107 protein-coding genes and 3 pseudogenes (2 of these 110 running past the window's edge) are annotated in these 114,028 nt (G+C 71.1%); 75 read left to right on the top strand and 35 right to left on the bottom strand.

The window, feature by feature from the left end:
* The 29 genes and pseudogenes from AB0B94_RS04635 to AB0B94_RS04495 all read left to right on the top strand — a co-directional run.
* Positions 1-1,047 carry the 3' portion of a sugar transferase gene (locus AB0B94_RS04635; RefSeq protein ID WP_186718385.1) on the top strand. It extends 525 nt beyond the left edge of the window, so only the last 1,047 of its 1,572 coding nucleotides appear in the window; the start codon falls outside the window, past its left edge; it ends in the stop codon at positions 1,045-1,047.
* Positions 1,048-1,087: 40 nt separating this feature from the next.
* A complete protein-coding gene (locus AB0B94_RS04630; RefSeq protein WP_112675302.1) occupies positions 1,088-2,314 on the top strand; it encodes a histidine kinase in 1,227 nt (408 codons plus the stop codon).
* Between the two features lie 23 nt (positions 2,315-2,337).
* Positions 2,338-3,099: a LytTR family DNA-binding domain-containing protein gene (locus AB0B94_RS04625; RefSeq protein WP_238670054.1), complete on the top strand. Its 762-nt coding sequence runs from the start codon at positions 2,338-2,340 to the stop codon at positions 3,097-3,099.
* A gap of 67 nt (positions 3,100-3,166) precedes the next feature.
* Complete coding sequence (locus tag AB0B94_RS04620) at positions 3,167-3,829, top strand: DUF5701 family protein (RefSeq protein WP_357268197.1); 663 nt, start codon at positions 3,167-3,169, stop codon at positions 3,827-3,829.
* Between the two features lie 130 nt (positions 3,830-3,959).
* Entirely contained in the window at positions 3,960-4,640 is a 681-nt protein-coding gene (locus AB0B94_RS04615) for a response regulator transcription factor (RefSeq protein WP_238669989.1), read from the top strand.
* Positions 4,637-5,719 carry a HAMP domain-containing sensor histidine kinase gene (locus AB0B94_RS04610; protein ID WP_357268195.1) on the top strand — a complete coding sequence of 361 codons (1,083 nt, stop codon included), beginning with the start codon at positions 4,637-4,639 and terminating at the stop codon, positions 5,717-5,719. The genes AB0B94_RS04615 and AB0B94_RS04610 overlap by 4 nt, the downstream gene beginning before the upstream one ends.
* Positions 5,716-7,455: a DUF4153 domain-containing protein gene (locus AB0B94_RS04605; RefSeq protein ID WP_357268193.1), complete on the top strand. Its 1,740-nt coding sequence runs from the start codon at positions 5,716-5,718 to the stop codon at positions 7,453-7,455. The genes AB0B94_RS04610 and AB0B94_RS04605 overlap by 4 nt, the downstream gene beginning before the upstream one ends.
* 44 nt (positions 7,456-7,499) lie before the next feature.
* Positions 7,500-7,913 (top strand): hypothetical protein, encoded by a 414-nt coding sequence (locus AB0B94_RS04600; protein ID WP_328651696.1) that lies wholly within the window; start codon positions 7,500-7,502, stop codon positions 7,911-7,913.
* Positions 7,914-9,557, top strand: a complete 1,644-nt coding sequence (locus tag AB0B94_RS04595; protein WP_357268191.1) for a cation acetate symporter — start codon at positions 7,914-7,916, stop codon at positions 9,555-9,557.
* Positions 9,558-9,627: 70 nt separating this feature from the next.
* Positions 9,628-10,041, top strand: a complete 414-nt coding sequence (locus AB0B94_RS04590; RefSeq protein ID WP_357268189.1) for a YbaB/EbfC family nucleoid-associated protein — start codon at positions 9,628-9,630, stop codon at positions 10,039-10,041.
* A gap of 1 nt (position 10,042) precedes the next feature.
* Positions 10,043-10,363: a hypothetical protein gene (locus AB0B94_RS04585; RefSeq protein WP_357268187.1), complete on the top strand. Its 321-nt coding sequence runs from the start codon at positions 10,043-10,045 to the stop codon at positions 10,361-10,363.
* Positions 10,364-10,369: 6 nt separating this feature from the next.
* Positions 10,370-10,864 (top strand): hypothetical protein, encoded by a 495-nt coding sequence (locus tag AB0B94_RS04580; RefSeq protein WP_357268185.1) that lies wholly within the window; start codon positions 10,370-10,372, stop codon positions 10,862-10,864.
* An 88-nt stretch (positions 10,865-10,952) separates the two neighbouring features.
* Entirely contained in the window at positions 10,953-11,360 is a 408-nt protein-coding gene (locus AB0B94_RS04575; RefSeq protein WP_357268183.1) for an EndoU domain-containing protein, read from the top strand.
* Positions 11,357-11,749 (top strand): hypothetical protein, encoded by a 393-nt coding sequence (locus AB0B94_RS04570; protein ID WP_238669998.1) that lies wholly within the window; start codon positions 11,357-11,359, stop codon positions 11,747-11,749. The genes AB0B94_RS04575 and AB0B94_RS04570 overlap by 4 nt, the downstream gene beginning before the upstream one ends.
* An 81-nt stretch (positions 11,750-11,830) precedes the next feature.
* Positions 11,831-12,595 carry an ABC transporter ATP-binding protein gene (locus AB0B94_RS04565; RefSeq protein WP_357268181.1) on the top strand — a complete coding sequence of 255 codons (765 nt, stop codon included), beginning with the start codon at positions 11,831-11,833 and terminating at the stop codon, positions 12,593-12,595.
* Positions 12,592-14,283 (top strand): ABC transporter permease, encoded by a 1,692-nt coding sequence (locus tag AB0B94_RS04560; RefSeq protein ID WP_357268440.1) that lies wholly within the window; start codon positions 12,592-12,594, stop codon positions 14,281-14,283. Before AB0B94_RS04565 ends, AB0B94_RS04560 begins: the two co-directional genes overlap by 4 nt.
* Positions 14,284-14,374: 91 nt before the next feature.
* Positions 14,375-15,274: an alpha/beta hydrolase gene (locus AB0B94_RS04555; protein ID WP_357268179.1), complete on the top strand. Its 900-nt coding sequence runs from the start codon at positions 14,375-14,377 to the stop codon at positions 15,272-15,274.
* Positions 15,243-15,788: pseudogene (locus AB0B94_RS04550) on the top strand (flavin reductase family protein); the annotation flags it as partial. The gene AB0B94_RS04555 and the pseudogene AB0B94_RS04550, both read left to right, overlap by 32 nt.
* 175 nt (positions 15,789-15,963) lie before the next feature.
* Positions 15,964-16,329 carry a DUF485 domain-containing protein gene (locus tag AB0B94_RS04545; RefSeq protein WP_124853905.1) on the top strand — a complete coding sequence of 122 codons (366 nt, stop codon included), beginning with the start codon at positions 15,964-15,966 and terminating at the stop codon, positions 16,327-16,329.
* Complete coding sequence (locus AB0B94_RS04540) at positions 16,307-17,998, top strand: cation acetate symporter (protein WP_357268176.1); 1,692 nt, start codon at positions 16,307-16,309, stop codon at positions 17,996-17,998. The genes AB0B94_RS04545 and AB0B94_RS04540 overlap by 23 nt, the downstream gene beginning before the upstream one ends.
* Before the next feature lie 89 nt (positions 17,999-18,087).
* Entirely contained in the window at positions 18,088-19,065 is a 978-nt protein-coding gene (locus AB0B94_RS04535) for an NAD-dependent epimerase/dehydratase family protein (RefSeq protein WP_357268174.1), read from the top strand.
* Positions 19,066-19,141: 76 nt separating this feature from the next.
* A complete protein-coding gene (locus AB0B94_RS04530) occupies positions 19,142-20,368 on the top strand; it encodes an LCP family protein (RefSeq protein ID WP_357268172.1) in 1,227 nt (408 codons plus the stop codon).
* 396 nt (positions 20,369-20,764) lie between these two features.
* Positions 20,765-21,796: an LCP family protein gene (locus tag AB0B94_RS04525; RefSeq protein ID WP_357268438.1), complete on the top strand. Its 1,032-nt coding sequence runs from the start codon at positions 20,765-20,767 to the stop codon at positions 21,794-21,796.
* Positions 21,797-21,972: 176 nt separating this feature from the next.
* Positions 21,973-22,935, top strand: a complete 963-nt coding sequence (locus AB0B94_RS04520) for an LCP family protein (RefSeq protein ID WP_357268436.1) — start codon at positions 21,973-21,975, stop codon at positions 22,933-22,935.
* Positions 22,936-22,993: 58 nt separating this feature from the next.
* Positions 22,994-23,329 carry a rhodanese-like domain-containing protein gene (locus AB0B94_RS04515; RefSeq protein WP_030487745.1) on the top strand — a complete coding sequence of 112 codons (336 nt, stop codon included), beginning with the start codon at positions 22,994-22,996 and terminating at the stop codon, positions 23,327-23,329.
* Positions 23,330-23,339: 10 nt separating this feature from the next.
* On the top strand, positions 23,340-24,128 hold the full coding sequence (locus AB0B94_RS04510) for a glycerophosphodiester phosphodiesterase family protein (protein ID WP_357268170.1): 789 nt from the start codon (positions 23,340-23,342) through the stop codon (positions 24,126-24,128).
* 54 nt (positions 24,129-24,182) lie between these two features.
* Complete coding sequence (locus AB0B94_RS04505; RefSeq protein ID WP_357268168.1) at positions 24,183-25,637, top strand: PAS domain-containing sensor histidine kinase; 1,455 nt, start codon at positions 24,183-24,185, stop codon at positions 25,635-25,637.
* A 61-nt stretch (positions 25,638-25,698) separates the two neighbouring features.
* Positions 25,699-26,118, top strand: coding sequence for an ATP-binding protein (locus AB0B94_RS04500; protein ID WP_357268434.1), 420 nt, complete (start codon positions 25,699-25,701; stop codon positions 26,116-26,118).
* Positions 26,119-26,177: 59 nt separating this feature from the next.
* Positions 26,178-27,065 carry a DUF5926 family protein gene (locus tag AB0B94_RS04495; protein WP_357268166.1) on the top strand — a complete coding sequence of 296 codons (888 nt, stop codon included), beginning with the start codon at positions 26,178-26,180 and terminating at the stop codon, positions 27,063-27,065.
* A gap of 51 nt (positions 27,066-27,116) precedes the next feature.
* Here the strand turns inward: AB0B94_RS04495 and AB0B94_RS04490 are convergent, their stop codons facing one another.
* Entirely contained in the window at positions 27,117-28,334 is a 1,218-nt protein-coding gene (locus AB0B94_RS04490; RefSeq protein WP_357268164.1) for an arginine deiminase, read from the bottom strand.
* A 163-nt stretch (positions 28,335-28,497) separates the two neighbouring features.
* Here AB0B94_RS04490 and AB0B94_RS04485 point away from each other — a divergent pair, with 163 nt between their 5' ends.
* From AB0B94_RS04485 to pheA, 5 genes are all read left to right on the top strand, one after another.
* Positions 28,498-29,235: a hypothetical protein gene (locus AB0B94_RS04485; RefSeq protein ID WP_238670008.1), complete on the top strand. Its 738-nt coding sequence runs from the start codon at positions 28,498-28,500 to the stop codon at positions 29,233-29,235.
* A gap of 169 nt (positions 29,236-29,404) precedes the next feature.
* Positions 29,405-29,863: a hypothetical protein gene (locus AB0B94_RS04480; RefSeq protein WP_357268161.1), complete on the top strand. Its 459-nt coding sequence runs from the start codon at positions 29,405-29,407 to the stop codon at positions 29,861-29,863.
* A 75-nt stretch (positions 29,864-29,938) separates the two neighbouring features.
* On the top strand, positions 29,939-30,328 hold the full coding sequence (locus AB0B94_RS04475) for an ACT domain-containing protein (RefSeq protein ID WP_238670010.1): 390 nt from the start codon (positions 29,939-29,941) through the stop codon (positions 30,326-30,328).
* 207 nt (positions 30,329-30,535) lie between these two features.
* Positions 30,536-31,033, top strand: a complete 498-nt coding sequence (locus tag AB0B94_RS04470) for a hypothetical protein (protein WP_357268158.1) — start codon at positions 30,536-30,538, stop codon at positions 31,031-31,033.
* Positions 31,034-31,043: 10 nt separating this feature from the next.
* Entirely contained in the window at positions 31,044-31,997 is a 954-nt protein-coding gene (gene pheA / locus AB0B94_RS04465; RefSeq protein ID WP_357268156.1) for a prephenate dehydratase, read from the top strand.
* 84 nt (positions 31,998-32,081) lie between these two features.
* Here pheA and AB0B94_RS04460 read toward each other — a convergent pair whose 3' ends face one another.
* The 3 genes from AB0B94_RS04460 to AB0B94_RS04450 form a co-directional block, all read right to left on the bottom strand.
* A complete protein-coding gene (locus tag AB0B94_RS04460; protein ID WP_354969821.1) occupies positions 32,082-32,804 on the bottom strand; it encodes an AIM24 family protein in 723 nt (240 codons plus the stop codon).
* A gap of 96 nt (positions 32,805-32,900) precedes the next feature.
* Positions 32,901-33,248 carry a metallopeptidase family protein gene (locus AB0B94_RS04455; protein WP_238670058.1) on the bottom strand — a complete coding sequence of 116 codons (348 nt, stop codon included), beginning with the start codon at positions 33,246-33,248 and terminating at the stop codon, positions 32,901-32,903.
* 149 nt (positions 33,249-33,397) lie between these two features.
* Entirely contained in the window at positions 33,398-33,829 is a 432-nt protein-coding gene (locus AB0B94_RS04450) for an OsmC family protein (protein ID WP_355417875.1), read from the bottom strand.
* 131 nt (positions 33,830-33,960) lie between these two features.
* On the opposite strand from AB0B94_RS04450, the gene AB0B94_RS04445 reads away from it, so the two are divergent.
* From AB0B94_RS04445 to AB0B94_RS04435, 3 genes are all read left to right on the top strand, one after another.
* Positions 33,961-34,698, top strand: a complete 738-nt coding sequence (locus AB0B94_RS04445) for a hypothetical protein (protein ID WP_357268154.1) — start codon at positions 33,961-33,963, stop codon at positions 34,696-34,698.
* A gap of 252 nt (positions 34,699-34,950) precedes the next feature.
* The gene (locus tag AB0B94_RS04440) at positions 34,951-35,772 is read left to right on the top strand and encodes an HAD hydrolase family protein (RefSeq protein ID WP_357268152.1); all 822 of its coding nucleotides are present in this window, start codon (positions 34,951-34,953) and stop codon (positions 35,770-35,772) included.
* A complete protein-coding gene (locus tag AB0B94_RS04435; protein ID WP_357268150.1) occupies positions 35,772-36,584 on the top strand; it encodes an HAD family hydrolase in 813 nt (270 codons plus the stop codon). Before AB0B94_RS04440 ends, AB0B94_RS04435 begins: the two co-directional genes overlap by 1 nt.
* 3 nt (positions 36,585-36,587) lie before the next feature.
* On the opposite strand, the gene AB0B94_RS04430 is transcribed toward AB0B94_RS04435, so the two are convergent.
* Positions 36,588-37,190 carry a bacterial proteasome activator family protein gene (locus AB0B94_RS04430; protein ID WP_091396749.1) on the bottom strand — a complete coding sequence of 201 codons (603 nt, stop codon included), beginning with the start codon at positions 37,188-37,190 and terminating at the stop codon, positions 36,588-36,590.
* Positions 37,191-37,274: 84 nt separating this feature from the next.
* Between AB0B94_RS04430 and AB0B94_RS04425 the strand changes: the two genes are divergently transcribed.
* Together AB0B94_RS04425 and AB0B94_RS04420 are read left to right on the top strand one after the other, a co-directional pair.
* On the top strand, positions 37,275-38,072 hold the full coding sequence (locus AB0B94_RS04425) for an alpha/beta fold hydrolase (protein ID WP_357268148.1): 798 nt from the start codon (positions 37,275-37,277) through the stop codon (positions 38,070-38,072).
* An 81-nt stretch (positions 38,073-38,153) separates the two neighbouring features.
* The gene (locus tag AB0B94_RS04420; RefSeq protein WP_357268146.1) at positions 38,154-39,341 is read left to right on the top strand and encodes an ABC transporter substrate-binding protein; all 1,188 of its coding nucleotides are present in this window, start codon (positions 38,154-38,156) and stop codon (positions 39,339-39,341) included.
* Between the two features lie 68 nt (positions 39,342-39,409).
* Here the strand turns inward: AB0B94_RS04420 and ddaH are convergent, their stop codons facing one another.
* The gene (ddaH, locus tag AB0B94_RS04415) at positions 39,410-40,243 is read right to left on the bottom strand and encodes a dimethylargininase (protein WP_238670019.1); all 834 of its coding nucleotides are present in this window, start codon (positions 40,241-40,243) and stop codon (positions 39,410-39,412) included.
* Between the two features lie 59 nt (positions 40,244-40,302).
* Between ddaH and AB0B94_RS04410 the strand changes: the two genes are divergently transcribed.
* Together AB0B94_RS04410 and AB0B94_RS04405 are read left to right on the top strand one after the other, a co-directional pair.
* Positions 40,303-40,767 carry an Lrp/AsnC family transcriptional regulator gene (locus tag AB0B94_RS04410; protein ID WP_357268143.1) on the top strand — a complete coding sequence of 155 codons (465 nt, stop codon included), beginning with the start codon at positions 40,303-40,305 and terminating at the stop codon, positions 40,765-40,767.
* Between the two features lie 72 nt (positions 40,768-40,839).
* A complete protein-coding gene (locus AB0B94_RS04405) occupies positions 40,840-41,796 on the top strand; it encodes a zinc-binding dehydrogenase (RefSeq protein WP_357268141.1) in 957 nt (318 codons plus the stop codon).
* A gap of 6 nt (positions 41,797-41,802) precedes the next feature.
* Here the strand turns inward: AB0B94_RS04405 and AB0B94_RS04400 are convergent, their stop codons facing one another.
* The 3 genes from AB0B94_RS04400 to AB0B94_RS04390 form a co-directional block, all read right to left on the bottom strand.
* On the bottom strand, positions 41,803-42,909 hold the full coding sequence (locus AB0B94_RS04400; RefSeq protein ID WP_238670022.1) for a YbjN domain-containing protein: 1,107 nt from the start codon (positions 42,907-42,909) through the stop codon (positions 41,803-41,805).
* 81 nt (positions 42,910-42,990) lie between these two features.
* Positions 42,991-43,257, bottom strand: a complete 267-nt coding sequence (locus AB0B94_RS04395; RefSeq protein WP_357268139.1) for a DUF6457 domain-containing protein — start codon at positions 43,255-43,257, stop codon at positions 42,991-42,993.
* Positions 43,254-43,985: an NTP transferase domain-containing protein gene (locus AB0B94_RS04390; protein WP_357268137.1), complete on the bottom strand. Its 732-nt coding sequence runs from the start codon at positions 43,983-43,985 to the stop codon at positions 43,254-43,256. The genes AB0B94_RS04395 and AB0B94_RS04390 overlap by 4 nt, the downstream gene beginning before the upstream one ends.
* Positions 43,986-44,295: 310 nt before the next feature.
* Here AB0B94_RS04390 and fdhD point away from each other — a divergent pair, with 310 nt between their 5' ends.
* Positions 44,296-45,162 carry a formate dehydrogenase accessory sulfurtransferase FdhD gene (gene fdhD / locus AB0B94_RS04385; RefSeq protein WP_357268135.1) on the top strand — a complete coding sequence of 289 codons (867 nt, stop codon included), beginning with the start codon at positions 44,296-44,298 and terminating at the stop codon, positions 45,160-45,162.
* Between the two features lie 14 nt (positions 45,163-45,176).
* Here the strand turns inward: fdhD and AB0B94_RS04380 are convergent, their stop codons facing one another.
* The 4 genes from AB0B94_RS04380 to AB0B94_RS04365 form a co-directional block, all read right to left on the bottom strand.
* The gene (locus AB0B94_RS04380; protein WP_357268133.1) at positions 45,177-45,893 is read right to left on the bottom strand and encodes a GAP family protein; all 717 of its coding nucleotides are present in this window, start codon (positions 45,891-45,893) and stop codon (positions 45,177-45,179) included.
* A gap of 120 nt (positions 45,894-46,013) precedes the next feature.
* Positions 46,014-46,412, bottom strand: coding sequence for a hypothetical protein (locus AB0B94_RS04375; protein ID WP_357268131.1), 399 nt, complete (start codon positions 46,410-46,412; stop codon positions 46,014-46,016).
* Positions 46,409-46,660, bottom strand: coding sequence for a hypothetical protein (locus AB0B94_RS04370; RefSeq protein ID WP_357268129.1), 252 nt, complete (start codon positions 46,658-46,660; stop codon positions 46,409-46,411). The genes AB0B94_RS04375 and AB0B94_RS04370 overlap by 4 nt, the downstream gene beginning before the upstream one ends.
* 60 nt (positions 46,661-46,720) lie before the next feature.
* Entirely contained in the window at positions 46,721-47,764 is a 1,044-nt protein-coding gene (locus AB0B94_RS04365; RefSeq protein ID WP_357268127.1) for a DUF4192 domain-containing protein, read from the bottom strand.
* Between the two features lie 173 nt (positions 47,765-47,937).
* Here AB0B94_RS04365 and AB0B94_RS04360 point away from each other — a divergent pair, with 173 nt between their 5' ends.
* From AB0B94_RS04360 to AB0B94_RS04340, 5 genes are all read left to right on the top strand, one after another.
* Positions 47,938-48,852 (top strand): fructosamine kinase family protein, encoded by a 915-nt coding sequence (locus AB0B94_RS04360; protein ID WP_357268125.1) that lies wholly within the window; start codon positions 47,938-47,940, stop codon positions 48,850-48,852.
* A complete protein-coding gene (gene moaA, locus AB0B94_RS04355) occupies positions 48,849-49,862 on the top strand; it encodes a GTP 3',8-cyclase MoaA (protein ID WP_357268123.1) in 1,014 nt (337 codons plus the stop codon). Before AB0B94_RS04360 ends, moaA begins: the two co-directional genes overlap by 4 nt.
* A gap of 2 nt (positions 49,863-49,864) precedes the next feature.
* Positions 49,865-50,119, top strand: coding sequence for a MoaD/ThiS family protein (locus tag AB0B94_RS04350; protein ID WP_357268121.1), 255 nt, complete (start codon positions 49,865-49,867; stop codon positions 50,117-50,119).
* 14 nt (positions 50,120-50,133) lie between these two features.
* On the top strand, positions 50,134-51,381 hold the full coding sequence (locus AB0B94_RS04345; protein WP_357268119.1) for a metallophosphoesterase: 1,248 nt from the start codon (positions 50,134-50,136) through the stop codon (positions 51,379-51,381).
* 61 nt (positions 51,382-51,442) lie between these two features.
* Positions 51,443-54,622: a UvrD-helicase domain-containing protein gene (locus AB0B94_RS04340; RefSeq protein ID WP_357268117.1), complete on the top strand. Its 3,180-nt coding sequence runs from the start codon at positions 51,443-51,445 to the stop codon at positions 54,620-54,622.
* Between the two features lie 121 nt (positions 54,623-54,743).
* Here AB0B94_RS04340 and AB0B94_RS04335 read toward each other — a convergent pair whose 3' ends face one another.
* Together AB0B94_RS04335 and AB0B94_RS04330 are read right to left on the bottom strand one after the other, a co-directional pair.
* Complete coding sequence (locus AB0B94_RS04335) at positions 54,744-55,397, bottom strand: prepilin peptidase (RefSeq protein ID WP_357268115.1); 654 nt, start codon at positions 55,395-55,397, stop codon at positions 54,744-54,746.
* Between the two features lie 10 nt (positions 55,398-55,407).
* On the bottom strand, positions 55,408-56,412 hold the full coding sequence (locus AB0B94_RS04330) for an EamA family transporter (protein WP_357268113.1): 1,005 nt from the start codon (positions 56,410-56,412) through the stop codon (positions 55,408-55,410).
* Between the two features lie 408 nt (positions 56,413-56,820).
* On the opposite strand from AB0B94_RS04330, the pseudogene AB0B94_RS04325 reads away from it, so the two are divergent.
* The 3 genes and pseudogenes from AB0B94_RS04325 to AB0B94_RS04315 form a co-directional block, all read left to right on the top strand.
* Positions 56,821-57,288: pseudogene (locus tag AB0B94_RS04325) on the top strand (hypothetical protein); the annotation flags it as partial.
* 446 nt (positions 57,289-57,734) lie between these two features.
* Complete coding sequence (locus tag AB0B94_RS04320) at positions 57,735-58,184, top strand: hypothetical protein (RefSeq protein ID WP_308193519.1); 450 nt, start codon at positions 57,735-57,737, stop codon at positions 58,182-58,184.
* 156 nt (positions 58,185-58,340) lie between these two features.
* Positions 58,341-59,579, top strand: coding sequence for an ATP-binding protein (locus AB0B94_RS04315; RefSeq protein ID WP_357268111.1), 1,239 nt, complete (start codon positions 58,341-58,343; stop codon positions 59,577-59,579).
* A 7-nt stretch (positions 59,580-59,586) separates the two neighbouring features.
* Here the strand turns inward: AB0B94_RS04315 and AB0B94_RS04310 are convergent, their stop codons facing one another.
* Complete coding sequence (locus tag AB0B94_RS04310; protein ID WP_357268109.1) at positions 59,587-60,135, bottom strand: N-acetyltransferase; 549 nt, start codon at positions 60,133-60,135, stop codon at positions 59,587-59,589.
* 133 nt (positions 60,136-60,268) lie between these two features.
* Between AB0B94_RS04310 and AB0B94_RS04305 the strand changes: the two genes are divergently transcribed.
* Both AB0B94_RS04305 and AB0B94_RS04300 read left to right on the top strand, forming a co-directional pair.
* Positions 60,269-60,814 (top strand): DoxX family protein, encoded by a 546-nt coding sequence (locus tag AB0B94_RS04305; RefSeq protein ID WP_112583895.1) that lies wholly within the window; start codon positions 60,269-60,271, stop codon positions 60,812-60,814.
* A 215-nt stretch (positions 60,815-61,029) separates the two neighbouring features.
* On the top strand, positions 61,030-62,496 hold the full coding sequence (locus AB0B94_RS04300) for a glycosyltransferase 87 family protein (protein WP_357268107.1): 1,467 nt from the start codon (positions 61,030-61,032) through the stop codon (positions 62,494-62,496).
* Positions 62,497-62,500: 4 nt separating this feature from the next.
* Here the strand turns inward: AB0B94_RS04300 and AB0B94_RS04295 are convergent, their stop codons facing one another.
* The 5 genes from AB0B94_RS04295 to AB0B94_RS04275 form a co-directional block, all read right to left on the bottom strand.
* Positions 62,501-62,929, bottom strand: a complete 429-nt coding sequence (locus tag AB0B94_RS04295) for a molybdenum cofactor biosynthesis protein MoaE (RefSeq protein ID WP_357268105.1) — start codon at positions 62,927-62,929, stop codon at positions 62,501-62,503.
* The gene (locus AB0B94_RS04290) at positions 62,926-64,182 is read right to left on the bottom strand and encodes a molybdopterin molybdotransferase MoeA (protein ID WP_357268103.1); all 1,257 of its coding nucleotides are present in this window, start codon (positions 64,180-64,182) and stop codon (positions 62,926-62,928) included. The genes AB0B94_RS04295 and AB0B94_RS04290 overlap by 4 nt, the downstream gene beginning before the upstream one ends.
* Before the next feature lie 77 nt (positions 64,183-64,259).
* Complete coding sequence (locus AB0B94_RS04285) at positions 64,260-64,730, bottom strand: MogA/MoaB family molybdenum cofactor biosynthesis protein (RefSeq protein ID WP_357268101.1); 471 nt, start codon at positions 64,728-64,730, stop codon at positions 64,260-64,262.
* Positions 64,727-65,218 carry a cyclic pyranopterin monophosphate synthase MoaC gene (moaC, locus tag AB0B94_RS04280; RefSeq protein WP_357268099.1) on the bottom strand — a complete coding sequence of 164 codons (492 nt, stop codon included), beginning with the start codon at positions 65,216-65,218 and terminating at the stop codon, positions 64,727-64,729. The genes AB0B94_RS04285 and moaC overlap by 4 nt, the downstream gene beginning before the upstream one ends.
* 262 nt (positions 65,219-65,480) lie before the next feature.
* Positions 65,481-68,546 (bottom strand): BTAD domain-containing putative transcriptional regulator, encoded by a 3,066-nt coding sequence (locus AB0B94_RS04275; RefSeq protein ID WP_357268097.1) that lies wholly within the window; start codon positions 68,544-68,546, stop codon positions 65,481-65,483.
* Between the two features lie 741 nt (positions 68,547-69,287).
* On the opposite strand from AB0B94_RS04275, the gene AB0B94_RS04270 reads away from it, so the two are divergent.
* The 6 genes from AB0B94_RS04270 (at position 69,288) to AB0B94_RS04245 (ending at position 75,077) form a co-directional block, all read left to right on the top strand.
* Positions 69,288-71,819 (top strand): EAL domain-containing protein, encoded by a 2,532-nt coding sequence (locus AB0B94_RS04270; RefSeq protein ID WP_357268095.1) that lies wholly within the window; start codon positions 69,288-69,290, stop codon positions 71,817-71,819.
* Positions 71,820-71,869: 50 nt separating this feature from the next.
* Positions 71,870-73,219, top strand: a complete 1,350-nt coding sequence (locus AB0B94_RS04265) for a glycosyltransferase family 87 protein (protein ID WP_357268093.1) — start codon at positions 71,870-71,872, stop codon at positions 73,217-73,219.
* Positions 73,220-73,260: 41 nt separating this feature from the next.
* On the top strand, positions 73,261-73,893 hold the full coding sequence (locus tag AB0B94_RS04260; protein WP_357268091.1) for a phosphoribosyltransferase: 633 nt from the start codon (positions 73,261-73,263) through the stop codon (positions 73,891-73,893).
* 22 nt (positions 73,894-73,915) lie between these two features.
* A complete protein-coding gene (locus AB0B94_RS04255; RefSeq protein WP_357268089.1) occupies positions 73,916-74,296 on the top strand; it encodes a zf-TFIIB domain-containing protein in 381 nt (126 codons plus the stop codon).
* A gap of 104 nt (positions 74,297-74,400) precedes the next feature.
* Positions 74,401-74,613 (top strand): hypothetical protein, encoded by a 213-nt coding sequence (locus tag AB0B94_RS04250; protein WP_357268452.1) that lies wholly within the window; start codon positions 74,401-74,403, stop codon positions 74,611-74,613.
* Entirely contained in the window at positions 74,517-75,077 is a 561-nt protein-coding gene (locus AB0B94_RS04245; RefSeq protein ID WP_357268431.1) for a maleylpyruvate isomerase N-terminal domain-containing protein, read from the top strand. Before AB0B94_RS04250 ends, AB0B94_RS04245 begins: the two co-directional genes overlap by 97 nt.
* Before the next feature lie 23 nt (positions 75,078-75,100).
* On the opposite strand, the gene dnaB is transcribed toward AB0B94_RS04245, so the two are convergent.
* Positions 75,101-76,504, bottom strand: a complete 1,404-nt coding sequence (dnaB, locus tag AB0B94_RS04240) for a replicative DNA helicase (RefSeq protein ID WP_124853587.1) — start codon at positions 76,502-76,504, stop codon at positions 75,101-75,103.
* 396 nt (positions 76,505-76,900) lie between these two features.
* Between dnaB and AB0B94_RS04235 the strand changes: the two genes are divergently transcribed.
* Positions 76,901-78,454, top strand: a complete 1,554-nt coding sequence (locus AB0B94_RS04235; protein WP_357268087.1) for a hypothetical protein — start codon at positions 76,901-76,903, stop codon at positions 78,452-78,454.
* Positions 78,455-78,605: 151 nt separating this feature from the next.
* On the opposite strand, the gene rplI is transcribed toward AB0B94_RS04235, so the two are convergent.
* From rplI to rpsF, 4 genes are all read right to left on the bottom strand, one after another.
* Positions 78,606-79,052 (bottom strand): 50S ribosomal protein L9, encoded by a 447-nt coding sequence (gene rplI, locus AB0B94_RS04230; protein ID WP_030487689.1) that lies wholly within the window; start codon positions 79,050-79,052, stop codon positions 78,606-78,608.
* Between the two features lie 14 nt (positions 79,053-79,066).
* Entirely contained in the window at positions 79,067-79,348 is a 282-nt protein-coding gene (rpsR, locus tag AB0B94_RS04225) for a 30S ribosomal protein S18 (protein ID WP_051723758.1), read from the bottom strand.
* Positions 79,348-79,884, bottom strand: a complete 537-nt coding sequence (locus AB0B94_RS04220; protein WP_181518404.1) for a single-stranded DNA-binding protein — start codon at positions 79,882-79,884, stop codon at positions 79,348-79,350. The genes rpsR and AB0B94_RS04220 overlap by 1 nt, the downstream gene beginning before the upstream one ends.
* Positions 79,885-79,964: 80 nt before the next feature.
* Complete coding sequence (rpsF, locus tag AB0B94_RS04215) at positions 79,965-80,255, bottom strand: 30S ribosomal protein S6 (protein WP_036391391.1); 291 nt, start codon at positions 80,253-80,255, stop codon at positions 79,965-79,967.
* A 628-nt stretch (positions 80,256-80,883) separates the two neighbouring features.
* Here rpsF and AB0B94_RS04210 point away from each other — a divergent pair.
* Positions 80,884-81,675: a deoxyribonuclease IV gene (locus AB0B94_RS04210; RefSeq protein WP_357268085.1), complete on the top strand. Its 792-nt coding sequence runs from the start codon at positions 80,884-80,886 to the stop codon at positions 81,673-81,675.
* A complete protein-coding gene (locus AB0B94_RS04205) occupies positions 81,672-83,906 on the top strand; it encodes a hypothetical protein (protein ID WP_357268083.1) in 2,235 nt (744 codons plus the stop codon). The genes AB0B94_RS04210 and AB0B94_RS04205 overlap by 4 nt, the downstream gene beginning before the upstream one ends.
* A gap of 121 nt (positions 83,907-84,027) precedes the next feature.
* Here the strand turns inward: AB0B94_RS04205 and AB0B94_RS04200 are convergent, their stop codons facing one another.
* From AB0B94_RS04200 to AB0B94_RS04190, 3 genes are all read right to left on the bottom strand, one after another.
* Positions 84,028-85,530: a glycosyltransferase 87 family protein gene (locus AB0B94_RS04200; RefSeq protein WP_357268081.1), complete on the bottom strand. Its 1,503-nt coding sequence runs from the start codon at positions 85,528-85,530 to the stop codon at positions 84,028-84,030.
* Between the two features lie 126 nt (positions 85,531-85,656).
* The gene (locus AB0B94_RS04195; protein ID WP_357268079.1) at positions 85,657-88,605 is read right to left on the bottom strand and encodes a transglycosylase domain-containing protein; all 2,949 of its coding nucleotides are present in this window, start codon (positions 88,603-88,605) and stop codon (positions 85,657-85,659) included.
* 197 nt (positions 88,606-88,802) lie between these two features.
* Positions 88,803-89,252 (bottom strand): DUF5318 domain-containing protein, encoded by a 450-nt coding sequence (locus tag AB0B94_RS04190; protein ID WP_357268077.1) that lies wholly within the window; start codon positions 89,250-89,252, stop codon positions 88,803-88,805.
* A 175-nt stretch (positions 89,253-89,427) separates the two neighbouring features.
* Here AB0B94_RS04190 and AB0B94_RS04185 point away from each other — a divergent pair, with 175 nt between their 5' ends.
* The 3 genes from AB0B94_RS04185 (at position 89,428) to AB0B94_RS04175 (ending at position 91,973) form a co-directional block, all read left to right on the top strand.
* Entirely contained in the window at positions 89,428-90,066 is a 639-nt protein-coding gene (locus tag AB0B94_RS04185) for a PadR family transcriptional regulator (protein ID WP_030331823.1), read from the top strand.
* A gap of 23 nt (positions 90,067-90,089) precedes the next feature.
* Complete coding sequence (locus AB0B94_RS04180) at positions 90,090-91,169, top strand: inositol-3-phosphate synthase (RefSeq protein WP_238669615.1); 1,080 nt, start codon at positions 90,090-90,092, stop codon at positions 91,167-91,169.
* A gap of 144 nt (positions 91,170-91,313) precedes the next feature.
* Positions 91,314-91,973, top strand: coding sequence for a hypothetical protein (locus AB0B94_RS04175; RefSeq protein WP_357268075.1), 660 nt, complete (start codon positions 91,314-91,316; stop codon positions 91,971-91,973).
* Between the two features lie 29 nt (positions 91,974-92,002).
* Here the strand turns inward: AB0B94_RS04175 and AB0B94_RS04170 are convergent, their stop codons facing one another.
* Entirely contained in the window at positions 92,003-92,482 is a 480-nt protein-coding gene (locus AB0B94_RS04170; RefSeq protein WP_357268073.1) for a methylated-DNA--[protein]-cysteine S-methyltransferase, read from the bottom strand.
* 117 nt (positions 92,483-92,599) lie between these two features.
* Between AB0B94_RS04170 and AB0B94_RS04165 the strand changes: the two genes are divergently transcribed.
* On the top strand, positions 92,600-93,139 hold the full coding sequence (locus tag AB0B94_RS04165; RefSeq protein ID WP_238669618.1) for a hypothetical protein: 540 nt from the start codon (positions 92,600-92,602) through the stop codon (positions 93,137-93,139).
* 28 nt (positions 93,140-93,167) lie between these two features.
* Positions 93,168-94,691, top strand: a complete 1,524-nt coding sequence (locus AB0B94_RS04160; protein WP_357268070.1) for an SPFH domain-containing protein — start codon at positions 93,168-93,170, stop codon at positions 94,689-94,691.
* A gap of 128 nt (positions 94,692-94,819) precedes the next feature.
* Here AB0B94_RS04160 and AB0B94_RS04155 read toward each other — a convergent pair whose 3' ends face one another.
* Together AB0B94_RS04155 and AB0B94_RS04150 are read right to left on the bottom strand one after the other, a co-directional pair.
* A complete protein-coding gene (locus AB0B94_RS04155; RefSeq protein ID WP_357268068.1) occupies positions 94,820-96,898 on the bottom strand; it encodes a S8 family serine peptidase in 2,079 nt (692 codons plus the stop codon).
* 302 nt (positions 96,899-97,200) lie between these two features.
* On the bottom strand, positions 97,201-98,661 hold the full coding sequence (locus tag AB0B94_RS04150; protein ID WP_357268066.1) for a CCA tRNA nucleotidyltransferase: 1,461 nt from the start codon (positions 98,659-98,661) through the stop codon (positions 97,201-97,203).
* 126 nt (positions 98,662-98,787) lie between these two features.
* Between AB0B94_RS04150 and murJ the strand changes: the two genes are divergently transcribed.
* The 7 genes from murJ (at position 98,788) to AB0B94_RS04115 (ending at position 107,177) form a co-directional block, all read left to right on the top strand.
* Positions 98,788-100,527: a murein biosynthesis integral membrane protein MurJ gene (gene murJ / locus AB0B94_RS04145; protein ID WP_357268064.1), complete on the top strand. Its 1,740-nt coding sequence runs from the start codon at positions 98,788-98,790 to the stop codon at positions 100,525-100,527.
* Between the two features lie 445 nt (positions 100,528-100,972).
* Positions 100,973-102,580 carry a protein kinase family protein gene (locus AB0B94_RS04140; protein WP_357268061.1) on the top strand — a complete coding sequence of 536 codons (1,608 nt, stop codon included), beginning with the start codon at positions 100,973-100,975 and terminating at the stop codon, positions 102,578-102,580.
* A 43-nt stretch (positions 102,581-102,623) separates the two neighbouring features.
* The gene (sigM, locus tag AB0B94_RS04135) at positions 102,624-103,334 is read left to right on the top strand and encodes an RNA polymerase sigma factor SigM (protein WP_357268059.1); all 711 of its coding nucleotides are present in this window, start codon (positions 102,624-102,626) and stop codon (positions 103,332-103,334) included.
* Positions 103,331-104,353: a hypothetical protein gene (locus AB0B94_RS04130; RefSeq protein ID WP_357268057.1), complete on the top strand. Its 1,023-nt coding sequence runs from the start codon at positions 103,331-103,333 to the stop codon at positions 104,351-104,353. Before sigM ends, AB0B94_RS04130 begins: the two co-directional genes overlap by 4 nt.
* A 183-nt stretch (positions 104,354-104,536) precedes the next feature.
* On the top strand, positions 104,537-105,487 hold the full coding sequence (gene trxB, locus AB0B94_RS04125) for a thioredoxin-disulfide reductase (protein WP_091396582.1): 951 nt from the start codon (positions 104,537-104,539) through the stop codon (positions 105,485-105,487).
* Positions 105,488-105,518: 31 nt separating this feature from the next.
* Positions 105,519-105,842, top strand: coding sequence for a thioredoxin (trxA, locus tag AB0B94_RS04120; protein WP_030331849.1), 324 nt, complete (start codon positions 105,519-105,521; stop codon positions 105,840-105,842).
* 171 nt (positions 105,843-106,013) lie between these two features.
* Positions 106,014-107,177 carry an N-acetylmuramoyl-L-alanine amidase gene (locus AB0B94_RS04115; protein ID WP_357268054.1) on the top strand — a complete coding sequence of 388 codons (1,164 nt, stop codon included), beginning with the start codon at positions 106,014-106,016 and terminating at the stop codon, positions 107,175-107,177.
* A gap of 14 nt (positions 107,178-107,191) precedes the next feature.
* Here the strand turns inward: AB0B94_RS04115 and AB0B94_RS04110 are convergent, their stop codons facing one another.
* Positions 107,192-107,857, bottom strand: coding sequence for a GNAT family N-acetyltransferase (locus AB0B94_RS04110; RefSeq protein ID WP_091396576.1), 666 nt, complete (start codon positions 107,855-107,857; stop codon positions 107,192-107,194).
* 294 nt (positions 107,858-108,151) lie between these two features.
* Between AB0B94_RS04110 and AB0B94_RS04105 the strand changes: the two genes are divergently transcribed.
* Both AB0B94_RS04105 and AB0B94_RS04100 read left to right on the top strand, forming a co-directional pair.
* On the top strand, positions 108,152-109,465 hold the full coding sequence (locus AB0B94_RS04105) for a PLP-dependent aminotransferase family protein (protein WP_357268052.1): 1,314 nt from the start codon (positions 108,152-108,154) through the stop codon (positions 109,463-109,465).
* Between the two features lie 7 nt (positions 109,466-109,472).
* Complete coding sequence (locus AB0B94_RS04100) at positions 109,473-110,474, top strand: D-alanine--D-alanine ligase (protein WP_357268050.1); 1,002 nt, start codon at positions 109,473-109,475, stop codon at positions 110,472-110,474.
* A gap of 791 nt (positions 110,475-111,265) precedes the next feature.
* On the opposite strand, the pseudogene AB0B94_RS04095 reads toward AB0B94_RS04100, so the two are convergent.
* Positions 111,266-111,856, bottom strand: a pseudogene (locus tag AB0B94_RS04095) (hypothetical protein); the annotation flags it as partial.
* 1,622 nt (positions 111,857-113,478) lie between these two features.
* Positions 113,479-114,028, bottom strand: the 3' portion of a protein-coding gene (locus AB0B94_RS04090) for a ParB/RepB/Spo0J family partition protein (protein WP_357268048.1). The gene runs 467 nt beyond the window's last position; 550 of the gene's 1,017 nt are visible here — the last part of the coding sequence; its start codon lies off the right edge, out of view; the stop codon is at positions 113,479-113,481.

Here is a 114,028-nt window from a genome sequence, read left to right as displayed (position 1 = left end):
TGGGGCCGTTTCGTGGCCCGCTGGGCGCTGCACTACATCCGGCGGCGGGCCGGCCAAGCCGCCCACCGGATGGTGCTGGTCGGCACCCTGCCCGAGTGCCTGGAGGTCTACGCGGCGGTCACCCGCAGCCCGGCCGCCGGGCTGATGCCCGTCGCCATCCACATCACCGACGGGTACGCGGCGGCCCGAGGCATGCCGACCCCGGTTCCGGTGTACGCCGGACGCGACGTCCTGGCCCTGGTCCGTGAGGTCGGTGGGGACACCATCGCCGTCTGCGGGTCGGCCAGCGCGGAGCCGGGCGAGTTGCGCCGGTTGGCCTGGCAGTTGGAGGGTTCCGGCGTCGACCTGGTTGTCGCCCCGCAGCTCACCGACATCGCCGGCCCCCGGGTGCACATCCGGCCGATCGAGGGTCTGCCGCTGCTGCACGTCGAGGAGCCGACCCTCTCCGGGCCGGCGCTGCTGGCCAAGAACCTGATGGACCGGGTCGCCGCCGGTCTCGGCCTGCTGCTGCTGATTCCGCTCTTCCTGGCCATCGCCGTGGCGATCCGGATCTCCGACCCCGGCCCGGTCTTCTTCCGCCAGCCCCGGGTGGGGCACGAGGGGCGCACGTTCCGGGTGTGGAAGTTCCGGACCATGTACGTCAACGCCGAGGACCGGCTGGCCAGCCTTGTCGATCGGAACGAGACCGACGGCATGCTGTTCAAGATGAAGGAGGACCCTCGGGTCTTCCCGGTCGGTCGCTTCCTGCGGGCCACGTCGCTGGACGAGCTACCGCAGCTGATCAACGTGCTGTGGGGCGAGATGTCGCTGGTCGGGCCCCGCCCGCTACCGGCCGACGACGGTGACTTCCTGGGTGACGTGCGGCGCCGACTGCTGGTCCGCCCCGGCATGACCGGGCTGTGGCAGGTCTCCGGCCGCTCCGACCTGTCCTGGGACGAGTCGGTCCGACTGGACCTCTACTACGTCGACAACTGGTCGCTCGCGTACGACCTGAGCATCCTGTGGCGCACCGTCGGGGTGGTGCTCGCCCGCAAGGGCGCGTACTAGAGGGGTTGGCGCGCCGGCTCGCAGGGGCGAGGATCGCTGCGTGGCTGCCAACCTCTCCGCCGTGGTCGGCGTCGTCTCACTCGTCACCGCGTTGACCGCGGCGCTGCTGGCGGTGCTGCGGCTGCGCGCCCGCCGTGGCATCGCCACCGCCACCCAGCGAGCCACCTACGAGGTGCTGCACACCGCCGGCCTGGCCGCCGAGCCGCTGCGAGCGGGGTTGAGTGAGGCGGGCGCGGCGAAGGCCGTACGGCATCTGCGGGCGCTGGTGGGCGCGGTCGGGCTGGCGCTCACCGACGCCGACCGGCTGCTGGCCCTCGACGGGCGCGGCACGCACCACGGAGAGCAACTGCTCGCGGCGGCCCAGCGGACGGTGGACAGCGGCCGCTCGACGGTGCTGGGTGAGCAGGAGCTGCACTGCGACCGAGTCGACTGTCCGGTCCGTGGGGCGGTGGTCGCGCCGTTGCTGGGGGCGGACGGCCGGGTGGTGGGCGCGCTGGTGGCGGTCGCCGACAGCCCGCCGCCTCCGGGGTTGGTGCAGGCCACCCTGGAGACGGCGCACTGGGCCGGCAACCAACTCGCCCTGGCCGAGCTGGACTCGTCGCGGGAGCGACTTGCCCGCGCCGAGATCCGCGCGTTGCGGGCGCAGATCAGCCCGCACTTCATCTACAACGCGCTGACCGCGATCGGCTCGTTCGTCCGCACCGACCCGGAGCGGGCCCGGGAGCTGATCCTGGAGTTCGCGGAGTTCACCAGGTACTCGTTCCGGGCGCACGGGGAGTTCACCACGCTGGCCGAGGAGCTGCGGTCGATCGACCGCTACCTGACCATCGAGCGGGCCCGGTTCGGCGACCGGTTGCAGGTGCGGTTGCAGATCGCCCCGGAGGTGCTGCCGGTGACGCTGCCGTTCCTCTGCCTCCAGCCGCTGGTGGAGAACGCGGTTCGCCACGGGTTGTCCCGCAAGCCGGGCACGGGCATGGTGAGCATCGAGGCCCGGGACGCGGGAGCCGAATGCCACATCACGGTGGAGGACGACGGAGTGGGAATGGATCCGACCACGCTGACCGCCGGCATCGCCGAGCTGGCCCGCGGCACCGGCGACCCTGGCGACGACACGGGCCAGCACGTCGGCCTCTCCAACGTCGACGAGCGGTTGCGCTCTGTCTTCGGGGACCGGTTCGGCCTGGTCGTGGAGACCGGGTTGGGCTCGGGCACGAAGGTGAGCATGCGGGTGCCGAAGTTCCACCCGGGCGTGCGGGCAGGGTCGTGAGCGAGCGGGCCGGGACGGGTGCGGTGAACGCGTCCGGTTTCCTGCGCGTCCTCGCTGTGGACGACGAGCCGCCAGCGCTCGACGAGCTGGCGTACCACCTGCGGGCCGACCCCCGGGTGGCCCGGCTGCACACTGCCGGGGATGCCACCGAGGCGCTGCGGCTGCTGCGCGACGGCGACGTGGACGTGGTCTTCCTGGACATTCGGATGCCCGGCCTGGACGGCATGGAGCTGGCCCGGGTGTTGCGCCGCTTCGCCCGCCCTCCGGCGATCGTGTTCGTCACCGCGTACGACGACGGCGCTGTGGACGCCTTCGATCTGGGTGCCACCGACTACGTGCGCAAACCGGTTCGGGCCGACCGGCTGGCCGAGTCGCTGCGTCGGGTGATCGGTTCGCGGGTGGTGCCGTCGCACCCGGCGGCGCTGGCCCGCGCGGAGGAGGACCCGACCATTCCCATCGAGTTGGCCGGCACCACCCGGATGCTGCCGCGCTCGGCGGTGCGTTGGGTGGAGGCGCAGGGCGACTACGCCCGGCTGCACACGGCGGACGGGTCGCACCTGGTGCGGGTCTCACTGGCCACGCTGGCGGAGCGGTGGGCCGATGCCGGTTTCGTCAGGGTGCACCGGTCGTACCTGGTGCAGTTGAAGTTGATCGCGGAGTTGCGGCTGGTCAACTCCGGCTACGTGGTGGTGATCGACTCGACCGAGCTGCCGGTGAGCCGGCGGCACACCCGGGAGCTGAAGGACAAGCTGGTAAGGGCCGCGAAGCAGGATTGGAGTCGCTGAGCCGGGAATGGAAGCAGCTCTGCCGTACGTTGTACGCTAGTCCGTACGACTTCCGGGAGGGCCTGCCGTGACCGAGACCCCGTTCGACGCCGAATCCGAGTTCGACAGCCAACTCGACCGACTGGTGCAGCTCGGCTACCCCGTCCTCGCAGGGCTGACCGAGAGCGCCTTCCGCGACCTGGTCGCGCCACTGCGGGCCACTGCGGTCGAGGGCACCGCCGGGCTGCCCGCCCCCACCGACGCCCGGGTGCCGTTCCTGCTGGTCACCACCCGGGACCTGATCGGTGTGCCGGAACGGGTGGCGCTCACCACCCTGGCCGGCAAGCGCAAGCCCGGCGTCGTCGACCGGAACTACGCCGAGGACGACCTGCCCCGCTTCGATCCGATCAAGGAGCTGGAGGTGCCGGCCGGGCCGGCGTACCTGCTCTTCGACGTCGACCGGGGCGAGGAGTACCGCAACCTGGCACCCGCCACGGCCATGGAGGGGATCACCGGTCAGGGCCGGTTGCCGCTGAGCATCGACGAGGGGCTCGCCTTCATCACGCTGCACCCGGCCGCGCTGGCGAGCAACAGGTGCTTCTCACTGGTCGGCTCCCGGTGCGGCGACAAGCGGGTGCCGGCGCTGTGGATCAGCCAGGGTGCACCCAAGCTGGGCTGGTGCTGGTACGGCAACCCACACACCTGGCTCGGCTCCGCCTCGGCCCGACCGGAGCGCATCGGCCTGGAGTGACAGTCAGCCGCCGCTTTCCGCACCTCGATGGGATCAAACCCCGAGTTATCCACAGCCGCGACCGGTTCTCCACAGGTTATTCACAACGCAAACCACTGATCTCCACGGCCGCTCCCTACAGTCAGGGCCCATGAGCGCACGCCGGATACTGGTGGTCGAGGACGAACGGACCATCGCCGAGTCCATCGCCGCCCGACTACGGGCCGAGGGTTTCACTGTGGAGATCGCGGCGGACGGACCCAGCGCGGTCGCTCAGTTCCACACCGGCCAGCCGGATCTCGTCGTTCTCGACGTGATGCTGCCGGGCTTCGACGGCCTGGAGGTGTGCCGCCGGATCCAGGCCGACCGGCCGGTGCCGGTGCTGATGCTCACCGCCCGGGACGACGAAACCGACCTGCTCGTGGGGCTGGCAGTCGGCGCGGACGACTACCTCACCAAGCCGTTCTCGATGCGGGAACTCACCGCCCGGGTGCACGTCCTGCTGCGTCGGATGGAGCGGGCCGCCGCCACCCCCGCGCCGCCCGCCCTCCGCCTCGGCGACATCGAGATCAACGAGGCGGAGCGACGGGTCCGCCGGGCCGGGGCGGACGTGCACCTCACCCCGACCGAGTTCGACCTGCTGGTCCACCTCGCGGGGCGGCCCCGCACCGTGCTTCCCCGGGAACGGCTGCTCGCCGACGTCTGGGGGTGGTGCGACGGGAGCGGAACCCGCACCGTGGACAGCCACATCAAGGCTCTGCGCCGCAAGCTGGGCGCCGACCTCATCCGCACGGTGCACGGGGTCGGCTACGCCCTGGAGCTGCCGTCATGACGGCGACAGTGCTCACCTGGCTGGACCGGGTGCTGGAGTTGCTGCCCCGACCACTGGACCCGGTGCGTTCGATCAAGCTGAAGCTGGGTGTGCTGCTCGTCGCCTCCGGGGCGGCCGGGCTCGCCTACTTCTCGTACGGCATCGGCTGGCCGCCGCCGATCACCTCGGCCACCGCCATCGCCGTCGCCCTGCTCACCTCGCAGGTGCTCGCCCACGGCATGACCTCGCCGTTACGGGACATGACGGCGGCCGCCGGCGCGATGGCCCGCGGCGACTACACGCGTCGGGTACGCGCCACCTCCCGCGACGAGGTCGGCGAGCTGGCCCAGGCGTTCAACAAGATGGCCGAGGATCTGCACGCCGCCGACCAGCGTCGACGCGAGCTGATCGCCAACGTCTCGCACGAGCTGCGTACGCCGATCACCGCGTTGCAGGGCGTGCTGGAGAACATGGTGGACGGGGTGGCCGACCCCGAACCAGCGGCGCTGCGTTCGGCGTTGGCCCAGACCGAACGGCTCGGGCACCTCGTCGCCGACCTGCTCGACCTGTCCCGACTCGACGCCGGGGTGGTGCCGCTGCGGCGCGTACGCATGGACGTGGGGGACTTCCTCGACGAGGCGGTGGAGCACGCCACGGCCAGCGCGTCCGGCGCCGGTCTGGACGTGCGCTTCCAGCTCCGTGACCTGCCGACACCGCTGACGGTCCACGCGGACCCGTGGCGGTTGCACCAGGTCTTCGCGAACCTCCTCGACAACGCGGCCAGACACAGCCCACCCGGCGGCACGGTACGGGTGTGCGCCGAGGAACACGGCGACCAGCTCCGCTTCGAGGTGAGCGACGAGGGTCAGGGCATTCCGCCGGCCGAGCGTTCAAGGGTGTTCGAGCGGTTCACCCGGGGCGACCGTGCCGCCGGCGGCGGGACCGGTCTCGGCCTGGCCATCGCCCGGTGGGTCGTCGAACTGCACGGCGGCCGGATCGGTGTCCTCGACCCCGCCGGACCAGCCCGGGGTGACCGGCCCGGCTGCCGCATTCAGGTCACCATCCCGTGCGACGGGCCATACCGAGAAGAGGCCGCATGACCAGCCCCGGCAGCACCCCGCTCCCGGCCAGCGGACCGACCGGACCGACCGGGCCGGCGCAGGTCACCCCGACCGTCAGCGCCGGCCCGGCCACACCGGCCGCCAGCCGGCCTCAGGCGTGGCCGGTCACACCCGCCCTGCCCAGGCCGCCGTCGCTGGTCCAACGCCGCTGGCCGGGGCCATCCGGCCCGGCCCGTCCGCAGGTGCTCGGGGCGCTGACCGCTGCGGCGGTCGTCGGCGCCTCGGTGCTCACCATGGTTCGTCCGGGCCTCGGCTGGCTGGTCGCCTCCTTGGCCGCCACGGCAGCCCTCGTCACCGCCAGCGTCGTTCGTTCCGGGACGTCGTCCCCGGCGGCGAACCCCGTCACGACGACCGGCGAGGCGGCACCAACGGCTCCGGCCGCTGCACCCGAGCCGACCGTCCAGGCGGTCACCGCCCGCCCCGGTGCCACGGGGGCACCGGGGCGGGCGGAGCAGGCCAGCTGGGCCGCCGCGACGGTCGCGTTGACAGCAGTCGGCACGGTCCGTGCGGCGGGCTGGCTCTTCGTCCTCTGCCTGCTCGCGGCGGCGGTGACCGGGACACTCACGGTGACCGGCGGGCGAAGCCCGCTCGGCATGCTGGTCGCGGCGACGCTGCCGCCGGCCGCGACGGTACGGGCGCTCCCTTGGGCGGCACGCGGAATACGCGACACCCGCCCGACAGGGTCCGGGATCGGCTTCGGACGCATCCTCACCAGCCTTGCGATCTCCGCCGTCCTGCTGGCGCTGTTCGGGATGCTCTTCTCCTCCGCCGACGCGGTCTTCGCCGAACTGGTCGCCGGCCTGCTGCCGGACATCTCGCTACCCGGCGTGATCGGCTGGACGATCCGCCTTCTGCTGATCGGCGGCCCCCTGCTTGGTGGCGCGTACCTGGTCAGCCGCCCACCGGACCTGGAGGGTCTGCGGCCGAGGCCGTCACGACCGGCCCACCGACTGGAGTGGACCCTCCCGCTGGTGCTGCTCGACGCCCTGTTCGCCGTGTTCGTGCTGGTCCAGCTGACTGTGTTGTTCGGCGGCGCGGGGCACGTGCTGCGTACGGCCGGGCTCACCTACGCCCAGTACGCCCGTGGCGGGTTCTGGCAACTGCTCGCCGTCACCGCGCTCACCCTGCTGGTGATCGCTGTCGCCGCCCGCCGGGCGGCGAAGGCCACCCGGGCGGACCGGCTGCTGGTCCGGGTCCTGCTCGGCACGCTCACCGCGCTCAGTCTGGTGATCGTCGCTTCGGCGCTCTACCGGATGCAGGTCTACGCCGACGCGTACGGCGCCACCCGGCTGCGGCTCGTCGTGACGACCATGGAGCTGTGGCTCGGGCTGCTCTTCCTCCTGGTCGGGGTCGCCGTGGTGCGGCTGCGGGCCGAGTGGCTGCCCAGGTTGGTGATCGGCACGGCGGTGCTGGCCCTGCTCGGGTTGGCACTTGTCAACCCCGACCGGCTGATCGCCGACCGGAACGTCGACAGGTACCTGAAGACCGGCCGGTTGGACGTCGACTACGTGTCCGGGCTGTCGGCCGACGCCGTACCGGCGCTGGCCCGGCTGCCCGAACCGACGCGCACCTGCGCACTGACGCGAATCGCCGTCGAGCAGCCCCGGGACGGCCTCTGGGCGACGAACCTCGGCCGGCTGCGGGCCCGGGCGGAACTCGACACGATTCCGGTGAGCCACACCCTGACCTACTGTCTCGACCTGGAACGCTGGTGAGCATGAACGCTTGACAATCGCGTACGGCGGGCGAGACTGCCGGGGTGGCCAAGCAACTCCCCGACGTCGGGTCGAGCGGTGCGGTACCGCCGCCCCGGCGGTCCCGGATCGTGCTGGCCGAGATCACCAGGCAGGACACCCGCGCCGAGCGGACCCGCGCCGAGCTGGCCCAGCAGACCCAGGTCGGCGAGGCGCTGGTCCGCGGCCTGGTCCGGGCCCAACTCGCGCTGGCGCTGCGGCTGTCCCTGGTGGTGGCCATCGGTCTGGGCGGGCTGCCCTGGCTGTTCGCGATCGCGCCCTCGCTCGGCCGGACCACAGTCGCCGGCGTCAACCTGCCGTGGCTGCTGCTCGGGGTGGCCTCCTTCCCGTTCCTGATCGCGGTCGGCTGGGCGTACGTGCGGCTGGCCGAGCGCAACGAGCAGGACTTCACCGACCTGGTGCAACGGCCGGAGCGCTGAGTGGGCAACGACTTCGTGGTCCCGGCCATCGTCGCGGTCACCCTGGTCACCGTCGGGATCGGCTTCTACGGGCTGCGGTTGGCCCGGACCACGTCCGACTTCCTGGTGGCGTCGCGGGCGATCAGTCCCACCTGGAACGCCGCCGCCATCGGCGGGGAGTACCTGTCGGCGGCGAGCTTCCTCGGCATCGCGGGGCTGGTCCTCAAGTACGGCGTGGACGTGCTCTGGTACCCGGTCGGGTTCGCCGCCGGCTACCTGGCCCTGCTGCTCTTCGTGGCCGCGCCGCTGCGCCGCTCCGGTGCGTTCACATTGCCCGACTTCTGCGAGGTACGGCTGGGGTCGCGTCGGCTCCGCATCCTTGCCACCGCCTTCGTGATCTTCATCGGTTGGCTGTACCTGGTGCCGCAGCTCCAGGGCGCCGGGCTGACCCTGGCCACCGTGGCCGGCTCCCCGTACCCCCTCGGAGCCCTGCTGGTGGCGGCCGTGGTCACCGCGAACGTGGCGCTGGGCGGCATGCGCGCGATCACCTTCGTGCAGGCGTTCCAGTACTGGCTCAAGCTGACCGCTCTCGCCGTACCGGTGATCTTCCTGGCCCTGCAGTGGCAGGCCGACGGCCGCCCGGCGGTGACGCCGCCCGACGGGCCGACGTTCCGGGCCGCGACCACAGTCGTGGTCGAGCACCGCGCGACCCTCACCCTGCCCGACGGTGACATCCGGGAGGTACGCCCCGGCGACGAGTTGACCTTCGCCGCCGGTGATCCGGTGCCGGAGGTCTCCGGGGTGGCCACCGATGCCAACGACTGGTTGCTGCCCAGCGCCGCCGGTGACGACGACCGGGGCCTGTTCGCCACGTACTCGCTGATCCTGGCCACCTTCCTGGGCACCATGGGCCTGCCGCACGTGCTGGTGCGCTTCTACACCAATCCGGACGGCGCGGCGGCCCGTCGGACCACCCTGGTCGTGCTGGCGTTGGTCGGCGCGTTCTACCTGCTGCCCACCCTGTACGGGGTCCTCGGCCGGATCTACACCCCGCAGCTGCTGCTCAGCGGCCAGACCGACGCGGTGGTGGTGCTGCTACCCGAAGCGGCCCTGGGTGACGGACTGACCGGGCGGCTACTCGCCGCGCTGGTCGCCGCGGGCGCCTTCGCGGCGTTCCTCTCCACCTCGTCCGGCCTGCTGACCAGCGTCGCCGGGGTGATCTCGACGGACGTGCTCGGCCGGGGCTCGGTACGCGGGTTCCGGCTGGCCACCGTCATCGCCGGTGGTGTGCCAGCGGTGCTGGCGCTGCACGTCTCCGGGCTGGACGTGTCGCAGGTCGTCGGGCTGGCCTTCGCGGTCGCCGCGTCGAGTTTCTGCCCGCTGCTGGTGCTCGGCATCTGGTGGCGTGGGTTGACCGATGTGGGCGCCACCGCCGGTGTGGTGGCCGGCGGCGGCGCGGCGATCGGCGCGGTCCTGGTCACGGTGCTCGGTCCACCGCTGTCCGGCTGGCCGGCCACGCTCATCGCGCAGCCGGCCGCCTGGACGGTGCCGTTGGCCTTCACGGTGATGGTCGTCGTGTCGATGGCGACCCGTCGCCGGGCCCCGGCCGACATCGCCGCCACAATGCTCCGCCTGCACACTCCGGAAGCCCTGAGGATGCAGTGATCACCGCTGCCAACCGGCGGGGCGCAATCGAGGGCTGAGGTGGCAACCGAGGACTTACTACACTGCGTTCGTGACGTACCCCTCGGATCTGAACAGGTCAATTTCCGAGCTGCTGTCGACACTCGGCCGCGGCGACGCAGGTGGCGTGGCGAAGGCGCAGCCGGTCGTACAGGGCGTGGGCGAGGCGGCCGACGGAATGGTCCGGGTGGTGGCGCTCCCCGGTGGACAGATCGAGTCGGTCTGGATCGACCCCCGCATGATGCGCGGGGCTTCGGAGAGTCTGGCCGAGGAGATCCGCGAGGCCACCAATGCCGCCCTGACCGACCTACGCTCGGCACTTGCCGCCGCCACTGCCGCACCGGACACGACGGCGTTGCTGGAGCAGCTGCGCGAGGTGCAGCGCAGCGCGGTGCCGCAGTTGCAGGGCATCATGGACACCCTCAGCGGCGTCCAGGAGCGGCTCGCCTCTGGTGGGCGGCCCTGAGATGGGCCGGGTTGTGGACCCGGCCGGGCTGCGCGATGCCGGCACCAACCTTCAGGACATCTCCGACCGCTTCCTCACCGAGCTACGGGCGTTCCTGGCCGATCTGCAGGGGTTCGGCGCACCCTGGGGCGGCGACGACATCGGCAGCCTGATCGGTGCGGCCTGCGAGGAGGTGACCGCGTACGCCGCCGAGTGCTTCGAGTCCGTCATCGAGGAGCTCGGCGTGGTCGGCGTCGACCTCAACCGGATGGCGCACCTGATCGACGAGGACGAGCGGGCTGTCGCGGAGCGCATGGCCGGGCTCGGCCAGCAGCTGGGGTGAGCTGACATGGGGCTGCAACTGCCGGGTGAGCTGACCACCTTCCTCAGCATGATCGGTTACGACTGGCCGCAGGCGGACGAGATCGCCCTGGTCGAGATGGGGCAGCGCTGGCTCGCCTTCAGCGGCACGTTGCAGACCCTGACGGCGGAGGCGGGCCAGGCGGCCGAGCCGGTCGGGGCCAGCAACGCCGGTGCCGACATCGAGGCGTTCCAGCGGTACTGGACCGAGCAGGAGGGCCCGGTGCCGGTGTTGCAGGACGGGGCTCTCGCGGCCACCCTGGCCGGCACCGGGCTCATGATCGTCGGAGCCATCGTGCTGGCCTTGAAGATCCAGGTCATCGTGCAGTTGGTGATCCTGGGCATCCAGATCGCGCAGGCGGTGGCGACAGCTGTCGCGACGTTCGGGGCCACCCTCGCGGAGATCCCGATCTTTCAGATGATCACCCGCGAGATCGTCGGTCTGCTGATCGACGAGGTGATCGGAGCGCTCCTCGATGGGTAAGCGGGCCCGGGGAAAATTCATCCGGGCCGCCCTGTCCCACCTGCGCAAACAGCGGGCACGAGCGCGACGCGGGCAACGGACGGACGGCATGACGCCGGAACGCCTCCGGCACACCCTGCTGGGCGAGCGCGACGGCCGAGTTTCGGGATGGCACCACCGGCCGGGCGGCATCGACCCGCCCGGCGCGAAAGTCATCAAGGTGACGAGGCGGGACAACCGCACCGGCGTCTACAACGCCAGGGTCGCGATGTTGAACCGGCGCAACGGTGAGTGGCGGGAGAAGCGCGGCGGCAGCACCTTCTTCCCTGACCACTGGACACCCCAGGACGTCGACAACGCGATCACCAGGGGGTTCCACTCCCCCGATGTCGTGAAGGACCCGGAGACCGGACGGTGGTCGGGCAAGTTCAACGGTGTGCATCTGAGAGGCTTCTACGATCCGGAGACCGATACTCTCGCCCACGGTTTCCCCACTCTTCCTGGAGGCACTCCTTGAGCATCGAGTTCCGCTGGTCGGAGGAGCGGATCGCGGAGTACCACTCCACGGACCGGCGGCTCGCCTGCCTGGGGATGTGGTTGACCGACGACATCCAGGTGGTGCACGAACTCTGCCTGGACCTGCTGGCCGATCTGGAGGACATCGCGGCGGGGCGCAAGGAGAGCGAGAGCTGGGAGGGCAACGCCTGGGCCGCCGAGCTCAGCGCCAACGGCGTCGACCTACAGAACCTCTGGCGGGACGTGCTCAAGGCCCACTACCCGCTCGCGGAGACCCGACGGGTGGTGGCGCAGTACTGGCGGTTGCTGGCACAGGACCCGGACCGCACCCGGGCGGTGACCGAGTGGGAGCGGGACAACGGTCGTCAGCACCCGTACCAGGGGCTCTGAGGGCTCGTCCGCCTCGGGGATGATCGCGGGTCCGCCCGTCGCCGGACGGCGGAACTGGCGGTCGACGGATAACGTCGGCGCATGACTGTTGAGCACCCCGCGCTCGCACTGCGTGGCCTGGCCAAGCGGTTCGACGGCACGATCGCGGTGGCCGGCGTCGACCTGGACGTCCCCGCCGGCTCCTTCTACGGCCTGCTCGGCCCGAACGGCGCCGGCAAGACGACCACCCTGTCGATGGCGGTCGGGCTGTTGCGACCGGACGCCGGCTCGGCCTGGGTGCTCGGGCACGACGTCTGGCAGGACCCGGTCGCCGCCAAGCGGCTGCTCGGTGTGATGCCCGACGGGGTCCGGCTCTTCGACCGGCTGACCGGCGCGGAGCTGCTGGCGTACAACGGGTTGCTGCGGGGGATGGACCCGGCGGTGGTCGACCAGCGGGCTGCCGAGCTGCTGGACGTGCTGGCGCTCGGCGACGCCGGTCGGACGCTGGTGGTGGACTACTCGGCGGGCATGAAAAAGAAGATCGGCCTGGCCTGCGCGCTGCTGCACGGCCCCCGGGTGCTGGTGTTGGACGAGCCGTTCGAGGCGGTCGACCCGGTCTCCGCAGCCCTGATCCGGGACATCCTCACCCGGTACGCGGCCGGCGGCGGCACCGTGGTCTTCTCCAGCCACGTCATGGAGGTCGTCGAGCGGCTCTGCTCGCACGTGGCGATCCTGGCCGGCGGCACCATCAAGCGGGTCGGGAGCATCGACGAGGTCCGTGGGGGTCGCTCGTTGGAGCAGGTCTTCGTCGAGGTGGTCGGCGGGCGCACCGCGACCGGCGAGGAGCTGTCGTGGCTCTCCCAGTGAGCGTGGACGCCACCCCCGCCGCGCCCGTACGCACCGTCTCCGCTCGACACTTCGCCCGGCTCAAGCTGCGGGTGATGGGCAACAACTTTCGGGGCCAGGGCTGGCGGATCGCCCTGTTCGTCGGCGGCGCGTTGCTCGGGCTCTGGTTCGCCGCCAGCGGGTTCTTCCTCTTCGCCGCGCCGGGCCTGGCCGGCAACGGCGAGTACGCGGTGCTGATCGCGGCGGCCGGTGGCGGGCTGCTGGTGCTGGGTTGGCTGTTTCTGCCGCTGGTCTTCTTCGGTGTCGACGAGACACTGGACCCGGCCCGGTTCGCGCTGTTGCCGCTGCCCCGGCGCACGTTGGTGACCGGCCTGTTCGTTGCGGCCCTGATCAGCGTGCCGGTGCTGGCGGTGCTCATCGCGTCGTTCGGGCTGGTGCTGACCTCCTGGTCGTTGGGTGGCTGGTCGGCGGGGTTGGTCGCCGTCGTGGGTGTGCTCGCCGGGCTGCTGCTCTGCGTCGCCGCCAGCCGGGCGGTGACCAGCGCGTTCGCCAGCATGTTGCGGTCCCGGCGGGTCCGCGACCTGGCGGCCGTGCTGCTGGCGGTGACGGCCGCGCTGCTCGGTCCGTTGCAGGTCTTCGGCCTCGCCGCGCTGCGCGAGGCGGACTGGGACCGGCTGGCCGGCGTGGCGACCGTGATCGGTTGGACTCCGTTGGGCGCGCCGTGGACCGTCGGCGTCGACGTGGCCCAGGGGCGCGTGTGGGCGGCACCGGTCAAGTTGCTGATCACGGTGGTGACTCTCGGCGCCCTGCTGGCCTGGTGGTCCCGGTCGATCGAGTCGGCGATGGTGGGTGCGGCCAGCGCCGGTAAGGCCCCGGTGCGGCGCGGGGTCACCGGCGGCGCGGTCGCCCAACTGTTTCCCCGGGTCGCCACCTGGGCCGGCCGGGACCAGTTCGGTGCCCTGGTCGCCCGGGAGGCCCGCTACTGGTGGCGGGACGCGCGCCGCCGGGCCAACCTGATCACGATCGCGGTGGTCGGCATCTTCGTGCCGGTGTTGATCAACGTTACGGGTGGGGACTTCGCGTTCGAGGACGGCGCCGGGTTCACTGCGGCCGCCAGCGACAGCTCGCCCGTCGTGGTCACCATCTCCATGCTCCTCGTGGGCGTCCTCGCCGCCGTCACCCTGGCCAACCAGTTCGGCTTCGACGGCAGCGCGTACGCGGCGAACGTGGTGGCCGGGGTGCCCGGCCGGGTCGAGTTGCGGGCCAGGATGACGGCTTTCTCGCTGTACGTGCTGCCGATGTTGGGCGTCGTCGCGGTGGTGCTGTCGTTCCTGCTCAGTCGACCGGAGTGGATCGGGCTCACCATCGGCGGCCTGGTCGCCACCTACGGTGCCGGGCTGGCGGTGAACAGCCTGATCTCGGTGCTCGGGGCGTACTCACTGCCGGAGACGAGCAACCCGTTCGCCATGAACAGCGGTGCGGGCCTGGCGAAGGGGCTGCTCACCCTGCTGGCCATGCTCGCCTCGGTGGTCGCCGCGGTGCCGATGGTGGTGGCCGCCGCGCTGCTCGGTGACGCGTGGCTCTGGCTGGCCCTGCCGGTCGGTGCCGCGTACGGGCTGGGCGCGGCGCTGCTGGGCGCGTACCTTGCCGGCGACGTGCTGGATCGACGTCAGCCGGAGCTGCTGGCCACTGTCACGCCCCGGCGCTGAGCGCGCGCCGCTCCCCGTCCGGCCGAACGCCGCTCGAGGGCGCCCGACCCTCGTTATGGTTCGGGCAGTCGGGACGAAGGGGGCTGTCGGCATGGGCTCGCACACGCGTTACCGCAGCATCGTCGTCGACGGACTCTCGATCTTCTACCGGGAGGCGGGCGCACCGGACGCGCCGGTGCTGCTGCTCCTGCACGGTTTCCCGTCCTCGTCGCGGATGTTCGAGCCGCTGTTCGATCGGCTCGCCGACCAGTTCCGGCTGATCGCGCCCGACTACCCCGGCTTCGGGCACAGCGCCGCCCCGGATCCGCGGAGTCCGTACACCTTCGACCGGATCGCCGAGACGATCGCGGGCTTCGCCGCCGCCGTCGGCGCGGAGCGCTACCTGCTCTACGTGCAGGACTACGGGGGGCCGGTGGGGTTCCGGATGGCCCTCGCCGATCCGGGTCGGCTGCGCGGCCTCATCGTGCAGAACGCGGTGTCCCACGACACCGGGCTGGGCCCGCTCTGGGGCACCCGCCGGGCCTTCTGGCAGGACCGGGCCACGCACGAGGCGGCGGTCCGGGAGAACATCCTCTCGCTGGCGGCGATCCGGACCCGGCACGTCGGCAACGATCCGGACCCGGAGCGGTACGACCCCGACCTGTGGGTCGACGAGCACGCCTTCCTCAGCCGACCCGGGCAGATCGAGCGTCAAGTGGACCTCCAGTACGACTACCGGACCAACGTCGCCTCGTACCCGGCCTGGCAGGACTGGCTCCGCCGGACCCAGCCGCCGCTGCTTGTCGTCTGGGGTCGGTACGACACCTCGTTCGAGGTCACCGAACCCGAGGCGTACCGCTCCGACGTGCCGGGGGCGGACGTGCACCTGCTCGACGGGGGGCACTTCGTGCTCGACACGCGACCGGACGAGGTCGCCGCCCTGATTCGCTCCTTCGCCGGTCGGGTTCGGACGACGGGCGGGGCGGGTCACAATGTTTCACGTGAATCATGAGCCGGGTGCCGAGATCCACCACACCGATCCGTTCGCGGTGCCGACCGGGCAACGGTCGCCGGTACGCCGGCTGCGTGGTCGCCTCGCCGCACCGGTGACCCTCTGGACGGCACCTGGTCCGGCCGGGCTGACCGTCTCGTCCACCCTGGTCGCCGAGGGGGAACCGGACCGGCTGCTCGGGCTGATCGACCCGGAGTCCGACCTCTGGGCGGCCGTCGAGGAGTCGGGTCGGTTCGCCGTCACGCCGCTCGGCCCGCCGCACCGGCAGCTCGCCGACCGGTTCGCCGGCCTCTTCCCCGCCCCGGGCGGGCTCTTCGCCACCGGCGCGTGGAACGAGACGCCGTACGGGCCGGTTCCGGCGGACGCCGGCGGCTGGGCCGGGTGCCGGCTGGACGCCGCCCGGGAGTACGGCTGGGGCCTGCTGGTCGAGGCCACGATCGAGGCGGTCGACCTGACCGAGGGGGCCACCCCGCTGCTGCACTACCGGGGTCGCTACCACGAGTTGCCGGTCTGAACGGGCACCTCGCCAGGGGCTACCGATCACCGCAGTGACCTGAGTCACTTGGCGCAGCCAGGCAACCGCTCGGCGCACTCGCCGACCGGCGTCGATCTCAGCCTTCCCTGCCGGGGAGTGCGCTCTTTACGGTGCGCGAAACTCCTCTGACGCCTGTGAAGGTGGTGATCCACAGATGTCCACGGACACACCCGCTCCGGCTGCCTCCCAGTCGGACAAGTACCTGGCCGTACAACGGTCGGACGAGTTCGCCGGGCTGCGGCGTGCGCTGCGCGGCTTCGTCTTCCCGATGACCGTCGCGTTCTTCCTGTGGTATGCGCTCTACGTCATTCTCTCCGCGTACGCCCGGGACTTCATGGGCACGAAGCTGTTCGGCAGCAACATCAACGTCGCACTGGTCTTCGGCCTGCTCCAGTTCGTCTCCACGTTCCTGATCGCCTGGCTCTACTCCCGGTACGCGGACCGGAAGATCGACCCCATCGCGGACCGGATCCGCGCCGAGATCGGGGAGGTGACCCATGAGCAAGGTCCTCGCGGTTGAGACGTTCCTCGCGGCCGAGGCGGGCGATCACACCGCCCGCAACCTGACCATCACACTCTTCCTGGTCTTCGTGGCGGTGACCCTGGGCATCACCATCTGGGCCAGCCGACAGACCAAGACGGCCACCGACTTCTACGCGGGCGGCCGGTCCTTCTCCGGCTTCCAGAACGGCATGGCGATCGGCGGCGACTACATGTCGGCCGCCTCGTTCCTCGGCATCGCCGGCATCATCGCGCTGTACGGCTACGACGGCTTCCTCTACTCGATCGGCTTCCTGGTCGCCTGGCTGGTGGCCCTGCTGCTGGTCGCGGAGCTGCTGCGGAACTCGGGCCGGTACACGATGGCGGACGTGCTGGCCTTCCGGATGCGCCAACGTCCGGTGCGTACGGCGGCGGCGGTCTCCACCATCACGGTGTCGATCTTCTACCTGCTCGCCCAGATGGTTGGCGCTGGCGCGCTGGTAGCGCTGCTGCTCGGCATCCGGCCGGGGACGACCTTCCTCGGCATGGACGCGGCCACCGCGAAGGTGGCCACCATCATCATGGTCGGCACCCTGATGATCATCTACGTGACCGTGGGTGGCATGAAGGGCACCACCTACGTGCAGATCGTCAAGGCGTTCCTGCTCATGGGCGGCGCGCTGTTGATGACCATCCTGGTGCTGGCGAAGTTCAACTTCAACCTGTCGGAGCTGCTCGGCCAGGCGGCCGCCGCTTCCGGCAAGGGCAGCGCGTTCCTCGAACCCGGGCTCCGGTACGGCGTCGAGGTGGCCGGCAACTCGACGCAGACGTTCTACAACAAGGTCGACCTGCTGTCGCTTGGCATCGCCCTGGTGCTGGGCACCGCCGGCCTGCCGCACATCCTGATCCGCTTCTACACGGTGCCGACGGCGAAGGCGGCCCGTAAGAGCGTGCTCTGGGCGATCGGCATCATCGGCACCTTCTACCTGCTCACTCTGGCCCTCGGCTTCGGTGCGGCGGCGCTGGTCGGCAGCCAGGCGATCACGGCACAGGACAAGGCCGGCAACACCGCGGCGCCGCAGCTGGCCGAAGCGCTCGGCATCGACTTCTTCGGCGGCGAACTCGGCGGGGCAGCCCTGCTGGCGATCATCGCGGCGGTCGCCTTCGCCACCATCCTCGCGGTGGTCGCCGGGTTGACGCTGGCGTCGTCGTCCAGCCTGGCGCACGACTTCTACGCCAACGTGCTGAAGAAGGGTGAGGCGTCGGAGCGGCAGGAGGTGCGGGTCGCCCGGATCTCCGCCCTGGGGATCGGCGCGGTCTCGATCGCTCTGTCGATCTACGCCCAGAACCTCAACGTGGCGTTCCTGGTGGCGCTGGCCTTCGCTGTCGCCGCCTCGGGCAACCTGCCGGCGATCCTCTACAGCCTCTTCTGGCGGCGGTTCAACACCTCCGGCGCGGTGTGGTCGATCTACGGCGGACTGCTCTCGGCAGTGCTGCTGGTGTTCTTCTCGCCGGTGGTCTCCGGTGCGGCGACCTCGATGTTCCCGGACCACGACTGGCAGTGGTTCCCGCTGTCCAACCCGGGCATCCTCTCCATCCCGTTCGGTTTCCTCTGCGGGTGGATCGGCACTGTCATCTCCAAGGAGCACGACGAGGACAAGTACGCGGAGCTGGAGGTGCGCGCCCTCACCGGCGCTGGCGCCCACTGATCGCGGCACCTGTCGAGGGGTCCCCTGTTGACGTACGACGTCAACAGGGGACCCCTTCCGCGAATTCGGCTGTCGGTAGGCTGAGCCGCATGAAGGTTGCTGAGCGCTTTGGTTCCGATCACCGCGTCCTCGTCACCGGCGGAGCTGGCTTCGTCCCGTCGCACCTGGTGGACGCCCTGATCGCCCGAGGCTGCACGGTGGTGGCGCTGGACAACTTCGTGACCGGCTCCAAGGAGAACGTCGCCCACCTGCTGGATCGGCCGACCTTCACCCTCGTCGAGGCGGACATCTCCGACGGTCTGCCGACCCACCACCCGACGCTGGCCGAGCGGTTCGACGCGATCCTGCACATGGCCTCTCCGGCCAGCCCCACCGACTTCGCCCAGTTGCCGGTGGAGATCCTCCGGGTCGGCTCGGTCGGCACCCTGCACCTGCTGGAGCGCGCTGCCGCCGACGGCGCCCGGTTCCTGATGGCCTCCACCTCCGAGGCGTACGGGGACCCGAAGGAGCACCCGCAGCGGGAGACCTACTGGGGCAACGTCAACCCGATCGGGGTCCGCAGCGTCTACGACGAGGCCAAGCGCTTTTCCGAGGCCGCGACGATGGCGTACCACCGCTATCGCGGGCTCGACGCGGCGATCGTCCGGATCTTCAACACGTACGGCCCGCGGATGCGCCCGGACGACGGCCGCGCCATCCCCACCTTCATCTCCCAGGCGCTGCGGGGCGAGCCGATCACCGTGCACGGCACGGGCAACCAGACCCGGTCCATCTGCTTCGTCGAGGATCTGGTGCGCGGCATCCTGCTGCTGCTCGACTCGACCGAGACGGGCCCGGTCAACTGCGGCACCGAGCACGAGCTGACCATGCGGCAACTCGCCGAGTTGATCGTGTCGCTCTCCGACAGCACCTCGAAGGTGACCTATGTCACCCGCAGCTCGGATGACCCGGAGATGCGCCGACCGGATCTGACGCTCGCTCGTGAACTGCTCGGGTACGAGCCGTCGGTAGCGCCCGAAGATGGCCTGCGACGCACGATCGAGTACTTCCGCTCGCGGCTAGGGTAACCAGATTCTCGCGTACCGCCTGTCGCTGAGTGTCGCCTGAAGGCGGCAGTGGCTCCCGCTACGTACCCTGAGTTACATGTCCGCGACCTCGTCTGCCGGCGTCCCGCATCCGTACCTGCACCGCAGCGCCGGGCGCGCATCGGTGCCCGGCCCCGATCGGGCCGCCTCCGGGCGTGCCCGTCCGACCGAGGCGCGCTTCTACCCGCCGTACGACGAGGAGCAGCCTCGCTCCGGCGGCCCGGCGGGGCCCACCGGGCCCGGCGGCCCGGGTGGCACCGGCGGATCGGGGCGGCGCGGCCCGCGACCGCGCTGGGGTCGGATCGCCCTGGTGGCCGGGGCCGCGGTGCTGGTGCTGGCGCTGCTCGGCAGCGTCGGCGCCTGGTTGTACGCCCGCAACCTCAACGGTGACCTGGCCCGCACCGACCCGTTCGCGGAGATCACCGGCGGTCGGCCCACCAAGACCGTCGACGGCGCGCTGAACATCCTGCTGGTCGGCAGCGACTCACGGGACCCGGACGCGCCGGTCGACAGCAAGAGTCAGTGGCGCGCCGACACGATCATCGTCATGCACATCCCGGCCGACCACCAGGAGGCCTACCTGGTCTCGATCCCCCGGGACCTGTACGTGCCGATCCCGGAGAGCGCCGGCGCGGACTGCGGCTCGGGCTCGCGCGCGAAGATCAACGCAGCGTTCGCGTTCGGTGGGCTGCCGCTGGCGGTACGCACCGTGGAGTGCTTCACCGACGTCCGGATCGACCACGTGATGGCGATCGACTTCGGCGGCTTCAAGGAGGTCACCGACGCTCTCGGCGGGGTGGACCTGAAGGTGGAGCGCACCATCACCTCGATCCACAAGCCGTACCGGACCTTCACCAAGGGCACCAACCACATGGACGGCGCGGAGGCGCTGGACTGGATCCGCCAGCGCAAGCAGTTCCCGGACGGGGACTTCGCCCGGATGCGGCACCAGCAGGAGTTCCTTCGGGCACTGATGGACAAGGCGGCCAGCACCGGCACACTGGCGAACCCGAAGAAGCTCAACGATTTCCTCAAGTCGGTGACCGCGGCCGTAACCGTCGACCAGACTTTCTCGGTTACAGACATGGCGCTGCAGTTCCGTAACCTGCGCGGCCAGAACCTCACCTTTGTGACCAGCCCGAACTCGGGCAGCGACACGATCAACGGCGAGTCGGTGGTGGTGTCGGACCGGGAGAAGGCGCTCGCGATGTACCAGGCGATGTCCGGAGACACGATGGCCGACTGGGTCAAGGCGAACCCGCCGAAGAGCAACGACGGCGGCTGACCGCGGCCCGGCTGGCACCAGCCGTTCGGGTCATCGAGCGGCGACGATCGACTGAGTCTGCGAAATTCGACGTCCGGATTGACCCGGGATGAACTCGCCAAGTCGATTTGATGTACGTACAGTGGTGCCGCCCCCTCCTGATCACGAGCTGGAGCATGCATGCCGGTTCAGGCCAGTCGTCGCCCCTCTTCCTCCGGGTCCGCCGCCCCCAGCGGTCGAGTCGCTGCGGCCATACCCGCCCAGGCACGCCCCTCAGGCGGCGGGCCGGGCTCGCGTCCGCCCGGCAGCGGCGGTGGTGGCGGGGGCGACCGCCCGGGTGGTGGTGGGTCGAAGAAGCGGACGAAGCGCAAGGACCCGCTCTGGGCCAGGCTGACAGTTGTCTTCGGTGCCGTGCTGATGCTGAGCAGCGGGGTGGCCATCGTCGGCAGCAAGGCGCTGATCGGGCAGGCGACCGGCGGCATCGCGAAGGGCAACCTGCTGGGTGACGCCGGCAAGTCCGACGCGGAGGGTGGCGCGAGCCTGGACGGCCCGATCGACATGCTGCTGCTCGGCGTGGACGCGCGGGAGCGCTGGGCCGCCGACGACGTCCGCTCGGACAGCATCATCGTCCTGCACATTCCGGCCACCCACGACCAGGCGTACCTGATCTCGATCCCTCGGGACACCGAGGCGCAGATCCCGGCCTTCAAGAAGAGCGGCTACGGCGGCGGCTCCGGAAAGATCAACGCCGCGTTCCAGGCCGGTGCCGCCAACGGCGGTGGCTGGGAGGGTGGCGCCCAGCTGATGGCCCAGACGATCAAGCGGCTCACCGGGATCAGCTTCGACGGCGCGGCGATCATCAACTTCGGTGGTTTCAAGAACGTCATCGACACCCTGGGCACTGTGCGGATCTGTGTCAGCCAGGAGGTCAAGTCGCTGCACATGTCGTACGTCGACGGCAAGCCGATGTGGAACGCGGATGCCAAGAAGACCGGCAAGGAGCGGACCCCGGTGGTGCACAAGAAGGGCTGCCAGGAGATGGAGGGTTGGGCCGCGCTCGACTACTCCCGCCAGCGCAAGTCCCTCAAGAACGGCGACTACGACCGGCAGGCCAACCAGCAGCAGCTGATCAAGGCGATGGCGAAGAAGGCCACCGAGGGCGGGATGTTGTCCAACCCGGCCAAGATGAACAACCTGATCAAGGCGGCGGGCAAGGCGTTCGTGCTGGACACCGGCGGCGTGCCGATCGAGGACTTCATCTTCACCATGCGCGGGGTCACCGGCAACGAGCTGACCATGCTCAAGACCAACAACGGCACCTTCAACGCCAACAACAACAACACCGAGGGCCTGAACGAAGAGACGATGGCGATGTTCCAGGCGGTCAAGCAGGACAAACTCGCCGAGTTCGTCTTCACCCACCCCGAGGTGATCTCCAGCCGCAAGTGAGGCCCGGAAGTGGCGGAAAGCCAGCGACGGCCCCCTCACCGCCCGTAGCCTGACGTGAGCAGGTTTCACGTATCGGCTGCGGGGAGGCGGTCACGTCCAGGTGGGGACGGAACGCAGCGGACCGGGCCGGAGCGGGCCCGTCCGCCCGGTCGCCTCGCGCCCGTTGGCCGCGCGTCCTGCTCGGCATCGGCCTGGCTCTCGTCCTGCTGGCGGGGCTCGCCGTGGCCGGGCTCAAGACGCTCAGCCACCGCTACGACCGCACCGTGACAAAGGAGCAGCTGCTCGACGCGGACGCCCGCACCGAGCGCACCGACCTGGACGGGCCGCTCAACTATCTCCTGGTCGGCTCCGACCGGCGCCCGGGCGACAGCGGCCCGGACCAACGCTCGGACACCATCCTCATCGTGCACGTCCCCGCCGGGCAGCGGGAGGCGTACCTGGTCTCCATTCCGCGTGACCTGCTGGTCGCGATCCCGCCCGCGAACGGCTTCGGCGGCGGTCAAGACAAGATCAACGCCGCGTACGAGCACGGCGGCGGCGGGCAGGCCGGCGCCCAACTGCTCTCCGCCACCCTGCACCGGCTCACCGGAATCCGGTTCGACGGCGCCGCGCTGATCGACTTCTCCGGCTTCCGGAAGGTGATCGACCTGCTCGGCGGGGTGGAGATGTGCGTGGACACCGAGGTCCGCTCGATCCACACCAACCGGGTCTTCGCCACCGGCTGCCACCAGATGGACGGGGCACAGGCCCTGGACTACGTCCGACAGCGCTACGACCTGCCTGGCGGTGACTACGACAGGCAGCACCACCAGCAGCAGCTGCTCCGGGCGATGTTGGACAGCGCCGGCAGGGCGGACCTGCGGAGCAACCCCGTCAAACTTGACCAGGTGCTCCGGGCGGTCGGCGGCTCGTTGACAGTCGACACCAACGGCGTACCCCTGGAGGACCTGCTCCTCGCGCTGCGCGCGCTGCCGCCCGACGGGATGCGTGGCGTCCAGGTGCCCTCCTCGCCGCAGACGATCGACGAGGTCTCGTACGTGGTGCTGGACAACGGCGGCAACGGGCTCTTCGAGGCGCTGCGCGGCACCCGGGTGCCGGCCTGGGCGCAGGCCAACCCCCGCTGGGTGACCCGGTTGTGACAGTGGCGACGGCCCGGTCGGTGCCGAACCGGGCCACGAGGATCTAGTGTTGCTTCCTGTGTTCGGACCCCAGGTTCCCACCGTGCCCGTGACCGAGATCGCCGACGAGACCTACCTGCTGGACGTGCGGGAGGACGACGAATGGGCGGCCGGCCATGCGCCCACCGCCCACCACCTGCCGATGATGGAACTACCGGCCCGGCTGGCCGAGGTGCCCACCGACCGGGAGGTGGCTGTCGTCTGCCGTTCCGGCGGGCGTTCCGCCCAGGTCGTCGCCTACCTGATCAACAACGGCTGGGAGCAGGTGCGCAACGCCGACGGCGGGATGCGCCAGTGGGCTGCGGTCGGCCGACCGGTGGTCGACGCGAACGGGCAGCCCGGCCAGGTCATCTGAGGCCGGCGGAATGGGCGGGCCACTGGTCTTCGCGCACCGCGGCGCCTCGTTCGACCTACCCGAGCACACCCTCGCCGCGTACCTGCGCGCCCTCGACGAGGGTGCCGACGGCCTGGAGTGCGACGTCCGGCTGACCCGGGACGGGCACCTGGTCTGCGTACACGACCGACGACTAGACCGCACCAGCAACGGTCGCGGTCTGGTCAGCGCGCGTACGCTCGCCGAGCTGGACGCCCTGGACTTCGGCTCGTGGCACCCGGGCAGCGCCCCGGACGGCGACCTGCCACCGGACGAGTCGCACACCCGCCTGCTGACCCTGGCCCGGCTCCTGGACGCGGTGCTCGCCGCCGGGCGGCCGGTCCGACTGCTGGTGGAGACGAAGCACCCGTCCCGCTACGGCTCGAACGTGGAACGGCGACTGGTCAGCCTGCTGCGCCGGTACGGGCTGGCCGACCCCGCGCCGGACGATCCGGTGCAGGTCACCGTCATGTCGTTCTCGCCGCTGGCGGTCCGTCGGGTGCGCGAGCTGGCCCCGACGCTGCCCACAGTGCTGTTGCTGGAGGTGCTGCCGCGCTGGCTGCGGTTGGGTCGGCTGCCGTTCGGCACCCGGATCGCCGGCCCGGGCATCGGCCTGGTCCGGGCCCGCCCGCAGTTGCTGCCCGCACTGCGGGCGGCCGGCAACGAGGTGTACGTCTGGACGGTCAACGAGCCGACCGACCTGGAGCTGGTGCTGGCCGCCGGGGTGGACGGGATCATCACCGACCGGCCCGCGTACGCCCTCGCCCGGCTGGACCGCTGACCCATCGACCGGGCGGGGGTGCCCAAAACCGGGTCGGCGGGGCAGACTCGGCACATGCCGGAGCGTATCGATTTCCCCGCTCTCCTCGCCGGCCACACCGTCGTGATCGAGATGATCAACTCTGGGGACGCGGGCCTGCCGGTCCTCACCCAACTGCTCCGGGTGGCCCAGCCGGCGCTCGGCGCGACCGGGATGGCGTTCGTCGAGTTCGGTCCGACCGGCGGTCGCGTCATCGCCGCGACCGGTGCGGCGGAGTGGGCCCTCGGTCGTCCACTGGCAGTCGACGACCCGGACACCGTCTGCCTGCTCTCCGGACCACGGGTGCTGCAAGCGCGGGTGAGTGACCTCAACGGCAAGCTGGCCGGCGAGCTGGCCGGCAGCGGCCTGCGCCGGATGGTCGTCTCCCGGGCCGAGATCGGCGGTCACACGGTCGGCAGCCTGCACGCGCTCTATTCGGGCGACGACGAGCCGGGCGCTGAGCAGCAGGGGGTGATCGCCTACCTCGCCTCCTGCGTCGGGCACATGTACGGCGACCAGAGTGGCCTGCCGGTGCACGGCGACGGTCCGGTGGTGGCGGCTCTCGCCGACGGCCTGGCCGTCGTCGACCGGGACGGCCACGTCCGGCTCTGGAACCCGGCCGCCGCCCAGGTCACCGGCCGGACGGTCGAGCAGGCGCTGAGCCGCCCGTTGCCGTTTCCGCTGCCACCCTCCGGGCAGGTTCGGGACCACCGGATGCCGGACGGCCGCTGGCTGCGGATCACCTCCGGCGACCTGCCCGGCCCGGGGACGTTACGGGTGGTCACCTTCCGCGACATCACCGACCAGCAGCGCCGCGACCACGACCGCGAACTGTTCGTCGCGGTGACCAGCCACGAGCTGCGCACCCCGGTCACCGTCATCAAGGGGTACGCGGACACCCTCACCGACCACTGGGAGTCGCTGACCGACGTCGACCGCCGGCAGGCGGCCCGGGTGATCGGACAACGCGCCAACGAGCTGGCCAGGCTGGTCGACCGTCTGCTCAGCTCGGCCGCCGAGGTGGGGCCGGGCGACGACCCTCCCACCCCGTTCGACCTCGGCGAGGCGCTGCGCTCCGCCGTCGTCGACCTGCCGGCGGAGCTGCGCCGCCGGCTGGTGCTCCGCCTCCCGAGTGACCTGCCCAAAGCGCTCGGTCACCGGCCCAGCCTGGCCACAGTGCTGACCGAGTTGACCACCAACGCCGGCAAGTACTCGGCACCTGGCTCTCCCATCGAGATCACCGCATCGGGCGACGGTCATCTGGTGGCGTTCCGGGTCAGCGACCAGGGCATCGGCATCCGGCCCGAGCACGTGGAACGGGCGTTCGACAGGTTCTGGCAGGGCGAGTCCGGCGACCGTCGCGGCTACCCGGGGGCCGGGCTCGGCCTCTATCTCGTCCGCCGGATCGTTGAACAGCAGAATGGATGGGTATCCCTACGTCCGAGGACCGGCGGCGGTACGGTCGCAGAGGTGCGGCTACCACGCGGTTGACCAGGGGTGGCGCGACGTGGAGGCGACGGTGGCAGCGGCAACGAGGGATCGAGCCTGGTGCGTGGTGGTTCCCCACCACCCGGGCGGGGCACGGCTGGCCCGACACCGGCTCGCCGCCGAGCTGGCGGACGTCGTACCCCCGACGCTCCTCGCGGACCTGATCGCGGTGCTCGCGGAGCTGGTGGGCAACGCGGTGCGGCACGCCAGACCGCTGCCCGGCGGCGTGATCCGGGTTGCCTGGCAGCTGCGGCCCTCGGCCGACGGGACACTGATCCAGCTTCGGGTCACCGACGGCGGCAGCGCGAGCGCCGGGCCACGGCTCCGGACGGCCAGCCCGGACGCGGCGGACGGGCGCGGGCTGCACATTGTGGCTGGCCTGGCCACCCGGTGGGGTGTCGAGCAGGACGGCATGGGCCAGCGCGTCTGGGCGGAGTTCGACCCGGTGCCGACACCCCGACCCAATCTGGTGTCAGCGGGCTGAGGACGGCTCGGGCGGGTCCCGGTCACGCCGAGCCGCTCGGGGCTCTAGGCTGTGACGCCGTGACCAAGCGTCGAAAGAGCCAGCGCGCCGCCGCCGACACCACTCCCCGTCGCGAGAAGGTGCGGGACGTCTTCGTGCCACGTCCGTTCGACGGGCTGGTCGACGAGTCCGAGTGGATCGCGCTGCGCGAGTTGGTGCCCGCCGCCTCCGCCCCGCTGCGGCTGGCGCCCGCCCTGGTCGACGAGTTCGGCGACCGGACGGCGACGCTCGCCACGGTGCTGCCGATGGCTGCCCCGGCGATCACCAAGCCGGACGGCCGGGTGCTGATCGGTCTCCAGCGCCACCAGCAGTCCGGTGACGTGTCGCGGGATCTGGCCGACGCGTTGCTCAGCGCGCTGCGTACCGAGCCGGGTGGCCAGGTGGCCGTGGCGCCACTGCCCGGCCCCGGGCCCCGGCTGCAGGACATCCTCGTGGACGGTCCACTGGACATCACCATGCACGACGGCTTCGACTTCTGGCTCGATCCCGGGGCCGCCGACGATCCGACCGTCCAGGCGTCGCTGGAGCGGGCGAACGCGGCGATCTACCCGACGGTCCGGCTGACCGCGGCCAAGGCCGCGTACTGGTGTCAGGTCCCGGAGAAGGCCCACGTGCGCTGGGTGCTGCCGGACGACGAGGACGCCGCCCTGGACGCGCTGGCCCGCCTCGGCGCGGCCGGCACGCTGACGCTCGGCGAGCAGACCAAGTTCGCCGGCATGTTCCGCGCGCACGGTCGACTCGTGCCGGTGTGGGACCTGCCGGAGGAGACCCCGGCGGCCGAGTGGGAGGAGCCGGTGGCGCAGTTCGCCAAGCGGTACGCCGAGGCGCTCCCCGTCACCGACCCACTCGACGCCGCCGGCCGCCGGGCCCGTCAGGGGCTGCTCGGCCGCCAACTCACCCTGCGCTGAGCCGGGGCGGTCGTTCCGCTCAGCCGGGCAGCGGCTGCGCTCGTCGCGTGCTCAGCCGGCGACGGGTAGCGGGTCGCGGGTGATCGGGCAGGACATGCAGCGCGGTCCGCCCCGACCGGAGCCCAACTCGGAACCGGCGATCGGGATCACCTCGATGCCGGCCCGCTCCAGTTGGGCGTTGGTCTCCGTGTTGCGCTCGTAGCCGACGCAGAGGCGGGGGGCCAGCGCGAGGGTGTTGTTGCCGTCGTCCCACTGCTCGCGTTCAGCGGTGACCGGATCCAGCCCGGTGTCGATGACCCGGAGCAGGTCGAGGTCCATCGCGTCGGCGGCGGCCCGCAGGAACGGCGCCGGCCCGTCCACCCGCGGGTCCTCGCCGTCCCCGCCGGCGATCACCGTGTACGCCGACAGCGTGCTCGCGATGTTGGGGTACATCAGGACGGCGTCCACGTCGACCATCGTGCACACCGTGTCCAGGTGCATGGTGGCGCGCTTCTGGGCGATCGGCACCACCAGGATGGTGTGGGCCAGGCCGGCGGCGAAGACCTGCCGGCCGAGGCGCTCCGCTCCGGCCGGTGTCGTCCGCTCGCCCACCCCGACCGCCAGCACCCCGGGCGCGAGCAGCAGCACGTCCCCGCCCTCCAGATGCTCAAGGCCGGGACGGTAGACGAACTCGGTGCCGGCGAACCGGGGGTGGTGGCGGTAGATGGCGTCGGTCAGTGTGGTCTCCCGGCGGCGGGCCGGCATGGCCAGGCTGGTGACACCCACCCGGTCGCCGATCCACAGCGACGAGTCGCGGGTGAAGAGCAGGTTGGGCAGTGGGTCGATGACGAAGTCGTGTCGGTCCATCAGCGTGTAGACCAGTCCGCCCGGCCGCTCGGAGCTGATCCGCAACTCCTCGTGGGCCAGCCCGGCGGTGAGCACGTCGGCCAGTGCGGCCGGGTCCAGGTAGGAGAGGTGGTCGGCGACGCGGGCCCGCAGCGTGTCGCCGAGCCGCCGGGAGCGCAGCACCTGCTCGGTGAGTTCGGCCCGGGCGTCAGCGACGGCAAGCGTCTCGGCCAGCAGGGTGGCCAGGTAGAGCACCTCGACGCCGCGCTCGCGCAGGGCGGCGGCGAACGCGTCGTGCTCCTCCTGGGCGCGCCCCACCCAGGGGATCGCGTCGAACAGGAGCGAGTCGTTGTTGCGCGGGGTGAGCCGGGCCAGTTCGGGGCCGGGCCGGTGCAGCAGTACGGTGCCGAGCCGCCCGACTTCACTGTCGACGTAGTGGGTCACTCCCGCAGCGTAGGGCAGGGTTTAGCGGCATCCGAGAAAAGAACTGTGGATGAATATGGCATTCATCCACAGTCACTCCGGCGCTCCGGCTTGCCGAACACCGGTAGTGGCAACGTAGGGTAGTGAGGACATAACTTCGAGGGACCTTTTGCCGGAGGTCGCGATGACTGTCTTTCCCGCACGACGAGCCGTACCGTCCGCTCGGGCACTGCCGCCCGTCGCGGTGCCACACCCCCGCGTCGAGGCGCCGGGGGTTCTCGAACCGGTCCGTCCGACACCGCTCGAATGGGCCCGCCGCCGTCGGGCCGAGCGGGGTGCACGCCGCCTGGAGGCGGCCGGCGCACGGGCGCTGGGCCAACTCGACCATCTCGGGCCTGCCTGGCACGTGATCGAGTGGCCGCGCACCGACGTGACAGACGTCCTAGACCGCGGTCAGGACGACCGAGCCGGGTTCCTCGCCATCGGGCCGAGTGGCCTGTTCGCCGTCACCATCGCCGACCACGGCCGGGCCAGGGTGCTCGTCGCGGGCGACGTGGTGCAGATCAACGGCAAGCGGCCCCCGTACGTGGCCGAGTCCCGCCGGGACGCCAAGCGGGCCAGCAAGGCCCTCTCGGACGCGGTGGGGCTGCCAGTTCCGGTGACGCCGGTGCTGACCTTCGTCGGCTCGGGCGTGATCAGCGTCTACGGCCTTCCGAAGGACTGCCTGATGGCCACCCACCGGGAGCTGGACCGGCTGCTCGTGGCCGGCGGCAGCCGGATCAGCCCCGCCACCGCCGAGAAGCTTTCCCGGGTCGCGCAGAACCCGGGCACCTGGCTGAACGGCACGTACCGTCCAACCGCCGACTACCGGTGGTACGACGAGGGCCGAACGGCCGCTGACAAGCCGGCCCACCGCCGGTAACGTCACCGGCGACGCCACGCGGCTCCGGTCCCCCCGTTCGCCTCACCGGTTTCCGCGCCGTCACCGGTCGCCTCGGTTCACGCTGCGCGCCCCGGTGACCCGGTGCGCTCGGTGATTCCGTCGGCGACCCGCTAGCGTGGACAGTCGATCGGTGCACATAGGAGGCGCGGTGGCCCACGTCGAACTTTCGCTCTCGGAAGCGTTCGTGCCGGCGGCGCGGGCCTCGACAGAGCCGGAGTCCGACAACGTCGGCCAATGGTCGTCGACAGTCTCCCGGGCCGACGAGCCGTGCCTGCTGATCGACGCCGACACCCGGGTGGTGGCGATCTCCACGGCCGGTTGCGAGCTGCTCTGTCTCGGTGAGCCAGCCGGGCTGATCGGGCGACCGTTGCTCGATGGCGGGCTGCGCCTGCTCGACTTCACCGCCAACCGGGGCGAGCTGACCGAGGCCGAGATCGACAAGATTCCGCCCCTGCTCGCGCTCTCCTCCGGCCGACTCGCCCGTGGGCTACTCAGGGTGCAGGCCGCCTCGGCGAACAGCTCCGACGCGACAGTCGACGCGATCTCCACCCCGGTGCTCACCGACGGCGCCGTCACCGGCTCCCTCACCTTCTTCTCCGAGGTCTGACCTGCGGCGCAGTGTGTCCTTCGCCGCACGTGGCGTGGCCTGTATGGGTCGGTACGAAGGCCGTAGGGTGCCCTCATGCTCGATATCGCTCTGCTGCCCGGGGAATACGCTCTGTGCCGGCTGGCCGCCGGCAGCACAGTGCCGGACGCGCTGTCGAGCGGGCTGCGCGGCGCGGACGTGGTGACGGTGAGCTGGACCTCCGACGGGATCTCCGTGATCTGCCCGACCGAGCGGGCGCCGGCACAGGCGGTGGTGGAGACGACCTGGCGCTGTCTACGGGTCACCGCCCCGGTGACGCTGGCCGGCACCGGCAGCCTGGCCGCGCTGGTCGACCCGCTCGCCGAGGCACGGGTCAGCGCCGTCACGTTCTCCACGTTCGACACCGACTACCTGCTGGTGCCCACCGTCCGGCTGACCGAGGGCACCGCAGCGCTCCAGCGCGCCGGGCACCGCGTCACCGGCTGACCTTCACCCGACCGGCCGCTCGCCCTACGATGGGCTCGGCCACCCCGGCCGCGACGAATTCTCCGATGTCCCGAGGATCGGCCCGTGCCGTTCACCCCACCCCCGCCCGCGTCCCCCTCACCGCGGTCGACGATCCACCCCCCACCGGCGGCTCCCGGCCGGGCAGCCGACCGCGTTGCGGCGCGCAGCCTCGCCCGAGTCCTGCCGATGGCGCTCGCCGTCGCGGCGCTGGCCGGCTGTGGCGCCCCACCCGGGCTGGGGGAGCCGACCGGCGCTCCCACCCACACCGCGGCCCCGACACCGTCCGGCCCGAGCACCCCACCGGCCACCACCCCGCCCACCACCGCGCCGTCCCTCGGCACCGCCACACCCACCCCGGACGCCGGGTTGGTCGCGACGGCCTGCCGCAACGGGCCGACCGGCCAGCGGGTGCTGCAACTGTTGCGCGGCCGGGCCGGAGTGCTGCCGTCGAACGTCCGGGTCCAGGTCCGCACCGGGCCGCTCTGCGCCGCTGACTGGCAGTTCACAGTGCTGGCTGTGACCGGGCACGAGGAACTCCAGGTGGTCACCCGGGGCGAGCCCGGTTCCCCGGTGCTGGTCACCGCCGGAACGGACGTCTGCACCATCGAGGTACGCGCCACCAGCCCGGCCGGGATTCGCGCCCTCGCCTGCGACGCCGGCCCGGCCAACGGACCGGGTGCGTAGGCTGGTCGGCATGCCGGGAACACCGCCGACACGTTTCGTCTTCCTCGGGCCGGAGGGCACCTTCGCCGAGCAGGCCCTGCGCTCCATACCCGCCGCCGAGCGCGGCACCCGTACGCCCGCCCGCAGCGTCGGCGAGGCGCTGGACAGCGTCCGTGCCGGCGACGCCGATGCCGCGCTGGTGCCACTGGAGAACTCGATCGGCGGCGCGGTGGGCGTCACGCTGGACGAGATGGCCGAGGGCGAGCCGCTGGTGATCACCCGTGAGGTGGTCCTGTCGGTGGAGTTCGTGCTCGCCGCGCGGCCCGACACCCCGCTGACCTCGATCCGCACCGTGGCGGCCCATCCGCAGGCGTCCACCCAGTGCCGGGGCTGGTTACGCGACCACCTGCCCGACGCTGTGGTGGTCGACGTGCTCTCCAACGGCGCGGCCGCCGCCGGTGCCGGCACTGGCGAGTTCGACGCGGCGATCTGCGCACCGATCGGGGCCTCCCGGCACCGACTCACCACACTCGCCGACAAGATCGCCGACCACCCCGACGCGGTGACCCGGTTCGCGCTGGTGTCCCGCCCCGGGCCGCCACCGCCGCCGACCGGTGACGACCTCACCTCGCTCGCGGTCTACATCGCCCACGACCGGGTCGGCGCGCTGCTGTCCGTGCTGATGGAGTTGGCCGTCCGTGGGGTCAACCTGACCCGGATCGAATCCCGGCCGACCGGCGAGGCGTTGGGCCGCTACGTGTTCTTCCTGGACTGTGCCGGCCACGTGGCAGACGTACGCCTGGGCGAGGCGTTGCAGGGACTCCGCAGGGTCTGTGCCGACGTCCGTTTCCTGGGCTCCTACCCCCGGCACCGGTGGGCCGAGGCGGGCGAACGCCAGGTGCCCGCGCCAGCGGGCCTCTCCGACGTCGACTACGCCGACGCGGCGGCCTGGCTGACCCGCCTGCGAACCGGCGAGTTGACCTGAGCGGCGCGGGGCGCCCCCGAGAGAACGGGAGCGCCCGCGCTGCGGTCAGCTCGACAGATCAGGTGCGCCCCGCCCCACTCGCGGTCAGCTCAGCAGACCGCCGAGCAGGCCGCCCTCCTGCTGCTGCTGGCCACTGCCCATGACCGGCGGCTCCTCGGACGGCTGCACCACCACGAAGCCCTGACCGGCGAAGCTCATGGTGAACGACTCACCGGTGCGGCGTCCGAGCAGAGTGCCGAGGCCGAGCTGCTCGGCCCGGTGGTAGCCGGTCTGGAGGTTGGCCGACCAGCAGACCGCGGCCTGAGGGTCGACGTACGTCGGTGCGTCCACGTTCAGCACGACCGGGGTGCCCTTGGTGGTGATGGCGATCCGCCCGTAGCCGCTGAACACACAGTTGAAGAGGCCGGACGAGGACGCCATCCCGGCGCCACCGACCATCCTGATGTCGTACTGGAGGGTGGAGTCGAAGGCGAGCACGCTGCTGCCGTTGATGGAGAGGGCGTCGCCCGGCTCCAGGTCGATGATGTGCACGTCCTTGGCCAGCTCGGCGAGGAAGACGTCACCCTGCCCGGTGACCTTCATCAGCGGGACGCCCTCGCCGGTGAGCTTCTGCTTGAGGAACTTGCCGAGCCCGCCTGAACCCAACGCCTGGAACTGCACGTTCCCCTGGTAGGCGACCATCGACCCGACCCGGGCCATCGCCTCGCCGTTGAGCTCGATCTTCAACATCTTGGAGTTCTGCAACCGCATGCCGGGCTGCGCGGACTCCTTCTCCAGATTCTCCGCGGAGAACAGCTCGCTGCGCATGAAAGGGCCTCCTGAATAGGGTCGCGTTCGCTGCACCGACGGTAGGCGACCTCGGCAAGCACAGGCCATCGGACAGCCGGCGGGTCGCGCGGGGGCTCAGCCCCAGCCGAGCGAATGCAGGCGCGCGTCGTCGATGCCGAAGTGGTGGGCGATCTCGTGCACCACTGTCACCGCCACCTCGTCGATGACGTCCTCGTCGTTGTCGCAGATCCGCAGGATCGGACGGCGGTAGATGAAGATCCGGTCGGGCAGCACGCCGGAGTAGTCCCAGCCGCGCTCGGTGAGCGCATGCCCCTCGTAGAGGCCGAGCAGGTCGACCTCGCCCGGTGGCGGGTCGTCCTCGACCAGGATCACCACGTTGTTCATCAGGCCGAGTAGTTCTTCGGGCACCTCGTCGAGGGCTTCGCCGACCAACTCCTCGAAGCGCTCACGGCTCATCTCCACCGGCACCTCGCCCATTGTGCCCGACGCGGGGGCACGCGGCCCGGTCCTGCTGGACGACAGTGGCCGTCGTCCGCACATGCACGGAAGAAGCGACCACCCAGGATCGGGCGGAGGCTCCTTCCGTGGACGTACGGTGTGGGTCTGCTTGCTCAGGCAGCCAGGCGGGCGTTGAGGGTGATCTCGGCACCCGGCGAGAGCAGACGGGAGATCGGGCAGTTGGCCTTGGCGGCCTCGGCAAGCTTCTGGAACTCCGCGTCGTCGATCCCCGGGACCTGGCCGACCGTCTCCAGGTCGATCCGGGTCACCGTCATGCCGGCGTCGGTCTTGTCCAGGTGCACCTTGGCGGTGGTCTCGACCGAGGTGGCCGTCGAGCCCGCGTCGGCGAGCGCCTTGGAGAACGCCATCGAGAAGCAGCCGGCGTGCGCTGCGGCGATCAGCTCCTCGGGGTTGGTGCCCTCACCCTCCTCGAAGCGCGACTTGAAGGAGTAGTTGCCGGCCAGGCCGCCCTTACCGGTGCGGATGGTGCCCGCGCCCTCGGTGAGATTGCCCTGCCATTGTGCTGAAGCGGTACGGATAGGCATGGGGCAAACGCTAGCGGAAAGGCGACTGCCGAGCGACAGACCGGCGCGCTCGCCAGTCCTGCGATCCCTGTCACCACCAGCTTGCTGTGCCATGATGCGACACAGGTCCGTGACCGGCGGAAGGGTGGCCGATGTCCGAGGAGCTTCCGATCCCGCGGCAGGGTGACCGATCCGAGGCCCCGGCGGTGATCGAGTGGGGTGCCGACGAGCCGGCCCCGCGACGCCGCTTCGCCTGGTCCCTGGGCGACCTCGCGCAGGATCCTCGGCTGCCCCTGCTGCTCGCCGGTCTGGCCGCGGTGGCCGCGATCGCCTCGCTCATCGGTGAGTGGCTGGTGATGAGCCTGCCGAACGGCGGGCCCGACGGCAATGCGACGTTCGAGGTGCCCGCCGGGGTGTCCGAGGTCGGTGGCTTCGGGGTCGGCTATCTGGTCGGGCTTCTCGCCCTCGTCTGCGCCGTGGCGCTGACGTTGCGTGGCACGGCGGCCGTGCGGCCGAACGCCCGGCTGACCGGCCTCACCCTGGCCGGTGCCTTGCTGATGCTGCTGCTAGCCGCCACGGCCAGCCTCGACAACCCCGGTCAGCGAAACTTCTTCTACTCGCTTGAGGACGGCTTTCACATCGAGTACGGCCGTGGACTGGTGATGGCGTTCGTCGCCTGTGTGCTGTTCGGGGCCGCCCTGAAGCTGGCCCCCGCCGCGCCCTCCGGCGCGTTCGGGCCGCCGGACGACGGCCGCTCCGCCGACCCACCGGCGCCGCGCTCCTGGCGCCGCCGCAGAGGCCCCGACCCGATCGAGGACGGCCTACCGGCCCCCGCCGACCTGACAGTCACCCCCGCCGCCCCGTTCACCCGCCCCGACCCCCACCCCTAACCCCCTCACCCACCCACCCTCACTGCGGCGATCTTGCACTTGCTGCGCCGACATACAGCGCATGACACGCAGAACGGCAACCGAGAGTGCAAGATCGCGGGGACGGGTGGGGGCGGGGCGCGAGGGCGTCCGATTCGCCTGGAAGCCATGGATGCGACCCGTTCCGCGAGGTACGGTTGCTGCCCGCCGTCACTCCGGGACTCGGGTTTCCCTGACCCTGGCGGTGCGACGGCGGCGGGCGAAGGAGGAACGATGACCCGCCCGGGACTGCCCAAGTTGATCGCGACCGACCTCGACGGGACGCTGGTCCGCAGCGATGACACCGTCTCCGCGTACACCCATGGGGTGCTCGACCGGGTGCGCGCCGCCGGGATTCCGGTGGTCGGCGCGACCGGACGCGGCCCTCGGTTGACCGAGTTGACCCGCAACGACATCCGGGCCGCCGACTTCCTGGTGATGGCCGGCGGCGGACGGGTGGTCGACCAGAGCGACCCGAGCGGCCCGGTGGTGCTCCGCGACGAGCGGCTCCCCGCCGAGGTGCTGGCCCGGCTCCTCGCCGACCTGGAGGCGGAGGTCGGCCCGCTGACGGTGATGGTCGAGGCGTCCGACGAGCACGATGCCCCGCTGTGGGGCGACTACCACGAGAGCTGGCCCTACCAGGACCGCTTCGAGGCGCGTACTCGCGACGAGTGCCTCGCCTGCGACGTGATCAAGGCGTTCGCCCGGACCGCCGACCATCACGTGGACGAACTGCTGGCGGTGGCCCGCCGGATCGTCCCGCCGCAGGTCGCCACGCTCACCCAGGCCGGGCTCGGCTTCATCGAGATCTGCCCGCCCGGCGTGGACAAGGCGACCGGGCTGACAGTGGTGGCGCAGACCCTCGGGGTCGACCCGGCCGATGTGCTGGTCTTCGGTGACATGCCCAACGACCTGCCGATGTTCGAGTGGGCCGGTTGGTCGCGGGTGGCGGTGGCCAACGCGCACCCCACGCTGCGCGCCGCCGCCGACGAGGTGACCTTGCGCAACGACGACGACGGGGTGGCGGTGTATCTGGACCGGCTACTGTCCCGGTAATGGGAGACACACCCCGCCTCATCGCCAGCGACATCGACGGCACGCTGATCCGCGACGACCACACAGTCAGCCCACGCACCGCCGACCTGCTCGCGCGGATCTCCGCGCGAGGCACGCCGGTCGTCCTGGTCACCGGCCGTCCGGTCCGCTGGCTCAAAATGGTGTACGACCAGCTCGCCCGACCGCTGCCGGCGGTCTGCGCGAACGGCGCCGTTGTCTACGACCCGTTCTCCGACGAGGTGGTGCGGGCTGACCCGCTCGCCCCGCACCACCTGGCCGAGGTCGCCCGGAGGCTACGGGCCGAGGTGCCCGGGATCAGCTTCGCCGTGGAGATCCTGGACAGCCGGGAGATGCGGCACGAGGCGCACTACCCGCTGCGCTGGGACGCCGACGCCAACGGCATCCGGCCGATCGAGACGCCGGAGGAGTTGCTCTCGGTGCCGGCGGTGAAGCTCCTCGCCCGCGCCGGCGAGCAGGACCCTGATGCCTTCGCCGAGCTGATCGCCACGGCGGTGGCGGGGTTGGCCGAGGCAACGCACTCGTCGTCCTCAGGGCTGGTGGAGATCTCGGCAGCCGGGGTGACAAAGGCGGCGGGGCTGGCCTGGTACTGCGACCAGCTCGGGGTGGCCGCGGCGGACGTGCTGGCCTTCGGCGACATGCCCAACGACGTGCCGATGCTGACCTGGGCCGGGCGTGGCGTGGCGGTGGCCAACGCGCACCGCGCCGTCCTGGCGGTCGCCGACGACGTGACGACGGCGAACACCGAGGACGGCGTGGCGGCGTACCTGGAGAAGATCTTCGGGGTGGACTGAAGGTCAGAGGTACTGACCGGTGTTGTGACCCTCGCCGCCGCCCGGCTGGCCGATGCCCGGCATCCCGGGGACGACCCCACCGGGGCCACTGGGCAGCGCCTGCCGGCCGCCACGCATCTGCTCCAGCTGCACCCGGGCGGCCATCTGCTGGGCCACCAGGGCCGCCTGGATGCCGTGGAACAGGCCCTCCAGCCAGCCGACGAGCTGGGCGTGCGCGATCCGCAGCTCGCCCTCGCTGGGGGCCTTGTCCTCGGCGAAGGGCAGCGAGATGCGCTCCAGCTCGTCGCGCAGCTCAGGGGCGAGGCCCTCCTTGAGCTCGACGATCGACCGCTCGTGGATCTCCCGCATCCGGTTGCGGCTGGCGTCGTCGAGAGGCGCGGCCTTCACCTCCTCCAGCAACTGCTTGATCATGCTGCCGATCCGCATCACCTTGGCCGGCTGTTCGACCAGGCGGGTCGGGTCCTCGCCCTGACCCTCGTCGGTCTGCATCGTGCCGATCGGCCGGCCGTCCGGGCCAACCACCACCACCGTGCCCGAGTGGCCGGAGTCGTCGGGGCCGGGCTCGTCGTTCTGTCCAGCGGAGCGCGCTTCGGTCATGGGGTCCATCTTTACCCAGCGGACGCGAGCCATGCCGGCCGGGACCGACTACCGGGGCCGAACCACCCGGGCGGGGCGCGCTACCGTCGCGCCATGCCTGTCGACCCGCGCGCCGTGTTGACCCGGCCCGCACCGGAACCCGACCGGACAGTGGCGTACGGGGACCACCCGGATCAGGTGGCCGATCTGCGTCTCCCGGCGGGAACCGGGCCGGCCCGGCCGCTGGTCGTCGTGGTGCACGGCGGCTTCTGGCGGGCCGAGTACGACAGACGGCACACCGGCCCGCTGGCCGCGGCGCTCGCCGCTGACGGCTACCCGGTGGCGCAGCTGGAATACCGCCGTACCGGGCAGCCCGGAGGTGGCTGGCCGGGCACCCTGACCGACGTGCTGACCGGGGTGGCCGAGCTGCCCGTGCTGGCGGCCGAGGCGCTGCCCGGTCGGGTGAGCCCGGCCCCGCCGATCCTGGTCGGGCACTCCGCCGGCGGCCACCTGGCGCTGTACGTGGCGGCCACCGCCCCGGCAACGGTGGGCGCGGTGCTCGCGCTGGCCCCGGTGGCCGATCTGGGCGAGGCGTACCGGCGGGATCTGGACTCGGGCGCTGTCGCCGCGCTGCTCGGCGGCGGACCGGCACAGGTCCCGGACCGATACGCGGCAGCGGATCCACGGATGTTGGTACCGATACGAACACGGACGGTAGTTGTGCACGGCTCCGACGATCGTCAGGTCCCGGTGGAGATGAGCCGGGATTTCGTCACAGAGGCGCGTGTCACAGGTTCCGATATTTCCCTTGTTGAACTGCCCGGATGCGAGCATTTCGGGCTGATCGACCCGGAGGCCGTCGCCTGGTCTCAGGTGCTCGCCGTGTTGCGGTCCCTGCACGATGATCACTAGCCATTGACGCAGCGTCGCGGACCAGGTAGAACGCCGGTGGGGCGGTGTTCGGCCCTGTAACGCTTCCTTGGAAGGAACTCGGTGTCGCAGATGAATCGCAGGCGGGCGCTCCAACTGTTGGCCGCGCTCGGTACCACCGGGTTCGTCGCCGCGTGTGGCTCAGACGGTGACGCCGATCAGACCGCCGACCGGGGCCCGATCAAGATCGGTTTGATCACGCCGCAGGCCGGTGGTTTCAAGAGCATCGGCGACGACATCACCAATGGCTTCCAGCTCTTCCTCGACCTGCACGACCAGCGGCTGGGCGGCCACCCGGTGGATCTGCTGACCGCCGACGAGGGCGACACCGCGAAGACGGGCAAGGCTGCCGTCGAGGGCCTGCTCAAGCAGGGCGTGCTGGCACTCACCGGCGTGGTCAACTCGGCGGTGATGGTCGGCATCCGGGACACCGTGGAGCAGGCCCGGGTCCCGCTGATCGGCTCCAACGCCTCGCCGAGCAGCCTGCAGAGCGTCTTCTACATCTGGCGGACCTCGTACGTGCTCGACGAGGCTGGCAGGGCGCTGGGCCGCTACCTACGCGACCAACTGCCGGCGAACGGCCGCATCGCGATCATCATGCCGGAGAACGTCGGCAGCCCGGACGTGGTCCGCGGCTTCCGGCAGGAGTTCGGCGCTACCGACCCGCGGATCGGCGACCCGGTGACCTACACCAACGCCACCTCCAACCCCGGCAAGACGACGTACGCCTCGGACATCACCAAGGCGCTGGCCAAGAAGCCCACAGCGGTCTTCTGCTTCTTCGCCGGAGCGGCGGCTGTGGAGTTCATCAAGCAGCTGCGCGAGAAGTTCGCCGGGCCGATCTACGCACCCGGCTTCCTCACCGAGGGCACAGTGCTGGAGAACCTGAAGGACAACGCGCTGGGCATCCAGACCGCGCTGAACTACTCGGCCGACCTGAACAACACGTCGAACCGGGTCTTCGCCTCGGCGTACCGCAAGAAGTACCAGGTCACCCCCACCACGTACGCGATGGCGTCGTACGACGCGGCGCAGGTGCTCGACCAGGCCATCCAACTGGCCGGTGGGAAACCGACCCCGCAGCAGGTCAACCTGGCACTGGGCAAGATCGGCCAGATCGACAGCCCGCGTGGCATCTGGCAGTTCAACCAGCCGCGTACCCCGCAGCAGAAGTGGTACCTGCGCGAGGTGCAGCGCGACGGTCAGGTCATGTCGAACGTGCTGATCAACGAGCTGGCCACGCTGGGCTGAACGCCCACCCGGAGCACGATTCGGGGCCGGTCTCCCAGTGGGAGGCCGGCCCCGAGACGTTCGCGGCGTCAGTGCCGCAACTCGGCGATGCAGCACTTCACGCTGCCGCCGCCCTTCTTCAGCTCGGCCAACTCGACCGGGACCGGGGTGTACCCGGCCGCCTTGAGCTTGCCGGCCAGGCGGGTGGCCTCGCTGTTGAGCACCACGTTCGCGCCGTCGCTGACCAGGTTGAGCCCGAAAGCCATCGCGTCCTCGTCGTCGGCGATCACCGCGTCCGGGAAGAGTTGGGTGAGCACCCGCTGGCTGGCCGCCGAGAACGCGCCCGGGAAGTAGACGACGTTGGCGTCGTCGATGGCCGCGAGCGCCACGTCCAGGTGGTAGAAGCGGGGGTCGATCAGACGCAGCGACACCACCGGACGCCCCAGCGCCTCCTGCGCCTCCGCGTGCGCGGGGATCTCGGTACGGAAGCCGTGCCCGGCCAGGATGAGCCCGCCGTGCGCCTCCGGCACGTACGCGAAGTCGCCCTCACCCTCGTTGGTCTCGCTGGGTGCGATGAACCGCCAGCCCTGCGCTTCGTAGAAGGCGTGGTGGGCGGCGGCCTCGGCGGCCCGCTGCTCGTGCTTGAACCGGGCGCCGTAGACGCTGCCGTCCACCACGAAGCCACCGTTCGCGGCGTAGACCATGTCGGGCAGGCCCTGCTCGGCGGGGAGCAGGTGCACCTCGTGGCCGAGGCCGACAAGCGTCTCGCGCAGCCGGTCCCACTGCTTGACGGCCGCGTCCCGGTCCACCGGTGTGGTCACGTCCATCCACGGGTTGATCGCGTACTCGACAGCGAAGTACTCCGGCGAGCACATGAGATATGTCCGCTTTCGCGGGAAACGCTGCTGGTTCACGGTCACCAAGAGTAGGTACCGTAGAACTTTGAAAACAGCCACAAGCGTTGCTTTCCAGAGGCGGAACGTTGCAGATAGACGCGGTAGACCAGCGGATCATTGCGTTACTCGTCGCGGACGCCCGCGCGTCCTACGCCGACATCGGTGCCCGGGTGTCACTCTCCGCCCCAGCGGTCAAACGTCGCGTCGACCGCCTGCGCGCCACCGGCGTGATCAGGGGATTCACTGCCGTCGTTGATCCGGCCGCCGTCGGCTGGACCACTGAGGCCTTCGTCGAGCTCTTCTGCGCCGGCCGGACCACCCCGGCGCAGATCGGCGTGGCCGCCCGACGACACCCCGAGGTGGTCGGCGCCTACACCGTCTCCGGGGAGGCGGACGCACTCGTACACCTGCGCGCCGCCGACATCGCCCACCTTGAGGCAGCACTGGAGCGGCTGCGTGCCGAATCCTTCGTGACCTCCACCCGCAGCACCATCGTGCTCTCCCGGCTGGTCGAATCCCCCGGCGTCGGCCCGTCCGCCAGCACCTCTTGACCTCAACCCAGGTTGAGGAGATGGACTGGCCCCGAGTGGGCGAGGCAGCCCATCTGGGTCGAGGAGACTGTCATGCGGGCGATCTGGTTACGTGAGTTCGGCGGGCCCGAGGTGCTGGTGCCCGGCCCCGCGCCCGACCCGGTCCCCGGTCCCGGCCAGGTGCTGATCGACGTCGCGCACGCGAACATCACCTTCATCGAGACGCAACTGCGCGCCGGCCACCCCGGCCCGTTCCGCCTCACCCCACCGCTGATCCCCGGCAACGGCGTCGGCGGGGTGATCACGGAGGTCGGGTCGGACGTCGACCCGGCGCTGACCGGGCAGCGGGTGGTCAGCGCCACCGGAGGTTCCGGCGGTTACGCCGAACGCGCGGCGGTGGACGCGTCGGCGACGATCGCGGTGCCGGCCGGATTGGCTCTGGACGAGGCGGTGGCACTGCTGGCCGACGGGCGGACCGCCACCATGCTGATCGAGGCGGTCGGCGTCCGCCCAGGTGACCGGGTGCTGGTGGAGGCCGCGGCCGGCGGCGTCGGCAGCCTGTTGGTGCAGCTCGCGGTCCGGGCCGGGGCCCGGGTGATCGGCGTGGCCGGTGGGCGACGCAAGGTGGACCTGCTACCCGGCCTTGGCGCCGAGCTGGCCGTCGACTACCTGCTGCCTGAATGGGCCGAGCAGGTCCGCGCTGCGCTGGGCGGGGTCGACGTGGTGCTCGACGGGGTCGGTGGCCCGGTGGCCCGCACCGCCTTCGACCTGCTCTCTCCGGGCGGCCGGATGGTCAGCTTCGGGCTGGCGAGCGGGGAGTGGTCCCCGGTGTCGGCGCAGGCCGCCACGGCACGGCAGGTCACAGTGGTCCGCCCGGACGTGCCACCGGCCCGGCTGCGGGCGTACACCGAACGGGCCCTGGCGGACGCGACGGCCGGCCGGCTGCGACCACTCATCGGCCAGCGCTTCCCACTGGAACGCGCCGCCGACGCGCACGCCGCCATCGAGGCGCGCGCGACGATCGGCAAAACCCTGCTGGACGTGGCCTGATCGGGCTCAGAGGTACATGCCGGTGCGGTGCTCCGACTCGTCGCGCCGGACCGGCTTGTCACCCTCGCCGAAGAACCGCTTGCCGCCGAACTCGCCGTGCAGACGGTCGTCCAACTCGTCGGCGAGACCGGTCATCACCTGCACCGCCAGCATCAGATGGGTCGCCTGGAAGTTGCGGCCGAACACCGGGATGGACGCCCACACCGTGTCGTCGGCGCAGTAGAGGCGGCCGATCGGCATCCGGTTCGTCAACTCGGAGAGCTTGACGTAGAGCCGCTCGGTCGGCTCCACCTCGGTGAGCACCGGGGAGAAGACATCCACCAGAGGCGGATTGTCCCGCACCCGCACGAAGACCATCGCCGAGCCGGCGCGGATGGTGATGTCGCCGTCCGAGTCGATCTGCAACCGGTCGGTGTCCGACTTCAACATGGTGGAGACCACGGTGCGCACCCGATCGGCCAGGTCGAGCACGTCGTCCTGCTCGACCTGGGCGGCAGCCGCCTCGGCCAGCGCCTCCTCTAGGTCCGCCTCGACGTCGGCGTCCGGACCGAACTCGCTGCGGGCGGTGCCCAGCGGTTCCACTGTCAGCGGCTCACCCTCCGCGTCGTGCACCAGATAGACGAGGAAGGCCGGGTGCGGAGCACCGTAGACGTCCCGCAGCGTGCGGGAGAGCAGCGTGGCGACCTGGGTCGACTCGGCCGTCGTGGCGTTCAGCCCGAACGAACCGCCGGAGCCGGCGACGACACCGGGCGGGGACCAACCGAGCGCGACCATGTCCGCCACCGCGCCCCGGTCCAGTCGGTAGCCCGCCGGCAGAGCGGCGTTGCCGACCGCGCGGGCGGACAGCACCCGGTCCGCGTCCACGTCGACGCTGATCGAATAGACGGCGTCCCCGGTGCCGGAGGCGGTGGGGTCCAGTGTCACGTCGAGGTGCGCGCCGACGGGAAGTTCCCGCAGCCGTACGGCGAGCGCGCGGGCGAACTCCCGCCACGCCTCGGTCACCTTCGCCCGCAGGTCGGTGGTGCTGGGCTCGTCGAGCAGGATCGATTCCGCCGGCTCAGTCGAAGCACCGGGCAGCTCACCGTGCGGCGCCGAGGGGTGGTCAGCCGTCATGATCGCCTCCGTCCGTCACGATCACCCTACCCACGCCGCCGCAGGGTCGAATCAGCCCGGACCGGGATCGGACAGCGGCGGTCAGGGGGCCGTCGGGTCCGTGGGGTCGGCGCCCAGCTCGACCGGCCAGGCGCCCGCCAGCGCGCTGAGCCGGGCCGCGACGTCCGCCGGCTCCGCGCCCCGGCCAACCGCCAACCCGAAGAGGTACGCGGTGACCGGTGCCCCCGGACGCAGCACCTGGTGGGCGACGTCCCGGGCCAGATCCAGCACCGCCGGCACCGGCACCGCGGCCGGGTCCAGATCCAACTCGGCGCACACCGCCGTGACCCAGTCGTCCATCACCGTCATCGCGCCCACTCCTCCGCCCGGCGTACGTCCTCGTCAGTGTCGCAGTCGAACCACGGCGGCGGGCCCTCGCCGGACCAGGCCACCTCCCGCACGACGAGACCGGCCAGCAAGGCCCGCACCGGGGCTCCGGACAGGCTGCCGCCCCGCTCGACAGTCAGCCGGTGCACAGCTGCCCGCAGCGCGGCGACCCGCCAGACACCGCAGAGCGACTGCCGCCGCCCGTCCCCGTCCACGAAGCACGCCCCGTCCGGTCCCCGCTCGCCGCCGAGGCCACCGCCGGCCGGCACCGGAGCGAGGCGGCCACCCGCCGGCGACGCCGGAGCGAGGCCGGGGCGGGCCAGCGAGGCCGGGGCGGAGTGGCCGCCCGCCGGTTCGGTGTCGGGGGTCTCCTGGTCGAGGTGGTTCAGCAGGTCGCCGATCGCGGCCCGGGTGAGCAGCGGCAGGTCGGCGGCGAGCAGCGCGACAAGTGTGGTGTCGGGATCCAGCAACGCCAGGCCGGCCGCCGCCGCCGCGACCGGACCCCCGCCGGGCGGGTCCTCCCGGACGACCCGCACACCCGCCGGCACAGCGTCGGCCGCACCGACCAGCACCCGCTGCGTCGCGTCGGTGACGGCGGCCAGCACCCGGTCACGCATCGGCCGGCCGCCGACCGGAAGCGCGGGCTTGTCCAGCCCGCCCATCCGTCGGGCGGCCCCACCCGCGAGCACCACTGCGGCATACGTCCCCACCCGGCCACCGTAGCCGTGCTTGACGCTCAAACGGGCCACCGCCCAAACGGGCCGATCGCGAGGCCCCCACCCGGCCCCCCGCCCCTGCCGCCCCGCCCCCGCCCGGCCCTGGCCCCGGCCCCGGCCCGGTGATCATGAAGTTATTGCTCGACACGCCGACGACACGCGCAAACAACTTCATGATCAACGCCCTGGGGCGGGGTGGGGTGGGTGGGGTTGGGCGGGGCGGGGTGGGTGGCGGTGGCGGTTGCGGAGGGGGTGATGGCCGGTGGTTGTGCGGGTGTGCCGGCGGGGGGTGGAGGATGGCGAGATGGGACGGGCAACTGATCGACGTGGCGTACTCCGGATCGACCTGGACGCGGCGACCGCCGGACGTGGGTCGGTCCGCCGACCGGACACGCTCGCCGTGGAGGAGCCGTTGGAGATCCGGGTCGGCGCGGCCGGTCCCGGTCGACGCCGGCCGCTCGCCGTCACCATGCGTACTCCCGGCGACGACTTGGACCTGGCCATCGGGTTCCTGCTGACCGAAGGGCTGATCCGGTCGACCGACGACGTGTTGACCGCGCAGCTCTGTGCGGGCGCGGAGACGCCGAACACGTACAACGTGGTGGACGTGGTGCTCGCCCCCGGCGTACCGGAACCGACCACCGACCCGTCCCGGAACTTCTACACGACCAGTTCCTGCGGGGTCTGCGGCAAGGCCAGCATCGACGCGATACGCACCCGGTCGCTCTTTCCGGTCGCGGCGGACCCGCTCAGCGTCCCGGCCACGCTGCTCGCCGAGCTGCCCGACCGGTTGCGCGCCGCCCAGCGTGGCTTCGATCGGACCGGCGGGCTACACGCGGCGGGCCTGTTCACCCCGGACGGCGAGTTGGTGGTGCTCCGGGAGGACGTGGGCCGGCACAACGCCGTGGACAAGGTGATCGGCTGGGCCGTGCGGGAACGTCGACTGCCGCTCGCCGGCCACCTGCTGCTGGTCTCCGGACGGGCCAGCTTCGAGCTGACCCAGAAGGCGTGGATGGCGGGATTGCCGCTGCTGGCCGCGGTGTCCGCCCCGAGCACCCTCGCCGCGGAACTGGCCGACGAGGCGGGGATGACACTTGTCGGCTTCCTGCGCGGGAGGACCATGAACGTCTACACCGGGCCGCACCGGATCACCGTGGAGCAGCCAGCCTGACCCGAGCGGCCGAGTCAGCGACCGATCCGGTCGATCAGGTCGAACAGGGCCAGCCGTGCGGCGGCGTCGCGGGCGATCAGGAAACCGGCGATGCCGAGGATCCAGCCCAACGCGCTGCCCGCCTTCGTGACGATCCAGGTGTTCAGGCGGGCCAGCACCGGCTCGACCAGTCGCGGGCGGGCCACCCTGGCACCCAGCAACAGCACCGCCGGCAGCACCATGACCAGGCAGTACCCGGTGAGCAGCACCACCACGCTCGCCGCTCCCACCCCCGAGGTGGCCAGGAGACCCACCGCACCGAGGTACGGAAGCATGGTCGCCACCTCGGCAAGCGCCGCGAGCAGCGCGAGCCCGACCAACCAGCGGGCCGAGGAATCTCCGGCGGTGGCCCGGTCCCGCCAGCGCAACACACCACCGGTACGAGGACGGCGTTTGCCGTCGTAGCGGAAGCTGAGCGCCAGCATCGCCACGCCCAGGACGAGTTGTGCCCAGAGGACGCCCCGGTTGTCCAGGGCGCCGCCCAGCGCGTCGCCCAGCCTGCTGCCTCCCCAGACCAGCAGCAGCCCCACCGCGAGGTAGAACACCGCGATGGTGGCGAGGTAGCCCAGGATCCGCCGGACGTTGACCGGCCCGGGGGCGAGCAGCAACCAGACCGGGATGAAGAGGGTGCCGATGCTGGTGCTGTCGATCAACGCCAGCCCGGCCAGCGACAGCAGCAACTCGGGGGTCATGTCGTACCAGAGCGGAGAACGGTCACGAGATCATTCTCCGGCGGCGGTGGGCCCGCCGCGTCGGCCGTGGACAGGAGCAACGCGTACATCCTTCGACGGAGGGCGTTGCCGGGGGAGCCGTCACGCCAGGTCGAGGATGCTCCAGTTGGTGGGGAGCACCGTCGCCGCCACCTTGGGTCGCACTGTCGCGTAGTGCGCCTCGTGGGTGAGTGCCGCACGGGCGGCCTGGCCGGACGAGATGTCTCCGGTTAGAGCGCGGGCCAGCTTGCCGGTGTCGCGCACGTCCTCGGCGTCGAGCGGCAGCAGTCGGATCATCGGGGCGGTCATCATCAGGGCGAGCAGCGCGGCATCGATCTCGTCGGCCACGCTCGCGAAGGCGACAGCCAGGCAGGTCGCGGGGACTGCCACCTGCCGACCCTCGTCGGCGACCTCCAGCATCAACTCCCCCACCGCGACGTTGCCCTCGAGGTAGGCCGTCAACGCCGACGCGTCGAACACGACGGCGATCTGATCGCTCATCCGGCGTGTCCCAACATCCGGCGCCCCTCGGCCAGAGCGTCCGCCGGAATGGGCGTCGCGAGGCGCTCCCGCCATCGCGCCCTACCCGCCTCGGTCACCTCGATGCCGGCTCGCCGCAGCACCTCGTCGAGGTGCCCGCGGGCCATCTGCACCCGTACCGCCGCGGTGATGGCGGCCGAGACGTTGGGCTGCTGGTCAAGCCAGTCGGCGACGTCGTCGGGGAGGCTCACGGAGCGCTTGACTGTCACGTCCGCCAGCCTATCAACGTCGGTAGCACCGACGGTGTTACCGCGCGGACGGTGGGGTTGTCAGCGGCGGCCACGTCGGCTCCGTTTGCGGGGCCGGATGACGCCGGGCATCCCGACCGACGGCCAGCCGTCCAACTCGGCCGGGGGCACGCCCCGCCGGAGCAGGTCGTCCAGCAGCAGCGCGAGCGGATAGTCGGGGTGCAGGCTCAGCGTGCGTTCGAGCGCGACCGCCGCCAACGCGCCCTGTCCGGCGCGCCACGCGGCGAACGCCAGCAGCGCACCGGGCGCTGCGGCAACCTCCGGCTCGGCGCGGCGCAGCACGTCGGTCCAGAGGGCGATGTCCCGGTCCCGGCCGTCGGTGCGTTCCCATGCGTGATCGCGGACCGGCAGGTGGGTCATCAGCAGGCTCAACCAGGCCACCTCGTCGTCGTCGAGCCGCTCACCACGCCGCTGCCGGCGCTGGGCCTCGCGGACCGACGCCACCCCGGCGGCGCGCAACGCCCGCGCCCCGAGCAGGTCACTCTCGGGTGCCCGCTCGATCAGCTCGGCCAGTCTCAACTCGGCGCGGGCGGTGGCCGCCCGGGACGCCTCCCGGGCCGTCCCTTCCACCGGTGCCACCTGCCCCACCAGGGCGGCCCGGTCGGGGAGTGCGACCTGACCGGCGAAGACCGCCGAGGCGGTCACCCGGTTGACGCTGGGGTCGTAGCGGCGGCCCTCGGGCGGGCAGCAGTCGGGCTCGGTGCAGAGGTAGGACCACCAGCGGCCGTCGGTCACCCGAAGCGCGTCGAGCACGTGCAGCCCGAAGTCGTACAGCGCGTCGCGCACCGCGTCCACGGCCGGGGTGACCCGCTCCGGTTGCCCGTAGCCCACCACGGTGGCGGCCTCCGCGCCCTGTCGGCGGATCACGCCGGCCAGGTGCCCCGCCAGGCCGCCCAGCTCGGGCGGCTCGGGCAGGTCCGCGCGGGCGGCGAAGACGATCTGTCGGCCGACCAGCGCCACGGCGACCACGCTGTCGGTGGGATGAAAGCCGAGCAGGTACGGCACAGCGGCGATCAGGTCGGCGGGTGAGCGGACGGCGAGCTGAGGGCGTTCGGTCGAGGTCATGTCGGAAGCCTGCGGCTGGCGTGCCGGGCCCGGCCACCCCTGTGGACGACACGCGGCTTATCCACAGTTACTGAACGTGTTGACCCTGCTCAAGCCACACCTACGAGTGCGGAAAGAGCGCCGATGTCGTCGGGCGACACCTGCCTGTCGTAAGGAGCGGTTACCGTGCGCTGATGGACCTGGCGTACCTGCGCGCGCATCCGGCACACCTCCCGACCTTCCGGACCCATCAGCGGCTCCGAGAGACGCCGGTCGCCGGTGGAAACATCTGCGCGGCCGCCCGGCTCACCCTCGACGACGGCCACTCCGTCTTCGCCAAATCCTGGCCCGAAGACGCCGACCGACCGCCGCCGGAGGGCTTCTTCGCCGCCGAGGCCGCCGGCCTGCGCTGGCTGCGGGAGGCGGGCGCTGTCGGCGTACCCGAGGTGATCGTGGTGTTGCCGGAGCTGCTGGCGCTCGACTGGGTGGAGCCCGGCGAACCGACGCCGGAGGCCGCGGAGCGCTTCGGCCGGGAGTTGGCCGGGCTGCACCGGGCGGGAGCAACCGCCTTCGGTGCCAGCTGGCCCGGGTTCATCGGCTCGCTCCCACAGGACAACACCCCCACCGGCGGGCGCTGGTCGACCTGGTTCGCCGAGCGACGCCTCGCACCCTACCTGCGACGCTCGGTCGACGGTGGCGCGCTGACCAGCGCCGATGCCGCTCTGGTCGAGCAGGTGATCGGTCGGCTGGACGGGCTCGGCGGCGACGAGCCGCCCGCGCGCATCCACGGCGACCTGTGGCCGGGCAACGTGCTGTGGGGGGCCGACGACCGGGCCTGGCTCGTCGACCCGGCAGCGCACGGCGGGCACCGGGAGACGGATCTCGCCCAGCTCGCCCTCTTCGGCGGCATCCCCCACCTGGATCGGGTGCTGGCCGCCTATCAGGAGAGTTGGCCACTACCTGACGGTTGGCGTGACCGGGTGCCGGTGCATCAACTGCATCTGCTGCTCGTGCACACGGCACTCTTCGGCGTCAGCTTCCGAGATGTGGTCGTCCAGACCGCCCGTGGCGTCCTGAGCCGGGCCGAGCGCGCTACGGTCGACAGGTGAGCGCCGCCCCGGGGTCCGACGGCGTCCTCGTCGACCGGTACGGCCGTGTCGCCCGGGACCTGCGCGTGTCCCTCACCGACAAGTGCAACCTGCGCTGCACCTACTGCATGCCGGCGGAAGGGCTGCCCTGGCTGGCCGGCCCCGAGTTGCTGACCGACGAGGAGATCGTCCGGCTGGTCCGGGTGGCGGTCGAGCTGCTCGGCGTGACCGAGGTGCGGTTCACCGGCGGTGAGCCGCTGATCCGACCCGGGCTGGTCGGCATCGTGACGGCGGTCGCCGCCCTCCAGCCCCGCCCCCGGGTCTCGCTGACCACCAACGGCATCGGCCTGGACCGGCTGGCCCCGGCGTTGCGGGCGGCCGGCCTGGACCGGGTGAACGTTTCACTGGACACCCTGGACCCGGACCGGTTCACCACGCTCACCCGCCGCCCCCGCCTCGACGCGGTGCTGGCCGGGCTCGCCGGGGCGGCGGCCGCCGGGCTCAGCCCCGTGAAGATCAACTCAGTGTTGATGCGTGGTGTCAACGAGGATGAGGCGCCGGCGCTGCTCCGCTTCGCCCTCGATCACGACTACCAGCTACGGATCATCGAGCAGATGCCGTTGGACGCCCAGCACGGTTGGGCCCGCGACACCATGGTCACCGCCGAGGAGATCCTGGCGTCGCTGCGTACCGTCTTCGATCTGAGCCCCGACCCGGCCGAGCGCGGCGCGGCACCTGCGGAGACCTGGCTGGTCGACGGAGGCCCCGCCCGGGTCGGTGTGATCGCCAGCGTCACCCGCCCCTTCTGCGGGGACTGCGACCGCACCCGACTGACCGCCGACGGTCAGGTCCGCGCCTGCCTCTTCGCCACCGAAGAGTCGGACCTGCGTGCCGCGCTGCGCACCGGTGCGGACGACGACGAGTTGGCCCGGCGCTGGCGTACCGCGATGTGGGGCAAGCGCGCCGGGCACGGCATCGACGACCCCACCTTCCTCCAGCCGACCCGCCCGATGTCCGCGATCGGAGGTTGAGCGTGGAGGGGTCACCGCTGACCATCCGCTACTTCGCGGGTGCCCGCGCCGCCGCCGGCCGCGCCGAGGAGGCGATCCCCGCCGGGCCGTCTCTGGACGACCTCGCGGCCGAGCTGACCCAGCGCCACGGCGACCGGCTCGCCGGGGTGCTGCGGGTGGCGAGTTTCCTCGTGAACGGCGTCACCTGTCATGATCGTCAGGCACCCCTACCGGCCGGGGCCACGATCGATGTCCTGCCCCCGTTCGCGGGCGGCTGAGGGAGGCGCGACACATGATGGCGGTTCTGGGGTTCGTGGCTGTCCTGGCGCTGGTCACCGGCCTCATCCACCTCTACCTGTGGAAGCGGCTCGTTCGGGACACCACCACGCCGGGCCGTTGGCGACGGATCGGCGGGATCGCCGCCCTGGTGCTGGCCCTGCTCGTGCCGGTCACCCTCGCCGGAACGCAGGCCGGGCTCTACTGGCTCGCCTGGCCGGGCTACCTGTGGCTCGCGCTGATGTTCTACCTGCTCGTCGTACTGGTCGTGCTGGAAGTCCCAATGCTTGTCGCCCGGCTGGTGCTGCGCCGCCGGGTGGTCGCCGCGGAGCCCACCGCCGCCGCGCCCGAGCCGGCGCTGGTCGGTGCCGCCGGGCCGACCGAGCCACCGGCAGCCGGCGCCGTCGCGGCACCGGACCACGACCCGTCCCGTCGGTTGCTGCTGGCCCGTGGGGCGGCCATCTTCGCCGGCCTCACCGCCACCGGCACCGTGGGGTACGGCGTTCGTACCGCGCTCGGCCCGCCCCACCTCGACCGGGTGCGGATCCCCCTCGCCAAACTCCCCCGCAGCATGGACGGCCTGCGCATCGCCACCGTCTCCGACATCCACCTCGGCCCGCTGCGCGGACGGGCCCACACCGAGCGGATCGTCGCCGCGATCAACCGGCTCGACGCGGACATCGTCGCGGTCGTCGGTGACCTGGTCGACGGCTCGGTGGCCGAACTCGGCGCGGCCGCCGCGCCGCTGCGCGACCTTCGCTCCCGCTACGGCAGCTTCTTCGTCACCGGCAACCACGAGTACTACTCCGGCGTGCAGGAGTGGGTCCAGGAGGTCGACCGGCTCGGTCTGCGGGTCCTGCAGAACCGGCGCCAGGAGATCCAGGCCCGGGGCGGTGTGCTCGACCTGGCCGGCGTGAACGACCTGGACGCGACCGGCGGCACCGGCCTCGCCGCCGGGCCGGACTTCGCCGCCGCCCTGGGTGACCGCGACCCGAGCCGACCCGTGGTCCTGCTCGCACACCAGCCGCTGGCAGCCAAGGAGGCGGCCCGCTACGGCGTCGACCTGCAACTGTCCGGGCACACCCACGGCGGGCAGATGGTGCCGTTCAACCTGGCCGTCGGGCTGGAGCAGCCGGTGGTCAGCGGGCTCGGCGAGGTCGACGGGACCAAGGTCTACGTGACCAACGGCGCCGGTTTCTGGGGGCCGCCGGTCCGGGTGGGCGCGGAGCCGCAGATCAGTCTGGTCGAGCTGCGCTCGGCATAGCGGAGGTCACGTACGCGCGTGGCGGCCGGTGGCCGGTGCGGCGGGCGTGACAGGATGCGGCGTGCCCCCGTTCAGCGCCGTACCCCCCGGTGGCCTACCGCCATTCGTCGCGGACCTGCACATCCACTCGAAGTACTCGCGCGCGTGCAGCCGTGACCTCACCCTGCCGAACCTCGCGTGGTGGGCCCGGCGTAAGGGCATCGGCCTGCTCGGCACCGGCGACTTCACCCACCCCGCCTGGTACGACCACCTGCGGGAGACGCTGCGCCCGGCCGAACCGGGGCTCTACCGGCTCGACCCGGAGGCGGAACGGGACCTCGCCCGTCGGCTGCCACCCCGACTGGCGCAGACCGCGGAGGCGGACCCGGTCCGTTTCATGCTGAGCGTGGAGATCTCCACGATCTACAAGCGGGACGACCGGACCCGCAAGGTGCACCACCTGATCTACCTGCCGGATCTGGACGCGGTGGCCCGGTTCAACAGCGCGCTCGGCCGGATCGGCAACCTCGGCTCCGACGGCCGGCCGATCCTCGGACTGGACTCCCGGGACCTGCTGGAGATCACCTTGGAGGCCAGCCCGGACGGCTATCTGGTGCCGGCACACATCTGGACTCCCTGGTTCTCCGCGCTGGGTTCGAAGTCCGGCTTCGACGCGATCGCCGACTGCTACGCCGACCTCGCCGAGCACATCTTCGCCGTGGAGACCGGGCTCTCCTCCGACCCCGCCATGAACTGGCGGGTCGGCAGCCTGGACGGCTACCAACTGGTGTCCAACTCGGACGCGCACTCGCCGCCGGCGCTCGGCCGGGAGGCGACGGTGTTGACCGCCGAACGGGACTACTTCGCCGTTCGGGAGGCGCTGCGGAGCGGTGACGGCCTGGCCGGCACCATCGAGTTCTTCCCGGAGGAGGGCAAGTACCACGCGGACGGGCACCGGCTGTGTGGGGTCAACTGGTCTCCGGAGCGCACCCGTGCCGCCGGCGGTCGCTGCCCCGAGTGCGGCAAGCCACTCACCGTGGGTGTCCTCAGCCGGATCGAGGAGTTGGCCGACCGCCCGGACGGGCACCGGCCGGCGCACGCCCGGGACGTCACCCACCTGGTGCCGCTGGCCGAGATCCTCGGCGAGATCAACAAGGTGGGTGCCCGGTCGAAGAAGGTCGAGGGTCGCCTCAACGAGTTGCTGGCCGCACTCGGCCCCGAGCTGGAGATCCTGACCACGACCCCGCTGAGCGACATCGCGCAGACCGGTGGTGAGCTGCTCGCCGAGGGCATCGGACGGCTGCGGCGCGGCGACGTCCGCCGGGTGCCCGGTTACGACGGCGAGTACGGCGTGATCACGCTCTTCGACCCGGCCGAGCTGGGCGCGCAGGAGACGCTGTTCGACGTACCGGTGCCAGCGCAGCGACGACCCGCGGAGCCGGCTCCCCGGGTCCCGGCCAAGCGTCCGGCGACGGCCAAGGCGGAGCCGAAGCGGAAGCCGGTTCCGGCGCCCGCACCGCCGATCGCGTCACCGCCGTCTCCGCACGAGCCGTTCGAGCCGATGCTCTCCGGCATGGAGGAGGTCGGCACCGGCCTGCTGGACCGACTGGACGCCATGCAGCGGGTGGCCGCCTCCGCACCTGGCGGTCCGCTGCTCATCGTGGCCGGTCCGGGCACCGGCAAGACCAGGACGCTCACCCACCGGATCGCGTACCTCTGCGCGGAGCTGAACGTCTTCCCCGAGCGCTGCCTCGCGATCACGTTCACCCGTCGGGCCGCCGAGGAGCTGCGGCACCGTCTCGACGGCCTACTCGGCCCGGTCGCTGAGGACGTCACGGTGGGGACGTTCCACGCGTTGGGGTTGACCATCCTGCGGGAGAACGTCGGGGCGGCGGGTCTCCCGGCCGACTTCCGGATCGCCGACGACGCCGAGCGGACGGCAGCACGCACCGAGGCCGGCGACGACAGCGCCGCGTACGTGTCGCTGCTGCGCAAGCAGGACCTGGTCGACCTTGACGAACTGGTGACCCTGCCGGTGGAGCTGCTGCGGGCCGATCGGAAGTTGGTCGAACGGTACCGGGACCGCTGGCAGTGGATCTTCGTCGACGAGTACCAGGACGTCGACGAGGTGCAGTACGAGCTGCTGCGGCTGCTCAGCCCCGCCGACGGCAACCTCTGCGCGATCGGCGACCCGGACCAGGCGATCTACTCGTTCCGGGGTGCCGACGTCGGCTACTTCCTGCGCTTTTCCGAGGACTTCACCGACGCCCGACTGGTCCGGCTCAACCGTAACTACCGCTCGTCGGCGCCGATCCTGGCCGCCGCCGTGCAGGCCATCGCGCCGTCCTCGCTGGTCCGGGGCCGGCGACTGGACCCGGCCCGACTCGATCCGGAGGCTCCGCTGGTCGGGCGCTACCCGGCGGCGTCGGTGGCCGAGGAGGCCGACTTCGTGGTGCGTACCGTCGACGACCTGGTCGGCGGGTTGTCGCACCGTTCGCTGGACTCGGGCCGCATCGATGGCCGGTCCACTTCGCTGTCGTTCTCCGACATCGCGGTGCTGTACCGCACCGACGCGCAGGCCGCCCCGATCGTGGACGCCCTGACCCGGGCGAACATCCCCGTGCAGAAGCGTTCCCACGACCGGCTGCGGGACCGGCCCGGGGTGGCCGCCATCGCCCGCGAGCTACGGCACGCCGATGGTCTGGCCGGTGCACTTGCCGCCCGGGTGCGGCTGGCCGGTCAGGTGGTCGCGGAGCGGTTCGCCGTACCCACCCTGGACGGCGGCGGCAGCGCTGTCCGTCCGGAGGACGTCCGCTCGGCCGTGGACCTGCTGACCCCGCTGGCCCGACGCTGCGGTGACGACCTGGAGGCCTTCCTGTCGCAGTTGGCCACCGGCGCGGAGGTGGACGCGCTCGACCCGCGGGCCGAGGCGGTCACGCTGCTCACTTTGCACGCCGCGAAGGGTCTGGAGTTTCCGGTGGTCTTCCTGGTCGGTGTCGAGGACGGCCTGTTGCCGTTGCGCTGGCCGGGCTCGACGCCCGACGAGGACGCCGTCGCCGAGGAGCGCCGGCTCTTCTTCGTCGGCCTGACCCGGGCCCAGGACCGGCTGTACGTCAGTCACGCCGCCCGCCGCACCCGGCACGGCACCGAGCGCGACTGCGCCCCCTCGCAGTTCCTCAACACCATCGACCCGGGCCTCTTCGAACGCTTCGGCGAAGCCGAGCCCCGCCGCCCCAAGGATCGCCAACTCCGCCTGATCTGACCCACGCCCCACCCCACGCCCCGTCGATCTTGCACTTTCGGTCGTCGTTATGCGTGGAATGCACCTTGTGTCGGCGCAGAAACTGCAAGATCGACGAAGGCGGGGGTGGGGCGTGGGCGGGTCAGGTGAGGAGGGGGGCGAGCCAGGCGCCCACCAGCAGGGCCGGACCGAGCGGCAGCAGTGTGTTCCGGTGCGCCTTTCGAGCGGCGAGCAGGCCGAGCACCAGACCGCCGTGCAGCACGTGCGGCAGGAGCAGCCCGGCCAGCAGCGTGCCCCACCCCAGCCAGCCGAGCGGCAGACCGAGGACGGCGGCGAGTTTCACGTCCCCGAAACCCAGCCGTGAGCCGGGCAGCAGGGCCAGCACCACGTGCCCCGCACCCGCGACCGCCGCGCCTCCCAGCGCACCGAGCAGCCGGCCGGGAGTGCCGGACAGCAGCGCCGCGGTGCTCAGCCCTCCGAGGGCCAGCAGCCCGGCGACGAGCACCAGCGGGTCGGGCAGCCGCAGGCAGGCCAGGTCGACCCGCGCCAGCACCAGACCGACCGCCGCGATCGCGAGGAAGACCGGCAGCGCCCTGTCGTCCCCCACGGCGGCGGCGATGCCGGCAAAGACGCTGGCCGCCACCATCGGGCCTGCCCAGGGCCGCCGGACCGGTTGCCGCCCCGCAAACGCCAGTGGCCGCGCGTCCGCTGTGGCGAAGCGTCGCGACACCACGGGTACGATAAGGCCGACCAGCGCGCCGAGCAGCGCGATCGACACCAGCGCGGCGGCCGACATGGGCCGGACGTTACTGGCGGTCGCGCTCCCGCGTGGCCCCCGATCGTGATCCCGTGCCCGCCCGACGTGGCCGTTCGGTGCTCACCACCAGGGCGACCCCGGCGACGATGACAGCACCGCCGAGCAGCACCTGCGGGGTGATCGGCTCGGCCACCAGCAGCGCGCCGAGCGCCACCGCGACCGCCGGGTTCACGTAGGCGTACGTCGACACCAGCGAGATCGGCGCGTTGTGCAGCAGCCAGACGTACGCGGTGAAGGCCACCAGCGAGCCGGCCACCATGAGGTAGCCCAGCGCCAACCAGGACCGGGTGCTCACCGCCGCCGGGTGGAAGTCGGCCAGTTCTCCCCGACCGGCGGCGACTGCCACCAGCACCAGCGCCCCGGCCATCATCTCGTACACCGTGGCCACGAACGGGTCGCCGGGCATCCGGATCCGGCCGGAAAGGAACGACCCGACCGACCAGGAGGTGGCCGCCGCCACCACTGTCAACGCCCCGACCAGCGGCACCGCTGCCGAACCGCCACCCGGCAGCACCAGCAGGATGAGGCCGACGAAGCCCACTGTGACCCCGGCGAACGTCCAGAGCGGCGGCCGATCCCCGGTGGCCGAGCGCAACAGCACCACCAGCAGTGGCACCGTGGCCACCAGCAGCGCGGCGATCCCGGACGGCACCGCCACTCCCGGCGGCCCCGATTCGGCGAGCACCACCAGGCCGTTGCCGGCGCCGAGCAGGAGCACCCCGACCAACGCGGCCGAGCCGAGTTGCCGTCGGTCCACCCGCAGCGCGCCGGGCCCCCGACGCAGTCGCAGCACCACCGCCAGGACCAGGCCGGCCACGGCGAACCGGAGCGCGGCCGACAGCAGCGGCGGCATCGTCTCCACTGTGATCCGGATGGCCAGATAGGTCGACCCCCAGAGCACGTAGACCACGATCAACGCGGTCCAGATCAGTGTCGGCGTGCTGCTGGCACGACGGCCGGCGAGGGCCGTGGCGCTCGGTGGAGGTGAGCTCATCAGTGGACCACGCTACGGTGACCCCGGAGTCCGTGTCGCGCTTTGGTGGCCGGCCTCTCACCACTCGTGCAGGAGGGCGGCATGACGAACTACGGACAACCGGGGAGCGGCCACCCGGGGCCGTGGCGTGGGCAGAGACCCGACGAGACGCCCAGTCGACCGGCGCAGCAGCCCTACCCGCCCGCGCCGGAGTCCTACCCTCCGGCGGTCCCGTCGTACCCGCCCGCACCGCAGGGACGACCCGGACCGTACGGCGGCGCACCCACCCCGCAGTACGGTCCGACGCCCGGCGGACCCTACGGCGGCGGGACGGATACGCCCTACGGCCACGAGCCCCGCACGCCCTACAGCGGCTCGTACCAGCCGACCCAGCCGTACGGGGGGCAGCCGTACCGGCCCGACGACCCGTACGGCGAGGATCCGGCACCGAGCCGGCGCGGACGGGGGCCACTGATCGCGGTACTGGTCGTCGTACTGCTGGTGGTGGCCGTCGCCGGGGCGTTCTGGTTCCGCCGTGGGCAGAGCGACCCGGCACCGGCAGCCGCGCCGAGCAACTCGGCAGTTGCCGGTGAGCCGAGCGCGGACGTGGTCGAGCCCGCGCCGAGCGCGGCCGCGCCGGAGTCGTCGGCCGATCCCCGGTTCGCGAAGGTCGGCCAGTGCGTCCGCAACGACGGCACCGCCGGCGGCAAGCCGAAGCTGCTGATCAGCGGCTGTACCGCGAAGTCGTACGAGGTGCTGAGCCGGATCGACGGCCCGACCAGCGGCGAGCGGGACGCCGAGGCCAAGTGCGGCAAGGTCGAGGGCTACACCAACTGGTATTTCTTCGACAGTGAGCTGGACACTCTCGACTTCGTCCTCTGCCTCAAGCAACGCTGAGACCCTCCACCCCAGGGGATGACATGACGACCTACGGACCTGCGGGTTCCGATCAGCCGGACGATCCGTACCAGCGCCCGCCCGGTGGGCCTGACAGCTCACCTCCGGTCGACCCGACAGTGCCCCAGTGGAGCCCCCCGCCGCCGGCGGACGACCCGACCCGGCAGCAGTGGGGTCCGCCGTCGACCGGCGCGGAGCCACCGACGGCACCCATGTGGGCACCGCCGTCCACCAACCCGGAGCCGCCGACCACTCCGATGTGGGCGCCGCCGCCCACGTCGGGCCCGGGTTACCCACCGCCAGGGCCGTTCCCACCGGCCGGGCCGTACCCACCGGCGGGCCCGATGCCCGGTCAGCCAGCCGGCCCGATGCCCGGTCAGCCGGCGGGTCCGATGCCCGGTCAACCGGCCGGGCCGTGGGGTCAGCAGCCTCCCGGCGGCTACGGGATGCAGCCGGCCGCGCCGACGAAGAAGACCGGCCGCAACGTCGCTCTCATCATCGCTGTGGTGGTGCTGCTCGTGCTCTGTCCGTGCCTCGGCCTGGCCGGCTGGGCGATCTGGAAGGTGGCCGACGCCGGCAGTGACGCGGCGCGTGCCCCGTCGACGAGCGCCCCGGGCGTTCCGCCCGCGCTGCCCAGCGACGCCCCGACGTCGGCCGCCCCGACTCCGGGCGCGGAGTTCGCCAGGGGTGACTGCGTGGTGAACGACGGCAGTGAGAGCGAGGCGGAACTCCGTAAGGTGCCCTGCGGCCCGAACACCTATCAGGTGCTGCTGCGAATTCCGGCTACCACTGACGGAGACCGGTGCGAGACGCTCGCGCCGCAGGCGACAGCGAACTATGTGCACGACAACTCGGTCGATCTGTTCGACTACGTGCTCTGTCTGAAGAAGCGCTAGCCCGAGCTGGCCGACCGCTGGTCCGATTACCAAAACTAGGGCTGTCTAGCGTCCATGCTAGACAGCCCTAGTTTTCGGTCGACGGTCTCGACACGCCGGTAGCCCCATCTATCCATGTCTAGCCTCGCAGCTAGATGGCCCGATAATCTGCGATGCGTGGATCCGGTCCGCAACCCGTACGCGCCGGGCGCCGGTCAGCGCCCGCCCGAACTTGCCGGGCGGGGGCGGGAACTGGACGTCTTCGACATCGTGCTTGAGCGCATCGCCCGAGGCCGACCCGAGCGCAGTCTGATGCTCACCGGGCTGCGTGGCGTCGGCAAGACGGTCCTGCTCAACACGCTCCGGTCGCAGGCCATCAACCGGCTCTGGGGCAGCGGCAAGATCGAGGCTCGACCCGACCAGTCGTTGCGCAGGCCGGTCGCCGCCGCACTGCACATGGCGGTCCGAGAGCTCGCCCCCCGCCACCGCGCACCGGACCGGATCGACGCGTTCCTCGGCGTGCTCAAGGCGTTCGCCCAACGGTCCAATCCGACCGGCCGGGCCGGTGCCGCCAAGCTGCGCGACCGGTGGCAGCCCGGCATCGACGTGCCGGCCGCCAGCGGCCGGGCCGACTCCGGCGACATCGAGATCGACCTGGTCGAGCTGTTCAGTGACGCCGCCGCCGTGGCCAGCGACGTCGGCACCGGCATCGCCATCTTCATCGACGAGATGCAGGATCTCGGCCCGGAGGACGTGTCAGCGCTCTGCGCCGCCTGCCACGAGCTGTCCCAGCTCGGCGCGCCGCTGATCGTCGTCGGCGCCGGCCTTCCGCACCTGCCGGCCGTGCTCAGCGCCGCCAAGTCGTACTCCGAACGGTTGTTCCGCTATCAACGCATCGACCGGCTCGACCGGATCGCCGCCGACCGGGCGCTCTGCGCGCCCGCCGAGCGCGAGGAGGTCGAGTACGAGCAGAAGGCACTCGACCTGCTCTACGAGAAGTCCGGCGGCTATCCCTACTTCGTCCAGGCGTACGGCAAGGCCACCTGGGACCACGCGCCACGCTCGCCGATCACCGCCGCCGATGTGCGGGTCGCCGCGCCCGAGGCGGAGGCCGAGCTGGCTGTCGGGTTCTTCGGTTCCCGGTTCGAACGGGCCACGCCCGCCGAACGCGAGTACATGCGGGCGATGGCCATGATGTCCGCGGTCGAGGGTGAGCCCGACGCGGTGGTCCGCGACGACATGGACGCGGCGGTGCCCACCGCGGAGATCGCCCGTGCCCTCGGCCGCAAGCCGGCCAGTCTGTCCCCGGCCCGGGACGCGTTGATCAAGAAGGGGCTGATCTACTCCGGCGAGCGGGGCACCGTCGCGTTCACCGTCCCGCACTTCGGCAGGTACCTGCGGACGCAGCCGGCCTGAGGCCCGGTCAGACCTTCGACCACGGCGCCGGAAAGAGCACCTCACCGCGAGGCGGGGGGCCCTCCTCACTGGTGGACGGCGGCAGCACCAGCGCCTGCCAGGGTTCACCGAGGCCGGCCCACGGGCCGGTCAGGCCCAGTTCACTCGCCGGGCCGAACCCGAACCGGCGGTAGAAGACCGGGGCACCGAGGACGACGACGAGCCGCTCGCCCAGCTCGGTGGAGGCGTCCAGGGCGGCCTGCACGACTGCCGTGCCGTGCCCGACACGCTGTCGGTGCGGCGCGACAGCCACCGGGCCGAGGGCCAGGACGGGCACGTCCGAGCCTCGCTCCGGCCGCAGCCGCACCCGGGTGAGCAGCGCGTAGCCGACCACCTCACCGCCGTACTCGGCGACCATTGCCAACTCCGGCAACCAGGCGGGGGTGTCGCGTAGCTCGTCGACCAGGCTGACCTCGGGCGGCGTCGTCACGTCCGGGCGGGCGAAGGCGGCGGCCAGTACGCGGCGGACCGGGCCGGCGTCGGCCGGGTCCTCGGGGCGTAGCCGCAGCGTGGTCACCCGCGCGACGTTACCCGTCAGCGCCCGTCCATCCGTGACTGTCGTTCGATTCGGCGTGGCGTACGTGTACGGACACCAATCCGATCCTGCGGTTGACGGGGTAGCAAACGCCGCGACGGGGTATGACTGATCCATGACGCCCGTACGCTCCCTCGCCCGCGCCATGCTGAGCGGCATCTTTGTGGTCAGCGGGTATCGCAACCTACGCGACCCCGGCCGGCTCGCGGTGGCCGCCAAACCGGTCACCGACAAGGTCGCGCCGGTGTTGAAGAAGGCACACCCGAGCTTCCCCACCGAGACCGAGACGTTGATCCGGCTCAACGCGGCAGTGCAGGTCAGCGCCGGTCTGATGCTGGCCACCGGCCGGTTCAGCCGACCTGCGGCGCTGGTTCTGGCCGGCACGCTGGTGCCGGTGACCATCGCCGGGCATCCCTTCTGGAACAACGACGACCCGATCGCCAAGAACAACAATCAGATTCACGTCCTGAAGAACCTCGGGCTGCTCGGCGGTCTGCTGCTCGCCGCGGCGGACACCGGCGGCAAGCCGGGTCTGCGGTGGCGGACCGGCCATCGCATCGGCCACTCTCGACGTTCCATGCAGCGCGCCGTCCGGACCGCCCGCCGCGAGGCCCGAATCGCCGTCCGCTCCGCGTCCACCGCACGTCGACTCCCCGGCTGACCTGCGTCGATCCGTCTCCGTCCCACCCCCACCCCTCGCTAAGGCCACGAATTACCTGAACCACCCGGTAGGCGTTAACGCGGTGGAAATGTCAAAAACATGTGTGGGATCGGACACGGTCGCATAACGCGGGAGGCACTGACGTGAGGCGCCGTTCTAGGCTCCGTGCAGGACCTGGACGGGTAGGACGACCTTGGTACGGGGGTGGCCACGCCATGCCGACGGATGTCGGTAGACGGGCGGACCGCCTCGCCCCAATCCAACGTGTGACACGCGGGATCGACCGTGTGACGCGCGGGATCGATCGCAGGAACGTCGTACGGGGCGCCATAGTGGCCGCCGTCGCCTATGCCGCATGGCTTGCCATCGGCACCTTCGGGCGGCCGTACAACTTCTTCGACATGAAGATCTACCACGGTGCCGTGGTGTGGTGGGCGAGCGGTCACGAGCTCTACGAGTTCATCGCGCCCGAAACAACACTCGGGTTCACCTATCCGCCCTTCGCCGGGCTGGTCATGCTGCCGATGGCGCAGCTGCCGATCGGCGTGGCGGGCCTGGTCAACGCCGCCGCCAGCATCGCCGCGTTGGCGCTGGTGCTGGCCGGGCTGCTCCGACCCATCGTGGACCGACTGGGGTGGCCACTGTGGTTCACGGTGGCCCTGGCGGTGCCGCTCGCGGTCGCCATCGAGCCCGCCCGGGAGACCCTCGGCTACGGCCAGGTCAACATCCTGCTGTTCGCCTTGATCATGGCGGACCTGATCGGCCTTCGCTGGCGGTCCCGCCGGGGCACCCACTACGCCGCCACCGACGGCCCGCTGCTGCGCTTCATCTACGGCGGAGCCTGGGCGGGGGCCGGTATCGGCCTCGCCACCGCGGTCAAGCTCACCCCGGCGCTGTTCATCGCCTACCTGCTGATCACCCGTCAGTGGCGGGTGGCGGCCACCGCCATCGGCACGACGATCGGCGTGACGGTGGGGACCTTCGCGATCGTCGGTGACGAGTCGCGGACCTACTTCGGCAGTGTGCTGTGGCAGACCGAACGGGTCGGCGCGGCGGACATGACGCCCAACCAGTCCCTCGCCGGCCTGCTCGCCCGGCTGTACGACTCGATCGAGACCCCGGGGCTGTTGTGGCTCGCCTTCTCGGTGCTGGTCCTGGCGCTGGGCCTGTCCCGGGCGGCCAGTTCCCGCGCCGACGGTGACGAGTTGACCGCCTTCACGTTGGTCGGTCTCACCGCGAACGTGATCAGCCCGATCTCCTGGACGCACCACCTGGTCTGGGTGATCCCGGCGATCATCGTGCTGGCCGACGCCGCAGTACGTCGCCGCGAGGCGAGCCGGGGGATGCCGCAGCGCACCGGCCAGGGGCCGGTCTTCGGCGGTCTACCCGGGGTCAACGGGCTCCGCCCGCCGATCTGGTACCCGACGCTGACCGGGCTCCGCCACGGCTTCGCCGCGATCGGGCTCTACCTGCTCTTCCTGATCTCTCCGATCTGGCCGTATGAGCACCAACTGCCGGAGATGTCGCACTACCAGGACGGCCTGTTCGGGGCACTGATGGAAAACTCGCTAGCGCTCGCGCTGATCGTGCTGGTCGCCGCGCTGCCCTGGCGCCCAGGCGCGGAGCCGGCGTTCTACGGCGACCGGGTGGCCCGGGTCGTGGGGGTCAACGGCCGCCGCTGAGCGGTCAGGGGCAGTTGACCCATTCCTCGGTGCCGTCGGTGAAGACCTGCCGCTTCCAGATCGGCAGTCGCGCCTTGACCTCGTCGACCAGTCGGGCGCAGGCCGCGAAGGCGGCCGCCCGGTGCGCGGTGCTCACCGCGGCGACGAGCGCCACGTCACCGATCACCAGGGGGCCGACCCGGTGCGAGACCGCCACCGCGTAGACGTCGGGCTCCGCGGCGATCTCGGCGGCCACCTCGCGCAGCACCTGTGCGGCGCTCGGGTGCCCCTCGTACTCCAGGCTGGTGACCTGTCGACCGTGGTCGTGGTCGCGGACCACGCCCTGGAACGACACCACGGCGCCGGCCCGGCGGTCGGCGACCGCCGCCTCGTGCGTGGCGAGGTCGAGCGGCTGGTCGGTGACCTCGCCGAAGGTGATCGCTGTTGCGGTCACGACGCACGCTCCCCGGGAAACAACGGCAGTGGGACGATCGGAACCCGGTCGCCCGGCTCACCGCGGGTGCCGGGTCGGATGACCGCGAACCCGTCCGCACCGGCCAGGCCCCGCAGCATCGCCGAGCCGACGTGACGGACCGGGAACGCGACGCCCGCGGCGCGGTCCAGTCGGACCAACGCCAGGTGGGTGTGGTCACCGCGACCGGGCACCGCCTCGGCCAACGTGACCTGCGGCAGCACCGGCATCGACCGGCCCTGGAGGCCGGCGAGCAGCGGGGCGACAAGCGACACCAGCGCCACGATGGCGGACTGCGGGTTGCCCGGCAGCCCGGCCACGAACCGGGCCCGCCCGTCGGAGCCGGTCAGCCGGGCCAGCAGCATCGGGAAGCCCGGGCGGACCGCCACCGTGTTGACCACGTAGTCGGCGCCGAGCGCCTCCAGGGTCGGGTGCAGGTGGTCGACCGGACCGTTCATGGTGCCGCCGGTGGTGCAGACCAGATCGGCGTGGCCCAGCGCCGAGCGTAGGGCCGCCACGTGCGCGGGCAGCGTGTCGGCCACCGGGCCGACCACGTCGGATGGGCGGACCTGGCAGCCGTAGCGCCGCAGCCAGGCCGGCACCGCGGGGCCCAGCGCGTCGCGGATGCGACCGGCCGCGGGCGGGCCCGCCGTCAGCAACTCGTCGCCGAAGACCAGCAGCGCGGCGCGCGGCGCCCGGCGGACCCGCAGCGTGTCGTGCCCGCAGGCGGCGGCCAGGCCGATCACCGCCGGGTCGACCGGCGTGCCGACCGGCAGCAGCTCCTCATCGGCGTACGCCTCCTCACCGGGTTTCCGCCACTCGGGCGTCTCCCGGGGAACGCCGGTGACCAGGCCGTCAGCGCTCGTCGACTCTTCCACCCGCAGCACGGCGGTGGCGCCCTCGGGCACCATCGCGCCGGTGGCGATCTCGACTGTGGTGTCGTCCTCGGTGAGCGGCTCGGGGGTGCTGCCGGCCAGGACCCGGCCGACGACGCGCCAGGGCCCGCTGCCCCGCACCGCCCAGCCATCCACGCTGGAGGTCGGGAACGCCGGCAGGTCGGTGCGGGTGGTCAACGGCTCGGCCAGGGTCGACCCGTCGGTGTCGACAAGTGGTCGGGCGGCGGCGGGCAGCGCGGCGGCCAGACCGACCGCGTAGACCCGCGAACGTGCTTCCTCCCACCCGGCCGGCGGGGGTGCGGTGACCCGATCCGCTGTGGGTGCGGTTTCCGTGCTCACCGACCGAGCCTATCGGCACGGACCGACACCCGCCCGGGCCTGGCGCGCACCGGTCACTGGTCGCCGCGGCGAAGCGGTCAGTGGTCCCCGCCGCGGAGCTGGTCGACGGTGTGGCCGAGGATCGGCCCGAGAACGGCCAGGCCATCCCGGGCACCGCCGGTCGAGCCGGGCAGGTTGACCACCAGCATCCGGCCGGCGACCCCGGCCAGGCCCCGGGACAGCACAGCGGTCGGCACCCGGTCACGGCTGTGCGCGCGGATCGCCTCGGCGATGCCGGGGATCTCGTAGTCCAGCAGGCCGCGGGTGACGTCCGGGGTGCGATCCGACGGGGTAACTCCGGTGCCACCGCTGGTCAGCACCACATCGACACCATCGGCGCGGGCGGCCCGCAGAGCATCGCCGACCGGCTCACCGTCGGGCACCACCACCGGGTCATCGACCTGGCAGCCCAGCTCGCGTAGGCCGGCCACGAGCAGCGGACCGCTGGTGTCGGCGTAGACACCGGCAGCGGCACGGTTGGAAGCGACGATCACCCGAGCCCGGATCACTGCCGGTCCTCCGGCCGAACCCACTGGCCCGTCTTGCCGCCCTCCTTGCGCAGCACCCGGACCGCCTCCACCGAGGCCGCCGGGTCGACCGCCTTGACCATGTCGATCAGGGCGAGACCGGCGACAGCAACAGCGGTCAACGCCTCCATCTCCACTCCCGTCCGGTCCGCGGTGCGGGCGGTCGCCGTGATCTCCACGGTGTCGGCGGTCAACCGCAGGTCGACTGTGACACCGTGCAGGGCAATCGGGTGGCACAGCGGGATCAGATCAGGAGTGCGCTTGGCCCCCATGATCCCGGCGAGCCGGCCGACGGCCAACGCGTCACCCTTTGGCAGCCCGTCGCGATGCAACAGGTCGATGACCTCGGGCGTGGTCCGCAAACGGCCGGCCGCGACGGCCAGCCGACCGGTCACCGCCTTGGCGGAGACGTCGACCATGCGGGCCGCGCCGGCGCGGTCGACGTGGCTGAGCTGCGCGGGTTCGGTCACGGTCGTGAGCCTATCGGTGCGGTACGACGGCGGTCGGAAGGAGCGGCGTCACGCTGACGATCGCACCGGGTGCTGACGGCGCGACGGCCTCGACGCCGCTCCTTCCTTGGCGACCCGCCGCCGAGGTCGCTGGGGGGACCCGGCAGCGGGCGCGTGTCGACGACCCGGTTCTGCCCACGGGCAGAACCTCCCCCGTTCGCCGATACGACAGGGAGGTTATCGGGCCGGACGATAAGAAATCGATAAGCGCCGTTCAGGCTGGTCAGCGCTGTGCGACCGGGGTCGCGTCAGGCAACTCGGCGAGGCGACGCTCGGCCTCGAAACGCTCCGGCACGCCCATCCGTCGGAAGATCGCCAACGCCCGCTCCCAGTGCCGTCGGGCCTCGACCGGGTCGACGCGGACGAAATATTCGGCAAGCCCGGCCAGGGCCCGTCCCTGCTCGTGCGGATGTGCGATCCGAGTGGCCAACCGCAACGCCTCCCGGTGCACCTCGTACGCTTCGCCGCCTCGCCCCTGCGCCAGCAGGGTGCGCCCGAGTTCGTTCAGCGCGGCGGCCTCGACGTGTCGCTCTCCCGAACCGATCGCCAGCTTCCGGGCCACCTCGTGCTCCTGCTGGGCCTCGACCAGACGACCCAGACCGCGATAGGCCATTCCGAGATCGTTGCGCACCTCGGCCTCGGCATACCGGTGGCCGGTGCGGTCGCGTAGCGCCAACGAGGCCAGCAGAATGCGGATCGCCTGCGGAAGGTCACCCATCCGGAGGCGTACGGCGCCGATGTGGCTGAGCGCGTTGAGGGTGTGGAACTCGTCAGAGTTCGTCCGGGCCCACGTCAGATGCAGGCGGTGTATCCGGAGCGCCTCCTCGTGGCGGCCCAGAGCGGTCAGCGCCAGTCCCAGGTTCGGCAGCAGGATGGAGCCGCCGACGTTCCCGTACACCTTGTAGTCGCGTAGACACTCGAAGCCGAGCTTCACCGACTCGGACAGGTGACCGCTCCACCAGTAGACAGCGGCGAGGTTCGCGCGGTACCGAGCCGGGTTCAGCGCGTCCCGCGAGTTGCGGGAGAGCTCGACCGAACGGGTGAGGTGGTCGAGCGCACCCTGCTTGTTCCCGGTCCGGACGTAGGCGGACGCCAGGTAGTTGTTCATCAGCGCGAGCGCATCGGGGTCCCCGGCCGCCTGCGCCGCCTCCAACCCGTGGCGGTGGGTCAGGATGATGTCTTCGAAGTAGCCGCGGATGTAGCAGAAACGCCAGAGAGCGCGGGCCAATTGCCAGCAGTGCTGGTGAAACCCCGACTCGCGTGCCGACAACACCATCGTCACCAGGTCTGGCCGCTCGGCCTCCAACCAGTCAGCGGTCGGCTCCCCGATGGCCGCGACGAGTTCGGGCGGTCCGGACGGAGTGTGCGTCACCTGGGATCTGATGACACCCGGCTCCAGCAGGTCGGCGACCTTCAGGACGACCTCCAGCGTGAAGTCGAACAGTCGACCCAGTCCGAGTCGGCGGTCGTTCGAGGAGTCGGTGCGTAAGCCGAGTTCGATGGAGTACTGCCGCATGAGGTCGTGCAGTCGATATCGCGTCGAGTCCAGGTCCTCCACCAGATTCCGGTCGACGAGGTCGTCGAGCGCCGCGCGAGCCTCCGCGATCGACAGACCGGTCAGTGCGGCGACTGCCGGCGCGCCGAAGCGGCTGCCGGGGTACAGCCCCAGGAACCGGAAGACACGTTGGGTCGAAGGTGGAAGCGGCTCATAGGAAGCGGCGAAGGCCCCAGTGACGGTGCTCTCCTCCTGAGCCAGATGGTGCAGCACCGGAGCATCACCGGCCATCTGTTCGACCAGGTCCGCCAACCGCCAGCCGCGCCGATGCGCCAGCCTGGCTCCGGCCAGCCGAATCGCCAGAGGGAGGTACCCGCAGCGACGCACCACCTCGACGGCAGCGTCCGGCTCGGCCTCGACCCTGTCCCCACCGACGCTGAGGCGGAGCAGATCCACGCTCTCCTGCGGGTTCATCACCGGCAGCGTCCGCGACGGTCCGGCATCCGGGTGGGACAGCCGCCGGCGCGAGGTCACCACCACAACGGTGGTCGGCTCGGCCGGCAGCAGGGGCATGATCTGCTCGCTGCTCGCGGCGTTGTCGAGAATCACCACCGCCCTGCGGCGGGCCAACTCCTGGCGCCACAGCTCCACCCTGTCGTCGAACTCCACCGGAACCCGGTCGGCCGGCACCCCGAGCTGTCGAAGCAGGGTGAACAGCGCACCCGCCGGCTCTATCCGGTTCTTGTCACCGTGCCCGCACAGGTCGATGAACAACGCGGCGTCCGGGTACCGGTCGGCCAGGCGGCGGGCGAGGTGCACCGCGAGGGCTGTCTTCCCGCTGCCCGCCATGCCGTCGATGATGTGTACGGCCGGCACCCGCTGCTCGACCCGCCGGGTCTCCGCCAGTAGCCGCAACACCACGCTTTCTCTGCCGACGAAGTCGGTGACCGCTCGGGGAAGGTGGTCCACCGGGCTGACCCGGGCCGCCTGCGCCGATGCCGCGCCGACCGGCGCGCCCTCCACCGAACGCGCCCGGGCGATCCCGCCAACCCGTACTGCCGCATCCTTAGCACCTGGGCGCGACATCGCCGTGCCGATGGAGCGGCGCAACTCCTCAAGGTTGCCCCCGGGGCCCACCCCCAACTCGGTGGTCAGCGTTGTTCGGATCTCGTCGTACGCCGCCAGCGCCTCCGCGTTGTCCCCGCGCTCGTGCAGGGCCCGCATGAGCAGGACGTAGGCCGGCTCGCGGAGAGGGTGGCGGGCCACCACTTCACGCAACAGCGAGATCGCCAGGTCGCCCCGGCCCGATCGCAGTTGGGCATCGGCGAGCAGCTCCGCGGTCAACAGCCGCTCCTCCTCGGCCGCGACAGTTCGGGAGGTGAGGACCGGCCCGAGCGGGACGCCGGCGAGCATCGGCCCCCGCCACCGCGCCAGCGCGCGCCCCAGTAGCTCGCGGGCACGCTCCAGGTGGCCGCCCGTCAGCGCTTCGCGCCCCGCGTCCCGTTCCAGCTCGAAGCAAAAGACGTCGACCCGTTCCGGATCGACGGCGAGTCGATAGCCGTTGCGTTGGCGCACGATGGCACCTTGGCCGGCTGGTTGCGCCTCGAAAGTCCGGCGCAAGTTGGCGGCATAGGTACGCACATTGGCTACCGCCGATCGCGGTGGGCGATCGGCCCATAACTCATCGACGAGGTCGTCCACTGTCACCAGTCGTCCGGGCTGGACGGTGAGCATTGCGAAGATTGCCTGCTGTTTGGGTGTACCAAGGCGCAGCGTGCGGGTAGACAGTTGCACCGAAAGGCCGCCCAGAACCTGAATCTCCACCCGCCCCCGCCAGCCCCGTAACAGGTATTCAGCCGATCACGCAACGGAGTGTACGACCCCGTGGGGTGGCGTACCGCTTACGAGCCGATACGGGCGACCGCTGGGCGTCCGGGAGTGACGCGAGGAGCTGCACGAATGCCAGCCCGAGACCGCACGCTGTCGGTCGCAAGTTGCATCGCCGCCAGCCGAAACGCGATTATTCACCCGCCCGTCGCCAAGGACCCCGGCGGAGGCGGGCACCATTACCCGTCTCCCTGGGCATCCTGGGCCGCGCCAACTCTGCCCATGCCGCCCTTACGGCTGACCAAACTCCGGATGAGGCATCTCCTGAAGAGCCCTCAGACTCAACGAATAAGCCGTCCCATAACCTCGTCAGATACCGTCCGCAGTTGCAAGGTGCCACTTGAATCCAGCGCCGGCAAGCTCGACCGCACTCCGTTCAGGAACGATGGACAGAACGTGATAAACGGGCTTCAACTTGGCTAATATTGCGCATACCGACATTTATTTCTTCTAACCTGCCCTTCCTGCTCTTAAGCTGCCTTTCAGATGAAGACCTCCCCATCGGGGGACAGGTACTCGAATTGGCGCAGCGGGAGAAGGGGGCAACGCGATGCGTGGCACCGACTGGAACTGACAAGTTCGACACAGGACTTCTGAGGGCCCGAGCAGTAGGCTGCGAGAACGCGCAAGCAGTCCTCCGGGAGCGGCATGACCCTTCCTCAGCGACGAGAGAATGAGACCGATCGGCGGCTGTTGCTGCTCGTCGGTCTCGTCGTCGTTGTTGCCGCGGTCATCGTCGCCACGTCCCTCCCGGCCGCCTGGCATACGGCGATGCCGGAGACGGTGAACGACGCCGCGGTCCTGGTCATGCTCACCCTCATGATCGCGTTGGGCACGTTGGTCAAGGCCCGGGTACGGATCCGATCGACGACCCAGTCGATCAGTTGGAACGAGACAGCGATCATCGTCGGTGCCGCCATCGCTCCAACCTCGGTGGTCGTGCTCTGCACCGCTGTCGGCATCGCCCTCGCCTCGCTCCGCCTCACACCGATAAAGCTGGCCTTCGGCATCGGCAAGAACGTCATCGTGGCCTGGGGCGCCGGCACCGCACTCGCGATGACGACCTGGACCTGGCCGCCCACCGGGACGACCCCCCTGACGCTGCTGGGGCCGTTGGCGCTCGCCTACCTGGTCGCGGCCCTCCTGGACGATCTGCTCGCCATCCCGGTCATCGCGCTCGCCTCCCAGACCAGGGTCGCGAAGCACTTCCGCAACAATCTCGACCTTCGGCTCGCCGGCTTCGCCGTGCGGTTCGCCGTCGCGGCCTGCACGCTGCTCATCATCCGGATGGACCCCCGGCTGCTGCTCGCCGTCCCACCCCTGGTCCTGAGCCTGCACCTGGCCTACTCCGCACGCATCCGAGGCCGCACCGAACAGCAGGCGTGGCAGCGGCTCGCCCGCACCACCGACGCGCTCAACGTGGTCGACCTGGACAACGTCCTCACCACCGCCGTTACCCAGGCCGCCGAGTTGTTCTCCGCCGACGAGGTCGAGATCGAGCTGCGCGACGGCGGCCGCACCGTACGCGGCGGCACCGGCGGCATTACCTTCGACGGCCCGACCGGCACGCCCACCGACGTGGCCGGCACTGTCGTCCCCGCGCCGCTGGAAGGCCACGACCGGACAGCCGACGTCGGCATGCTCCGACTGCGCTTCCGCGGCCCGGTGCGGCTCTCCGAGCGGGAGCAGTACACCCTGCGCACCTTCGCCTCCGCGCTCTGCACGGCAGTGCGCAACGCCCAGGCGTACGCCGAACTGGCCCGGGTCGCCGACGAGCACGCGTACGCGGCCTCGCACGACGCGCTGACCGGCCTGGCCAACCGCCGAAACCTCCTTGACGAGGGCACCGAGCAGCTGAGCAGCCGCCGCGCCGACGGGGTGACGGCGCTGGTGCTGATCGACCTCAACCACTTCAAGGAGGTCAACGACACGCTCGGGCACGCCGCCGGTGACCAGGTGCTGGTGCAGGTGGCAGACCGGTTGCGGGGCGCGGCCCAGGCGACCGACCTGGTGGCCCGCCTCGGGGGCGACGAGTTCGCCGTACTCCTACGCGGCCTGCCGGCCCCGGCGGTGGCGGCGCACCGGGCCGAGACGCTGCTCGCCGCGCTGCACGAGCCGTTCGACCTGGACGGCATGCGAATCAGCGTCGAGGCCAGCGGCGGCATCTCCGGCGCCCCGTCCAACGGCGGCATGGCCGAGCTGCTACGCCGCGCCGACGTGGCCATGTACCAGGCGAAGCGGGCCGGGCAGCGGATCGCCACGTACGCCCCGACCCGGGACACCGCCGACCTGGGCCGCCTCACCCTCGGCGGTGACCTGCCCCGCGCGGTCGCCGACCACGAGTTCGTCGTCAACTTCCAACCGATAGTCGACCTGGGCACCGGTGAGGTGACCAGCGCGGAGGCGCTGGCCCGCTGGCACCACCCGACCCACGGCATGATCGACCCGCTGCGGTTCCTGGAGGCGGTGGAACGCTCGGGCCTGCTACCGGCCTTCGCCGAGGCGATCCTCGACCAGGCGCTGATCGCGGCGGTCAGCTGGCGCGACGCCGGCTTCGACGTACCGGTCGCGGTCAACGTGTCCCCACGCAGCCTGCTCGACGCGCGGTTCCCCGGCTCGGTGCTGGCCCGCCTCAGAGCCCACGACCTACCACCGGACCGGCTGGTCCTGGAGCTGACCGAGACGCTGACCCTCAGCCAACTCGACGTCGTCGACCGGGTGCTCAGCCGGCTACGCGACGAGGGCGTCCGGTTGGCGTTGGACGACTTCGGCACCGGCTACTCCTCCCTCTCGCTGCTCTCCCGGATCCCGGTACACGAGCTGAAGATCGACCGGAGCTTCGTGACGACGATGGAGAGTTCGGCGGAGGCCGCCGCCGTCATCCGCTCCACCCTCGACCTGGGCCGCAGCCTCGACCTGGACGTGGTGGCCGAGGGGGTGGAGAGCGAACCGCAGCGGCGAGCCCTCTGGGAGTTGGGCTGCGTCGCCGGCCAGGGGCACCTGTTCGCCCGGCCCATGCCATCCGGCACCCTGCTCGCGGCGATGCAGCGCGGCTCGGGTGGCCGACCGGGCACCCTCGCCGCACCGCTGCACGACACCGGGGCGGTGATCCGGCTGAGCCAGAACCGCCGCCAGGCCGGCCGCTCCAAGCCTGACCGCCTGCCACACCTGCCCGCCTGAGCAGGCATCGCCCCGCTGGGCGGGCAGCCCGGTCTGCCAGACTGTCGCGCGTGATCGTCGACGACCCGACCGCCCACCGCAGTCGCTGGCACTGGCGCACGCTCGACAACGCCGCCGACGGACTCGCTCTCGACCTGGGCCTCTACGCCGTGTCGGCCATCTTCGCCGCGATCACCGCCGTCACGTCCACCCTGCTGCCGCACCGCGCCTGGGGCGCGGTCGCCGCCGTCGGCTACCTGCTCGCAACGCTGACGGTGATCGCCCAACTTCTGCTGCGTCGGCGCTGTCCAACCTCCCGGCTGACCGGCCTGCCGGCCCGCTGGACGGTCACCGGTCTCGCCTGGGCCACCACCACACTGCTGCCCCTGGCCTGGCAGAGCGTCGACCGGGCCGGCGGGCGCACCGACCGGGCCCAGGAGGAGGTGCTGGTCGTGGAGCAGGCCGGCAGCCGCCTCCTGGAACACGGCACGCCCTACCTCGGACCCGACGCCATCGCCGCCCTGCCACCCGGCGAGCAACTGATGGGCTACACCCCGTACCAGCCCGGCATGGCGATGTTCGGCCTGCCCAGGGCACTGCTCGACACCTGGTGGACCGACTCCCGGGTCTGGTTCGCGGTGGGCACCGCGCTGGCGCTCGCAGTGGCAGTGGCCGCCCTGCGCAGAACACCGGCCACCACCGGCCAGGCCACCACCGCCGCGACCCGCCGCCGGGACGCCGCAGTGCTGCGCGGCGTGCAGGCCGCCACCGTACTGCCGATCTGCGCCCTGACCCTCGCCACCGGCGGCGACGACCTACCCGTACTCGCGCTCTGCCTGCTGGCCCTCGCGTTCGCCGCCGCCGAGCGACCCGGCCGGGCCGGCCTCGCGGTCGGACTCGCCGGCGCGCTGAAGCTGTTCGCCTGGCCAGTCGCCCTCGTCCTGATCGTCTGGGGCCTGACCCGACGCTCCGGAACCCGAGTCGCCCTCGGCGCGATCGGACTGCCCGTCGCCGCACTACTGCCGGCGCTGCTGGTCGACCGCGACGCCCTCACCGAGAACGTGCTGCGCTTCCCCCTCGGCCACGGGCTGGTCACCAGCCCCGCGCAGTCCCCGTTCCCCGGCTACCTGATCGCCAACGCGCTACCCGCCGGCCGGCTGATCGCCGCCGGGCTGCTGGTCGCCGCCGGAGTGGCCATCGCCGTCCGGCTCGCCCGCCGCCCGCCCCGCACCGCCGTCGCCACCGCGCTGATTTGCGGGTACGGGCTGCTCGCCGCCATCGCCCTGATGCCCTCAACCCGCTTCGGCTACCTGCTGTACCCGCTGGCCCTGCTGACCTGGGCTCCCGCCCTGCACCGTCCGGGCGACACACCGACCGCCGCGATTGCCGATGAGCGGTCCGGTCGGACCACTTCGGCGTAACTTCCGAGCGGAACAGCGCCCCAGGGCGTAGACCTGAACACATGACCACGTACCGCGACCGGGCCGACGCCGGCCGGGTGCTCTCCGAACGGCTCACCGCGCTCATCGGCGAACCGGACGTCGTCGTCCTGGGCCTCGTCCGTGGCGGCGTGCCGGTCGCCCGGATCGTCGCCGAACGCCTCGGCGCACCACTGGACGTGCTGGTCGTCCGCAAGCTCGGCATGCCGTGGGCCCGGGAGGTCGCCTTCGGCGCACTCGGGCCGGGCGGTGTCCAGGTGCTCAACGACGCGGGGGCCAGCAGACTCAGCAGCGATGACATCGCCGAGGTCCGCCATCGGGAGCAGGCCGAACTGGAGCGTCGGGAACGGCTCTACCGGGGCGACCGCCCACAGCTGGACCTCACCGGGCGGACGGCCGTGATCGTCGACGACGGCCTCGCCACCGGCGCAACCGCCCGCGTCGCCGTCGAGGTAGTCCGCCAACTCGGTGCACACCGCGTCGTGGTGGCGGTCCCGGTCGGGGCGCAGGAGGCGTACGAACTGCTTGCCGCCGAGGCCGACCAGGTCATCTGCGCGCAACGCCCGGCGGACTTCGGCGCTGTCAGCGTCTACTACGACGATTTCCACGAGGTGTCCGACCAAGAAGTCACCGAGGCGCTCACAGCAACTGCATAGGTCCACCAGGTACCGTCGGGCGATGAGTAGCCTCACCTGTCCCAAGTGTCACGGAGAAATGCGCCAGTACGAGCGCAGCGGCGTCGTCATCGACCAGTGCGGGGAGTGCCGAGGCATCTTCCTGGACCGCGGCGAGCTGGAGAAGCTGTTCGAGGCGGAGGCCAACTGGAGCCGCCAACAGAGCGGCGGCGCGCCAGGGCAGCCCGCGCAGCAGCCGGCCGGCTACCCGCCCCCGCCGCCTCCGCCGCACCAGCCCGGTTACGGCGCCGTCCCGCCGCCGCCCCCGCCCGCCCACGGCTACCCGCCGCAGCCGGCCTACGGCCACCAGCAGCAGCACCACGGCTACCACGGTCACTACCGGCAGAAGAAGCGCAAGGGCTTCCTCGACGAGATGTTCGGCTGATCCCAGGCCGACCTCCCGCCCGGGTCGATCACGCGTCGGCCCGGGCACACCACCCGGGTCATTGATCGTTGGCGGGCGCGATGCTTCATGCGAGGCTGAATCGCATGACCGCGATCCAACCCGACGAGGCGCTGGCCCAGGCGTACGACGGCATCACCGCGGTGGTCGGTCGCCTGGACGATGCCGGCCTGCACGAGCCACCCGCTGCCGGGGCTGGCTCATCGCCGACCTGCTCCTGCACGTGCTCGGCGACGCCCAGCGGGCACTCGTCGCACTGGCCAGCCCCGTCGATGGTCCCGCCGACGTCGACGACGTGAGCTACTGGCGTGACTTTCCCGGCAGCGACGACGAAGCCGCCGGGCACGCCTGGTGGGTCCGCCGATCGGCTGCCGCCTTCGACCGCCCGACCGGGATCGTCGCGCTCTGGCGGGACACCGCCCCGGCGGCGGTCCGCGCCGCCGCGTCAGCCAACCCCGAGGGGTACGTGACCACCCAGGGACACGTGCTACGCGTACCGGATTTCCTCGCGACCCTGACCACCGAAGCCGCGGTCCACCACCTGGACCTGACGCTGGAACTGCCCGACGCGCCGCCGCCCGGCCCACTGGCGGTACGCGTCGCGGTGGCGACTATGGACGGCCTGCTCAGCGACGACACCGTTCGACCCAGCGCCTGGGACGACAACGACTTCCTGCTGAAGGCCACCGGGCGCGTACCGCTGACCGACCGGGACCGGCTGGAACTGGGTGAGTCGGCGGGCTGGTTCCCACTGCTCGGCTGACCGACGACGGGTCGCCGCGCCGGTCAGCCAATGGCCATGTCGACGAAGCGGGACAGGTGCAACTGGGCGGCGACAGTCACCGTGTCGGTGGGGCCATTTCGATGCTTGGCAATGATGAAATCCGCCTCCCCGGCCCGCGGCGACTCCTTGTCGTAGTAGTCGTCGCGATGCAGAAGGATGACAACGTCGGCATCTTGCTCAATTGATCCTGATTCACGCAAATCGGACAGCTGGGGTCGCTTGTCGGTGCGCTGCTCGGGGCCACGGTTCAGCTGACTGACCGCGATCACCGGGCACTCGACCTCCTTGGCCAACAGCTTGAGGCCACGGGACAGGTCCGCGACCTCCTGCTGACGACTCTCGGTGCGCTTTGGTGAGGTCATCAGCTGGAGATAGTCGACCACGATCATCTTGAGGTCGTGCCGCTGCTTGAGCCGCCGAGCCTTGGCCCGGATCTCCATCAGGTTCATGCTCGGCGTGTCGTCGACGAAGAGCGGCGCCTCGCTGATCTCACCCATGCACCGGGCCAGCTTGGTCCAGTCGTCGTCGGAGAGCTGACCGCTGCGCAAAACGTGCAGCGGCACCCGCGCCTCGGCGGAGAGCAGCCGCATGACGATCTCGACCTTGCTCATTTCCAGCGAGAAGATGGCTGCCGCCTGATTGGCGCGAATAGCGGCATTTCGGGCAAAATCCATGCTAGCGGTCGATTTGCCCAAACCAGGTCTTCCTGCAACGATGATCAGCTGCCCGGCGTGCAGGCCATTGAGCAGTCGGTCCAAGTCGCTGAAGCCGGTCGGCACGCCGGTCATCATGCCGCCGGTCGCCCCCACCGCCTCGATCTCGTCCAGGGTCGGCTGCAACATGTCGGCCAGGATCGCGAAGTCCTCGCTGACCCGCCGCTCGGTGACGTCGTACACGGCCTGCTGGGCGAGGTCGACGACGTCGTCGACGTCGCGGCTGCCGCCGCTGGCGGTGCCGTAGCCCAGCTGCACGATCTTCGTGCCGGCCTCGACCAGTCGGCGCAGCACGGCCCGCTCGCTGACGATGCGGGCGTAGTACGCCGCGTTGGCGGCGGTGGGCACGCTGGCGATGAGCGTGTGCAGGTACGGTGCGCCACCGATGCGTACCAGGTCCCCGGAGTCGGCGAGCGCCGCCGCGACAGTGATCGAGTCGGCCGGCTCACCCCGGCCGTAGATGTCGAGGATGATGTCGAAGATGGTGGCGTGCACCGGCCGGTAGAAGTCGTTGGTCTTGAGGATCTCGACGACGTCGGCGATGGCGTCCTTGGAGAGCAGCATGCCGCCGAGGACGCACTGCTCGGCCGCGACGTCCTGGGGCGGGGTCTTGTCGAACTGGCCGTCCCGCTGCGCGGGTGGCTGGCCTCCGCCGGAGCGTGGCTCTGCCCGCATGTCGTCGGTGACCGACACGGGTCCCCCCTCCACTGCACCGGTTCCAAACCCAGCTCTATCGCTGGGGTACGACACTTCTCCTCCGACCGGGCCGGTCGATCGGGGGCCATCGCCGACGGTCGAGGGCCAACCATACGGACCCCGAGGTCAGAGACTCAACAACGCCGGTGGACGAGCCTCGGGACAACCTGTGGATCCCGGTGGACAGCATGTGCGCAGCGTGTGCACAGCCTGTGGATAACCATTGGGGAATTCTCGGCCATAAGTCGTTGACCTGCGAAGACATGCTCCCCAGCCTGTGGAGGAGAATATTTCGGTCGGGCCTGTGACACGATCGTCCCGTACTATCTCCAGCGAACGGCTACACCTGGACAGCGGATTCCGCTTTCGGTTCAGAAGGGTCACACTCCGGCCGTGAATTACCGGGACTGGGGACGCGGCGATGGCAGCCCGCGCGAGCGCCAGCCAACCGCCTCGTGGGGTGACCGCGCGGCGTCTGTTCCGGTTGATCCGTACGACGAGGACGGGCGCTACCGCACCTCAAGCCGGCGGCGTGCCCTGGACCGCGGCCAGGACGAGCCTGTCGACGCCTACCTGCCCCGGTGGGCGCTGGAGTCAGGGGTCCGGCACGCGGACGGCGGTGGCCGGCACGCGGCACCGGACGACGACGAGGACGAGCCCGAGCGGCCGGTCTCGGGGGCAGGCCGACGGTCCGCCGAGTCGTCGAGTGGTCGGCGGCGCGGCAGCGAGCCGCGCCGACGGGAGCAGGCAGCGATCGGCCCCGCGCCAGACTCGGACCACACCCGAGAGTGGACGCTCGACCGGCCGCAGGACCAGGGGTATGCCGGCCGCCGACGCGCCGACGCCGGGGAGGACGAGCCGGTCTCTGGCGCTGTTTCGGACCGGCGGCCCCGCCGCGCGCCCGTTGGCCGTCCGCAGGTGATCTGGTCGGGCGGGGAGCCCGAGTCCGCTCCTGGCGGGCAGGTGCCGGAGCAGGAGCCGAGCCGTCCCAGCCGGCGTAGCCGCCGTGCGGCGGAGGAGTCCTGGTCCCGTCCGGCGGCCGACCCGTGGGCCAGCGGATCGGACCGGGCGGTGGAGCCCGAACCGTCGTACCCGCCTGCTGTGGACCCGTGGGACGCCTCCGGCGTGCACGCGTGGCCGCCGACGACCGGCGCGGAGGGCGGGGATCTGAGCGGGCAGTGGTCGGCGGTGGAGAGCGTCGGGGGCTGGGAACGGTCGGACCGCACCGGCCAGTGGGAGCGGTCCGCGATCGAGGACGACCAGTGGGACCGTACGCTGGCGCCGCGCTCCGATCGCTCGGAGGCGGCCGAGGGGTGGCCGAGCCGGGAAGACGGGTTCTGGTCCGGCACTCGGTTGGCTGATGACGACCCGCGTTGGATGGATCCGACGACGTCGGCGCCCCGGTCTCCGGTGGTGGGATACACCGCCCCACGGCCGCGCAGCGCGCCTGCGCCGCGTACTGGCGGGCCACGTGCGGGTACGCCGCGGCGTCGGGCGGAGCGGCCTGCGGTGGGAACGGCGTCGGTACGTCGGCGGGTCGAGTCGGCGGCCACGGGTGCCTGGGCGAGGCGTCTGGAGGACGACCTGCTGGATCCGGATCCGGGTGGGTCCGTCCGGCCTCTGCTGTACACGGCGGCCTGTTACCTGGTGCCGGCGATGCTGATCTTCGTTTGGCTGTTGACGTTGGACAGCCAGGCGCCGGCTGGTTGTGTGACAGACATCAGCGGGGGCGGGTGTGAGTCCGCCCGGTCGCGCGCCCTGGAGTCGCTGGTGGCCGGTTCGCCGCGCTTCGGTTTGGCGCTGGTGAGCAGTTTGGTGGTGGCGGCGCTACTGCGGCGGGTGGGTACGACATGGCGCTCGGCGACCATCGCTGTTGCCGCCGCGGTGGTGGGCGGTGGCCTCTCCACTGTGCTGATCAGCGCGGTGACGGGCCAGCCCATCGGGTGACCGCAGTTTCGTCGCGGTCGGGGGCAGCTTCACCGAGGGTGTGGACGACGCGGGCCCGTCGGCGGGCCCGGGCGGTGTCGGGTCGGACCACGTACGCACGAGGGCCCGCACCGATCGCTCGGTGCGGGCCCTCGTGGTGGTGTTGCGGACGTCAGCCCTGAACGACGTTCAGGTTGAACGACGCGGTCACCTCGGGGTGCAGCTTGATCTTCACCGGGTAGGCGCCGATCGACTTGATGTGACCGGGCACCTCCAGCCGGCGACGATCGAGGACCGGGCCGCTGGCGGCCTTGACGGCGTCGACGATCTCGGCCGGAGTGACCGAGCCGAAGAGCCGTCCGCCGTCGCCGGCGCGGACCTTCAGGTTGACCTTGAGACCCTCGAGCTGAGCCTTGACCTCGTTGGCGTGGTCGAGGTCGCGGATCTCGCGGGCCCCACGGGCCCGCTTGATGACCGTGACCTGCTTTTCCGCGCCCTTGGTCCAGACGATCGCGAAGCCCTGCGGCAGCAGGTAGTTACGGCCGTAGCCGTTCTTGACCTCGACGATGTCGCCCGGGGCACCGAGGCCGGACACTTCCTGAGTCAGGATGATCTTCATATCGGTGCCTCCTCTCAGCGGGTGGTGGCCGTGTACGGCAGGAGCGCCATCTCACGGGCGTTCTTGACCGCACGGGCGATCTGCCGCTGCTGCTGCGAGGTCACGCCGGTCACCCGACGAGCGCGGATCTTGCCGCGATCGGAGATGAACTTGCGCAGCAGCGCGGTGTCCTTGTAATCGATGTAGGCGATCCCGTCCTTGTCGAGCGGGTTCACCTTCTTCTTGGGCTTGCGCAGTGCCGCAGCCTTGGCCGTTGCACGTGCTCCTGGTTTGCGATCGCGAGCGCTAGGCGCCATTAGAACGGTGGCTCCTCGTCAAAATTGGCGCCCGAACCGGCACGCGCGGGAGAGGGTGCAGCCGAAGCCCAGGGGTCGTCGAAGTTTCCTCCGCCGCCACCCTGGTTGCCACCGCCACCGCCGCCACCGAAGCCGCCGCCACCGCCGCCGGAGCGGGACATCTTCTGCACCTTCGCCGTGGCGTAGCGCAGCGACGGGCCGATCTCGTCGACCTCAAGCTCGATGACAGTGCGCTTCTCACCCTCGCGGGTCTCGTACGACCGCTGACGCAGCCGGCCCGACACGATCACCCGGGCGCCACGCTGCAGCGACTCGGCGACGTGCTCGGCGGCCTGCCGCCACACGGTGCATGCGAGGAACAGCGGCTCGCCGTCCTTCCATTCGTTCGACGCCTTGTCCATGAAACGCGGCGTCGAAGCGACTCGGAACTTGGCGACCGCAGCCCCGGAGGGGGTGAACCGCAACTCGGGGTCATCGGTCAGATTGCCGATGACCGTGATGGTGGTGTCTCCTGCCATGACCATCTCCTCGCGCACTCAGCGTCTCGTCGTACAGGCTCGCAGAGCCGTACGACAGAGTCGCGGAGGCTGATCCGGACGAACCGGGGTTGGATGCTCTAGCGCATTTCCGGTCGGATGACCTTGGTGCGCAGCACGGACTCGTTGAGCCGGAGCTGACGGTCCAGCTCGGCCACCGCAGCAGGCGTAGCCTGCAGGTCGATGACGGCGTAGATGCCTTCGGCCTTTTTGTTGATCTCGTACGCGAGGCGCCTGCGGCCCCACACGTCGGTCTTCTCAACCGAGCCACCCGCGGTCCGAATCACGTTCAGGTACGTGTCGAGCGACGGTGCGACGGTGCGCTCCTCGAGGCTGGAGTCGAGGATGACCATTAGTTCGTAGTGACGCAAGACGTGCTCACCTCCTGTGGGCTAAGCGGCCACGGTCCTTCCGTGGCAGGAGGTCTTGTGTCGCTGCCCGCACGCGCCGAGGGAACCCGGCCGGACGCGGACAACCTGACCAGGATACCCGGTCCCAACGATCATGCCCGGGGTGGTCGGGTCCGCGCCCGGACGTGCCGACGGGGGCCCACCGTCCGACCGTCAACTGGTCGGTGGTGGGCCCCCGTCTACGAGGCCGCGGGGCGTCCGGTCCGCATTCCTTGGGTGGGACCTGGGGAGGAACGACCACACCGATGAGGTTGGACCGAAGACGCCCCGCGGAGCTTTATCGTGTTGTTATCTGACGATACAACAGCACTCGTACCTTGTCGGGGGGAAAAGCACAATTTTCCGAGATTCGTGGTCGCTCGGTATCCGTGTGCGATGGGGTCGCCCCCGCTGCGCCGGGCCGCGCCGCGGGGGTGACCTCGCTGTCGGCCGTCGACCGCCGGTCGCCGTGTGCGACGCTCGCGCCGCTGGCGGCACCGGGATGCTGGTCGCCGGTTCACACCCATCAACGATCGTCGGTCCCTCCGGTGACGCGACACCGCCCCGGCCGTCGCCCGGCCGGTCGGGGGCTCGACGTAGGCTCGCTCGCATGCGTATCGGAGCCCACGTCGACTCGACCGACCCGCTGGCGGAGGCGGCCGCCCGGTCCGCCGAGACCGTGCAGTTCTTCCTCGCCGACCCACAGGGATGGAAGGCGCCCAAGCCTCGCGAAGATGCCCAGCGGCTGCGCGAGGCCGAGGTCGACCTCTACGTGCACGCGCCCTACGTGATCAACGTGGCCACGCTCAACAACCGCATCCGGATCCCGAGCCGCAAGCTGCTACTCGGGCACGCCAACGCGGCCGCCGCCATCGGCGCCAAGGGCCTGATCGTCCACGGTGGGCACGTCAACGCCGGCGACGACCTGGCCGTCGGCTTCGACAACTGGCGCAAGACCTTCGCGTACGCGGCGGACTCCGGCGGCTTCGGCGTACCGGTCCTGATCGAGAACACCGCTGGCGGCGACAACGCCTGCGCCCGACGGCTGGACGCGCTCGCCCGACTCTGGGACGCCATCGGTGACTACGAGGTCGGCTTCTGCCTGGACACCTGCCACGCACACGCGGGCGGCGAGGAGCTGCTCGACGTGGTCGACCGGGTCAAGGCGATCACCGGGCGGATCGACCTGGTGCACGCCAACAACTCCAAGGGCGCCTTCAACTCCGGCCAGGACCGTCACGACAACCTGGGCGGCGGGACGATCGACCCGGAGCTGGTGGTGGCGGTGATCCGGGCGGCCGGCGCGCCGGTGGTCGTCGAGACACCGGGCGGTGTGACCGGCCAGGCCGCCGACATCGACTTTCTGCGTGAGCAGCTCGGAGCGGAGAGCTCGGCGGCATGACGAGCGGACAGCCCGGGACCGGCAACGCCCGGCCCACCTCCACCGGCGCGGCCGCCGAGAGTCAACCCGCCACCACGGCCGCAGCCGGCACCCCCACCCGACCGGCTCGAACCTCCGACAAGGCCCCCGCCGGGACCACGGCCGCCCAGCCGCCAACTGGCGACGGCGCAGCGGCCGGAACCACCCCGGACGGCGGTTCCGAGGCCGACCCCACGACGAGCGGTCCCGCCACTGACGCGGCCCGCCCCGGCGACAGGCAGGACGCCGCGGCCAGGCAGAGCACCACGACCGAGCAGGTTGCGGCCGAGGACGGCACCGCGGTCAGCGCCAGCACTGCCAAGGGCACCGGCGCGACCAAGGACAGCAGACCGGCCGAGGACAGCGACCCGGCCAAGGGCGCGAAGGCGGACGGCGCCGACGGTACGGACAAGGCTGACAGCGAGGCGAAGCCGGTCGGCCCGGAGCGTTGGGAGGCGTTCGCCTCCGCCCCGGAGCCACGGCCCTCCATTTTCAGCCGGGCGGGCCGGGCGGTCGGCCGGTTCCTGATCCACGAGTGGACCCTGGCCGCCCTCGGCGCGTTGGCACTGGCCGTGTTGATGACCTGGCCGACGCTGCGCTATCCGCGCTACACCCTTCCGCAGGACTACTGGGACCCGAGCCTGCAAGCCTGGCAGATGGCCTGGTCCGGGCACATCCTGCTGGCGGAGCCGGCGCGGCTGTGGCAGTCGAACACGTTCTTCCCCGAGCTGTGGAGTTTCGCGTTCTCCGACACGCTGCTCGGGTACGCCCCGGCCGGGATGCTCGGCAGCGGTCCCGAGGACGCCGTGCTGCGCTACAACATCATGTTCGTGCTGGCGCACGCGCTCGCCACGCTCGGGGCGTACGCGCTGGCCCGACAGCTCGGGGCCGGCCGGATCGGTGCGGCGGTCGCGGGCGTGAGCTACACCTACGCGCCGTGGCTGCTGGCCCAGGCCGGGCACCTGCACGTGCTCTCCAACGGGGGCATTCCGCTGGCGCTGGCGATGTTGGCGCGCGGGCACGGGTGGTCGCTACGGCACGGCTACCGGCCGGAGCGCCGGCATGACGGATGGGTCTACGCGGGTTGGCTGGTGGCGGCCTGGCAACTCAGCCTCGGCTTCGGCATCGGGCTGCCATTCGCGTACTTCCTGGCCGGCGCGGTGCTGGTCACTGCCATCCTGTTCTTCGCACGACGGCTGCGCACCGGGCAGGCCGTGCCGTTCGGTCGCCGGTTGTTCGTCGCCGACGTGCTCGGCGGGGTGTTGTTCGCCGGTGTCGGTCTGCTGATGGCGTTCCCGTTCTTCAAGGTGACCGAGCTGCACCCGTACGCCGAGCGCACCATCGGCGACATCAGCCTCTTCTCGCCGCCGGCTTCGGGCTTCGTGACGGCGCCCGGGGAGTCGCGGATCTGGGGTGGGCTGCACGAGGGTGCCCGGGAGGCGCTGCCGTGGCACCCGGAGATGACCCTGCTGCCGGGCTTCGTGCTCTACGCGCTCGCTGCGGGCGGGTTGCTCTTCTCTGTGTGGCGGCTGCGGCATCGACTGCTGCTGCTCGCCGGGGTGCTGGTGACCATGGCCTTCGCGATGGGCACCCGCTTCTTCGACGGCACCTTCACCTACGTGCCCCTCTTCGAGCATCTGCCGGGCTGGAGTGCGCTGCGTACCCCCGGGCGGTTGATGCTCTGGACCACGTTGTTGCTCGGCCTGCTCGCGGCGGGCGCTGTCACCGCCCTCACCGACCGGGTCCGCGAGCTGACGGCGCAACGAATCCCGTCGTGGCCGGGGCCGTGGCTGCGGACGGCCACCCTGCTGCCGCTGCTGCTCGTCACCGTGGAGGGTCTGAACACCACCCCGCATCCGGTGGTGCCGACCCAGCCGGCGGCGATGCGTTCGGCGGAGGGGCCGATGCTGGTGCTGCCCAGCAATCAGAGCCTGGACCAGCACGTGATGCTCTGGTCGACGAGCGGGTTCCCCGACGTCGTCAACGGCGGTAGCGGCTTCACGCCGCGCCAGCTCGACGACGTCCGTCGGGTGAGCCAGTCGTTCCCGGACCAGACCAGCATCGACTACCTGCGCACGCTCGGCGTCCGCACTGTGGTGCTGCTGCGCGGCCAGGTGACCGGCACGCCCTGGGAGATCACCATCGACGCGCCGGTCGAGTCGCTCGGCATCAGCCGGCAGGAGGTCGGCGACGCTGTCGTCTATCGCCTCTGAGGCTTTGGGGCGGGGTTGCGGGGGAGCCCACCCGGCTCCGGGCGGTCAGGCGTGATCCCTGCGCCGGGCGGGCTCCCCCGCAAACCCTGACCTGGTCCGGGCCGCGTTCGGCCTGAAGGGGTCAGGTGGTGATGGGTTCCACGGAGGGCTCGCTTCTCACAGGGCGGCGCCAGCGGTCTATCCAGGGGGCGTCCGGGGCGCCGTCGAGGACGCCACCGTCCGGGTCGTCCGGGTAGGTGGCCCGCACCGCGTCCTGCTCGGGGTGCAGGATCTCCTTCACGACGAACACGCAGAGCGCCACCACAGTGGCCAGTCGCAGCGTCGAGGCCAGCACGAACACCCCCTCCGGGAAGACCGGCTTGCTGGTTGCCGCGCCGAGCAACTCGCCGTAGAAGGCGACGAAGTAGCAGACCTCGGCGATCTGCCAGGCCAGGAACGCGCCCCACTTCGGGCGGGCCAGCACCACCAGCGGGAGCAGCCAGAGGACGAACTGCTGCGACCAGACCTTGCTGAAGATGAGGAACGCCGCCACCACCAGGAAACCGAGCTGAGCCAGCCGCGGTCGGCGCGGCGCCCGCAGCGCCAGCACGGCGACGCCGAGGCAGGCCAGCCCGAACAGCGCGTACGAGACGGTGTTGAGGGTCGGGATGTTGGCGTTGAGCCACTCGAACGGGCCGAGCTTCGCGGGATCGTTGCCGACCTTGCCGTCCAGGTAGCGCCCGATGTACCAGAGCGTGCCCCAGTCGATCGGTCGGGTGGTGTTCAGTTCGAAGAACCGGTCCCAGTTCTCCGGGTAGGCGCGGGCGGCCGGCAGGTTGACGAGCACCACTGCCGCGATCGCCGTACCGATGGCGACGAGCGCGGCACGAACCCGGTTGGCCCGTAGCGCCAGGATGAGGATCGGCCCGAGCAGGAACAGCGGCCAGAGCTTCGCCGCGCCGGCCAACCCGAGCAGCACGCCGGCCACCGCCGGTCGTTTTCGAGCCCATGCCAGCAGGCCGAAGGCGGCCAGCCCGATGGCGAGCAGGTCCCAGTTGACAGTGGCGGTGAGCACCAGTGCCGGGGCGAGTGCGAACATCGCCGCGTCCCAGGGTCGTCGGCGGCGCAACGCCAGGATCACCGCCACCGTGGCCACCGCGAGCGCACCGAGCACCAGCGCGTTGAGGTTGTAGAACCACTGACCCTGGTTGATGCTCGGGTCGCCGTCACCGATGGCGTGCACCGGCAGGCCCAGCGCCCCCATGAAGTAGCCGGTCAGCACCGGGTACTCGACCGGGTGGTCGCGGTAGGGCACCTTGCCCTCGTTGAGCCCTTCGGCGTAGTAGAGGGCGAGGACGTCGGTGTAGCAGAACCGGGTGTACTGGACGTTGTTCTGCCAGGCGCCGTCCTGGCAGGGCGATTTCTGCACCCAGTGCAGCGCGAGCGTGAGGCACGCCAGCGCCAGCACGATCCGTACGGCGGTCCAGAAGCGACGCTCCCGACCAGCCGGCCGGTTCAGCGCTGTCGCGTGGTCGCCCAGCGGCCCGCCGATGACGCTGGAGATGCCGCGGACGAACCCGTCGGAGCGGGACGGGTGATCGGTGGTTCCGGCGTCGTCGATGCCGGGCGTCGACTGGGTGCTCATGAAGAGGCATCCTGCCGTACGGCAGGGGTGCCCGTCCTGTCCCGGCGCGGACTTCCGGGCACGAAAACGCCGCCGCCGGCCGGGACAGGTCGTCCGGCCAGCGGCGGCGTCGTTCGTTGGTGTGGGTCAGTCCCGGTTGGGTGGCAGGCTGGGCAGCAGCCCGCCACCGCCACCGCCACCGCCTGTTCCGCCGCCGCCGGGATTGCCGCCGGGATTACCTCCCGGGTTGCCGCCGGGATTGCCCCCAGGGTTCCCGCCACCTCCGGGGTTGTTGCCTCCGGGGTTGCAGAGCAGATCGATCAGCGGGTTACAGGGCAGGCCCTGGCCCCCCGGGTTGGTCGGTGGCGGCGGTGGGGGCGGAGGCGGAGGCGCTTCACCGTTTCCGGAATCCGGATCGCCGACGTTCGCGGCGGGCGGGAAGTCGACCTTCGGTTTGCCCTTCAGCGCCTCGTTCATGAACCGCTCCCAGATGTCGCCCGGGAGGTTTCCACCGCTGACCTTGCGGCCGTCCTTGAGGATGAGTGGCTTCCGGTCCCCCACGTTGCCCACCCACACCGCGGTGGCCAACTGTGGCGTGTAACCGATCATCCAGGCGTCGCCGTTCTCCTTACTGCCGTCCTTGAGTTCCCAGGTGCCGGTCTTGGAGGCCGCCTTGCGACCGTCATCGAGCCGGTGGTTGACAGCAGCCGGGTAGTCCTTCAGCACGGACGTCACGTCGTCCACGACGCTCCTCTCGATTCGCCGCTTCGAGTCGAGCTTCTCGCTGTAGACCTTGTCCCACTTACCGGTGTTCGCGTTCTGCTTCTCCACCGAGTACAGGAAGTGGGCCTTGTTGTAGACACCCCCGTTGGCGAAGGTGGCAACGCCGTTGGCGTGGTCCAGCACCGTGATCGGGTACTGGCCGTAGCCGACCACGTTGAAGAACGGCTCCGGCGTGATGTCCTTCGGGTCGCTCTTGGTCAGGTCGTAGGCCTTCGCCGGGTTGGTGTCAGTACGCCACATGGTGGTGACGCCGGCCTGCTTGGCCATGTCCACGACCTTGTCCGCGCCGATCTCCTCGGTGACGTAGTAGAACGGCACGTTCAGGGACTTGAGCGTGGACACCCGCAGCGTGCAGGAGTTACCGCAGTCAGGGTTGTCGTCGCCCGCGTTGCTGACCTTGAAGGTGCCTTCCGGCTTGAAGGCCTTGCCCTTCCAGCGTGACTCGAGCGCCTTCTTCTCCTTGAGCGCCGCCGCCAGCGTGTAGATCTTGAAACTTGATCCGGGCGAGTGACCGCCGCTGATCGCCCCGCTGGAGTCGGTGTTCTTGCCGGCGTAGTCGGTGCCGGTGCCGTTGTCACCGCCGTAGTACGCGACGACCCGACCGTTGGTGGGGTCGATCGCTACCATCGCCGCCATGATGTTGCTCTTCTGACCGGCCAGCTCGGAGCCCTTGGACTTGCGCTGGACCGTCTCGACCGCCGCCGCCTGCATCTTGGTGTCCACAGTGGTGCGGATCCGGTAACCGCCAGCCATCAGCGCCTGGGAGCACAGCGGCTTGGCATCCGTCACCTCCGCGTCCTTCTCGACGCAGATTCCCCTGTCCCGCATCTCCTGCCGGACGTAGTTGATGACATTGCCGTACGGGGTGTCGACGCCGAAGTCGACGCCGATGCCGCCCTTCTTCGGGGACTTGATGCTCTTCAGCGGGTAGGCGGCAGGCCTCGGCTCCTTGCCGGGCACACCGAGCCAGCCCTCCTTGACCATGCCGTCGATCACGTAGTTCCAGCGATCCTGGGCCGCGGTCGGGTTGATCGCCGGGTCGTATCCCTGGTGGGTGGAGCTGGGTTCGGGCTGCTTGATCAGGGCCGCGAGCACGGCACCCTCGGCCGGATCGAGCTTGCTCACCGACTTGCCGAAGTAGGTCTGCGCCGCAGCCTCGATGCCGTAGGCACCCCGGCCGAAGTAGATCACGTTGAGGTAGTGCTGCATGATCTGCGGCTTCGTGTACTCGTCGTTGAGCTTGGAGGCGAGGATCGCCTCCTTCACCTTCCGGGCGTACGTGTCGTCCTTCAGGTTGTCGTAGGCGTTGCGCGCGTACTGCTGGGTGATGGTGGAGGCACCCTGCTTGTCACCGCCGGAGAGGTTGTTCCAGCCGGCGCGGGCGATGCCCTTGTAGTCCACGCCGGAGTGCCGGTAGAAGTTCCGGTCCTCGGCCGCGGCCACCGCGTTCTGCACGTACTCAGGAATCTGGTCGATGGTGACCAGGGTCCGGTTCTGATCGCCCACCTTGGCGATGATCGTCTTGTTGTCGAAGGCGTACAGGGTCGTCGCCTGCGGCGGAGTGATCTCGTCCGGAAGCACCACGTTCGTCGAGTAGTAGGTGAACCCGACCACGCCGATGCCGGCGAGCATGATGAAGACAGCGAATCCGGCGATCAGCAGGTTCATCCGCTTGCGCTTCTTCGCCCGCGCCGCGGCGCCCGAGTCACCCGGACCACGGCCACCCCGACCGGGACCACCCGGACCGCCGGGCCCACCGGGACCCCCCGGGCCGCCCGGCCCGCCGGAGACCGGCGAGACGCTCGCCCGGGCGACCGCCGCACGACCACCGACCGATGCGGAGCCGACGCTGGCCCGACCCGCCGACGCGGTGCCGACCGAGGCCGCACCGACGGCGGCGGCACCGACCGCGGCCCGACCTGCCGGCGCGCCCGGCGCCGGGGAGACGGGCACCGAGGCCCGTCCGGCGCCAGCGCGGCCAGCGGCCACACCTGGTGCCGGGGACACCGGCACCGAGGCTCGACCGGCCCGGCCGCTCGCCGCCGAACCCACCGAGGCGGACCCGGCGGCCGCGCTGCCGCGCGGCGGCACCGAGGCGGAACCGCCGACACTGGCGCGACCACCGGCAGCCCGCGGCGTCACCGAGGCCCGCCCTGGGGTTGCCGTGCCTCGGTCCGAGGCTGACCAGCCGCTCCCGCCGGAATCACCGCCGGGTCTGCGGTACGCGTCGTCCGCGCCCGGCCCAGGGTCACCGTCTGGACCCGAGTGCTGGGTCCGTCCGCGCGCAGAACTGGGATCGCCGTACGAGTTCATTCCTCACACCCTGCCGGTCGCGGTGGGGCGCGGCTGCGCCGCCACCGGGTTGCCGTGAGTTGCTTCACCCGGGACGCCGGCACGGGGGTGCCAGCCGACCAGGGTCATTGCCGTATCAATCGGGCCAATCGGACCACCGAGCGGTCGACCGTCCCGGGTTTCGTCTACGGCCCCGGGGCCGGTACAACCAGCTGAGATCACCGTTGCGCCTCTCGCCTCCGCCGGCCAGCGCCTTCGGCGCCCGCCGCGTTCTGCTCGTTGGTGCCGTCGCTGTCGCCGGTCAGCCCGTCCCGGCCGAGCAGGTACTGCTCGACGAGATGGTTCCAGTCACAACCGAGGCACACCTCCACCACGAAGACCTGGAACTCACGCAGCGTCATCGCCAGCACCGGCAGCTCGGCCAGTGTCCGGGCCTGCCCGGCGGACTGCTTGAGTTCGTCACCGTAAATGTAGTGGACGAGGGTCAGGTTTTCGCTGCGGCAGATCGGGCAGCGCCGGTCGGTCGGCTCGCCATGGAACCGAGCGGCGTTCTTCAGGTACGGCGACGCGTCGCAGACGTCGTACGTGCCGACTCGGCCGGCCAGGAGCTCACGCAGCACTGCTCGCTTCTGAAGCGAGTAGTCGACGACCTGGCGCTGCGTACGCATGCGGAGAAGGGTACGCGGTCCGGCCCGACCAGGCGACCACGCTCACAATCCGTGACGAGGGCATCTCGGAACGGGGGTTTGCCCTGGCCGGCACGACCCGCTAACGTGCGATGTATCGGTCCGATACATCGCGGCGGTTACCGCTCCACGCCGGAGGGTAAAGAGAGGGTGGCCAGTGCTTGAGTTCGCCATCCTCGGCCTCCTGCAGGAGTCTCCGATGCACGGCTATGAGCTGCGCAAGGAGCTGACCGCCAAACTCGGCGCGATCCGGGCGGCGATCAGCTACGGCTCGCTCTATCCCACGCTACGCAGGCTGCAGGCGGCGGGATGGATCACCGAAGCTGCTGAGACACCCGCCACTGCCGAGGAGGTTCCCGCGCTGACCAGCCGACGAGGTCGGGTGGTCTACAAAATCACCGCGGAAGGCAAGGAACGCTTCGCCCAGCTGATCGCACAGGCCGGGCCCGAGACGTACGACGACACGGGCTTCGGGGTGCACTTCGCGTTCTTCGCCCGGACCGACCAGGCGACCCGACTGCGCATTCTGGAGGGTCGCCGCCGCAAGATCGAGGAGCGTCGCGAAGGGCTTCGTGACGTGCTGGGCCGGGCGGCCGAGCGCCTCGACGCTTACACGCTGGAACTGCAGCGCCACGGCCTTGATGCCTGTGAGCGCGAGGTCCGCTGGCTGGAGGAGCTCATCGCCAACGAGCGCTCCGGCCGAGCCCCGACGGTCCCGAACATCGGGACAGCCGGCGGCCGACGAGAAGACAACAGCCCGCCTCCGCCTGGAGAGACCAGGAATGAGCGGCCGTGACAGAAAAGAAGGAGGCAGACGCTATGGGCTCCGTCCGCGTCGCCATCGTCGGTGTGGGTAACTGCGCCTCGTCCCTGGTTCAGGGCGTCGAGTACTACCGGAACGCCAACCCGAACGACCGCGTCCCGGGTCTCATGCACGTCGCCTTCGGCGACTACCACGTCAACGCCGTGGAGTTCGTCGCGGCATTCGACGTGGACGCCAAGAAGGTGGGCATGGACCTCGCGGAGGCGATCGTCGCCAGCGAGAACAACACCATCAAGCTCTGCGACGTGCCGCCGACCGGCGTCAGCGTGCAGCGCGGTCCGACCTTCGACGGTCTGGGCCAGTACTACCGCGAGATCGTCGAGGAGTCGGACGCCACCCCGGTCGACGTGGCGCAGGCGCTGCGCGACGCGCAGGTCGACGTCGTCGTCTGCTACCTGCCGGTCGGCTCCGAGCAGGCCGCCAAGTTCTACGCCCAGGCCGCGATCGACGCCGGCTGCGCGTTCGTCAACGCCCTGCCGGTCTTCATCGCCTCCGACCCCGAGTGGGCCCAGAAGTTCACCGACGCGGGCCTGCCGATCGTCGGTGACGACATCAAGAGCCAGGTCGGCGCCACCATCGTGCACCGTGCCCTCGCGAAGCTCTTCGAGGACCGCGGCGTCGAGCTGCTGCGCACGTACCAGCTCAACTTCGGCGGCAACATGGACTTCATGAACATGCTGGAGCGCAAGCGGCTGGTCTCGAAGAAGATCTCGAAGACCCAGTCGGTCACCTCGCAGATCCCGCACGAGATGAGCAAGAGCGACGTGCACATCGGCCCGTCGGACCACGTGCCGTGGCTGGACGACCGCAAGTGGGCGTACATCCGCCTGGAGGGCCGCTCGTTCGGTGACACCCCCCTCAACGCCGAGCTCAAGCTCGAGGTGTGGGACTCTCCGAACTCGGCAGGCGTCATCATCGACGCGGTCCGGGCCGCGAAGATCGCCCTGGACCGGAAGATCGGTGGCCCGATCCTGTCGGCCTCGTCGTACTTCATGAAGTCGCCGCCGGTGCAGTACGCCGACCACGACGCCCACCAGGCCGTCGAGGAGTTCATCGCCGGTGAGGTCACGCGCTGACGCGCTGATCACCAGCACCGTCGAAGGGCCGGGTCCGTGCGGACCCGGCCCTTCGGGCTGCATTCCCGGGTACGACAGCCGCCCGTGATCCTCACCACCGCCCACGGGACCACGGGTGGCAACGAGGCTCCCGATAATCCAGTCATGGCCTCCCGCACCGACAGCACAGCTAAGGCCTCGCAACCGGCCCGAACTCCCCGGCCCCGCGTCGTCGCGTTGGCCTGCCTGCTGCTGGCCCTGGCCGCTGTCGCGCAACTGGCCGCGCTGCCTCTCACCTACTGGCACCAGGACTTCTTCCACACGGCCGCCAGGTCCTTCGAACCCACTGGCGGAGTCGCCTTCGCCGGTCTGGGCAGCACCGCCGACCTGCTGGCCGACCTGTTGACAGCGGTGTTGGCGATCGGCCTTCTCGCGCTGGCCGCCGCCAACGTCGTGGGGGTGAACGGCGCGCGGATCGCCTCCTGGGCCACGGCGCCCTTCCTCGCCTGCTGCGCCACCGTGGGGGCGGTCCGGTCTCCCCGGCCGCTCTACTCCGTGTACTCCGACGGGGACATCGACCGGATCACCACGATGGCGCGGGACGGCATGCCGCTGTGGCTGGAACCTCTGTTGCTCACCCTTGGCCTGGGCGCGCCGGTGGCGATACTCGTCGCTCTGGTCCTGCTGGCTTTGCCCCGGTCCAACGACTTCTTCCGGCGGCGGCTCCCGGTCGACCCACCGTGGCTCGGGCACCCGGGTGAGGTGGTGACGCCGTCCAAGGCCGCCTCGCCCGCCAGATCGGAAGGACCGCCCAGCGCCGGGTGATGCCCCGCTCCGGCGCCTCCGCAGAGGGCTCAGGACCAGGCGTGTCGCAGCGCGACCCCAGCCTCCAACTCCAGCAGCTTGACCTTGCGCGGCAGGCCCCCACCGAAGCCGACCAGCTTGCCGCCCGCGCCGACGATCCGGTGACAGGGCACGAGCACCGGGACCGGGTTGCGATTGCACGCCACTCCCACCGCCCGCGCCGCCCCCGGGTCGCCGACCAGGCGCGCCACCTCGCCGTACGTCAGCGTCTCTCCGTACGGGATCCGGGTCATCTCCCGCCAGACGGCGCGCTCGAAGTCGGAGCCGCGTGGCACCGACACCGGAACGGTGAACGCGGTCAACTCACCGGCGAAGTACGCCCGCAGCTCGTCGACGGCCTGCCGGGACAGCGCGTCGTCGGGCTCGATGGTGGCAGCCTCGAACCTGCCGAAATGGGCACCGCGGACGCTCGTGCCGTCGGTGGCGACGGAGAACTCACCGATCGGTGAGTCGAGCACAATCCAGCGCATCCACCTATTCTCCCCGACGCGGGCTCTCTCGCCGGCCCGGCCACCAACGTCGGCCTGAGCGCCACTCCCGACCCGGCATCGGTAGATCATCTTGGGGCCCTGCCAGGCCGTTCGGCGTTGCGCGGCGTCGATACCGTCAAGGTCGTGGCAACCGGGACGCTCATCTTTCTGATCATCGGCGGGGCGGGCATCGGTGTGCTCGCGCTCGCCCTGCTCGGCACCGAGCTGCTCCAGTTCGGGCACGCCGACGTGGACGGGCCGATCTCGGTCGAGACGGTCGCCGGCTTCGCCGGGGCTTTCGGGTTCGGCGCGGCCATCGTCAACGAACTGCTCGGTGCGCGTACCCCCGGCATGGTCGTCGGGGCGGCGGCCGGCGGCGTGCTCGCAGCCGTGCCCACCGGCTGGTTGGCGTCCCGGCTAAGCCGGGCGGCGCGGAACATGCGCACCGACCCCACCCCCACCCGCGACGACCTGGTCGGCGCGCTCGGCCTGGTCGTCACCCCGGTGCCGGCCAACGGGTACGGCGAGGTTCGCATCCGCCTCGCCGGCCAACCGGTCAAGCTCAGCGCCCGCGCGGACCAGCCGATCCCGATCGGCGCACAGGTCTTCGTCGTGCAGGCGCTCAGTGAGACCAGCGTGCACGTAGAGACCTACTGACCTCCCCCTCATAGACGGGACTCCTCATATGGCCCTACTCATCGCCATCGGTGGCGCGGTCCTCCTCGCGCTCATCCTGGTGCTCTTCGTGCTCTCCCGGATCAAGGTGGCGGGCCCGAACGAGGCGTTCATCGTCACCGGTCGCAAGGGCCGCACCACCCAGACCGCCGACGGCGGGCGGTCCACCGACAACTCCGGGCAGAAGGTAGTGCTGGGTGCCTCGGTGTTCGTGCTGCCGGTGGTGCAGAAGCTCCAGTCGCTCGACCTGTCCAGCCGGCGGATCGACGTCGGCATCCGGGGCGCCGTCAGCAAGCAGGGCATCCGCGCCGACCTGCACGGGGTGGCGATCGTCAAGGTCGGCGGCACCGAGGACGCGATCCGGGCCGCCGCCCAACGGTTCCTGCACCAGCAGGACGAGATCGACAACTTCACCCGGGAGGTGCTGGCCGGCGCGCTGCGCTCGATCGTCGGCCGGCTCACCGTCGAGGAGGTCATCCGGGACCGGGCGGCGTTCGCCAGCGCGGTCGCCGAGGAGGCCGAGCACTCGATGACCAACCAGGGTCTGGTGTTGGACACCTTCCAACTCCAGGACATCCTCGCCGAAGGCTCCTACCTCCAGGACCTGGGCCGACCCGAGGCCGCCCGGGTGCTCAAGGACGCGGCGATCGCCGAGGCCCGGGCCCGGCAGCAGGCCGAGCAGGAGCGACTGCTGGCCGAGGAGGCCATCGCCGAGGCGAACCGCAACCTGGCCCTCAAGCAGGCCGGCATCCAGGCCGAGATCGACGCGGCGAAGGCGAAGTCCGCAGCGGCCGGACCGCTCGCCCAGGCCGAGCGGGACCAGGCGATCCTCTCCGAACAGCAGAAGGTGGCCGAGCGCAACGCCGAACTCAAGCAGCGCCAACTCGACACCGAGGTTCGCAAGCCGGCCGACGCGGCCCGGTACAAGGTGGAGCAGGAGGCCGAGGCGTCCCGCAACGCGGCGGTGCTGCACGCCGACGCGCAGCGCCAGTCGGTCATCGCCGCCGCGCAGGCCTCCGCCGAGCAGGCCCGCCTCACCGGTGAGGGCGAGCGGGCCCGACGGGCCGCGCTCGCCGAGGCAAACGCCATCGAAGGCGCCAAGGAGGGTGAGGCCGAGCAGCGGCGGCGTTCCGCCATCGCCGAGGCGGTGGAGCGGGAAGGTCAGGCCGAGGCCGCGGCGATCCTCGCCAAGGGTGAGGCCGAGGCCGACGCGATGGCGCGCAAGGCCGAGGCGTTCGCCGCGTACGGAGAGGCGGCCGTACTGGACCTGCTGGTCAAGGTGCTGCCGCAGGTCGTCGAGGCGGCCAGCGCGCCGATCGGGGCGATCGACAAGATGACAGTCATCTCCACCGACGGTGCGTCGTCGCTCACGAAGTCGGTGGCCGGCAACGTGGCCCAGGGCCTCCAGCTCGGCAGCGACCTCACCGGGATCGACCTGCCCGGCCTGCTGGCCCGGCTCGGTGCCGGACGCACCGACGTCACCGCGCCGGCCACCGGGGTCGGCACTGTGGACGGCAACACCGTTTCGCGCTGAGCCCGAGGGGCCGGCCGGCCGTCAGGGCGCTGGCCGGCACCGGATGACCAACGAACGGCCGGCGCCCGCCGACACCGCCTCCCGAGGGAGGGGTGCCGGCGGGCGCCGGTGGTAATTCCGTTGTTGGTTCAGGCGAGGTTCATGACGAAGCGCTCGCCCGCCGAGAGGCCGAAGTCCGGAGCAAAGAAGTCGAAGTTCTTGTTCGGGATCAGCTGGCTGGTCCCGGCGCTGCCGGCACTGACCGCCTGCCCGTCGACGTTCGCGTAGATCCAGCCCGACCCGTCAGTGGTCCCGACACCCCGGTGCCAGAAGGTGAAGGCCTCCCAGGCGTCGATACCGGTGGCCGAGGCGAGCATCGGCTGCGATCCGGCACCGGTCGCCGAGACCCACTTGCCGTTGGCCAACGACCGCAGGCCGAAGTAACCGTAGAAGTCCAGATCGAACAGCTCGAACTTCTCCCAGGTGCTGACCGTCGCGGCCACCGGGATCAGCGGCTTGCTCCCGGCACCGTCAGCGGAGACGTACTTGCCGCTGGCGGACGACTTGAAGCTGACGATCAGGTTCGTCTCGAGGTCGAACTTCTCCCAGGTGCTGGCGTTGGTCGCGCTGGCAATCAGCGGGCCACCGTTGCTGGGCGCACTGACGTACTTGTTGTTGACAGTGGCCTTCAGGCTCACCGTGCCGTCGATGTTGTGAACCAGCTGGAACCTCTCCCAGGTGCTCACCGACGCGGCGGCGGCGATCAGCGGCTTGCTGCCGGCACCGTTGGCGCTGACGTACTTGCCATTGACGTTCGCCCGCAGGGCGACCAGGCCGCTGCCGGCGTCGACGATGTCGAACTTCTCCCAGCCGCCCAGCACCGGGCCGACGGAGGCCAGCGGCTTGCTGCCCGCACCGTCAGCCGAGACGAAATAGCCGTTGGAACGCGCCAGCAGACCGTGCGCGGTGCGCGCGGGAGAGAGGGCCGACGCGACGTTGAGCAGCCGGTCCACCCCGCCCTGCGGGTTCAACACAGCGCCGGCGAGCCCTCGGGTCACTATCGTGTTGCGCACCTGCGACGGAGACCACGTCGGGTTCGACTGAAGCAGCAGCGCAGCGGCTCCCGCCACGTGCGGCGACGCCATCGAGGTCCCGCTGAAGGCCACCGACCCGTCGGTGGTCCCACTTGCCGCCGAGACGATGTCCACGCCCGGGGCCCAGACGTCGACACACGAACCGTAGTTCGAATCGAAGAGTTCGGTGGAGGCCCGACGGTCGATCCTGTCGGTGGCTCCGACGGTGATCGCCGCCGACACCCTGGCCGGGGTGTAGTAGCAGGCATCGTCCGCTTCGTTGCCGGCGGCCACCGCGTAGGTGAGACCGGTGGCGATGGAGTTGCTGACCGCGTTGGAGAGCGCCGGGGAGTCCGGGTCCTCCGGGCCGCCGAGGCTCATGTTGACCACGGCAGGCTTCTGCGCGTTGGCGGTCACCCAGTCGACCCCGGCCAGGACCTCCTCGGTGGTGCCAGAACCCTCGCAGTCGAGGACCCGGACGGCGACCAGGTTGACACCCTTGGCCACGCCGTACTTCGTGCCGCCGACGGTGCCCGCCACGTGCGTGCCGTGACCGTTGCAGTCCTGCGCCACATTGTCCCGGTCGATCGCGTCGTAGCCGTACGAGGCACGGCCACCGAAGTCACTGTGATTGATGTCGATTCCGGTGTCGACGATGTACGCCCTCACCCCGGCACCGGTGGTGGGGTAGGTGTAGCTGCCATTCAGCTTGGGCGAGACCTGATCGATCCGGTCCAGGCCCCAGGAGGGAGGCGCGCTCTGCGTTCCGCTCTTGTGGAAGCGGACCACCGGCTCCACGGATGCGACATCCGGGTCGGCGGCCAGCCGGCCGGCCTGCTTCGCGGTCATCGCGGCGGAGTAGCCGTTGACGGCGTTGCTGTACAGCCGGCCGACGCTGCCACCGTTCTCCTTGGCCAGAGCCGAGGCGGCAGCCTTGATCTTGGCGGGGGTGGTCTTCTTGGCCTTGAGCACCACGATGTAGCGACCCGGCACGACCTCGGCGGGCTTGGCCTTGGCCAACCGGCCGTCCGGCTTGGGAGCGGTCAACTTGCTTGCGGGCTTCGGTGCCAACGGAGCGGTCGGTTCGGCCATGGCGGCCCCGCCGGTCGCGGCGCTGACGATGATGGTTGCGGAGGCGAGAGCAAGGCTCGCCACCGCCGAGCGGCGTATCACGCCACGGCGTTTCACTAGGTGATCTCCCCGTTGGTCGTCGCCCGTCCAATCCGGACGACCGGACGGGCGGTGGGGTCGGCGGCGGTGTCAGTGCACCGGTAGCCGACGGACGCCCAGCCATCATGGACGACGATGAAAGCGATACACCTCAGCCATTCGGTCGATCCGCTGGCGTTTCGTCGTCGACCGGACAGCTGTGCGGTGCGGCAGCCACGTCCTGAAGTGACGGCTCCCGCCACCTCGCTGCAGACCGCGCTATCTGACCAACACTGACGTCGGGCGCGTCAGCCGATGATGCCCTCGGCGCGAGCCCAGCGCAGCAGCTCCGCCTCGGCGGCATCGCGGTCCAGCGGGCCGTGCTCAAGGCGTTGCTCCTTGAGGTGCTTCCAGGCCCGCCCGACCACCGGCCCCGGCGGTACGCCGAGCAGCTCCATGATCGCGTTACCGTCGAGGTCGGGTCGAACCCGCGCCAGGTCTTCCTCGGCCGCGATCCGGGCGATCCGATCCTCCAGCGCGTCGTAGTCGGCCGCGAGCTGGGCGGCCTTGCGCCGGTTGCGGGTCGTGCAGTCGGAGCGGGTCAGCTTGTGCAGGCGGGGCAGCAGGTCACCGGCGTCGGCGACGTAGCGGCGCACCGCCGAGTCGGTCCACTCGCCCCGCCCGTACCCGTAGAAACGCAGGTGCAGCGCGACCAGCGCGGTCACCTGCGCTGTGACGTCCTTGGGGTAGCGCATCGCCTTCATCCGGGCCTTGGTCAGCCGGGCGCCGACCACCTCGTGGTGGTGGAAGCTGACCCGGCCGTCTGACCCGACCGCCTTCGTCGCCGGCTTGCCCACGTCGTGCAGGAGGGCGGCCATCCGCAGGATGAAGTCGCAGCCCTCCTCCTCGTAGGAGACCGCGTTCTCGACGACAGTCAACGTGTGCTCGTAGACGTCCTTGTGCTGGGCGTGCTCGTCGATCTCCAGCTTCAGCCCGGTCAGCTCCGGCAGGAACCGCTCGGCCAGCCCGGTGTCGACCAGCAGCCGCAGCCCGGTGATCGGGTCCGCGCCGCAGAGCAGCTTGGTGAACTCGTCGCGGATCCGCTCGGCGGTGATCCGGTCCAGGTCGGCGGCCATCTCGGTCATCGCCAGGTGCACGTCCGGGTGCACGGCGAAACGCAACTGGGCGGCGAACCGGGCGGCCCGCAGCATCCGCAGCGGGTCGTCGCCGAACGACTCACCAGGCGTGCTCGGGGTACGGATCACCTTGGCCGAGAGATCGTCCAGCCCACCGTGCGGGTCGGTGAACCGGTGCTCCGGCAGGCTCACAGCCATCGCGTTGATCGTGAAGTCGCGCCGCTTCAGGTCCTCGTCGAGGCTGGTGCCGTACACCACCACCGGGTTGCGGCTGACCTGGTCGTACGACTCCGCACGGAAGGTGGTGATCTCCAGTCGGAGGCCGTCGCGCTGAGCGCCGATGGTGCCGAACTCCCGACCGGTCTCCCAGATCGACTCGGCCCAGCCCTTGATGATCCGCAGGGTCTCGTCGGGGTGCGCGTCGGTGCAGAAGTCGAGGTCATCCCCGAGTCGACCGAGCAGGGCATCCCGCACCGAACCGCCCACCAGGTGCAACTCGTGACCGGCGCGGACGAAGCGGCGGCCCAACTCGTCGGCGACCGGGGACACCCGGAGCAGTTCGGCGACGGCGTTGCGCTGCGCGGCGGTGAGTTCGCGGCGGTCGGCGGCGTGAGGAGCGGAGGCTTCGGACATGGGATCACCAGCTTATCGGGCGGGGGTGTGATCCGATCCGCCGGGCGCGGGTAACGGGTGGGGGTTGACTATGGTCTGTGGCGTGCGGGTCGGTGTCCGACTCGACGTACCCCTGGGAGGCTGGAGATGAGCGGCGGGCTCTACCGCAGCGCCAACGCCACGCCGGACGGTAACGTGCCGCCGGCTGACGGGGCGGTCTTCATCTCCGCGGAGCCGCTGAACCAGCCTGCGGTGGAGGCGACGGCACCCCCGCCCGAGGTCGTCGGCGAGACCAGCGCCGCCGCCAACAGCGCGGTCATGGCTGTCGGCAGTCTGGTGAGCCGGGGCACCGGCTTCATCCGGAACCTGATGATCGGCGCCGCCCTCGGCAACCTGATCGGCAACGCCTACACGACAGCCATCTTCCTCCCCAACCAGGTGTACGAGTTCCTGCTCGGCGGAGTGCTTACCAGCGTGCTGATCCCGGTGCTGGTCCGTCGACGCAAGAGCGACGCGGACCGGGGTGAGGCGTACGCCCAACGGTTGCTCAGCCTCGCGGTGCTGGCGTTGGCGGTGGCGGCCCTGATCGCCGTGGCGTCGGCGTCCTGGCTGACAGCCATCTACGCCAGCGGCAAGGACGAGGCCTACACCACACTGATCACCCGCCTGTCGTGGCTGATCCTGCCGATGCTGTTCTTCACCGGCGTCAGCGCGTTGATCGCAGCGGTGTTGAACACCCGGGGTCACTTCGCCGCGCCGATGTGGGCCCCCATCCTCAACAACCTGGTGGTGATCGGCGTCTTCGGTCTCTACATCCTGGTCTACGGGGCGAAGGGGCTGCAGCCGTCGGAGGTGGGCACCGGTCGGATCCTGCTGGTCGGTGGTGGCACCCTGCTCGGCGTGGCGGTGCAGACCGCCGGTCTGCTGCCGGCGCTGCGCAAGGTCGGCTTCCGGTGGCGGTGGCGGTTCGATTTCCGCGAGCTGGGGCTGCGCGAGCTGGCCCAGCTCGGGGCCTGGATGTTCTGCTACGTGGCGGTCAACCAGCTCGGCCTCTTCGTGGTGGTCAATCTCCTCACCCGGGCCGCGGGCACTGACCAGGCCGGCATCCTGATCTACAACAACGTATTCCTGCTGCTGATGATGGCCCACGGCATCATCGCCGTCTCGATCATCACCGCGCTGATGCCCCGGATGGCAGCCGCCGCAGCCGACGGGCGGTTCCACGACGTCACAGCAGACCTCTCCCGAGGTGTCCGGATGGTGTCGGCGGTGCTCGCGCCGATCGCGGTCTGCTACGCGGTGCTGTCCACCCCGATCTCGGTGGTCGTCTTCCGGTACGGGGCGTTCAGCGCCGAGAACGCGACAGCCACGTCCACCGTGCTGCTGTTCGCCGCAATCGCCCTGGTGCCGTTCGCGATCAGCCAGCTCTTCACCTTTGCCTTCTACGCCCTGCCGGACACCCGCACCCCGGCCCTGATCAACATTCCGGTGGTGGCGCTGCGGGTCGGCGTACAGATCGTGCTGTTCGCTGCGTTCGCCGCGCACTTCGCAGCGGCCGGAATGATGATCGGCAACGCGGTCTCCTACGTGGCGGCGGCGGTCGCGTCCGCCTGGTTGCTCCGGCCTCGGGTCGGCCGGATCGGCCTAGGCGCCATCATGCGCACCCTCGGCCGGGTCGTGGTCGCCGCACTCGGCGCGGCGCTGGTCGGATGGTTGGTGATCACCCTGCTGCCCGGCGGCGACGAGCCGAGCTGGTTCGAGGCGGCAATCCAGCTCGTGATCGGTGGCGTGGTGATCGGCGGGAGCTACCTGGGTCTGGCCATGCTGCTGCGGATCGGGGAGATCACCGAGGTGGTCGGAATGGTTCGCCGCCGCCTCGGTCGCTGAACGTCCACACCTGATTACAACAAGTTGGCACTCATACGGACCGTGACTACGGATCACCAGGCTGGGGATGCACCTGTGGATAACTCCGCGATTCGCCGGTCAACCACCGCTTCGGCCTGTGGATAACCAACCGTACGGCTGAGGGTGGCGACCCGATCGGTGGGAACGTACGAGGCAGCGCGAGCGCCACGCCAGCCCAGCCCCGGCGTCGGTCACTTGCGGTGAAGCCGTAGATTAGCTAGTACATGTGCCAGCAACGTGGCTGACAACGGTCGTAACCGGACGAGCTCTTCGACTGCCGGAACCCCGCCAGGTACGGCGGGAAGATGACATGTCGGAGAGACGGGCAACCCGGGTAAGGTCGCTCTCGACGGGTACGGCAGGGGCCGACGCTGGGCGTCGACACCGGTCGGCCGGTTCCTTCAACGGCAGAGCGGGAAGCCACATGCCCAGCAGTTCGGGTTCATCGATCGACACGATCACCGAGGGAGGACGGGTGACCCAGGTCGGCGAGGGTCAGGAGGCGGACGAAAGCGCTCCTCCGGTCATGACCTTCGGTGCTCCCACGGCCGGTGAAGTCCTCGCCGAGCGGTACGAACTGGTTGAGCACATCAACAACGACAGCGCGGGTCGGCTGGTCTGGCGCGGGGTCGATGTCATCCTGCGCCGTCCCGTTGCCGTGGTGCTGCGTTACCCCGGTGGCGACTCCGCCACCGAGATGCTTCAGGCCGCCGTCGCGGCCAGCCGGGTCATCCACCCCAACCTGGTCGGCGTCTACGACGCGATCGACGAGGCCGACCGGGCGTACGTGGTGCGCGAGTGGGTCGACGGGCAGTCCCTGCGGGACCTGGCGACCGACGGCCCCCTGGACCCGGCTCGGGCCACCGCGATCGGCAACGCCGTCGCGAGCGCGCTCGCCGCGGTGCACGCCACCGGCATGGTGCACGGAAACGTCCACCCCGGCACCGTCATGATCAGCGATGAGGGCCGGGTGGTCCTGGCCGACGCCCGCACCGACGGCGCCGACAGCCAGGAGAACGACATCCGGGCGGTCGGCGGGGTTCTCTACTTCGCGCTGACCGGCTCCTGGCCGCACGCCGAGGCACCACTGCACGGCGCCACCGCCGGCCACGGCCGCGCCGCCATCCCGGACGCTGTTCGGGACGCCGGGGGTGCCATCGCGGCACCGCGCCAGGTGCGGGCGGGCGTTCCGGCGTACCTGGACGACCTGACCATGGACCTGCTCGACGCCGAGATCGCGCCGCCGTCCTCCGACGTGCTCGCCGCGGAATTGGCGCGACTGGACGTGCCGGCCGAGGATGAGCACTACCTCGACAACAGCGGGCCGCTGCGGTTCGCCGCCGAAACCGGGGAAGAGCCGTCGCCACTGGCCGCGGCCGGGGGTCGCAAGGTCGCCGTCGGCATCGCTGGTCTGCTGGCCGTCGCCCTGGTCGGTCTGCTGATCGGAATCATCGCGTTGGGCGGCGACGACGAGGACCCACAGTCCAACCCGATCTCCGCACCGACCTCAAGTGCCCCGGCCGGCGGCGCCACCCCGGCCGCCGCGACGGCCCGCAAGCTGACGGTGAAGAACGTCCGGATCATCGACCCGGACAGCAAGGACCGCAGTGAGGTCGACGGCGCCGAGAAGGTCATCGACGGTGACGAGGACAAGGGCTGGGAGACCGAGACCTACCGGGACCGGCCCAACTTCGGCAACCTGAAGAAGGGCATGGGCGTCTGGATCGACCTCGGCGAGCCACACACCGTCAAGTCGGTGCAGGCAGTGCTGTCGGCCACCAACGCGTCCGCCCAACTGTTCGCCGGCACCACCAACCCGCCGTCCAGCTCGAGCGGTGACAAGCAGTTGGTCGCGAACTACAAGACCGCCATCGGCCAGCCGTTCGAGGACCACGACGGCACCACGATGACGTTCAACGGCTTCGACGCCGACCAGAAATACCAGTACCTGCTGTTCTGGATCACCGAGTTGGCTCCGGCCGAGGGTGGGTTCAAGCTGGGGGTGCAGGAGATTACGGTCCAGGGGTCGTGAGCCGGGCACCACGATCCGGGCGTCGCACGCACTGGACGCGGTGATGGACGAGCGCGCCGCCGCAGGCGACCTGGAGCTGCTGCGCGCGCACGTCGCCGGGGACCGGGACGCCTTCACCGAACTGTTCCACCGGCACCGGGACCGGTTGTGGGCGGTGGCCCTGCGGACGCTCGGCGACCGCGAGGAGGCAGCCGACGCACTCCAGGACGCCCTGCTGTCGGCGCATCGGGCGGCGGCCCGCTTCCGCGGCGACTCCGCCGTCACCACGTGGCTGCACCGGATCGTGGTCAACGCCTGCCTGGACCGGATCCGCCGACGGCAGGCGCACCCCACGGTGCCGCTGCCGGATGGCAACCGGGCCGACGACGGCACCGGCGGGCTGGAGCCGGCGGCGCCGGTAATGGACCACGACACAGTGCTGGTGGTCCGCGAGGCGCTCGCCGCGCTGCCCCTTGAGCAACGCGCCGCGCTGGTGCTTGTCGACGTACAGGGCTATCCGGTCGCCGAGGTCGCCCGCATCCTCGGCGTCGCCGAGGGCACTGTGAAGAGCCGGTGTGCCCGGGGCCGGGCGCGGCTGGCAGTGCTGCTCGGGCATCTTCGCCCCGCCGCCGTCGCGACGCCTTCGGCCCGACCGGACCCCACCGCCCCGTTCCCGGGCGTGCCCGGCGTCACGCCCGGGAACCCCGGCCTGGTGGAGGGCGTCGGATCGGGGTCAGGTCGATACCGGCGGGACGCCAACCAGGAGGACACGTGACGACCGAGGGGTTCCGGGAGGTCGACATCGACCTCCTCGCTGACTACCTCGGCGGGGCGTTGGACGGCACCCCGCAGCAGGACGAGGTCGCCCAACTGGTCTCCGCGGACCCGGCCTGGGCCGAGGCGTACACGCTGCTGGCCCCCGCCGTGACCGAGGTCCGGACGGACCTGACCCGCTGGGCCGAGCCGTCACCGGAGATGCCGGCGGCGATCACCGACCGCCTCCTGGCCGCCTTGGCCTCCGCGAAGCCGACGACCGACACCTCGACCGAGGAGGCACCCGCCGGCGCGCCCAGCGTCGATCGGGCCGGCGACGCGGCGACGCCGTCGGTCGTACCGGCGCAGGGCGGGGCCGGTCGCCGGCCTCCCGTCCCCCCGCCCGCCGGGTCGGGGCGCAGGGCGTCCACCGGTCCGGGCCGCCGCCAGCGCGGCTGGGCCCGCCGCGGCGCACCAGTGGCCGCCGCCGCGGTCGCCGTCATCGCCGTCGCGCTGGGCCTCAACCAGCTCTCGATGCGGGCGTCGGACGACTCCGGTCGCACCAACGCCATGAACCAACCGGCCAGCGCGCCGGAGGGCGTCGCGGGGGCCGGGACGGCCCGCACCACCGGGCCGGCACTGCACAGTGGTACGAACTACACGCCGCAGAGCCTCGGCAACGCCTACGACACTGACGCGCCACGCACACCGGCCGCCAGCCCGTCGACCGGCAACACCCCGGGCGAGCAGCCGAAGGTGGATGCCGAGGGTGGTCGCCGTCCCTCTCCCTACGGGTCGGACCAACTGGCCCGGCTGACCGACGAAGCCGCGCTGACCAGCTGTCTGGCCAGTGTCGCGACGGAGCACGGATCGGCCCCACTGGTGGTCGAGGTGATCGATTACGCGCGGTTCCAGGGCGATCAGGCGCTGGTCATCCACTTCACCGACGCGACCGGCGCCCGGTGGGCCTGGGTGAGTGGCCCGGAGTGCGGAGTGCCTGGGTCCGGCTCGGACAGCCGGTATTCGGCGCGGGTAGGGTGAATCCACGGTCAATGGCACGATGACGCCCCACGTGACCTGACCCACCGGATGCCCGGCTCGGGAATCCCCGGTTCGTACGATGACGTTCTGGAAGTCAGCTGCCGGCCCCACCCAGGCGTCGGCGACTCGGATCAGCATCGGTGCTCGCGCCGACGCCGAACACACACAACTCGGGAGACGGCAGTGGACGAGGTCCGCAACCTGATCATCATCGGCTCCGGGCCGGCCGGCTACACAGCGGCGGTCTACGCCGCACGTGCCAACCTGAAGCCGCTGATCATTGAGGGCGTGCAGTCCGGTGGCGCGCTGATGACCACGACCGAGGTGGAAAACTTCCCCGGCTTCGCCGACGGCATCCTCGGCCCCGAGCTGATGGACAACATGCGCAAGCAGGCCGAGCGGTTCGGCGCCGAGTTCCTCACCGACGACGTGACCCGGGTCGAGCTGGTGGACACCGGCGACGCCGGTTCCGGTGCGGTGAGCACCGTCTGGGTGGGCGAGACCGCCTACCGGGCGCGATCCATCATTCTCTCCACCGGTTCGGCCTGGCGTCCGCTGGGCGTACCCGGTGAGCAGGAGTTCCTGGGTCACGGTGTCTCCGCGTGTGCCACCTGTGACGGGTTCTTCTTCCGCAACCAGCAGATCGTGGTCGTCGGCGGCGGCGACTCGGCGATGGAGGAGGCCACCTTCCTCACCCGCTTCGCGGAGTCGGTGACCATCATCCACCGCCGCGATTCGTTCCGGGCCAGCAAGATCATGGCCGACCGGGCGCTGAGCAACGAGAAGATCAAGGTCGAGTGGAACAGCACCGTCGAGGAGATCCTCGGCGAGGACGGCAAGGTCACCGGCGTTCGCGTCCGCAACGTGCACACCGGCGAGACCAAGGTGATGGACGTGACCGGCGTCTTCGTCGCCATCGGTCACGACCCCCGCAGCGAGCTGTTCCAGGGCCAGGTCGAGCTGGACGACGAGGGCTACGTGAAGGTCCACGCCCCGAGCACCCGCACCAACGTGCCCGGTGTCTTCGCCGCCGGCGACGTGGTCGACCACACCTACCGTCAGGCGATCACCGCGGCCGGCACCGGTTGTGCCGCCGCGCTCGACGCCGAGCGGTTCATCGCGACGCTCAGCTGAAACAAGGAACACATCCCGGAGGAGGGGCATAGTGGGAACAACCAAGGCGGTCACCGACAAGAGCTTCGTCGCTGACGTGCTGCAGGCCGACAAGCCGGTGCTGGTGGACTTCTGGGCGGAGTGGTGCGGGCCGTGCCGCAAGGTGTCGCCGCTGCTCGAGGAGATCGCCCGGGAGATGGGTGACCAGGTCACCATCGTCAAGCTCAACATCGACGAGAACCCGGAGACCGCTCGGGCCTACCGGGTGATGTCGGTGCCGACGCTCACCGTCTTCAAGAACGGCCAGCCGGTCCAGTCGATCGCCGGTGCCAAGCCGAAGGGCGAGCTGGTCCGGCTCATCGAATCGGCCCTCTGACCAGCAGAAACATCAACCGAACCCCGTACCCGCTCGCCGGGTGCGGGGTTCGGTGTCTTCTCGGCCGTACCGTCGACGGATTTCTCGGCCCCAGCCACCTCGCCGCCGGAGAACGCATAGCCTCAAGCCTGGGCCGCCCGGCCAGCCAGCGTCGTGCAGAGGGGGTCGTGCGTGCGTCCGATCCGACCCGGTGACCGGGGACCCGCGGTCACGGAGATCCGTACCATCCTGACCGGCCTCGAACTGCTGGCCGCCGCTGGCCCGCACACCGACGAGTTCGACCTCGACACCGAGCGGGCCGTCCGCGCCTTCCAGCAGTCGCGGGGGCTCAGTGTGGACGGCCGGGTCGGCGCGGAGACCTGGCGAGCCCTGGATGCCGCCCGTTGGCGGCTCGGCGCCCGCACCCTCTACCACGCGGTCCCCGAGCCACTCAGCGGCGAGGACGTCCGGTCGCTACAGGAGCGACTGCTGGAGATGGGGTACGACGTGGGCCGCGCGGACGCGATCTACGGTGTCCGGACGTCGCGGGCGGTGGCCCAGTTCCAACGTGAGGTCGGGCTCACCCCGGACGGCTCCTGCGGCCCACACACGATGAACGCGCTCCGCCGCATCGGCCGCAAGGTGGTCGGTGGCCGCCCGCAGTGGCTCCGCGAATCCGACGCGATCCGGCAGTCCGGGCCGGCGTTGGTCGGCAAGACCGTCGTCATCGACCCGGGGCACGGCGGCACCGACCCCGGAATGGTGGTGCCCGACGGCGCGCTGCGCTGGACCGAGGCGGACCTGGTGCACGATCTGGCCAGCCGACTGGAGGGGCGGCTCGCCGCCTCCGGGGTGCGGGTGCAGCTCACCCGCGGCCCGTCGCCCGACAGTTGCCTGCCGGACTCCGACCGGGCCCTGCTCGCCAACTCGCTCGGCGCCGACGTTTTCATCTCGCTGCACCTTGACGGCCACGCCAACCCGGATGCGGAGGGCGTCGCGACCTACCACTACGGAACCGACAACGGGGTCACCTCAGCGACCGGTGAACGTTTGGCCGGGCTGGTGCAGCGGGAAATCGTCGCCCGCACCGGGCTGCGGGACTGCCGTACCCACGCCAAGACGTGGGAGTTGCTGCGACTGACGCGGATGCCCGCCGTCCGGGTCGAGGTCGGCTACCTCACCTCGCCGACGGACCGCGCCCACCTTGTCGACCCCCGGTTCCGGGACCGGGTGGTGGAGGCGATCGTGGCCGCGGTGCAGCGGATGTACTACCCGATCGAACGAGACGTCCCGACCGGGTCGCTCGACGTCAGCGAACTGCGTGCCGTGGTGACCGCCGGCACCGTGGTGGACTGATTCGCCGCCGGGCGTCAGCCGTTGGTGGAGCGGGTGGCCGGGGCCGGACGGACCGGCCGCAGCAGGGTCTCCGGGCTCATCGACCCGAGCAGCTTCTCCAGCGCGTACTCGACGTCGGACTTCCAGCTCAGCGCCGTGCGCAGCTCAAGGCGCAACCGAGGGAAGCGCGGATGCGGACGTACCGTCTTGAAGCCCACGGAGAGGAAGAAGTCGACAGGTGCCACGCAACCGCCGGCCGGGTCGTCCGCGTCGCCGAACTTGGCGTCGCCGAACGCCTCGATCGCCTTGATCCCACGCTTGGTCAGATCCCGGGCGACACCCTGCACCAGCATCCGGCCCAACCCGCCGCCGGAGAACGCGGCGACCACGTTGGCTGTCATCAACAGTGCCGCATCCGCGGAGACCGGTGAGGTAGGGAACGCCATCGATCGGGGCACGTAGGCGGGCGGGGCGTACATCACGAAGCCGGCCGGCATGCCGTCGACGTACGCGAGCTTGCCGCAGGAACCCCACTCCAGCAGCGTCTGGGAGACCCATGCCTCCTTCTCCAGGCCCGGGTCGCCAGCAGCGCAGGCGCGGTCCGCGGAGACCGGATCGAGCTCCCAGTAGACGCACTGCCGGCACGGGCGCGGAAGGTCTTCCAACGTGTCGAGGGTCAGGCTGACCAGACGTCGCGACATATGGCGCATCCCCACAATAGGCTCGGTGGTGAGACCGGCATGGAACGACAGCGCCGCCTTCCTGCCCCCGACGAGCGATCGTACGCCGCCGATCGGGGATACGGGAGGGGACGCGCGAATGCCCACCGCAACGGGGGACGCCGAGGACGGTCCGCCATGTGGTCGATCTGCCGCGGCACGGCGGCAGCACGACTCCGGCGGACTAGGATCGACAATCGGTGTGTCCGCCGCCATGGTCAGCGGTGTGCGGGGTACCCGGGCGGGAGCCACTCGAGCAGTGATCGAGGTGAGGTCATGACCGGCACGACACTCGACGACTACACCGACCGGTACGCCCGGCGGGTACGCGGGATGACCGCCTCCGAGATTCGAGCATTGTTCGCGGTGGCCAGTCGTCCGGAGGTCGTCTCGCTCGCCGGTGGCGCACCGTACATTGCCGCCCTTCCGCTGGACGCGGTCGGCGAGATGCTCGGCCGGCTCGGTTCCGAGCAGGGCGTGACCACCCTTCAGTACGGCATCGGTCAGGGCACCCTCGAGCTGCGCGAGCGGATCTGCGAGGTGATGTCGCTCTCCGGGATCGACGCCGCCTGCGGCGCCTCCCCGGAGGACGTCGTGGTCACGGTGGGCGGGCAGCAGGCACTGGACCTGGTCGCCCGGCTCTTCCTCGACCCGGGCGACGTGGTGCTCGCCGAGGGACCTACGTACGTCGGTGCGCTCGGCGTGTTTCAGGCCGCCCAGGCGCAGGTCGTCCACGTACCGATGGATGAGGACGGGCTGATCCCGGAGGCGCTGGAGACGGCCATCGCCGACCTGGCCCGCGCGGGCCAGCGGGTAAAGTTCCTCTACACGATCCCCACCTACCAGAACCCGACCGGCGTGACGCTCAGCGAGGAGCGCCGGGAACGGGTGCTCGACATCTGCGAGCGCGCCGGACTGCTCGTCGTCGAGGACGACCCGTACGGCCAACTGGGGTTCGAGGGTGAGGCACCGGCCCCTCTGCGGGCCCGCCGCCGCGACGGCGTCTTCTACCTCAGCACCTTCTCCAAGACCTTCGCCCCCGGGCTGCGGGTCGGCTGGATCCTGGCGCCGCACGCGGTCCGCGACAAACTGGTCATCGCCAGCGAGGCGCAGATCCTCTGCCCCAGCGGTTTCGCCCAGGCCGCGGTGGCCACCTACCTGAGCACGATGCCCTGGCGGCAACAGCTCAAGGTCTATCGCGAGGTCTACCGGGAACGCCGCGACGCCCTGCTCGACGCGATGGCCGACCTGATGCCCGAGGGCACCAGCTGGACCACCCCGACCGGCGGTCTGTTCGTGTGGGCGAGCCTGCCCGACGGGCTCGATTCGAAGGCCATGATGCCGCGGGCGGTCGCCGCCCGGGTCGCCTACGTTCCCGGCACCGGCTTCTACGCCGACGGCACCGGCACCGACGCCATGCGACTCAACTTCAGCTTCCCGCCGCCGGAGCGGATCCGCGAGGGCGTCCGCCGGCTGGCCGGGGTGATGGAGCAGGAGATCGCCATGCGCCGGGTCTTCGGTGCCGTGGGTGGTGCCGCCGGCCGACGCGGCCGGGCCGGCTCCGACGTGCCTGGGCCCGACTTGGCATGATGCCGGCATGGCTACGACCGCCGAGCACCTCCTCGTGACCGATTCCGCCATCTCGGCCGACCTGCGCGTCGTGGTGCTCGCGGGCGGGCTCTCCTACGAACGGGACGTCTCGCTGCGCTCCGGTCGTCGGGTGCTCGACGCGCTGCGCGCCGTCGGGGTGGAGGCCGAGCTGCGAGACGCGGACGTGGCGCTGCTGCCGTCGCTCGCCGCCGACCCGCCGGACGCGGTGGTGATCGCACTGCACGGCGCGACCGGCGAGGACGGCTCACTGCGCGGGGTGCTGGATCTGTGCGACGTCCCGTACGTCGGCTGCGACGCCCGGGCCTCCCGGGTCGCCTGGGACAAGCCCTCCGCCAAGGCGGTGCTCCGCGAGGCCGGCATCCCCACCCCCGACTGGGTGGCGCTCCCGCACGATCGTTTCTCCGAGCTCGGCGCGGTCGCCGTCCTGGACCGGATCGTCGACCGTCTGGGCGTACCCCTGATGGTGAAGCCGGCGCAGGGCGGGTCCGGGCTGGGCGGGGCGGTGGTCCGGGACGCCGCCGCGCTGCCCGCCGCAATGGTCGGCTGCTTCGCGTACTACTCCACCGCGCTGGTGGAGCGGTACGTGCCGGGCATGGATGTGGCGGTCTCCGTCGTCGACCTCGGCGACGGTCCACAGGCGCTGCCGCCGGTGGAGATCGTGCCGCGCAACGGCGTGTACGACTACGCCGCCCGCTACACGGCGGGGCGGACCACCTGGCACGCCCCCGCCCGGCTGGCCCCGGAGGTGGCCGCCACGGTCGCTGACGTGGCCCTCGCCGCGCACACCGCGCTCGGTCTACGGGATCTCTCCCGCGTCGACGTGATCGTGGACGCGGCCGGCCAGCCGCACGTGCTGGAGGTCAACGTCTCGCCGGGGATGACGGAGACGTCACTGCTTCCGCTCGCCGTGCAGGCGGCCGGGCTGGACTTCGGCCGACTCCTCGGCACCCTTGTGGCCCGAGCAGCCGCCCGCCTCACCAAGCACTGACCTCCCCGCCAACCCGTACGGCCGAGCGGGCCAACCCGCCGGGACGACAGTGAGGTTGGCCTGTCGGGGTCAACCTCACTGGCGGTTCCAGGTCAGTGGGTCGCGCGTACGTCGGGTGTGTCGCTGCCGTCGGTGCGCGCGTCCGGGCCCGCAGTGCCGGCGTCATTCCCGGGGGCGGTCGTACTGACGGCCTCTCCGGAGGCACCCCCGGTGGCCGGGTCGGACACGGGCAGGTTGGCGGAATCAGCCCCGTCGGCACTTCCGCTCGCCGGGCCGAGGTGAGGCCTGTCGGTGGGCTTCTCCGCCGCGCCGACACCGTGAGGTCTGTCGGTAGGCATCTCCGCCAGGCCGACGTGGAGTCCGCCGGTGGCCGTCGTGACGGTGCTGCCCGATGCGGCGGCGCTGCTCGATGCGGCCGCGGTGGATGCGGTGCTGCCCGATGCTGCGGCGGTGGAGTCCCGGGTGCCGGAACCCGGGATGCCAGGCAGGTTGGTCGCGGACGCCGGCCGAGCGGGTTCAACCGCCGGACCACCGACCGTGGCCGACCGGGCAGGTTCAGCAGCGCGGTCGGTGACGGTGCTCGTCGTCGAGCCGGCACCGGCGTCCGGGTCCACGACAGGTTCGGCCCGGGATCGGCTGTCGGCGTCGGTGGGATCAGGGGTGGAGTCGAGCGCCGGTTCCGGGATCTCCTCTGCCGCCTCGATGACCGAGACGGCCTCCGTCCCGGCTGCTGCCACTGAGGCAGCCTCCGCCGCGGCGGCGGCGTCCGCGGCGGCAGACTGGGCCAGCAGACTGGACGGCGCCTGCCACTGGATACGGGGCGGCTCGGCGAGCGGGCGGCCACCAAACTCGGCGAGCCAGGCCGCGACGAGCGCCAGATTCTCCCGCCACTGCGCCTCGGAGATCGGCGGCAGGATCGAGTCCCACAGGGACAGGAACGTGCCCCGTAGTTGAAGCCGGCCGTACGGACGGGCGAGGAACCACATGTGCAGATGAGCCGAGCCGTCGCCCCAGCGATTGACGTGCACCCGTGCCACGCCGTCGAGCGACCGGATGGCCCGCTCCAGACGTACTGTCATCACCCCCAGCTCGGCGGCCAGCAGGTTCGGTAGGTCGCCGAGGTCGAGGTGGGTGCGCGATTCCAGGATGAGCACCATGGGCAGGCCGGTGGGCCGGTCCATGGCGCGGACGCGCCACCGCTCACCCACCCAGATGTAGGCGTCGTCGGGTGCGTTGCAGGCGGTGCATTCCCGGAGACCCTCGCCCTTGCGCGGCGGTTCGACCGGGACCGGATCATCGAGTTGCTTCACGTGGAGGTCACCCTCGAAGGGGAATGACGGCCACTGGGTGAAGTCCGGGACTGAGGGAGGGTTGTCGTGCACGACGCTGACCCTAACCGAGTCTGGCACCGCTGTCCCTACCTGTTCGAGCGGTCCCGGGCCACCGGATCGGCACCCGTCGTCGACCGGGTACGCGAGGTCGCCCGAGCCACCGAGAGGCGATATCCACAGGCTGCCGAGATCCTGAACACAGGCCGTCATCCACAGGCTCACACCCACTCCCACGCGCTGTTTCACGTGAAACGGGGGGTGCCTGTGGACAACCGGTGTGGATAACTTTTCGGCCAGTCGGTCGTTGTCCGCGAACCGCCAAATCGGCGTAGTCGATGGCCACCGGAGACGTAGTCGGAGGGGTGCGCTCCGACCGGCATCGCGTGCCCACCCTCGGCGCGGCACCCCGCCACCGATGACCTCCCGCCGGCTCATCTTGCACGCGTCGACGGTGACGGGTTGGCTCGCGTTCGCGGACCGTGTGCAGCAGACCTCGGCCCGCGCGGCCTGGATCCCCCGATGACTCCGGAGGCCCGGGGACGCGTCGATCGAACGCACCGAGGTCGAACGCCTGGGATGGGGAGGGCACTCCGCTTGACCAGTCACGCCGCCCCCAAGGGTTCGACCGGTGCCAGCGAGCCGCTTTCTCTGTTTCACGTGAAACCGTCCGCGTCGGGCAGCGGGGGCGATCCGGGCCAGGGCCGAGATCGTGCTGAGGTCTGCCGCTCGTGCATCCAGTTCGTGGGGTCTGACGGTCGTGGGGTCTGGCGGTCTGGCGGTCGTGGGGTCTGGCGGTCTGGCGGTCTGGCGGTGGTGCGGTCCGGCGGTGGTGCGGTCCGGCGGTGGTGCGGTCCGGCGGTCTGGCCCTCTGGCGGTCTGGCGGTGGTGCGGTCCGGCGGTCTGGCCCTCTGGCGGTCTGGCGGTGGTGCGGTCGTGCGGTCGTGCGGTCTGGCCGTCTGGCGGTTCCTGGACCGGCGGACTCCCGTCAAGGTCGCTGTGCGGCGTCTCCGCGGGCTGACCACCCTCCAGGCCCTCAACCCATCCGCGGGCTGGCCACGGAGACGACTTTTCGCGCCACTCAGCGGTCCGCTGGCACTTTGACCGGCGCCAGGGTGGTTGCGGGCCGGGTGGACCATCCCGGAGCCTTCTGCGGCGCGCGTAGAGGGTCCGTTCCTTTCAACGCTCGCACTCACCCCAGCGGCCGCAGCCAATCGTCAGCCGCCGCGTCCGCCGCCCGCCGCTGAGTCCGCTCCTCCACCACCCGCTCGCGACGCAGGGCTCGCCGCTCACCGCGCCCGGCCATGCCCAAGGCGACTCCATCGCCACGCCCTCGCCGCGCGCCGCCCTCGCCGCGCGCCGCCCTCGCCGCGCGCCGCCCTCGCCGCGCGCCGCCCTCGCCGCGAGGCCGCGAGCGGATTGTGCTGTCGACGTGCGGCCAGCGCGACCGACCGAACTTTCCGCCCCACCGCCCTCACCCGACTTCTCCTGCTGTCAGAGCGGGACCCCGGGGTCGGCTGACTGGCTGGGCGAGCCGATGCTGACGACGGTCCACGGGGCATGCCGATCTCGGACTCAGGGCCGCCGCCTGTTTCACGTGAAACCGCGATGAGATCCGGGATGCAGAACGGCCGCGCTCCCGATGGGGTAGCGCGGCCGTAGGCGAGCGGGCCGGGTCAGTCCTCCCCGCTCTCCTCCTGTTGCACTCCGATGATCCCGACGATCCGCTCAAGGTCGTCCACCGTCGCGAACTCAATCGTGATCTTGCCCTTGCTCCGACCGATGTCCACCTTGACCCGGGTGTCGAATCGGTCGGACAGCCGATCGGCGAGATCGGTCAGGGCCGGCGCGTGCGCCTTGGGTCGCCGCTTCGCGGCCTGACCCTTCGCCGGGCCGTCGTTGAGCGCCAGGGCGACGATCTCCTCGGTCGCCCGAACCGACAGTCCCTCGGCCACGATCCGCAGAGCCAACTGTTCCTGCGCCTCCGCCTCGTCGAGGCTCAGCAGGGCGCGGGCGTGCCCCGCCGACAGGATGCCGGCGGCAACCCGGCGCTGCACCTGTGCGGGCAGGTTCAGCAGTCGGATCGTGTTGGAGATCTGCGGGCGACTCCGGCCGATCCGGCGGGCCAACTCCTCGTGGGTGGCCCCGAACTCCTCCAACAGTTGCTGGTAGGCGGCGGCCTCTTCCAGCGGGTTCAGGTTCGCCCGGTGGATGTTCTCGAGCAGG

Source organism: Micromonospora sp. NPDC048986 (assembly GCF_040649335.1).
Taxonomy (GTDB): domain Bacteria; phylum Actinomycetota; class Actinomycetes; order Mycobacteriales; family Micromonosporaceae; genus Micromonospora; species Micromonospora alfalfae.
The sequence above is the reverse complement of the archived record's forward strand: the minus strand, read 5'-3'. Positions and strand labels throughout refer to the sequence as shown.

What these genes read in the sequence shown, in the direction of transcription:
- AB0B94_RS04150 (WP_357268066.1), bottom strand. Translation starts at nt 98,661, where the DNA reads ATGTCCGAAGCCTCCGCTCCTCACGCCGCCGACCGCCGCGAACTCACC.
- AB0B94_RS04505 (WP_357268168.1), top strand. Translation starts at nt 24,183, where the DNA reads ATGCCGGAGCGTATCGATTTCCCCGCTCTCCTCGCCGGCCACACCGTC.
- AB0B94_RS04335 (WP_357268115.1), bottom strand. Translation starts at nt 55,397, where the DNA reads ATGTCGGCCGCCGCGCTGGTGTCGATCGCGCTGCTCGGCGCGCTGGTC.
- AB0B94_RS04580 (WP_357268185.1), top strand. Translation starts at nt 10,370, where the DNA reads ATGGGGCTGCAACTGCCGGGTGAGCTGACCACCTTCCTCAGCATGATC.
- AB0B94_RS04345 (WP_357268119.1), top strand. Translation starts at nt 50,134, where the DNA reads ATGATGGCGGTTCTGGGGTTCGTGGCTGTCCTGGCGCTGGTCACCGGC.
- AB0B94_RS04450 (WP_355417875.1), bottom strand. Translation starts at nt 33,829, where the DNA reads ATGCCTATCCGTACCGCTTCAGCACAATGGCAGGGCAATCTCACCGAG.
- AB0B94_RS04425 (WP_357268148.1), top strand. Translation starts at nt 37,275, where the DNA reads ATGCCTGTCGACCCGCGCGCCGTGTTGACCCGGCCCGCACCGGAACCC.
- AB0B94_RS04460 (WP_354969821.1), bottom strand. Translation starts at nt 32,804, where the DNA reads ATGCGCAGCGAGCTGTTCTCCGCGGAGAATCTGGAGAAGGAGTCCGCG.
- fdhD (WP_357268135.1), top strand. Translation starts at nt 44,296, where the DNA reads ATGGGACGGGCAACTGATCGACGTGGCGTACTCCGGATCGACCTGGAC.
- AB0B94_RS04395 (WP_357268139.1), bottom strand. Translation starts at nt 43,257, where the DNA reads ATGACGGTGATGGACGACTGGGTCACGGCGGTGTGCGCCGAGTTGGAT.
- AB0B94_RS04445 (WP_357268154.1), top strand. Translation starts at nt 33,961, where the DNA reads ATGTCCGAGGAGCTTCCGATCCCGCGGCAGGGTGACCGATCCGAGGCC.
- AB0B94_RS04555 (WP_357268179.1), top strand. Translation starts at nt 14,375, where the DNA reads ATGGGCTCGCACACGCGTTACCGCAGCATCGTCGTCGACGGACTCTCG.
- AB0B94_RS04360 (WP_357268125.1), top strand. Translation starts at nt 47,938, where the DNA reads ATGGACCTGGCGTACCTGCGCGCGCATCCGGCACACCTCCCGACCTTC.
- AB0B94_RS04110 (WP_091396576.1), bottom strand. Translation starts at nt 107,857, where the DNA reads ATGTCGCGACGTCTGGTCAGCCTGACCCTCGACACGTTGGAAGACCTT.
- AB0B94_RS04250 (WP_357268452.1), top strand. Translation starts at nt 74,401, where the DNA reads ATGACCGCGATCCAACCCGACGAGGCGCTGGCCCAGGCGTACGACGGC.
- AB0B94_RS04440 (WP_357268152.1), top strand. Translation starts at nt 34,951, where the DNA reads ATGACCCGCCCGGGACTGCCCAAGTTGATCGCGACCGACCTCGACGGG.
- AB0B94_RS04100 (WP_357268050.1), top strand. Translation starts at nt 109,473, where the DNA reads ATGGCTACGACCGCCGAGCACCTCCTCGTGACCGATTCCGCCATCTCG.
- AB0B94_RS04585 (WP_357268187.1), top strand. Translation starts at nt 10,043, where the DNA reads ATGGGCCGGGTTGTGGACCCGGCCGGGCTGCGCGATGCCGGCACCAAC.
- AB0B94_RS04545 (WP_124853905.1), top strand. Translation starts at nt 15,964, where the DNA reads ATGTCCACGGACACACCCGCTCCGGCTGCCTCCCAGTCGGACAAGTAC.
- AB0B94_RS04605 (WP_357268193.1), top strand. Translation starts at nt 5,716, where the DNA reads ATGACCAGCCCCGGCAGCACCCCGCTCCCGGCCAGCGGACCGACCGGA.
- AB0B94_RS04430 (WP_091396749.1), bottom strand. Translation starts at nt 37,190, where the DNA reads ATGGACCCCATGACCGAAGCGCGCTCCGCTGGACAGAACGACGAGCCC.
- AB0B94_RS04105 (WP_357268052.1), top strand. Translation starts at nt 108,152, where the DNA reads ATGACCGGCACGACACTCGACGACTACACCGACCGGTACGCCCGGCGG.
- AB0B94_RS04510 (WP_357268170.1), top strand. Translation starts at nt 23,340, where the DNA reads ATGGGCGGGCCACTGGTCTTCGCGCACCGCGGCGCCTCGTTCGACCTA.
- AB0B94_RS04540 (WP_357268176.1), top strand. Translation starts at nt 16,307, where the DNA reads ATGAGCAAGGTCCTCGCGGTTGAGACGTTCCTCGCGGCCGAGGCGGGC.
- AB0B94_RS04270 (WP_357268095.1), top strand. Translation starts at nt 69,288, where the DNA reads ATGACCCTTCCTCAGCGACGAGAGAATGAGACCGATCGGCGGCTGTTG.
- AB0B94_RS04190 (WP_357268077.1), bottom strand. Translation starts at nt 89,252, where the DNA reads ATGCGTACGCAGCGCCAGGTCGTCGACTACTCGCTTCAGAAGCGAGCA.
- AB0B94_RS04400 (WP_238670022.1), bottom strand. Translation starts at nt 42,909, where the DNA reads ATGACGGCTGACCACCCCTCGGCGCCGCACGGTGAGCTGCCCGGTGCT.
- AB0B94_RS04375 (WP_357268131.1), bottom strand. Translation starts at nt 46,412, where the DNA reads ATGAGCGATCAGATCGCCGTCGTGTTCGACGCGTCGGCGTTGACGGCC.
- AB0B94_RS04475 (WP_238670010.1), top strand. Translation starts at nt 29,939, where the DNA reads ATGCTCGATATCGCTCTGCTGCCCGGGGAATACGCTCTGTGCCGGCTG.
- sigM (WP_357268059.1), top strand. Translation starts at nt 102,624, where the DNA reads ATGGACGAGCGCGCCGCCGCAGGCGACCTGGAGCTGCTGCGCGCGCAC.
- AB0B94_RS04435 (WP_357268150.1), top strand. Translation starts at nt 35,772, where the DNA reads ATGGGAGACACACCCCGCCTCATCGCCAGCGACATCGACGGCACGCTG.
- AB0B94_RS04210 (WP_357268085.1), top strand. Translation starts at nt 80,884, where the DNA reads ATGCGTATCGGAGCCCACGTCGACTCGACCGACCCGCTGGCGGAGGCG.
- AB0B94_RS04175 (WP_357268075.1), top strand. Translation starts at nt 91,314, where the DNA reads ATGGCCTCCCGCACCGACAGCACAGCTAAGGCCTCGCAACCGGCCCGA.
- AB0B94_RS04330 (WP_357268113.1), bottom strand. Translation starts at nt 56,412, where the DNA reads ATGAGCTCACCTCCACCGAGCGCCACGGCCCTCGCCGGCCGTCGTGCC.
- AB0B94_RS04195 (WP_357268079.1), bottom strand. Translation starts at nt 88,605, where the DNA reads ATGAACTCGTACGGCGATCCCAGTTCTGCGCGCGGACGGACCCAGCAC.
- AB0B94_RS04485 (WP_238670008.1), top strand. Translation starts at nt 28,498, where the DNA reads ATGACTGTCTTTCCCGCACGACGAGCCGTACCGTCCGCTCGGGCACTG.
- pheA (WP_357268156.1), top strand. Translation starts at nt 31,044, where the DNA reads ATGCCGGGAACACCGCCGACACGTTTCGTCTTCCTCGGGCCGGAGGGC.
- AB0B94_RS04405 (WP_357268141.1), top strand. Translation starts at nt 40,840, where the DNA reads ATGCGGGCGATCTGGTTACGTGAGTTCGGCGGGCCCGAGGTGCTGGTG.
- AB0B94_RS04615 (WP_238669989.1), top strand. Translation starts at nt 3,960, where the DNA reads ATGAGCGCACGCCGGATACTGGTGGTCGAGGACGAACGGACCATCGCC.
- AB0B94_RS04300 (WP_357268107.1), top strand. Translation starts at nt 61,030, where the DNA reads ATGCCGACGGATGTCGGTAGACGGGCGGACCGCCTCGCCCCAATCCAA.
- AB0B94_RS04535 (WP_357268174.1), top strand. Translation starts at nt 18,088, where the DNA reads ATGAAGGTTGCTGAGCGCTTTGGTTCCGATCACCGCGTCCTCGTCACC.
- AB0B94_RS04610 (WP_357268195.1), top strand. Translation starts at nt 4,637, where the DNA reads ATGACGGCGACAGTGCTCACCTGGCTGGACCGGGTGCTGGAGTTGCTG.
- murJ (WP_357268064.1), top strand. Translation starts at nt 98,788, where the DNA reads ATGAGCGGCGGGCTCTACCGCAGCGCCAACGCCACGCCGGACGGTAAC.
- AB0B94_RS04200 (WP_357268081.1), bottom strand. Translation starts at nt 85,530, where the DNA reads ATGAGCACCCAGTCGACGCCCGGCATCGACGACGCCGGAACCACCGAT.
- AB0B94_RS04380 (WP_357268133.1), bottom strand. Translation starts at nt 45,893, where the DNA reads ATGACCCCCGAGTTGCTGCTGTCGCTGGCCGGGCTGGCGTTGATCGAC.
- rplI (WP_030487689.1), bottom strand. Translation starts at nt 79,052, where the DNA reads ATGAAGATCATCCTGACTCAGGAAGTGTCCGGCCTCGGTGCCCCGGGC.
- AB0B94_RS04255 (WP_357268089.1), top strand. Translation starts at nt 73,916, where the DNA reads ATGAGTAGCCTCACCTGTCCCAAGTGTCACGGAGAAATGCGCCAGTAC.
- AB0B94_RS04565 (WP_357268181.1), top strand. Translation starts at nt 11,831, where the DNA reads ATGACTGTTGAGCACCCCGCGCTCGCACTGCGTGGCCTGGCCAAGCGG.
- AB0B94_RS04205 (WP_357268083.1), top strand. Translation starts at nt 81,672, where the DNA reads ATGACGAGCGGACAGCCCGGGACCGGCAACGCCCGGCCCACCTCCACC.
- AB0B94_RS04525 (WP_357268438.1), top strand. Translation starts at nt 20,765, where the DNA reads ATGCTGAGCAGCGGGGTGGCCATCGTCGGCAGCAAGGCGCTGATCGGG.
- AB0B94_RS04305 (WP_112583895.1), top strand. Translation starts at nt 60,269, where the DNA reads ATGACGCCCGTACGCTCCCTCGCCCGCGCCATGCTGAGCGGCATCTTT.
- AB0B94_RS04170 (WP_357268073.1), bottom strand. Translation starts at nt 92,482, where the DNA reads ATGCGCTGGATTGTGCTCGACTCACCGATCGGTGAGTTCTCCGTCGCC.
- AB0B94_RS04365 (WP_357268127.1), bottom strand. Translation starts at nt 47,764, where the DNA reads ATGACCTCGACCGAACGCCCTCAGCTCGCCGTCCGCTCACCCGCCGAC.
- AB0B94_RS04320 (WP_308193519.1), top strand. Translation starts at nt 57,735, where the DNA reads ATGCAGCCGGCCGCGCCGACGAAGAAGACCGGCCGCAACGTCGCTCTC.
- AB0B94_RS04530 (WP_357268172.1), top strand. Translation starts at nt 19,142, where the DNA reads ATGTCCGCGACCTCGTCTGCCGGCGTCCCGCATCCGTACCTGCACCGC.
- rpsR (WP_051723758.1), bottom strand. Translation starts at nt 79,348, where the DNA reads ATGGCGCCTAGCGCTCGCGATCGCAAACCAGGAGCACGTGCAACGGCC.
- AB0B94_RS04470 (WP_357268158.1), top strand. Translation starts at nt 30,536, where the DNA reads ATGGCGCTCGCCGTCGCGGCGCTGGCCGGCTGTGGCGCCCCACCCGGG.
- AB0B94_RS04575 (WP_357268183.1), top strand. Translation starts at nt 10,953, where the DNA reads ATGACGCCGGAACGCCTCCGGCACACCCTGCTGGGCGAGCGCGACGGC.
- AB0B94_RS04160 (WP_357268070.1), top strand. Translation starts at nt 93,168, where the DNA reads ATGGCCCTACTCATCGCCATCGGTGGCGCGGTCCTCCTCGCGCTCATC.
- AB0B94_RS04260 (WP_357268091.1), top strand. Translation starts at nt 73,261, where the DNA reads ATGACCACGTACCGCGACCGGGCCGACGCCGGCCGGGTGCTCTCCGAA.
- AB0B94_RS04180 (WP_238669615.1), top strand. Translation starts at nt 90,090, where the DNA reads ATGGGCTCCGTCCGCGTCGCCATCGTCGGTGTGGGTAACTGCGCCTCG.
- AB0B94_RS04140 (WP_357268061.1), top strand. Translation starts at nt 100,973, where the DNA reads ATGCCCAGCAGTTCGGGTTCATCGATCGACACGATCACCGAGGGAGGA.